95 protein-coding genes and 6 pseudogenes (2 of these 101 only partly in view) are annotated in these 115,343 nt (G+C 57.6%); 59 read left to right on the top strand and 42 right to left on the bottom strand.

Annotated elements, in window-relative coordinates; genetic code table 11:
* From hflK (ACYZTU_RS01055) to cfaB, 5 genes are all read left to right on the top strand, one after another.
* Positions 1–870, top strand: the 3' portion of a protein-coding gene (hflK, locus tag ACYZTU_RS01055; RefSeq protein ID WP_461971198.1) for a protease modulator HflK. The gene continues 1,089 nt to the left of window position 1, outside the view; the window shows 870 of its 1,959 coding nt (coding positions 1,090–1,959); its start codon lies off the left edge, out of view; its stop codon occupies positions 868–870.
* Positions 867–1,907: a protease modulator HflC gene (gene hflC / locus ACYZTU_RS01050; protein ID WP_461967406.1), complete on the top strand. Its 1,041-nt coding sequence runs from the start codon at positions 867–869 to the stop codon at positions 1,905–1,907. Before hflK (ACYZTU_RS01055) ends, hflC begins: the two co-directional genes overlap by 4 nt.
* The gene (gene hflK / locus ACYZTU_RS01045) at positions 1,904–2,962 is read left to right on the top strand and encodes a protease modulator HflK (protein ID WP_461967404.1); all 1,059 of its coding nucleotides are present in this window, start codon (positions 1,904–1,906) and stop codon (positions 2,960–2,962) included. The genes hflC and hflK (ACYZTU_RS01045) overlap by 4 nt, the downstream gene beginning before the upstream one ends.
* Positions 2,959–4,869 carry a cation-translocating P-type ATPase gene (locus ACYZTU_RS01040; RefSeq protein ID WP_461967402.1) on the top strand — a complete coding sequence of 637 codons (1,911 nt, stop codon included), beginning with the start codon at positions 2,959–2,961 and terminating at the stop codon, positions 4,867–4,869. Before hflK (ACYZTU_RS01045) ends, ACYZTU_RS01040 begins: the two co-directional genes overlap by 4 nt.
* A gap of 222 nt (positions 4,870–5,091) precedes the next feature.
* Positions 5,092–6,276, top strand: a complete 1,185-nt coding sequence (gene cfaB, locus ACYZTU_RS01035) for a C17 cyclopropane fatty acid synthase CfaB (RefSeq protein ID WP_461967400.1) — start codon at positions 5,092–5,094, stop codon at positions 6,274–6,276.
* Here cfaB and cls read toward each other — a convergent pair.
* A complete protein-coding gene (gene cls / locus ACYZTU_RS01030) occupies positions 6,273–7,712 on the bottom strand; it encodes a cardiolipin synthase (RefSeq protein WP_461967398.1) in 1,440 nt (479 codons plus the stop codon). The two genes, cfaB and cls, sit on opposite strands and share 4 nt — an antisense overlap.
* A 131-nt stretch (positions 7,713–7,843) precedes the next feature.
* On the opposite strand from cls, the gene ACYZTU_RS01025 reads away from it, so the two are divergent.
* Positions 7,844–8,365 carry a DUF3617 domain-containing protein gene (locus ACYZTU_RS01025; RefSeq protein WP_461967396.1) on the top strand — a complete coding sequence of 174 codons (522 nt, stop codon included), beginning with the start codon at positions 7,844–7,846 and terminating at the stop codon, positions 8,363–8,365.
* A 24-nt stretch (positions 8,366–8,389) separates the two neighbouring features.
* Here ACYZTU_RS01025 and ACYZTU_RS01020 read toward each other — a convergent pair whose 3' ends face one another.
* Genes ACYZTU_RS01020 through folE2 form a run of 7 tightly spaced genes read right to left on the bottom strand, consistent with a single transcriptional unit; the run spans position 8,390 to position 14,500 of the window.
* Positions 8,390–9,271 (bottom strand): His/Gly/Thr/Pro-type tRNA ligase C-terminal domain-containing protein, encoded by an 882-nt coding sequence (locus ACYZTU_RS01020; RefSeq protein WP_461967394.1) that lies wholly within the window; start codon positions 9,269–9,271, stop codon positions 8,390–8,392.
* A 17-nt stretch (positions 9,272–9,288) separates the two neighbouring features.
* The gene (locus ACYZTU_RS01015) at positions 9,289–10,626 is read right to left on the bottom strand and encodes a dihydroorotase (RefSeq protein WP_461967392.1); all 1,338 of its coding nucleotides are present in this window, start codon (positions 10,624–10,626) and stop codon (positions 9,289–9,291) included.
* Positions 10,627–10,628: 2 nt separating this feature from the next.
* Positions 10,629–11,189: a gamma carbonic anhydrase family protein gene (locus ACYZTU_RS01010; protein WP_056738548.1), complete on the bottom strand. Its 561-nt coding sequence runs from the start codon at positions 11,187–11,189 to the stop codon at positions 10,629–10,631.
* Positions 11,186–12,061 carry a metal ABC transporter substrate-binding protein gene (locus ACYZTU_RS01005; protein ID WP_461967390.1) on the bottom strand — a complete coding sequence of 292 codons (876 nt, stop codon included), beginning with the start codon at positions 12,059–12,061 and terminating at the stop codon, positions 11,186–11,188. Before ACYZTU_RS01005 ends, ACYZTU_RS01010 begins: the two co-directional genes overlap by 4 nt.
* Positions 12,062–12,072: 11 nt before the next feature.
* Complete coding sequence (locus tag ACYZTU_RS01000; protein WP_461967388.1) at positions 12,073–12,939, bottom strand: metal ABC transporter permease; 867 nt, start codon at positions 12,937–12,939, stop codon at positions 12,073–12,075.
* A complete protein-coding gene (locus ACYZTU_RS00995; protein ID WP_461967386.1) occupies positions 12,939–13,607 on the bottom strand; it encodes a metal ABC transporter ATP-binding protein in 669 nt (222 codons plus the stop codon). Before ACYZTU_RS00995 ends, ACYZTU_RS01000 begins: the two co-directional genes overlap by 1 nt.
* Positions 13,604–14,500, bottom strand: a complete 897-nt coding sequence (gene folE2 / locus ACYZTU_RS00990) for a GTP cyclohydrolase FolE2 (protein WP_461967384.1) — start codon at positions 14,498–14,500, stop codon at positions 13,604–13,606. The genes ACYZTU_RS00995 and folE2 overlap by 4 nt, the downstream gene beginning before the upstream one ends.
* A gap of 82 nt (positions 14,501–14,582) precedes the next feature.
* On the opposite strand from folE2, the pseudogene ACYZTU_RS00985 reads away from it, so the two are divergent.
* Positions 14,583–15,087, top strand: a pseudogene (locus ACYZTU_RS00985) (AMIN domain-containing protein); the annotation flags it as partial.
* On the opposite strand, the gene ACYZTU_RS00980 reads toward ACYZTU_RS00985, so the two are convergent.
* Positions 15,084–15,461, bottom strand: a complete 378-nt coding sequence (locus tag ACYZTU_RS00980; RefSeq protein ID WP_461967382.1) for a glutamine synthetase — start codon at positions 15,459–15,461, stop codon at positions 15,084–15,086. The pseudogene ACYZTU_RS00985 and the gene ACYZTU_RS00980 sit on opposite strands and share 4 nt — an antisense overlap.
* A 143-nt stretch (positions 15,462–15,604) precedes the next feature.
* Here ACYZTU_RS00980 and zigA point away from each other — a divergent pair, with 143 nt between their 5' ends.
* Together zigA and ACYZTU_RS00970 are read left to right on the top strand one after the other, a co-directional pair.
* Positions 15,605–16,813 carry a zinc metallochaperone GTPase ZigA gene (zigA, locus tag ACYZTU_RS00975; RefSeq protein WP_461967380.1) on the top strand — a complete coding sequence of 403 codons (1,209 nt, stop codon included), beginning with the start codon at positions 15,605–15,607 and terminating at the stop codon, positions 16,811–16,813.
* A complete protein-coding gene (locus ACYZTU_RS00970) occupies positions 16,813–17,463 on the top strand; it encodes a DUF1826 domain-containing protein (RefSeq protein WP_461967378.1) in 651 nt (216 codons plus the stop codon). The genes zigA and ACYZTU_RS00970 overlap by 1 nt, the downstream gene beginning before the upstream one ends.
* Before the next feature lie 4 nt (positions 17,464–17,467).
* Here ACYZTU_RS00970 and ACYZTU_RS00965 read toward each other — a convergent pair whose 3' ends face one another.
* Entirely contained in the window at positions 17,468–17,824 is a 357-nt protein-coding gene (locus ACYZTU_RS00965; RefSeq protein WP_461967376.1) for an NADH:ubiquinone oxidoreductase, read from the bottom strand.
* Between the two features lie 27 nt (positions 17,825–17,851).
* On the opposite strand from ACYZTU_RS00965, the gene ACYZTU_RS00960 reads away from it, so the two are divergent.
* Positions 17,852–18,841 (top strand): CobW family GTP-binding protein, encoded by a 990-nt coding sequence (locus tag ACYZTU_RS00960; RefSeq protein ID WP_461967374.1) that lies wholly within the window; start codon positions 17,852–17,854, stop codon positions 18,839–18,841.
* On the opposite strand, the gene ACYZTU_RS00955 is transcribed toward ACYZTU_RS00960, so the two are convergent.
* Positions 18,825–19,238 (bottom strand): DUF3301 domain-containing protein, encoded by a 414-nt coding sequence (locus ACYZTU_RS00955; RefSeq protein WP_461971196.1) that lies wholly within the window; start codon positions 19,236–19,238, stop codon positions 18,825–18,827. The genes ACYZTU_RS00960 and ACYZTU_RS00955 overlap by 17 nt on opposite strands.
* Before the next feature lie 120 nt (positions 19,239–19,358).
* On the opposite strand from ACYZTU_RS00955, the gene pdxY reads away from it, so the two are divergent.
* Positions 19,359–20,225 carry a pyridoxal kinase PdxY gene (gene pdxY, locus ACYZTU_RS00950; protein WP_461967372.1) on the top strand — a complete coding sequence of 289 codons (867 nt, stop codon included), beginning with the start codon at positions 19,359–19,361 and terminating at the stop codon, positions 20,223–20,225.
* Between the two features lie 63 nt (positions 20,226–20,288).
* Here the strand turns inward: pdxY and ACYZTU_RS00945 are convergent, their stop codons facing one another.
* Positions 20,289–20,771 carry an acyl-CoA thioesterase gene (locus ACYZTU_RS00945; RefSeq protein ID WP_461967370.1) on the bottom strand — a complete coding sequence of 161 codons (483 nt, stop codon included), beginning with the start codon at positions 20,769–20,771 and terminating at the stop codon, positions 20,289–20,291.
* Positions 20,772–21,059: 288 nt separating this feature from the next.
* Here ACYZTU_RS00945 and ACYZTU_RS00940 point away from each other — a divergent pair, with 288 nt between their 5' ends.
* Positions 21,060–22,823, top strand: coding sequence for a cation:proton antiporter (locus tag ACYZTU_RS00940; RefSeq protein WP_461967368.1), 1,764 nt, complete (start codon positions 21,060–21,062; stop codon positions 22,821–22,823).
* Between the two features lie 21 nt (positions 22,824–22,844).
* Here the strand turns inward: ACYZTU_RS00940 and ACYZTU_RS00935 are convergent, their stop codons facing one another.
* The 3 genes from ACYZTU_RS00935 to uvrD all read right to left on the bottom strand — a co-directional run bounded on the left by ACYZTU_RS00935 (position 22,845) and on the right by uvrD (position 26,686).
* Positions 22,845–23,252, bottom strand: coding sequence for an SMI1/KNR4 family protein (locus ACYZTU_RS00935; RefSeq protein WP_461967366.1), 408 nt, complete (start codon positions 23,250–23,252; stop codon positions 22,845–22,847).
* A 136-nt stretch (positions 23,253–23,388) separates the two neighbouring features.
* Positions 23,389–24,261 (bottom strand): Tim44 domain-containing protein, encoded by an 873-nt coding sequence (locus ACYZTU_RS00930; protein ID WP_461967365.1) that lies wholly within the window; start codon positions 24,259–24,261, stop codon positions 23,389–23,391.
* Between the two features lie 241 nt (positions 24,262–24,502).
* Entirely contained in the window at positions 24,503–26,686 is a 2,184-nt protein-coding gene (gene uvrD / locus ACYZTU_RS00925) for a DNA helicase II (RefSeq protein ID WP_461967363.1), read from the bottom strand.
* 258 nt (positions 26,687–26,944) lie between these two features.
* Here uvrD and ACYZTU_RS00920 point away from each other — a divergent pair, with 258 nt between their 5' ends.
* From ACYZTU_RS00920 to ACYZTU_RS00910, 3 genes are all read left to right on the top strand, one after another.
* Positions 26,945–29,818: an EAL domain-containing protein gene (locus ACYZTU_RS00920; protein WP_461967361.1), complete on the top strand. Its 2,874-nt coding sequence runs from the start codon at positions 26,945–26,947 to the stop codon at positions 29,816–29,818.
* A gap of 135 nt (positions 29,819–29,953) precedes the next feature.
* Positions 29,954–30,820, top strand: a complete 867-nt coding sequence (gene hexR, locus ACYZTU_RS00915) for a transcriptional regulator HexR (RefSeq protein ID WP_008156648.1) — start codon at positions 29,954–29,956, stop codon at positions 30,818–30,820.
* Between the two features lie 143 nt (positions 30,821–30,963).
* A complete protein-coding gene (locus ACYZTU_RS00910) occupies positions 30,964–31,176 on the top strand; it encodes a PA3496 family putative envelope integrity protein (protein ID WP_461967359.1) in 213 nt (70 codons plus the stop codon).
* Here the strand turns inward: ACYZTU_RS00910 and ACYZTU_RS00905 are convergent.
* Positions 31,118–32,080: a LysR family transcriptional regulator gene (locus tag ACYZTU_RS00905; protein ID WP_461967357.1), complete on the bottom strand. Its 963-nt coding sequence runs from the start codon at positions 32,078–32,080 to the stop codon at positions 31,118–31,120. The genes ACYZTU_RS00910 and ACYZTU_RS00905 overlap by 59 nt on opposite strands.
* A gap of 189 nt (positions 32,081–32,269) precedes the next feature.
* Here ACYZTU_RS00905 and ACYZTU_RS00900 point away from each other — a divergent pair, with 189 nt between their 5' ends.
* Positions 32,270–33,685 carry an acetyl-CoA carboxylase biotin carboxylase subunit gene (locus tag ACYZTU_RS00900; RefSeq protein WP_282376359.1) on the top strand — a complete coding sequence of 472 codons (1,416 nt, stop codon included), beginning with the start codon at positions 32,270–32,272 and terminating at the stop codon, positions 33,683–33,685.
* Positions 33,686–33,696: 11 nt separating this feature from the next.
* The gene (oadA, locus tag ACYZTU_RS00895) at positions 33,697–35,505 is read left to right on the top strand and encodes a sodium-extruding oxaloacetate decarboxylase subunit alpha (RefSeq protein WP_461967356.1); all 1,809 of its coding nucleotides are present in this window, start codon (positions 33,697–33,699) and stop codon (positions 35,503–35,505) included.
* A 79-nt stretch (positions 35,506–35,584) separates the two neighbouring features.
* Here oadA and ACYZTU_RS00890 read toward each other — a convergent pair whose 3' ends face one another.
* Complete coding sequence (locus tag ACYZTU_RS00890; protein WP_461967354.1) at positions 35,585–37,867, bottom strand: autotransporter outer membrane beta-barrel domain-containing protein; 2,283 nt, start codon at positions 37,865–37,867, stop codon at positions 35,585–35,587.
* Between the two features lie 200 nt (positions 37,868–38,067).
* Positions 38,068–38,374 (bottom strand): annotated as a pseudogene (locus ACYZTU_RS00885) (autotransporter outer membrane beta-barrel domain-containing protein); the annotation flags it as partial.
* A 139-nt stretch (positions 38,375–38,513) separates the two neighbouring features.
* On the opposite strand from ACYZTU_RS00885, the gene ACYZTU_RS00880 reads away from it, so the two are divergent.
* Both ACYZTU_RS00880 and ACYZTU_RS00875 read left to right on the top strand, forming a co-directional pair.
* Entirely contained in the window at positions 38,514–39,866 is a 1,353-nt protein-coding gene (locus ACYZTU_RS00880; protein ID WP_461967352.1) for a HipA domain-containing protein, read from the top strand.
* On the top strand, positions 39,863–40,141 hold the full coding sequence (locus ACYZTU_RS00875; RefSeq protein ID WP_461967350.1) for a helix-turn-helix domain-containing protein: 279 nt from the start codon (positions 39,863–39,865) through the stop codon (positions 40,139–40,141). The genes ACYZTU_RS00880 and ACYZTU_RS00875 overlap by 4 nt, the downstream gene beginning before the upstream one ends.
* A 52-nt stretch (positions 40,142–40,193) precedes the next feature.
* Here ACYZTU_RS00875 and ACYZTU_RS00870 read toward each other — a convergent pair.
* From ACYZTU_RS00870 to ACYZTU_RS00855, 4 genes and pseudogenes are all read right to left on the bottom strand, one after another.
* Positions 40,194–40,668, bottom strand: a pseudogene (locus ACYZTU_RS00870) (ABC transporter permease subunit); the annotation flags it as partial.
* Positions 40,669–40,799: 131 nt separating this feature from the next.
* Complete coding sequence (locus tag ACYZTU_RS00865) at positions 40,800–41,471, bottom strand: GNAT family N-acetyltransferase (protein ID WP_461967348.1); 672 nt, start codon at positions 41,469–41,471, stop codon at positions 40,800–40,802.
* Between the two features lie 17 nt (positions 41,472–41,488).
* A complete protein-coding gene (locus ACYZTU_RS00860; RefSeq protein ID WP_461967346.1) occupies positions 41,489–41,935 on the bottom strand; it encodes a GNAT family N-acetyltransferase in 447 nt (148 codons plus the stop codon).
* Positions 41,936–41,944: 9 nt separating this feature from the next.
* Complete coding sequence (locus ACYZTU_RS00855) at positions 41,945–42,568, bottom strand: FMN-binding negative transcriptional regulator (protein ID WP_461967344.1); 624 nt, start codon at positions 42,566–42,568, stop codon at positions 41,945–41,947.
* Positions 42,569–42,658: 90 nt separating this feature from the next.
* Here ACYZTU_RS00855 and pdxR point away from each other — a divergent pair, with 90 nt between their 5' ends.
* From pdxR to ACYZTU_RS00815, 8 genes are all read left to right on the top strand, one after another.
* On the top strand, positions 42,659–44,209 hold the full coding sequence (pdxR, locus tag ACYZTU_RS00850) for a MocR-like pyridoxine biosynthesis transcription factor PdxR (protein WP_461967342.1): 1,551 nt from the start codon (positions 42,659–42,661) through the stop codon (positions 44,207–44,209).
* Between the two features lie 266 nt (positions 44,210–44,475).
* Positions 44,476–44,709, top strand: a complete 234-nt coding sequence (locus ACYZTU_RS00845; protein WP_461967340.1) for a hypothetical protein — start codon at positions 44,476–44,478, stop codon at positions 44,707–44,709.
* 660 nt (positions 44,710–45,369) lie between these two features.
* Positions 45,370–45,885, top strand: a complete 516-nt coding sequence (locus tag ACYZTU_RS00840) for an Hcp family type VI secretion system effector (RefSeq protein ID WP_054051032.1) — start codon at positions 45,370–45,372, stop codon at positions 45,883–45,885.
* Positions 45,886–46,016: 131 nt separating this feature from the next.
* A complete protein-coding gene (locus ACYZTU_RS00835; RefSeq protein WP_461967339.1) occupies positions 46,017–48,059 on the top strand; it encodes a type VI secretion system Vgr family protein in 2,043 nt (680 codons plus the stop codon).
* Entirely contained in the window at positions 48,052–48,951 is a 900-nt protein-coding gene (locus tag ACYZTU_RS00830; protein ID WP_461967337.1) for a DUF4123 domain-containing protein, read from the top strand. The genes ACYZTU_RS00835 and ACYZTU_RS00830 overlap by 8 nt, the downstream gene beginning before the upstream one ends.
* On the top strand, positions 48,948–52,310 hold the full coding sequence (locus ACYZTU_RS00825) for a toxin VasX (RefSeq protein ID WP_461967336.1): 3,363 nt from the start codon (positions 48,948–48,950) through the stop codon (positions 52,308–52,310). Before ACYZTU_RS00830 ends, ACYZTU_RS00825 begins: the two co-directional genes overlap by 4 nt.
* Positions 52,310–53,410 carry a DUF6708 domain-containing protein gene (locus tag ACYZTU_RS00820; protein WP_461967334.1) on the top strand — a complete coding sequence of 367 codons (1,101 nt, stop codon included), beginning with the start codon at positions 52,310–52,312 and terminating at the stop codon, positions 53,408–53,410. The genes ACYZTU_RS00825 and ACYZTU_RS00820 overlap by 1 nt, the downstream gene beginning before the upstream one ends.
* Positions 53,411–53,429: 19 nt before the next feature.
* On the top strand, positions 53,430–53,918 hold the full coding sequence (locus ACYZTU_RS00815) for a hypothetical protein (RefSeq protein ID WP_461967332.1): 489 nt from the start codon (positions 53,430–53,432) through the stop codon (positions 53,916–53,918).
* Between the two features lie 30 nt (positions 53,919–53,948).
* On the opposite strand, the gene tnpC is transcribed toward ACYZTU_RS00815, so the two are convergent.
* Positions 53,949–55,502, bottom strand: coding sequence for an IS66 family transposase (gene tnpC / locus ACYZTU_RS00810; protein WP_461963652.1), 1,554 nt, complete (start codon positions 55,500–55,502; stop codon positions 53,949–53,951).
* A gap of 17 nt (positions 55,503–55,519) precedes the next feature.
* Positions 55,520–55,879: an IS66 family insertion sequence element accessory protein TnpB gene (tnpB, locus tag ACYZTU_RS00805; RefSeq protein ID WP_240050551.1), complete on the bottom strand. Its 360-nt coding sequence runs from the start codon at positions 55,877–55,879 to the stop codon at positions 55,520–55,522.
* Between the two features lie 71 nt (positions 55,880–55,950).
* On the opposite strand from tnpB, the gene ACYZTU_RS00800 reads away from it, so the two are divergent.
* The 16 genes and pseudogenes from ACYZTU_RS00800 to ACYZTU_RS00725 all read left to right on the top strand — a co-directional run bounded on the left by ACYZTU_RS00800 (position 55,951) and on the right by ACYZTU_RS00725 (position 73,080).
* Positions 55,951–56,604 carry a hypothetical protein gene (locus ACYZTU_RS00800; RefSeq protein WP_461967331.1) on the top strand — a complete coding sequence of 218 codons (654 nt, stop codon included), beginning with the start codon at positions 55,951–55,953 and terminating at the stop codon, positions 56,602–56,604.
* An 81-nt stretch (positions 56,605–56,685) separates the two neighbouring features.
* Positions 56,686–57,780: a DUF6708 domain-containing protein gene (locus ACYZTU_RS00795; protein WP_461967329.1), complete on the top strand. Its 1,095-nt coding sequence runs from the start codon at positions 56,686–56,688 to the stop codon at positions 57,778–57,780.
* Positions 57,781–57,839: 59 nt separating this feature from the next.
* Positions 57,840–58,019 (top strand): annotated as a pseudogene (gene tssD, locus ACYZTU_RS00790) (type VI secretion system tube protein TssD); the annotation flags it as partial.
* Positions 58,020–58,149: 130 nt separating this feature from the next.
* Positions 58,150–60,192 carry a type VI secretion system Vgr family protein gene (locus tag ACYZTU_RS00785; RefSeq protein ID WP_461967327.1) on the top strand — a complete coding sequence of 681 codons (2,043 nt, stop codon included), beginning with the start codon at positions 58,150–58,152 and terminating at the stop codon, positions 60,190–60,192.
* Entirely contained in the window at positions 60,137–60,922 is a 786-nt protein-coding gene (locus ACYZTU_RS00780; RefSeq protein ID WP_461967326.1) for a DUF4123 domain-containing protein, read from the top strand. The genes ACYZTU_RS00785 and ACYZTU_RS00780 overlap by 56 nt, the downstream gene beginning before the upstream one ends.
* A pseudogene (locus ACYZTU_RS00775) lies at positions 60,919–65,327 on the top strand (RHS repeat-associated core domain-containing protein); the annotation flags it as partial. The gene ACYZTU_RS00780 and the pseudogene ACYZTU_RS00775, both read left to right, overlap by 4 nt.
* 270 nt (positions 65,328–65,597) lie before the next feature.
* Complete coding sequence (locus ACYZTU_RS00770) at positions 65,598–66,575, top strand: IS5 family transposase (RefSeq protein WP_461964282.1); 978 nt, start codon at positions 65,598–65,600, stop codon at positions 66,573–66,575.
* A gap of 113 nt (positions 66,576–66,688) precedes the next feature.
* The gene (locus tag ACYZTU_RS00765) at positions 66,689–67,000 is read left to right on the top strand and encodes a TNT domain-containing protein (RefSeq protein WP_461967324.1); all 312 of its coding nucleotides are present in this window, start codon (positions 66,689–66,691) and stop codon (positions 66,998–67,000) included.
* Positions 66,969–67,199 carry a hypothetical protein gene (locus tag ACYZTU_RS00760; RefSeq protein ID WP_461967322.1) on the top strand — a complete coding sequence of 77 codons (231 nt, stop codon included), beginning with the start codon at positions 66,969–66,971 and terminating at the stop codon, positions 67,197–67,199. The genes ACYZTU_RS00765 and ACYZTU_RS00760 overlap by 32 nt, the downstream gene beginning before the upstream one ends.
* Before the next feature lie 411 nt (positions 67,200–67,610).
* Positions 67,611–67,784, top strand: coding sequence for a transposase (locus tag ACYZTU_RS00755; protein ID WP_461967320.1), 174 nt, complete (start codon positions 67,611–67,613; stop codon positions 67,782–67,784).
* Between the two features lie 156 nt (positions 67,785–67,940).
* Positions 67,941–68,252, top strand: coding sequence for a hypothetical protein (locus ACYZTU_RS00750; RefSeq protein ID WP_461967319.1), 312 nt, complete (start codon positions 67,941–67,943; stop codon positions 68,250–68,252).
* A gap of 327 nt (positions 68,253–68,579) precedes the next feature.
* A pseudogene (locus ACYZTU_RS00745) lies at positions 68,580–71,531 on the top strand (RHS repeat-associated core domain-containing protein); the annotation flags it as partial.
* Positions 71,508–71,687 (top strand): HNH endonuclease, encoded by a 180-nt coding sequence (locus ACYZTU_RS00740; protein ID WP_461971194.1) that lies wholly within the window; start codon positions 71,508–71,510, stop codon positions 71,685–71,687. The pseudogene ACYZTU_RS00745 and the gene ACYZTU_RS00740, both read left to right, overlap by 24 nt.
* Before the next feature lie 14 nt (positions 71,688–71,701).
* Positions 71,702–72,037 carry a DUF7716 domain-containing protein gene (locus tag ACYZTU_RS00735; protein WP_461967318.1) on the top strand — a complete coding sequence of 112 codons (336 nt, stop codon included), beginning with the start codon at positions 71,702–71,704 and terminating at the stop codon, positions 72,035–72,037.
* 137 nt (positions 72,038–72,174) lie between these two features.
* Complete coding sequence (locus tag ACYZTU_RS00730) at positions 72,175–72,576, top strand: immunity 22 family protein (RefSeq protein WP_461971193.1); 402 nt, start codon at positions 72,175–72,177, stop codon at positions 72,574–72,576.
* A gap of 327 nt (positions 72,577–72,903) precedes the next feature.
* Complete coding sequence (locus ACYZTU_RS00725; protein WP_461967316.1) at positions 72,904–73,080, top strand: hypothetical protein; 177 nt, start codon at positions 72,904–72,906, stop codon at positions 73,078–73,080.
* A 99-nt stretch (positions 73,081–73,179) separates the two neighbouring features.
* Here ACYZTU_RS00725 and ACYZTU_RS00720 read toward each other — a convergent pair whose 3' ends face one another.
* Positions 73,180–74,157 carry an IS5 family transposase gene (locus ACYZTU_RS00720; protein WP_461964113.1) on the bottom strand — a complete coding sequence of 326 codons (978 nt, stop codon included), beginning with the start codon at positions 74,155–74,157 and terminating at the stop codon, positions 73,180–73,182.
* Positions 74,158–74,292: 135 nt separating this feature from the next.
* Here ACYZTU_RS00720 and ACYZTU_RS00715 point away from each other — a divergent pair, with 135 nt between their 5' ends.
* A complete protein-coding gene (locus ACYZTU_RS00715) occupies positions 74,293–74,526 on the top strand; it encodes a hypothetical protein (protein WP_461967314.1) in 234 nt (77 codons plus the stop codon).
* Positions 74,527–75,532: 1,006 nt separating this feature from the next.
* On the opposite strand, the gene ACYZTU_RS00710 is transcribed toward ACYZTU_RS00715, so the two are convergent.
* From ACYZTU_RS00710 to ACYZTU_RS00670, 9 genes are all read right to left on the bottom strand, one after another.
* Positions 75,533–75,865 (bottom strand): hypothetical protein, encoded by a 333-nt coding sequence (locus ACYZTU_RS00710; RefSeq protein ID WP_461967312.1) that lies wholly within the window; start codon positions 75,863–75,865, stop codon positions 75,533–75,535.
* A gap of 318 nt (positions 75,866–76,183) precedes the next feature.
* Entirely contained in the window at positions 76,184–76,600 is a 417-nt protein-coding gene (locus ACYZTU_RS00705; protein WP_461965495.1) for an SRPBCC domain-containing protein, read from the bottom strand.
* 254 nt (positions 76,601–76,854) lie between these two features.
* A complete protein-coding gene (locus ACYZTU_RS00700; RefSeq protein WP_461967310.1) occupies positions 76,855–81,456 on the bottom strand; it encodes a dermonecrotic toxin domain-containing protein in 4,602 nt (1,533 codons plus the stop codon).
* A gap of 144 nt (positions 81,457–81,600) precedes the next feature.
* Positions 81,601–86,172 carry a dermonecrotic toxin domain-containing protein gene (locus tag ACYZTU_RS00695; protein ID WP_461967308.1) on the bottom strand — a complete coding sequence of 1,524 codons (4,572 nt, stop codon included), beginning with the start codon at positions 86,170–86,172 and terminating at the stop codon, positions 81,601–81,603.
* A gap of 151 nt (positions 86,173–86,323) precedes the next feature.
* Positions 86,324–87,439 (bottom strand): polyamine ABC transporter substrate-binding protein, encoded by a 1,116-nt coding sequence (locus ACYZTU_RS00690; protein ID WP_461967306.1) that lies wholly within the window; start codon positions 87,437–87,439, stop codon positions 86,324–86,326.
* Between the two features lie 12 nt (positions 87,440–87,451).
* Positions 87,452–88,483: a histone deacetylase family protein gene (locus tag ACYZTU_RS00685; protein WP_461967304.1), complete on the bottom strand. Its 1,032-nt coding sequence runs from the start codon at positions 88,481–88,483 to the stop codon at positions 87,452–87,454.
* A 191-nt stretch (positions 88,484–88,674) separates the two neighbouring features.
* A complete protein-coding gene (locus ACYZTU_RS00680) occupies positions 88,675–89,667 on the bottom strand; it encodes an AraC family transcriptional regulator (RefSeq protein WP_461967302.1) in 993 nt (330 codons plus the stop codon).
* A 110-nt stretch (positions 89,668–89,777) separates the two neighbouring features.
* Positions 89,778–90,782, bottom strand: coding sequence for an asparaginase (locus ACYZTU_RS00675; RefSeq protein ID WP_461967300.1), 1,005 nt, complete (start codon positions 90,780–90,782; stop codon positions 89,778–89,780).
* A 99-nt stretch (positions 90,783–90,881) separates the two neighbouring features.
* Positions 90,882–92,333 carry an alanine/glycine:cation symporter family protein gene (locus ACYZTU_RS00670; RefSeq protein ID WP_403142787.1) on the bottom strand — a complete coding sequence of 484 codons (1,452 nt, stop codon included), beginning with the start codon at positions 92,331–92,333 and terminating at the stop codon, positions 90,882–90,884.
* Between the two features lie 201 nt (positions 92,334–92,534).
* On the opposite strand from ACYZTU_RS00670, the gene ACYZTU_RS00665 reads away from it, so the two are divergent.
* Positions 92,535–92,696 carry a hypothetical protein gene (locus ACYZTU_RS00665; protein WP_461967297.1) on the top strand — a complete coding sequence of 54 codons (162 nt, stop codon included), beginning with the start codon at positions 92,535–92,537 and terminating at the stop codon, positions 92,694–92,696.
* Between the two features lie 103 nt (positions 92,697–92,799).
* On the opposite strand, the gene aspA is transcribed toward ACYZTU_RS00665, so the two are convergent.
* Positions 92,800–94,224 carry an aspartate ammonia-lyase gene (gene aspA / locus ACYZTU_RS00660; protein ID WP_347804091.1) on the bottom strand — a complete coding sequence of 475 codons (1,425 nt, stop codon included), beginning with the start codon at positions 94,222–94,224 and terminating at the stop codon, positions 92,800–92,802.
* Between the two features lie 180 nt (positions 94,225–94,404).
* Here aspA and ACYZTU_RS00655 point away from each other — a divergent pair, with 180 nt between their 5' ends.
* Positions 94,405–95,313: a LysR substrate-binding domain-containing protein gene (locus ACYZTU_RS00655; RefSeq protein ID WP_461967295.1), complete on the top strand. Its 909-nt coding sequence runs from the start codon at positions 94,405–94,407 to the stop codon at positions 95,311–95,313.
* A 20-nt stretch (positions 95,314–95,333) separates the two neighbouring features.
* Here ACYZTU_RS00655 and ACYZTU_RS00650 read toward each other — a convergent pair whose 3' ends face one another.
* Positions 95,334–96,032, bottom strand: coding sequence for a hypothetical protein (locus ACYZTU_RS00650; protein WP_461967293.1), 699 nt, complete (start codon positions 96,030–96,032; stop codon positions 95,334–95,336).
* A gap of 395 nt (positions 96,033–96,427) precedes the next feature.
* Here ACYZTU_RS00650 and purE point away from each other — a divergent pair, with 395 nt between their 5' ends.
* The 4 genes from purE to ACYZTU_RS00630 all read left to right on the top strand — a co-directional run bounded on the left by purE (position 96,428) and on the right by ACYZTU_RS00630 (position 98,989).
* Positions 96,428–96,919 (top strand): 5-(carboxyamino)imidazole ribonucleotide mutase, encoded by a 492-nt coding sequence (purE, locus tag ACYZTU_RS00645; RefSeq protein WP_017341565.1) that lies wholly within the window; start codon positions 96,428–96,430, stop codon positions 96,917–96,919.
* Between the two features lie 11 nt (positions 96,920–96,930).
* Complete coding sequence (locus ACYZTU_RS00640; protein ID WP_449644527.1) at positions 96,931–98,013, top strand: 5-(carboxyamino)imidazole ribonucleotide synthase; 1,083 nt, start codon at positions 96,931–96,933, stop codon at positions 98,011–98,013.
* A gap of 105 nt (positions 98,014–98,118) precedes the next feature.
* Positions 98,119–98,364 (top strand): GlsB/YeaQ/YmgE family stress response membrane protein, encoded by a 246-nt coding sequence (locus ACYZTU_RS00635; RefSeq protein WP_461967291.1) that lies wholly within the window; start codon positions 98,119–98,121, stop codon positions 98,362–98,364.
* Between the two features lie 88 nt (positions 98,365–98,452).
* Positions 98,453–98,989 carry a DUF3299 domain-containing protein gene (locus tag ACYZTU_RS00630; protein WP_461967289.1) on the top strand — a complete coding sequence of 179 codons (537 nt, stop codon included), beginning with the start codon at positions 98,453–98,455 and terminating at the stop codon, positions 98,987–98,989.
* 39 nt (positions 98,990–99,028) lie between these two features.
* Here the strand turns inward: ACYZTU_RS00630 and ACYZTU_RS00625 are convergent, their stop codons facing one another.
* The gene (locus ACYZTU_RS00625) at positions 99,029–99,928 is read right to left on the bottom strand and encodes a D-hexose-6-phosphate mutarotase (protein WP_461967288.1); all 900 of its coding nucleotides are present in this window, start codon (positions 99,926–99,928) and stop codon (positions 99,029–99,031) included.
* 57 nt (positions 99,929–99,985) lie between these two features.
* Positions 99,986–100,390 carry an acyl-CoA thioesterase gene (locus tag ACYZTU_RS00620; RefSeq protein WP_007896491.1) on the bottom strand — a complete coding sequence of 135 codons (405 nt, stop codon included), beginning with the start codon at positions 100,388–100,390 and terminating at the stop codon, positions 99,986–99,988.
* 363 nt (positions 100,391–100,753) lie between these two features.
* Here ACYZTU_RS00620 and ACYZTU_RS00615 point away from each other — a divergent pair, with 363 nt between their 5' ends.
* The 8 genes from ACYZTU_RS00615 (at position 100,754) to ACYZTU_RS00580 (ending at position 111,183) form a co-directional block, all read left to right on the top strand.
* A complete protein-coding gene (locus ACYZTU_RS00615; RefSeq protein ID WP_461967286.1) occupies positions 100,754–102,052 on the top strand; it encodes an MFS transporter in 1,299 nt (432 codons plus the stop codon).
* 103 nt (positions 102,053–102,155) lie between these two features.
* Positions 102,156–103,154, top strand: a complete 999-nt coding sequence (locus tag ACYZTU_RS00610; RefSeq protein ID WP_403099892.1) for a phosphate ABC transporter substrate-binding protein PstS — start codon at positions 102,156–102,158, stop codon at positions 103,152–103,154.
* Between the two features lie 408 nt (positions 103,155–103,562).
* Positions 103,563–105,596 (top strand): ABC transporter permease subunit, encoded by a 2,034-nt coding sequence (locus ACYZTU_RS00605; RefSeq protein WP_461971191.1) that lies wholly within the window; start codon positions 103,563–103,565, stop codon positions 105,594–105,596.
* Between the two features lie 15 nt (positions 105,597–105,611).
* Entirely contained in the window at positions 105,612–107,282 is a 1,671-nt protein-coding gene (gene pstA / locus ACYZTU_RS00600; protein WP_461967283.1) for a phosphate ABC transporter permease PstA, read from the top strand.
* A gap of 83 nt (positions 107,283–107,365) precedes the next feature.
* Positions 107,366–108,199: a phosphate ABC transporter ATP-binding protein PstB gene (gene pstB, locus ACYZTU_RS00595; RefSeq protein WP_461967281.1), complete on the top strand. Its 834-nt coding sequence runs from the start codon at positions 107,366–107,368 to the stop codon at positions 108,197–108,199.
* Between the two features lie 71 nt (positions 108,200–108,270).
* A complete protein-coding gene (phoU, locus tag ACYZTU_RS00590; protein ID WP_008150055.1) occupies positions 108,271–109,032 on the top strand; it encodes a phosphate signaling complex protein PhoU in 762 nt (253 codons plus the stop codon).
* Positions 109,033–109,198: 166 nt separating this feature from the next.
* Entirely contained in the window at positions 109,199–110,161 is a 963-nt protein-coding gene (locus tag ACYZTU_RS00585; protein ID WP_461967280.1) for a response regulator, read from the top strand.
* 122 nt (positions 110,162–110,283) lie between these two features.
* Positions 110,284–111,183: a peptidoglycan DD-metalloendopeptidase family protein gene (locus ACYZTU_RS00580; RefSeq protein WP_461967278.1), complete on the top strand. Its 900-nt coding sequence runs from the start codon at positions 110,284–110,286 to the stop codon at positions 111,181–111,183.
* 15 nt (positions 111,184–111,198) lie between these two features.
* Here ACYZTU_RS00580 and ACYZTU_RS00575 read toward each other — a convergent pair whose 3' ends face one another.
* The 3 genes from ACYZTU_RS00575 to phoB all read right to left on the bottom strand — a co-directional run bounded on the left by ACYZTU_RS00575 (position 111,199) and on the right by phoB (position 114,714).
* Positions 111,199–112,539: a hemolysin family protein gene (locus tag ACYZTU_RS00575; RefSeq protein ID WP_461967276.1), complete on the bottom strand. Its 1,341-nt coding sequence runs from the start codon at positions 112,537–112,539 to the stop codon at positions 111,199–111,201.
* Between the two features lie 123 nt (positions 112,540–112,662).
* Positions 112,663–113,985 carry a phosphate regulon sensor histidine kinase PhoR gene (gene phoR / locus ACYZTU_RS00570; protein WP_461967274.1) on the bottom strand — a complete coding sequence of 441 codons (1,323 nt, stop codon included), beginning with the start codon at positions 113,983–113,985 and terminating at the stop codon, positions 112,663–112,665.
* 39 nt (positions 113,986–114,024) lie between these two features.
* Positions 114,025–114,714: a phosphate regulon transcriptional regulator PhoB gene (phoB, locus tag ACYZTU_RS00565; RefSeq protein ID WP_008150066.1), complete on the bottom strand. Its 690-nt coding sequence runs from the start codon at positions 114,712–114,714 to the stop codon at positions 114,025–114,027.
* Positions 114,715–114,867: 153 nt separating this feature from the next.
* Here phoB and ACYZTU_RS00560 point away from each other — a divergent pair, with 153 nt between their 5' ends.
* Complete coding sequence (locus ACYZTU_RS00560; RefSeq protein WP_461967272.1) at positions 114,868–115,254, top strand: COG4315 family predicted lipoprotein; 387 nt, start codon at positions 114,868–114,870, stop codon at positions 115,252–115,254.
* Positions 115,255–115,309: 55 nt separating this feature from the next.
* Here the strand turns inward: ACYZTU_RS00560 and ubiA are convergent, their stop codons facing one another.
* A protein-coding gene (ubiA, locus tag ACYZTU_RS00555) for a 4-hydroxybenzoate octaprenyltransferase (protein WP_461967270.1) crosses the window boundary here: on the bottom strand, positions 115,310–115,343 show its 3' end. 857 nt of this gene lie beyond the right edge of the window; 34 of the gene's 891 nt are visible here — the last part of the coding sequence; its start codon lies beyond the right edge, outside the window; it ends in the stop codon at positions 115,310–115,312.

Below are 115,343 nucleotides of genomic sequence, written 5' to 3'. Positions count from 1 at the left end.
GTCGAGAACGGTGTGGTCCACGAGTTGGCCACCAGTGTTGGCGAAACACCGGCGCCGGTCGTGGCCGAACCCGCCGAAGGTCCGGCGCCCGCCATTGCCAATCGCTTGTGGGACGCCAGCCATGTGAACGACAAATCCCAGGTCATTGCCAGCAGCCGGGCCGACAAACAAAGCTTTCAGGTCGTCAACATGGACGTGCGTTTCGTCTATCGCATCGGCCTGAGCGATCAAGCGGCGTTGGCCGCGACCTACAACAACGCCGACGTCCCGACACTGATCCGCAGCACCGCCAGCCGGATTCTGGTTCATGACTTCGCTTCGCGAACCCTCGACGGGTTGCTTGGCGAGGACAGGGTAGGGCTCGCCGAAGAGATTGGTCGGGCGGTGCAGGCTGACTTGCAGAAACTCGACAGCGGCGTGGAAATTCTCGCCACGGTGGTCGAGGCAATTCATCCGCCGGCCGGTGCCGCCAATGCCTATCACGGTGTGCAGGCTGCGCAGATTGGCGCCCAGGCATTGATTTCCCGCGAGCGCGGTGCGGCGGCGGAGGCCACCAATCAGGCGCAACTGCAGGCCAGCATCGCTCGCGATCAAGCGACGGCCAGCGCTCGTGAAATCAACGCCACTGCCCAGGCGGCGGACCTGAGATTCGGCGCCGAGCAAAAGGCTTACGCCAGCGCCGGCCAGGCCTTCGTGCTGGAGCAGTACTTCAGCCAACTGTCCCAGGGATTGGCCAATGCCAGGTTGCTGGTGCTCGATCATCGTCTGGGCGGCAGCAGTAACGCGCCGACCATCGACCTCCGTACATTCACGCTGCCGGCTGACCCCGCGCCGCCGCGTAAGACCGCTCAGCCAGGAGCTGCCAATTGAGCCAGTCGCACACTCACGATCACGATGACCACACTGGCCACGATCACGGCCATGCCGGGCATCACCACGGACATCACCATCACCACCACGGTGATCCACAAGAAGCGGGCCCGTTCCCGTGGCGGCGAATGGGCTGGGCGGCGTTGCTGGTGGCGTTCGCCATCGCGGCAGCGAGCCTGGTGCAAGTGCGCTCGGGGGAGGCCACGGTGATCACGCGTTTCGGTAATCCGTCGCGGGTATTGCTGGAGCCGGGGCTCGGCTGGCGTTGGCCTGCTCCTTTTGAAGCGGCGATTCCAGTGGATCTGCGGCTGCGCACCACGTCCAGCGGTTTGCAGGACGTGGGTACGCGGGATGGTTTACGCATCATCGTTCAGGCTTACGTGGCCTGGCAGGTTCAGGGCGATCCGGACAACGTGCAACGCTTCATGCGTGCCGTACAGAATCAGCCGGACGAAGCGGCGCGGCAGATTCGCACGTTTGTTGGCTCTGCACTGGAAACTACGGCCAGCAGCTTTGATCTGGCTAACCTGGTGAACACCGACGCCAGCCAGGTTCACATCGCAGATTTTGAAGCGCAGCTGCGTCAGCAAATCGATCAGCAGTTGCTCACGACTTATGGTGTGCGGGTGCTGCAAGTTGGCATCGAGCGTCTGACCTTGCCATCGGTAACCCTCACGGCTACGGTTGATCGGATGCGCGCCGAGCGTGAAACAATCGCCACCGAACGCACGGCTATCGGCAAGCGTGAAGCGGCGCAAATCCGTTCCGCTGCCGAGCGTGACGCGCGAATCTTGCAGGCCGACGCCACGGTAAAAGCGGCGGATATCGAAGCACAATCACGCGTCGAAGCCGCGCAAATTTACGGCCGCGCTTACGCCGGTTCGCCGCAGCTCTACAACTTGCTGCGCTCCCTCGACACGTTGGGCACGATCGTCACGCCCGGCACAAAACTGATTCTGCGCACCGACGCTGCGCCGTTCCGGGTGTTGGTTGACGGTCCGCCGACCCTCGATAACAAGTCCGGGTCGCAGCCATGAAATTAGTTCCACGTGGAACAAATGAGTTGAGCAGTCCCTGGATTCAGGCCGGGCGATTGGCTTTTTTGGCGCTTTACGCCGTTACCGTGCTCGCCGCTTTGGCGTGGGCGTTTTCCAACGTGCGGCAGATCGATCCGCAAAATCGCGCTGTGGTTTTGCACTTCGGCGCGTTGGACCGAATTCAAAATGCCGGTCTTTTATTGGCGTGGCCCCGTCCGTTTGAGCAGGTGATTTTGTTGCCCGCAGCAGATCGGGTGATTGAGCGTCGGGTGGAAAACCTGCTGCGCACCGATGCAGCGTTGCAGGCAGACCGGGTGGCGAGTTTCGCCACACCGATCAGTGATGCACTCGCCGGCTCCGGTTACTTGCTCACCGGTGACGCGGGCGTGGTGCAACTGGATGTGCGGGTTTTCTACAAAGTTACCGAGCCGTATGCCTTCGTCCTTCAAGGCGAACATGTGTTGCCGGCGTTGGATCGATTGGTCACTCGCAGCGCGGTGGCCCTCACCGCCGCACGCGATCTGGACACTATTCTGGTTGCTCGGCCGGAGCTGATGGGCGCCGATAGCCAGGCTGCCGAACGCCGCGAACGGTTGCGCGGTGATCTGGTACAAGGCATCAATCAGCGCCTGGCGGAACTCACCGCGACCGGGCAGGGGATAGGCATAGAAGTGGCGCGGGTCGACGTGCAATCGAGTCTGCCTGGCCCAGCGGTCAACGCCTTCAACGCGGTTCTGACCGCCAGTCAGCAAGCCGACAAAGTCGTGGCCAACGCTCGCACTGAAGCCGAGAAACTGACTCAGACCGCCAACGAACAAGCCGATCGTACGCTTCAAATCGCTCATGCCCAAGCGAGTGAACGCCTAGCCAAAGCCTCGACAGACACGGCCACCGTGTTGAGTCTGGCCAAGGCACAGCAACAGGGCACCGACCCGCAAATGTTGCTGCGTATCTACCGCGAGCGGGTGCCGAAGATTCTCGGTCAGGCTGGCTCGGTGACCACGGTCAACCCTAAAGACGATTCCCGCCTGATCATTCAGGGAGCTGCACAATGACTGCCCAAACCGCCGCCGCACCGAGCCTGTTGTCCTCGGCTGAACAACGCAGCGCCGCCCGGCAATTGACGCTGGCCATGCTCGCACTTGGCTTGCTCGCGCTCGGTTTGACCTGGCGCTGGATGTCGCCGGAGCAGACTGGCGTCAGTCAATTGCTGCTGGGCTTTGCGTCGTTATTGGTGGCCGTGCCAGTGATGCGTTCAGCCTGGTACAGCCTGCGTTATCCGAGCCTGCACGGGATCACTGATCAATTGATCGCCTTGGCCATGCTGGGGGCGTGGGCCACGGGTGATCTACTGACCGCGGCGTTGCTGCCGATCATCATGATCTTCGGCCACGTGTTGGAAGAGCGCAGCGTGATCGGCTCCCAGGAGGCGATTCGCGCCCTCGGCAAACTGACTCGCAGCCACGCGCGCAAGGTTCAGGCCGATGGCTCCATCGTCGAAGTCGATAACGGCACACTCAAGGCCGGCGACCTCGTCGAGGTGCGCGCGGGTGATCGAGTGCCGGCGGATGGTCGGGTGTTGTCCGGTCAGGCGAGCCTGGACACCGCTTCGATTACCGGTGAATCGGTGCCGATGGAGGCGGACGTCGGTATGCAAGTCTTCGGCGGCGCGATCAACCTCGACGGTCTGCTGCGCATCGAAGTGACCCGCACCGGCAATGAGTCGACCCTCGGCAAAGTCATCGCACTGATGCAAAGCGCCGAGCGCTCCAAGCCACCGATCACGCGTTTGCTGGAACGTTACGCTGGCAGCTACATGGTGCTGGTGTTGCTGCTGGCCGCCGTGACCTGGTTCGTCACTAACGATGCTCAGGCCATGCTCGCGGTGTTGGTGGCGGCCTGTCCTTGTGCATTGGTGTTGTCCGCGCCGGCCACGGCGATTGCCGGCGTGGCGGTGGCCGCTCGTCACGGGATTCTGATTCGCAGCTCCGCGTTCCTCGAAGAGTTGGCAGATCTGACTTCACTGGTGGTCGACAAGACCGGGACCCTGACCTTTGGCACCTTGCGTTTGCAGTCCATCGACAGTCCGCTCGAGGATCGCAGTCACGTTCTCAAACTTGCCGCCAGCCTCGGCTCCGCCAGCAGTCACCCGGTCAGCCGCGCGCTCGCCGGGTTAGTCACTCAGGAACATTTTCTGCTGCTCTCTGACATCCACGAGCGTCAGGGGCTGGGCGTGGTGGCGATGACGGAGCAGGGCGAAGCGGCGCTTGGTCGCCCGGAGCTGTTCGCGCAATTGGGTATCGCTACTTCGAGTGTCCCCGACCACGATGGCCCGATTGCCGGGCTAGCGCTCAACGGTGAATTCCTCGCCTGGCTGTTGCTGGCCGACAGCGTCAAACCCGAGGCTCGATTTGCGTTGAGCGAGCTGCGTGAACTGGGGTTGGGGAGGCAGTTGCTGCTCACGGGTGATCGGCAAAGCGTTGCGCACACGCTGGCCCGCGATGTCGGGATCAGCGATGTCGAAGCTCAGGCCTTGCCCGAGGACAAACTCAATCGCGTGCTGAAGGAAATCGGCAGTGGTTTCCGGCCGATGGTGGTAGGCGATGGCATAAACGATTCATTGGCGCTCAAAGCGGGTGTGGTCGGCGTGGCCATGGGAGCGGGCGGTGCGGACATCGCGCTGGCCTCGGCCGATATCGTGTTGATCGGTAGCGATCTGCGTCGGCTCGGCACGTGTGTTCGGTTGAGTCGCCAATGTCGGCAGACGTTGCAGGTTAACGTGATCATTGGTTTGGGCTGGACGTTGGCGATTGTAGCCTTCGCTGCATTTGGCTGGCTCGGCGCTGCGGGGGCGATGATTGCTGCCTTGCTGCACAACCTCAGCACATTGCTGGTACTGGGTAACGCCGGGCGTCTACTGCGGTTTCAGGAGCCATTGCTCAAACTGAAGGATGGGGATTGAGTACGCCTGGTGAATGCTCTAAACAGCGATCACGGGCGATTTCCAATTTTCAGAACTGTAGGCCGAATTCGTAGTCATCTAGGTGAGGGCAATCACTTTTGTGAATTCGCGGCGTTTGGTTCGAACGCTACGAATCATAGAAACGGCTATTAAATCGATAGCCAGCTATTTTTACAGGATGGTCTACCCTCACATCAGACGTCTGAAACAAGGGGACTCTCCATGCTCGCGCACCTTCCACCGGCCTTACAGAATCTGCAGTTACCGTTACGCCTGCGGCTCTGGGACGGCCATGAATTCAACCTGGGGCCGACGCCCAGCGTCACAATTGTGGTCAAGGACCCACAAATGGTTACCCAGTTGACTCATCCAAGCCTGGACGCGCTCGGAGCGGCGTTTGTCGAAGGCAAACTTGAGCTGGAAGGTTCCATTAGCGAGGTGATTCGCGTCTGTGATGAATGGAGCCAGGCGCTGCTCGGAGACCAGGATAGTCAGCCAGTGCGCACTGCTCACGACAAGGAGACCGACGCCAAGGCGATTTCCTACCACTACGACCTTTCCAACGCGTTTTATCAGCTGTGGCTCGACAGCGACATGGCGTATTCCTGCGCTTATTTCGAGACCGGCAGTGAAACGCTGGAGCAAGCCCAACAAGCCAAATTCCGCCACCTGTGCCGCAAACTGCGGCTGCAACCAGGCGAATACCTGCTGGATGTCGGTTGCGGCTGGGGCGGACTGGCACGGTATGCCGCGCGGGAGTGTGGCGCGAAGGTGTTCGGGATCACACTCAGTAAAGAGCAATTGGAACTTGCCCGTGAGCGCGTGACGGCCGAAGGCCTGGACGATCTGGTCGAACTGCAACTGCTCGACTACCGCGACTTGCCTCAGGACGGTCGGTTCGACAAAGTGGTCAGTGTCGGCATGTTCGAACACGTTGGCCACGCCAACCTGGCCGAGTACTGCAAAACCTTGTTCGGTGCGGTGAAAGAGGGCGGCCTGGTGATGAACCACGGGATCACCGCCAAGCACATCGATGGCCGTCCAGTGGGGCGCGGTTTCGGTGAATTCATCGAGAAGTATGTGTTCCCCAATGGCGAGCTGCCGCATCTGTCGATGATCTCTGCCGAGATCAGCGAAGCAGGGCTGGAGATCGTCGACGTCGAGAGTCTGCGCCTGCACTACGCGCGTACCCTGGACCACTGGAGCGAACGCCTGGAAGACAATCTGGAAGCTGCTTCCCGGCTGGTGCCTGAGCAGGCCTTACGGATCTGGCGGCTGTACCTGGCGGGATGCGCTTACGCGTTCGCCAAGGGCTGGATCAATCTGCATCAGATTCTCGCGGTGAAAGCCCACCCCGATGGCAGCCATGAACTGCCATGGACTCGCGACGATATCTATACACCTTAAAGAATCGGTGAAATAAGCCGGGCGATCCGCATGCCGACCTGTTGCAGGCGGCGGGTCTCCTGGCTTTCTTCTTTGGCGATCTCGTGGGCTTGGGCGAAGTCATCAATGAGCATCTGTTCTACTTCGGCGGCAAACGCGCTGTCGACCGTCAACAACATCACTTCAAAATTCAGCCGGAACGAGCGGTTGTCCAGATTGGCACTGCCAATGGCGCTGATTTCACTGTCGATCAACACCACTTTCTGATGCAGGAATCCAGGCTCGTAGCGGAATACCCGCACGCCAGCGCGCACGGCCTCGAAGGCATAAAGGCTGGAGGCGGCGTAGACGATCCGGTGGTCCGGTCGCGAGGGCAGCAGCAGCCGCACATCTATGCCACGCATAGCCGCCAGCCTTAACGCAGCGAACACGGCTTCGTCGGGGATGAAATAAGGGCTGGTGATCCACACCCGTTCGGTCGCCGCATGGATGGCTTCGACGAAGAATAACGAACAGGTTTCGTAGGAATCTGCCGGGCCGCTCGCCAGCAATTGGCAGAGCACTCCGTCGTCCGGATAAACATCAGGCAGGATCAGCGGGGGTAACGACCGCGCTGCCCAGAACCAGTCTTCGGCGAAAGACTCTTGCATGCAGGCCACCACCGGCCCTTGTACTTGCACATGGGTATCGCGCCACGGCGCCAGGGGTGGTTTCTCGCCCATGTATTCGTCGCCAACATTGTGTCCACCCACGAAGCCCAATATTCCATCAACCACCACAATCTTGCGGTGGTTGCGGAAGTTGACCTGGAAGCGGTTGAGCCAGCCGCTGCGGGACGCAAAGGCTTTGACCTCGACGCCAGCATCGCGCAACGGCTGCACGTAACTGTGAGGCAGGGAGTGGCTGCCGATGCGGTCGTACAATAAATAAACCGCCACGCCTTCGGCGGCTTTCTTCAGCAGCAAGGTTTGCAGGCGTTGGCCGAGACGATCGTCGTGGATAATGAAAAACTGAATCAGCACCGCCTCCCTCGCGTTGCTGATGGCTTCAAAAATGGCGTCGAAGGTGGCCTGGCCGTTAATCAGCAAGCGCACTTCGTTGTTCGCCAAACAGGGCATGCGCCCAAGTTTCGGCATCGCCCTCAAGGACGCATAAGCATTCGAGGCGCGAGCGGTCAGCGCCTCTTCTACCCAAGGGCGCCAGTTCAAATCGGAGATAGCCTTGCGCATTTCTTCGTTGGCCTCGCGCCGAGCCTTGATGTAGCCATCGAAGGTGCTGCGGCCGAAGACCAGATAGGGGATGAGCGTGAGGTAGGGAATAAACAGCAACGACAGGGCCCAGGCGATCGATCCCTGGGCGGTGCGCACGGTGAGCACGGCGTGGATGGCAGCGATCAGGCCCAGCGTGTGTAGCAGTGCAATCGTGTAGCCGAAAATATGTTGTCCAAAGTAATCCATGGGGCAGCCTTGCTCCTGAATATTCAATGCTTAACAGACCATGTTCCGTGCAGAATGTCGCTATTTAATTGGCCCCTGAACCGAAGCCACTGGCTGACGTCTAACGGCCACTACTGATCAGGAGTTACTCGATGAACGTTCGTCTTCTGGGTTTGGCCATGGCTGTTGGTTTGTCACTTCCGGTGGCCGCTCAGGCGCAGATGCTGCAGCCCGGTTTGTGGGAATTGACCACAAGCAACATGAAGGTCGATGACCAGAATCTCCCGGACTTGCAGCTGATCCTCGGCCAGATACAGAGCCAGATAACCCCTGAACAGCGCGCGCAGCTGGAGAAACAGGGCATCACCATGGGCGGTAAAGGGATTCGGGCTTGTTTGACACCGGAACAGGTGAAGACTGATGACATTCCTCTGACCGATCCACAATCGGGCTGCAAGCAGGAAGTCACTGATCGCACCGGCAACCAGTGGAAGTTCCGCTTCAGTTGTCCGAAAGCGCAGGGCACCGGTGTCGCCACTTTCCTCAGTGATCGTGAGTTCACCACCAAGGTTAACGGCACTTTCAATGCCACCGGCATTCAGCAGAAGGGCAGCCTCGAAAGCCGCGCCGTATGGTTGGGGCAGGATTGCGGGACCGTTAAGCCGAGAGCTTAAAGGCTTCGCTAGCAGGTTCGCTCCCTACATGGCCATGTGGGGGCGAGCTTGATTCAACCACTCACACACTGTCTCAACCGCCATCCTCCCGAAGTCTTCCCCTGTGCTACTCCGCACGCTGACAAACCCGCCTTCCTTTTCTTTCTCCCCGACCACCACCAGATACGGCACATGCTGACTGTGCTCGCGAATTTTTTGACGGACTTTCTCGTGACGCAGATCCGCGCGGGCGCGCACGCCACTTCGGCGCAATGCCTCGGTCACCGATTGCGCGTAATCCGCCTGACGTTCGTCCATGCTGACGATGATGACGTGTGGCGGCGTCCGCCAGTTTTCCAGCTCCTGTTGGCAGGGCCAGCACGTACCATAAATCCGCTGCTGCAACGTCCCGCTGATGTGGTCGAGGGTGAACGCTTGCAGCACTCTGGTCGCGGGGACATGCGGGCCGACTGTCGTACACTCGAAGTTCCCCAAGCGGTACAGCTGCGTCTTCCCTTGACGGCGAATCGAGTGATTGGTCGCCGCCAGAGCCTGCATGCGCGCTTCGATCAGTGGCAGATCTGCCTGCGTTAGGGATCTCTCGGCAGAAAACTCATGAAAGAACCCGTCGCCCAGCGCCATTCCTGCGTGCAGTTGCACCTGTGGATGGAGTTGCTTGAGGGCCATGGCCAGCATCAGTGCACAGGAGCGTCGCAGGATCTCCAGCCCATCGGGCTCTTGAGGCGTGACGATACTGACCCGAGCATCGGCCTCGATCATGAACTCACAGTCCACCAAGATGCCGTTCACCCGACCTGCGACTGCCGCTTTTGCCAGCCCGGGTCCGATACTCGCGGCGAGCTCGTACGCCGACAATGGCTGGTCGTATTCACGCAATGAACCATCGCTCAGGGTGATGTGAATCATGTCGGTGCTCTCCAGTGCTAGCGCATAAACCGTAGCGGTAAACCCTTACAGTTGTCATTAAGACGTTTTTCGTGCCAGGCAATTTGCCCCGACACAATCGTCGTACTGACGCTGTGGCGAAAACGCTGTCGGGCAAAAGGTGTCCAGCCGCATTGAGACAGGATCGGCTGCTGGGAAACGGCGACACCGCCGGGTTCGGGTTTGATCAGAACGAGGTCGGCCCAATAGCCTTCGCGCAGATAACCGCGGTCGGGAATGGCGAACAGATCGGCGACGCGATGACTGGTCTTGGCCACGAGCGTGGTGATCGGCAGAACTTCATCTGCGACCAATTCCAGCAGCGCGGGCAGGGCATGTTGTACCAACGGTAAGCCGGCAGGCGCCTGGCTGTACGGACGCTGTTTTTCGGCCCAGGTGTGTGGCGCGTGATCACTGCCGATCACGTCGAGCCGATGGCTCAGCAGTGCTTCGCGCAAGGCATCGCGGTCCGCCTGGGTTTTGATCGCCGGGTTGCACTTGATCAGGTTGCCGAGGCTCGGGTAATCCCGATCATCGAACAGCAGGTGATGCAGGCAGACTTCGGCGCTGATGCGTTTCTGGGCGAGTGGCTTGTCTTCGAATAACGCCAGTTCGCGGGCGGTGGTCAGGTGCAGGACATGCAGTCGGGTGCCGTGACGCCTGGCCAGGTCCACGGCCATTGAGGAGGAGCGAAAGCAGGCCTCGGCGTTGCGGATCAGCGGGTGGGCCGCAGCAGGAATGTGTTCGCCGAACAATTCATGCAGGTTCGCGGCGTTGGCGTCGATGCTGGGCGTGTGTTCGCAGTGGGCCAACAAAATGGTGGGCACCTCGGCGAATAACCGCTCCAGAATCTTTGGGTCATCGACCAGCATGTTGCCGGTCGAAGCGCCCATGAACACTTTGACGCCAGCGACTTCACAGGGATCGAGCCTGGCGACGGTGTCGAGATTGTCGTTGCTCACGCCAAAATGAAAGGCGTAATTGGCGACCGAGTTGATCGCCGCTTTCCGCTTTTTGTCAGCCAGTGCGCTGAGGGTCAGGGTCGCCGGGTTGGTGTTGGGCATGTCCATGAAGCTGGTGATGCCGCCGGCGACCGCAGCCCGGGATTCGGTGTAGAGGCTGCCCTTGTCCGGCGAGCCTGGGTCGCGGAAGTGCACTTGGTCGTCGATCATGCCGGGCAGCAGCCATTGCCCTTGTGCATCAGTTTCCACGTCGGCATTTTCACCGTGGATGCTGCTGGCGATCTTCACGATTCGACCGTTGCTCACCAACAGGTCACCGTCAAACTCGCGACCTTCATTCACCAGCCGGGCATTGCGAATCAGCACGCTGCTCATGGTCAGAACTCGTTCTGCAGGGCTTTGTAGCCGCGCACCAGGTCGACGTTGGTACGCGCCACGTCCTCGGAAAACTCCGAGGCGCTGACGCTCACCGGTGGGAATTGCGATAGATCTGTCTTCGGGCCGATGCGGGTGGTGGAGGGCACATAGAAGTCTTCAGGCAAATCGCGACCGTCGACCACCGAGTTATGGCGCACCACGCAGCCATCACCGACTGCACAGTTGAACAGCACGCTGTTGAACCCGATAAACACCCGGTCGCCAACCTTGCACGGACCATGAACGATCGAGCGGTGGGCGATCGAACTGAACTCGCCGATGGTCACTGCCGCTCCGGACTTGGAATGGATCACCACGCCATCCTGGATGTTCGAGTTGGCGCCGATGGTGATCGGCTCCATCTCGCCTGAGGCATCCACCTCGTCGGCCCGAATCACCGCGTAAGGACCGACGAAGACGTTCTCGCCGATCACCACTTTGCCGCAGATGATTGCAGTTTTATCCACGTAGGCGGACTCCGCTATCACTGGCAAATCACCCGAAGGGTTCTTGCGGATCATGGCTGGATCAACGCGTTGTACAGGGTATTGAGGTTGTACTCGAACAACCCGACAAAGGTGCTGGCCGGCCCGGTCGCCGCGAGCGCATCGGAGTACAACGTGCCACCGATGTGCGCGCCGCTTTCATCGGCAATCTGCTTGAGCAGGCGTGCATCTTTGATGTTTTCCATGAACACCGCTTTGACCTTGGCCTGGCGTATCTGGGTGATCAGGGCAGCGACTTCGGCGGCTGACGGTTCGCGCTCAGTGGACAGGCCTTGAGGCGCCATGAAGTCGATGCCATAAGCCTGACCGAGATAACCAAAGGCGTCATGGGACGTCACGATTGTGCGATTACCCGGTGGTATCGAGCCGAGTTTTGCCTTGGCTTCAGCAAGTAGCGCGTAGATCTGTTTCAGGTAGGCCTGACTGTTGCGTTCATAGTTGGCTTTGTTGGCCGGGTCGGCGGCGATCAGTGTCTTGGTGATGTTGCTGATGTACAGCTCAGTGTTCGCCAGGTTGTGCCAGGCGTGTGGGTCGGGAACCCTCTCGCCGCCCTCATCCAGGGAGCGCGGGATGACGCCGTGACTCGCGCTGATCACAGGCGCTTTGGTCTCGGTGCTCGTCACCAGACGGTCCAGCCATGGCTCGAAACCCAGGCCGTTTTTGATGATGAGTTTGGCTTTAAGCAACGCCTTGGCGTCGTCAGGCGTCGGCTCGTAAGTGTGAGCATCGGCGTCCGGGCCGACCATGTTGGTGATCTGGATATGGTCGCCGCCGACTTGATGGGTCATGTCGGCGAGGATACTGAAACTGGTGACTACCTGAAGTTTTTCCGCAGCAGACAGCGACATCGACAGCATCAAACTGAACAGCACGAGTAAAGCGCGCATCGGGTAACACCTCATTGGGATGTGAGCAAAGGCGGGCGGCGCAGTAAACCGTGCACCGGTCCGAACACCACGGACAGCAGATACAAACCGCCGGCCACCAGCACGATCGCCGGGCCACTGGGCAGCGAGTAGTAGAACGACAGCAATAAGCCGACCCACACCGAGAGGCAGCCGAGCAGGGCGGCGATGGCCATTAACATCGGCAAGCGACGACTCCAGAAGCGCGACGCGGCGGCGGGCAACATCATCAAGCCGACCACCATCAGCGCGCCAATGGCCTGGAAACCGATCACCAGGTTCAGCACCACCAACATCAGAAACACACTGTGGGCCAGTGGTCCGAGGCGGCTGACGGTTTGTAGAAAGAGTGGGTCGAGGGTGTCCAGCAATAGGGGTTTGTAGATGAATGCCATGGCGATCAGGCTGAAGCCGGAGACCCAGAGCATGCCTGTCAACGTCGGGCCATCGACCGCCAGCGCCGAGCCAAACAACAGGTGCATCAGGTCCAGGCGTTTGCCGGCGATGCCGAGGATCAGCACGCCGCTGGCCAGTGAAATCGGGTAGATCGCGGCGAGGCTAGCGTCTTCCCGCAGGCCGGTTCGCCGGGTGATCCAGGCGGCGAGTCCGGCCATGCTGAGGCCTGCGCCGAGCCCGCCGATGGTCAGCGCGGGCAGACTCAAACCTGCGAACCAAAAGCCCAATGCAGCGCCGGGCAAGATACCGTGCGCCACCGCGTCACCGATCAGGCTCATGCGTCGCAGGATCAGAAACACACCGAGCGGTGCCGTGCTGCACGCCAGGACCAATCCACCAAGAAGCGCTCGGCGCATGAACACGAACTCGTGGAACGGTTGCCAAAGATGAACGGCAGCGAGCATCAGGCCACCCGCGCTTGCGGTTGTTGATGGATCAGATCAATGCTCGATCCGAGGACGCAGCCGGTGCTTTTGATCAGCAACGTTTGAGGAATGTGTTGGCGAACGGCGGCCAGGTCATGACACACGATCACCAGAGTCTGGCCTTCTGCATGCCAGGCGTGGATGTGTTTCCAAAGCAGCACCTGACCGAGTTCGTCGAGGGCGGCGTGGGGTTCGTCGAGCAACAGCAATGGCGCTCGCGCGAGACTCAAACGGGCGAGCAGGGCACGCTGTAATTCGCCGCCGGACAAGGCCATCAATGGGCGCTGCTCCAGACCGGTCAAACACCAGCTTGCCAGCACGGCTTTGAGGCGTTGGCTGCGTATTTCTGCAGACTGCGTGCTGCCCCAGAAACCGGCGGCCACTAGCTCTTGTAAGCTGATGGGAAATTGGCGATCCAGGTGTTGTTGCTGTGGAAGGAACGAGAGGCCGCCCTTGCGTGGAACATCCAGTACGACTTTGCCGATCAGCGGTTTTTGTAAACCCGCGATAACTTTCAGCAGGCTGCTTTTACCGGAGCCATTCGCACCTATAACAGCGGTCAGGCTGCCCTTGGGTAATTCAAAATCTACGGGTGGCGTGAGCGGTTGCCCCGGCGCGCCCCATCGTAAGCTTTGGCAATGAATCATGCGGCCTCCCAATTCCAGCGGGTTTCGGCGACCGCGTCGTGTGCGTGGAGGCTTTCGGCGTGGATGACTCGTATGTGGAAGGCGTTGATGCCGGGGGAGCGTTTGAGGGCCAGGTTCAGACGTCGTGCGGCGTCTTCGCAGAACATCAGGTTCTGACCGTTTGCCAGGGCGAAGGCTTGTTCGTCGGCGCGTTTTACGGCGGTTTGTACGGCGGTGCCGAGGGCCGCTTCGGCGTCGTTGATGATTGCGATCAACGGCAAGTCATCCAGATAGTCATCCAGTCGAAGCCGTAATTTCGCATTGCTCCGTTGGCTGTGAGGCGTTGCGATGATGCCTTTTGTAGAGCCGAGCCAAGCCAATACATCGGCGTGTTGCAGCGGCTGGTTGGCGAAGTCGTCGACAAACTGCTGCTGAATCAACTGTCGGGAAAGCGCCGCTGAACACGGGCAGGTCGAGGAATAAGGCACGTCGATTTTTAGTTCCACGTGGAACATCGCGTTTTTCAAACGTGCTTCGATGCTCACTGGATACGTTTTCCAGCCGGCCAATGGACTGATTAGCGCCGGTCTTTTGAGCAGTAAATCGGTGTGAATTTTTAAGTACGCGCTAGTGGACAGTCCTTCATGAGTGTTGAGAAAGCTTTGCAAAACTCGCCGCAACAAGACGGGCGTCAGGTTTTCTTGCTCAAGCATTTCCAGCGTCAAATACAGCCGCGACATATGAATCCCGCGCGCCTCTCCATCATCAAGGCTGACGCCCGCGTCGGCCTTTGCACTCAGTCGTTGGCCATCGAATAAAACAGGAAGAGCAATGCCGCACATGCCCACCCAATCGAGTGGCAGGGCTTGGCGTGAGGCCTGCGCGGCAATATCCGGCAGAATCAGCGCATTCATGGGCAGGTCCATCGTGGGAGTCGATTCAATATGTTATGTTATTACATTAAAATCAACCATGCCTTTTTTATGAACGGGCTTTCATCAGGCGTTTTCCCTGAGCGCCCCCGAACGGCTGATCATCGATGTGAGTGGCGCCAATCTGAATGGCAACCTCAGTCAGTTGGCGCTTAGCAACACGGTGATTCGCTCGATCCGTTCCCGGCAATTTGGTCAGGGTGATACGCGGATCGTCCTCGACCTCAGCGGTCCGGTGCAGCTCGCCAGTTTTTTGCTGCCACCGCAGGACGGCCAAGGCCATCGACTGGTACTTAATCTGAAGGTGGAGCGACTTCCGCCACGGCGCGCTTCATGGCGCAACGGGATAACGGCGCGGACCTGCTAGGTGACACCAACCTGCTCAACTCAAAGACAAGGACTCGATACCGCCGGGGTGATTCTCGACATGTCGATGAACGCGACCATCGCGCCACCAGCAGGCCGTAGCCGATGGTTTGTTCGAAGGATTACAGCGCTACTTCCAGAAAAATCCGCCGGTGAACACTTACATCGCTTGGCTGCAGGAGCAGAAAAAGTCCCAGACCTAACACCCTGCAATTCGGCTACAAGTGAACTTGCCACTGCTGCCACCAGAACTGGAAAACCGATTGATGGTGGTCCAGCCGACGCGGCGGTTGTAGCCGACCCAGGCTTCGCCATCGGAAGCGAGCCCAGTGAAAAACGTGAGTTGTCCATAGCGACTGTTGGTCTGCGCCCAGTGGCGCTTTCCGGCCGCTTCGAAGCCCCGCAAATAGATCGTACTACCGACGGTGTTGACGCTGTAGGCGTTGCCGTCGCCATCCACGCAGGCCAGCAGATTGGCGCTTCGGGTGCATTTGGCCAGGCTCGGGATTTGCGCCCAGGCGTCAACGGCGACCAGCAGCGAAACGCTCATCAGCGTTATTTTCAGGGCTACACGCATAGGATTTCTCACGGCGCGGACGGGCTTGAACATCGAGCCCTTTGTCATCGTGGGCAAGAGGAGAGTGGCTTGATTGTGTTGTTATACTATAACATCAAGTTAAGCCCGACACTGCGACCGGGCATCTCTGTGAGGAATACCTGATGCCCAATCGTCTCCCCGTGACCGTCCTGTCGGGCTTTCTCGGCGCTGGCAAAAGCACGCTTCTCAACTACGTGCTGCGCAATCGCGACAACCTGCGCGTCGCTGTGATCGTCAATGATATGAGCGAAATCAACATTGATGGCGGTGAAGTCCAGCGCAATGTCACCCTGAATCGTGCGCAAGAAAAACTGGTGGAGATGAGCAATGGCTGCATCTGCTGCACCTTGCGCGAAGACTTGCTGGAAGAGGTGAGCAAACTTGCCAAGGAGGGTCGCTTTGATTATTTGTTGATCGAATCCACCGGCATTTCCGAGCCGCTTCCCGTGGCGGAAACCTTCACCTTCCGGGATGAAGAAGGGCAGAGTCTGGCTGACATCGCCCGGCTCGACACCATGGTCACGGTAGTTGATGGCATGAATTTTCTGCTCGACTATCAGGCCGCCGAAAGCCTCGCTTCTCGTGGCGAAACGCTGGGCGAGGAGGACGAACGCTCGATCACCGACCTGTTGATCGAGCAGATCGAATTCGCCGACGTGATTCTGATCAGCAAAATCGACTTGATCAGTAGCAGTGAACGCCAGGAGCTGATCGCGATCCTTGAGCGGCTCAATGCCCAGGCAGAAATCATCCCGATGGTCATGGGCGAGATTCCCTTGGAGAAAATCCTGAATACCGGTCGTTTCGATTTCGACAAGGCCGCTCAGGCGCCGGGCTGGTTACAGGAATTACGTGGCGAACATGTGCCCGAAACCGACGAATACGGCATCGCTTCGACGGCCTACCGAGCACGCCGACCGTTTCATCCTCAGCGCTTTTTCAGTTTTATCGATCGCCCGTGGGTGAACGGCAAACTGCTGCGTTCCAAAGGGTTTTTCTGGCTGGCCAGCAAACACATGGACGCCGCTAGCTGGTCCCAGGCCGGCGGTTTGATGCGCCATGGATTCGCCGGACGCTGGTGGCGTTTCGTGCCGAAATCGCAGTGGCCGCAGGACGAAGAAAGCACGGCCGGGATCATGGAAAACTGGACCGCAGCCACCGGCGATTGCCGTCAGGAACTGGTGTTCATCGGCCAGAACATCGACTTCGCGCAACTCACTGCCGAACTCGACAACTGCCTGCTGACCGATGATGAAATGGCGTTGGGTGTCGAGGGCTGGCGATTACTGCCAGATCCATTCGGCCCGTGGCATGAAGAGGCGGCAGCCTGATGTTGGCACCCCGCCTGACACCGCGGCCGATCATTCATCAGGTTCAAGGTGAGACGCCGCAAGCACTCACCCGAATATTGGATGACGGCATAAATCTCGCCGTTTGGCAGCGCCAACTGCCGGCACACATTTTTGATTTCGGGAGTTTGCTGCTGTCCCTGAACGAGCCGTTGGCCGAGTCGCTGGTTCTGGACCTGCCCAGTGATGACACCGAACCCAATCTTCACGGATTGGCCTCGGGTTTCAGCGATCTCGAAGGTTACGAGGGTTTCGTCGCCGACGTCTCCTGGTTGGTCAGTGCTTTCGCCTGTTTGCTGGGCGCCAAGCGTATCGGCCTGCGCCTGCGGGTCCTGGACAAGGCCATGTGCCCGCGCTTCCACGTCGATCACGTGCCGGTACGGTTAATAACCACCTACGCCGGGATTGGCAGTCAGTGGTTGAAAGAAGGCGTGATGGACCGCCGTCAATTGAGCAAGCCCGAGGCCGAGCCTCAGGACGGTCCGCTGATCGAGCAGATCGCCAGCGGCGACGTCGCGCTGCTCAAAGGCGAGAAATGGCACGGCAACGAAGGCTTTGGCCTTATTCACCGGTCGCCACAGCTTGCGTCCGGTGAGCGGCGGTTGATACTGACGCTCGACTGGCTAGGCTAACGCTTCAAGGCTTGAGCCAGGTTCCCTGGCTCTGGGCTTCGCAAAACGGCTTTAAATACGCTGCATCCGTGGCGACGCCGTAATAGTGAATATCCTGCCGGTAAGGCATATTGGCGACTTGGGCGTTGCTGCACACGCCGAATGCGCCGGTGGGGCATTGATCAACGTACTGCACCTCGACTTTCTGTCCCGGAAGGTTCGGCAGGCAGAAACCATCGGCGAACAGTTTTTCCGGGATGTTGCGGTTCTGCTGGCAGACTTTCACGTCGAGTCGCGCAGCCGTGCTATGTACCACGCAGGCCTGGGCCAGCGCCTCACCTGAAGCGAGCGCCAGGAGCAACGACAATCCCATCAACCGCATCCACTACCTCCTCAGAAAACTTCGACCATGTTGCAGAATATTCCGACTCACGTCATTGCTGGCCCGTTGGGTGCCGGCAAGACCAGCTTGATCAAGAATCTGCTAATGCAGCGGCCGGTCGGTGAGCGTTGGGCAGTGCTGATCAACGAGTTCGGCCAGATCGGCCTCGACGCTGCGTTGCTGACCCAGGACGCCGATGGTATCGCACTGGGTGAAGTGGCCGGCGGCTGTTTGTGTTGCGTCAACGGTGCACCTTTTCAGATCGGTCTCGGGCGTTTGCTGCGCAAGGCGCGCCCGGATCGGCTATTCATCGAACCTTCCGGGCTGGGTCATCCGGCGCAGTTGCTCAGGCAGTTGAGTGAGGCGCCGTGGCATGGCGTGCTGGTAATTCAGCCTTGTGTGCTGGTATTGGATGCCCAAGCACTTGCCGCTGGCAAACCACTGCCCGAGGCGCAACAAGAGGCGTTGAGCAGTGCTGGTTTGTTGTTGCTGAACAAAGCGGAAGGTCTCGACGTCAATGATCGCGAGCGAATCGCCGCGCAGCTGCCTTCTCGCCCTCTGTATTGGACGCAGCAAGCCCTCTTGCCGTTGAGCAAATTACCGGGGCTTGGGGCTCAGGCTGTGGCGGGTGTGGATAACTTCATCGCACCCAAAGGATTGGCGCAGATGCCGGCCATCTGGACGGATCCGGCGCTGCCAATTTGCTTGAGTCAGGAACAGGAGGGTGGCTGGAGCGTCGGCTGGCGTTGGCATCCGAGTCAGACATTCGATGCGGCGCGCGTTGGCCAGTGGCTTGAAAGCCGTGTCTGGCGGCGGGCGAAGCTGGTTATCCACAGTGTCGACGGTTGGGTTTCGGCGAATGCACTGGAAAACTCGGTGCTGGACTGGCAGCCCAGCGAATGGCGGCGTGATTCGCGTATCGAGCTGATTTTCAGTGAACCGCAGGATATTGATTCATTGCAGAGAGATCTAGCCAACTGCCGATTGAGCCCGACTCAAATCATGGACGCCATTTAGTGTGTTCTTGCCGCCACTGGCTCAGCTCGATCACTTCAGCGCGCGGCTTCACGATGTCGCCCACCGCAGGCGTGTCGTCGAACGGCATCGGGTAGGGCGCGAGCTCAATCTGCGCACTGTGGGCGCCGAACTGGGTGATGGTGCCGTTGTGACGGGTTTCACCGGTCACGGTGAATTCGAAGTTATACACACGGGCGAGACGCCGCCGGTCGTTGGCGTCTTTGATGAACGCGATCTTTTTCAAGGCCACGTTGCCGTCCAGCAGCTCGATTCCAAGCTTTGCGCAATGCTGCGTGACCCGCTCCAGCGCACGCTCTCGCAGGCCATGGTTGTGCCACAACCACGCGCCACCGGTGGCAAGCAGCATCAGCACTAAGATATTTCCAAGGGTCAGCATGAACAAGTTGCTCCAACTAGATAGTGTCAGCTTAACTGCGTCGCCGGTCTGTCGTACAGGCTGCGTTTAGTCGCATACTGCGCGGCTTGAATTTCAATCGTTTTACGGAAAACTCACCGCATGAAACGTACGCCCCATCTGCTCGCCATCCAGTCCCACGTGGTGTTCGGCCACGCTGGCAACAGCGCCGCGGTTTTCCCGATGCAGCGGGTCGGGGTGAATGTCTGGCCGCTCAATACCGTGCAGTTCTCCAACCACACCCAGTACGGCCAGTGGGCCGGTGAAGTGCTGACGCCGCATCAGATTCCCGAGCTGGTCGAAGGCATCGCGGCGATTGGCGAGCTGGGCAACTGCGACGCCGTATTGTCCGGGTATCTCGGCAGTGCGGCCCAGGGCCGGGCGATCCTGACGGGTGTGGCGCGGATCAAGTCGATGAATCCCAAGGCGCTGTATCTGTGTGACCCGGTGATGGGCCACCCGGAGAAGGGTTGCAGCGTGCCCGCGGAAGTCAGCGATTTCCTGCTGGAGGAAGCGGCTGCGGTGGCGGACTTCATGTGCCCGAACCAGCTGGAACTGGACAGCTTTTCGGGGCGCAGACCGCAATCGTTGTTCGATTGCCTGGCCATGGCGCGAGCGTTGCTGGCGCGCGGTCCAAAGGCTGTGTTGGTCAAGCATCTGGACTATCCCGGTAAGCCGGCGGATGTTTTTGAGATGCTGCTGGTCACGGCCGAAGGCAGCTGGCATTTGCGTCGTCCCATGCTGGCATTTCCGCGTCAGCCAGTGGGCGTTGGCGATCTGACATCCGGGCTGTTTCTGGCTCGCGTGCTGTTGGGCGATAGCCTGGCGGCGGCTTTCGAATTTGCAGCGTCGGCGGTGCATGAAGTGCTGCTGGAAACCCAGGCCTGCGCCAGCTATGAGCTGGAATTGGTGCGGGCTCAGGACCGGATTGCCCATCCACGGGTGCGGTTCGAGGCGACGGCGATCTAGCTTGTAACGGCGTCGCAGGCAGAAAAAACCGCAGCCTCTGCAGAGGCTGCGGCCTTTGCCCTATCAGGCGTCGTCCTTGATTTCCTGATAACGCTTTTCCAGTTCCTGACGAATCTGTCGACGTTGCTGGGCCTGCATGAAGCGGCGCTTGTCTTCGCTGTTCTGCGGTTGCAGTGGTGGGACAACCGCCGGTTTGCGGTCGTCATCTACGGCGACCATGGTGAAGAAGCAGCTGTTGGTGTGGCGCACTGAGCGCTCACGGATGTTCTCGGTCACCACCTTGATGCCCACCTCCATGGAGGTGTTGCCGGTGTAATTGACCGAGGCCAGAAAGGTCACCAGTTCGCCGACATGAATCGGCTCGCGGAAAATCACTTGGTCCACCGACAGGGTCACCACGTAGCGGCCGGCATAACGGCTGGCGCAGGCGTAGGCCACTTCGTCGAGGTATTTGAGCAAGGTACCGCCGTGGACATTGCCAGAGAAGTTGGCCATGTCGGGGGTCATCAATACCGTCATCGACAGTTGTGCGTTTCCGGGTTCCATAGCGTTCTCACGGTTCAAGGCAGAATTTCGGGAGGGCGGCACCTCTGCGGGGGCCTCGTCAGCTTTTCCATACCAACAGTTATCGGGACGCCGGGCGGGTGGCTGCCGTCACGCTCGGATCGATCTGTTTCCATATATTGCACCGTCTTTCTGCCGGAAGTCGCGGTGTTACCCTTCAAAAGCCCGCCTCAAGGGCAATTCCCACTCGTAACGCGGATTTTTACTCTGCTCTATCAGACCTTTCCCACGTCTGTCGTTTGAGCAATGTCACCCAAGGAACCCCACACCATGCACGCCATCAGTTTTATTCAAGATTTGGCAGTGATCATGTTGATCGCGGGTGTGGTGACCGTGCTGTTTCATCGCTTCAAACAACCGGTGGTGCTCGGCTACATCGTCGCCGGATTCATCATCGGCCCGCACACCCCGCCGTTCAGCCTGATTCACGATGAAGAAACGATCAAGACACTCGCCGAACTCGGGGTGATTTTCCTGATGTTCTGCCTGGGCCTGGAGTTCAGCCTGCGCAAGCTGTTCAAGGTCGGCGCCACGGCGTTCATCGCCGCGTTTCTGGAAATCGTGTTGATGATCTGGATCGGCTACGAGATCGGCCGCTGGTTCGACTGGAACACCATGGACTCATTGTTCCTTGGCGCGATCCTGGCGATTTCCTCAACCACCATCATCGTCAAGGCGCTCAACGACCTGAAGATGAAGAACGAACGTTTTGCGCAGCTGATCTTCGGCGTGCTGATCGTCGAGGATATCCTTGGGATCGGCATCATCGCTTTGCTATCGAGCATCGCGGTCAGCGGCACGGTCAGTTCCGGCGAAGTGTTTTCCACGGTCGGCAAGCTCTCGCTGTTCATGATCGTCGCACTGGTCATCGGCATCCTGCTGGTACCGCGATTACTAGCCTACGTGGCGAAGTTCGACAGCAATGAAATGCTGCTGATCACTGTGTTGGGCCTGTGTTTCGGCTTCTGTTTGCTGGTGGTCAAACTTGAGTACAGCATGGTACTCGGCGCCTTCCTGATTGGCGCGATCATGGCTGAATCCCGGCAATTGCTGAAAATCGAGCGCTTGATCGAACCGGTTCGCGACCTGTTCAGTGCGATCTTTTTTGTCGCCATCGGGTTGATGCTCGATCCGATGATCCTGCTGCAATATGCGTGGCCGATTGCGGTGATCACCGTGGCCGTGGTGCTGGGCAAGATGTTGTCTTGCGGCCTGGGCGCCTTTATCGCTGGCAATGATGGACGCACCTCACTTCGAGTCGGAATGGGTCTTTCGCAGATTGGCGAATTTTCTTTCATCATCGCCGCGCTGGGCATGACGCTGCAGGTCACCAGCAACTTCCTCTACCCGGTCGCCGTTGCTGTCTCGGTGATCACCACGTTGCTGACGCCCTACCTGATCCGCGCGGCTGATCCGCTGTCGATCAAGCTTGCCGCGGTGATGCCGCAGCGACTGGGCAGGGTATTGGGGATGTACGGTGAATGGCTGCGCAGCATCCAGCCTCAGGGCGAGGGCGCGCTGCTGGCATCGATGATTCGGCGGATTCTGTTGCAAGTGGGGGTCAATCTGGCACTGGTGATTGCGATCTTCTTCTCAGGCGCCTTCTTCGCCGAACGCATGTCTGCTTACTTGCAAGAGTGGATCAGCGATCCGAGCTGGCAGAAAGCGTTGATCTGGGGTGGGGCGTTGCTGTTGTCGCTACCGTTCCTGATCGCCGCCTATCGTAAGCTCAAGGCGCTCTCGATGCTGTTGGCGGAGATGGGTGTGAAGCCGGAGATGGCCGGCCGCCACACGCAGCGAGTGCGCCGGGTGATCGCCGAAGTGATCCCGATCCTCTCGCTGCTGGTGATTTTCCTGCTGCTGGCAGCCTTGTCGGCCAGTATTCTGCCGACCAACAAGTTGCTGGTGCTGATCGTCGTAGTAGCGGCCGCTGTAGCGGCGCTGCTCTGGCGCTGGTTCATCCGCGTTCATACGCGCATGCAGGTGGCCTTGCTGGAAACCCTGGACAACCACAAGGATTCGTCCGGGAATTGACCACGCAGGGTGTCAGGCAGATCAGCTTTCCAGCCAGACGTCCCGCGCCCAGTGCCACACCGATTCCCAGGTTTCTTCGGCAATCAGTTCTTCTTCGGCCTGCCACAGCACCACGGTGCCGTCTTCTTCGACCAGGTAGTAGTTGTCACCGTCCTGGCAGATCGGAATCATGCTGCGATCGACACCCGCATCCCAGGCGTTGGCGGCAACGTCCGGCAGGTAGGTGTGGGATTGTGGGTCGGTAACGGTCACCGGCTCCAGGCTGCCGTAGACGACGTCGCTGACGGTCAGCAAAAATTCTCTGAAGACAAACGGAATATCGATGAACAGTTGTTCTTCGATTTCCACCAATTGATCTTCGTCAGGCAACTCCAAGGGGACCGGTACCGGTTCGTTGGCTTCACGCAGTTGTTCGATGATTTCTTCCACGTCCGGGATCCTCTTGCTTGATGGCGCGGTTTAGTTGGGGCGGTTTATACAGTAGCTCGCTATAGATGCAACCGCGAAATAGAAAACCCCAGCCGAGGCTGGGGTTTTCATTACAGCATGCTTAACGCAGAAGGGATCAGCCGTTCTGGCGGATACCGGCGACCAGCCAAGGCTGGTTCTCGCCCTGCGGACGTTCCATGTTCCAGCTTTCGCTGAACACTTCGCCCTGGTCGAAACGCGAGGTCTTCGACACACCGCTGAAGGTCAGGGTGGCGATGGTCTTGTCGGCACGATCATCCACGCCGTCCAGTTGTACATTGAGGTTATCAATGTAGGTGGACTGGAAACCTTCGCCCAGATCGGCACGTTCGCGCTTGAGGAACTCCAGCAGCTGTGGGGTCACGAACTCGGAGATCTTGTCCATTTCATTGGCGTCCCAATGCTGTTGCAGGGACTGGAAGTGGTTGCGGGCCGCTTCAATGAAGTTCTTTTCATTGAACCAGGCCGGAGCATTGATCACCGGACGAGCGGCAACAGGTGCTGCCGAGCCGCCGAAGATCGAACCGCCTGCAGGCTTTTGTTCGAACACTTCACGCTGCATCGGCGCGCCAGCTGGAGACAGATGCTCCTGTTGCTTGCGACGACGAGCGGCGATGAACCGGAAGACCAGGAAGGCGATGACGGCCATGATCAGGATGTCAAAGATCTGCATGCCCTGGAAGCCGCCGCCCATGAACATGGAGGCCAGCAGGCCACCGGCAGCGATACCGGCCAGAGGGCCGAGCCAGCGCGAAGCACCGCCGGCCTTGGCGGCAGCGCCCGCGGCACCGGCCGCGCCGGCAGTAGCAGCAGCGCCACCTGCGGCAGAAGAAGGAGCCATTTGGCTGGTCTGGTGAGTCGGCGCAGCGCCGGAGCTCTTGCCGCCACCAAAGCGCTTGGCGGCATTGGCGTCGAGGCTCATCGTCAGGCCAATGCACAACGCCATGGCGATGCTAAGAAAACGTTTCATAAAGGGAATTCCCATTTGTGGAAGGCACGCGCGCCATGTTGCACAGCTGAAGTGTTACTGGCTAGCGGCAGAGTGTTTCGGGCTTTTGCCTGACAGGTTGCGTTCAGCTTCAGTCAGCGCAATAAGGCCTGTTAACTTTGGTCTGTAGGACGAGTGGATAAGTTCTGTAGGAAGGGTGTCCGGTCGGATGAACGCTGTGGGAGCGAGCCTGCTCGCTCCCACATAAGCCCTCTGGCGGGCTTTAGATCGCTTCCAGCTTGGCGTAACCGAGCATCAGCCACTTGCTGCCTTCACCGAAGTTCACTTGCACCCGCGCCTGAGCACCGGCGCCTTCGAAATTCAGGATCACGCCATCACCAAACACCGAATGCCGTACCGCTTGGCCGAGGCTGAACCCGGTGTCCGGAATCTCGCTGCCGCCAAACAGGCTGCTGGAACTTTGCTGCTGACCACCACCGAAAGGACGGCTGACGCTGTTGGACAGCCGCACTTCCTGGATCAGGCCTTTCGGCACTTCACGTACGAAACGCGACACCTTGTTGTAGGTCTCGCTGCCGTACAGGCGTCGGGTTTCAGCATAGGTCATCACCAGGTTCTGCATGGCCCGGGTGATGCCGACGTAGGCCAGACGGCGCTCTTCTTCAAGACGCCCCGGCTCTTCAAGGCTCATCTTGTGCGGGAACAGGCCTTCTTCCATGCCCACCAGGAATACGTAAGGGAATTCCAGGCCCTTGGCGCTGTGCAAGGTCATTAACTGAATGCTGTCTTCGTGCTCGTCGGCCTGAGTATCCCCGGCCTCCAGCGACGCATGACCGAGGAACGCCGCCAATGGCGTCAGATCTTCGTCTTCTTCAGCATTTTCGAAGTTGCGTGCGGCGCTGACCAGTTCCTCAAGGTTTTCTACCCGTGCCTGGCCTTTTTCGCCTTTTTCCGCTTCGTGATAGGCAATCAGCCCCGATTGCTCGATGACGGTCTGGGTCATCAGGTGCAGCGGCATGTCCATGCACTTGGCGGCGAGGTTCTCGATCAGCTCGATAAACGCCCCGAGCGCGCCGGCCGCGCGACCGGTCAGGCCCTTGTTGGCCACCAGCAGGCGCATGGCTTCCCACATCGACACATCGCTGTGACGGGCATGGTCGCGAATCGCTTCGACGGTTTTCTCACCGATACCACGGGCCGGAACGTTGATCACCCGCTCCAGCGCTGCATCGTTGCCACGACCTTCGAGCAAACGCAGGTAAGCCATGGCGTTCTTGATTTCTGCCCGCTCGAAGAAGCGCTGACCGCCATAGATGCGGTACGGAATGCGCTCGCGTAGCAAGGCTTCTTCCAAAACGCGGGATTGGGCGTTGGAGCGGTACAAAATCGCAATATCGCTGCGGGCCAAGCCGGTTTTGAGCGCACTTTCGATGGTTTCCACCACGTAGCGTGCTTCATCGTGTTCGTTGAACGCAGCGTACAGGTTGATCGCTTCGCCTTCACCGCCATCGGTCCACAGCTCTTTGCCCATACGTCCGGTGTTGTTGGCGATCAGGGCGTTGGCGGCCTTGAGGATGCCGGCGGTGGAGCGGTAGTTCTGCTCCAGACGAATGGTTTCGGCGTCCGGGAAGTCGTCGGAGTACTGATAAATGTTCTCGATTTTCGCGCCACGCCAGCCGTAAATCGACTGGTCGTCGTCGCCGACCACCATCAAGCTGTCGCCGCCCTTGGCCAGCAAACGCAACCAGGCGTACTGCACGGCGTTGGTGTCTTGGAACTCGTCCACCAGAATGTGCCGGAAGCGCTTTTGATAGTGCGCCAGCAGACCCGGATGATCGCGCCACAAATCAAGGGCGCGCAGCAGCAGTTCGGAGAAGTCGATGACGCCGGCGCGCAGGCACGCGGCCTCGTAGGCTTCGTAAATGCTGCGCATGGTCGCCAGGAACAGATCACCGCTGGCTTGAATGTGCTGCGGGCGCAGACCTTCGTCTTTCTGCCCGTTGATGAACCACTGGGCCTGACGGGCCGGCCAGCGTTGTTCATCCAGACCCAGCTCGCGGATCACCCGCTTGACCAGCCGTTGCTGGTCGTCGCTGTCGAGAATCTGGAAAGTCTGGCTCAGGCCGGCTTCCTGCCAATGCGCCCGCAACAAGCGGTGCGCCAGGCCGTGGAAGGTACCGACCCACATGCCGGCCGGGTTGATACCCATCAACTGCTCGATGCGATGACGCATCTCGGCAGCGGCCTTATTGGTGAAGGTCACCGACAGGATCGAGTGGGGCGAGGCGTTTTCGACCTGGATCAACCAGGCGATACGGTGCACCAGCACTCGGGTTTTACCGGAACCAGCACCGGCCAGGACCAACTGACGACCCACGGAGGCAGCTACGGCCTGGCGTTGGGCATCGTTGAGGGAGTTCAGCAGAAGGGAGAGATCATCGCGCATCGGGGCATTCTAGGGTGCGCCGTCACACCGGGCAAACCGAGCTTTGCATTAGCCGATGAAAGAAGCACGGATGACGACCGGTCGGTCACTGGCTGCACGCGTTGGCGGGGCTCGCTCCAAGCCTTTTCAGCGGCTAAGGAGGGGGGCAGTTTTTGTCGATTTTATGATCTCGGGCAGTTTGGTCCGGGCATTTGCTTGTGTATGCTCCGTCGACGTTTCGGGCTCATGCTCATCATTATAAGAACAAGAACATTGCCTATGACCCTCAGCACCGACCTGTCGGGCCCCGTCGTGGAGCCCCGGGTTATCCGCAAACAGTACGCCATGGAAATGGCGGTCGAACGCACGCGTCTGCTTTATCAGGGCTCGTTGCTGCCCACGTTGTTCATGTTGATCAATGGTCTGGTCTGCGCAGGCTTGCTTTGGAGTCCGCAGCGCTACTTCCTGGTCAGCGTCTGGCTGGTGTGGCTGTTGTCGCTGGTGGCATTGCGGGTGATTCAAGTCGCAGCCTTTGATTCGGCGATACCCAACCGCCAAGCCCATCCGATCTGGCGCCGCATGTTTTTGCTGGGCTCGGCCATGACCGGCCTGACCCTGGCCGGCGCCGGCATTGCCTTGGTACCCGCTGACAATTTCATGCAGCAAGCCTGGGTGTTCGGCCTGATCGGCGCAGCGGCGCTTTCGGCCAGCGTTGCCTACGCGGTCAACCTGCCGGCGTTTCTGTCCTTTACCTTGCCCTGTTTGTTGCCGGCCATCGGCTATCTGTTCTGGGGCGGCGATGAACAAGGTGAGGGATGGGGTTGGTTCGGGTTGATTTTACTGGGCGCGCTAAGTGTGGTCGCCTGGCAGGTCAATCGGCTCATCGATAGCGGGCTGTTGCGGCGCTTCCAGAATCAGGCACTGATCGAGCACTTGCAGCAGGCCCAACGTTGCAGTGACCAGCTCAATCACAAGCTGGCCAAGGAAATCGACCAGCGCCGTCGCGCGGAAGACGAACTGCGGCAAATTCAGATCGAGCTGGAAAGCCGCGTCGCCCAACGTAGCCTGGAGCTGGACGCCGCCAACCAGGCCCTGAGCAAGAGTGAAGCGCGTCTGGCGCTGGCGTTGAAGGCCAGTGAGTTGGGCTTGTGGGACTGGAACCTGCAAACCGACGAAGTCCATCACACCCACCTTCAGGAACTGTTCGGCCTGGAACCGGAACTCGTAACGGCGATGCTCCGCCACCTCAAGCCGCGCTTGCACCCCGATGACTTGCCGTCGCTCAAGCGCGCGCTGGTCGAGCATTTGAAGGGCCGCAGCGAGGACTACCAAATCGAGTACCGCGTGCGCCACGGCGATGGCCATTGGGTCTGGATCGAGGACCGTGGCCGGGCCGTTGAGCGCGGGGAAAATGGCCGAGTGATCCGCATGGTCGGCACCCGTCGCGACATCAGCGTCAGCAAAGGCTTGGAAGAGCAGCGGCAATTGGCCGCGACGGTGTTCGAGGCCGCCAGCGAAGGTATCGTGATTTTCGATCCGAATTACGCGCTGATCGCGGTCAATCAGGCCTTCAGCCGAGTCACCGGCTACGACATTGAAGACATGATCGGACGCAACGCGGTCGAGTTGCCGTGCAGTCGCGACGCCCGCCGGCACTACGCGGCGATTCATCAGGCACTGGAGCAGCACGGCAGTTGGCAGGGCGAGCTGGTAGAAACCCGCAAGAATGGCGAGGTGTATCCGCAATGGTTGCAACTCAATGCTGTGCGCGATGCTCGGGGAAATGTGAGCCATATCGTGGGCTTCTTCGCCGATCTATCGGCTCGCCGCGAATCCGAAGAGCGCATGCGTTACCTGACTCAATACGATGAATTGACGGGGCTGGCTAATCGTTCACTGTTCCGCGAACGGCTAAGCGAGGCCCATCAGCGGGTGCGCCAGGGCGGCCACCGCAATCTGGCGTTGCTGCACATCAATCTGGATCGTTTCAAGCTGCTCAACGACAGCCTTGGCCATGAAATCGCCGACCAGCTCTTGCAGAAAATGGCCCGACGGCTGGTCAATGCGTTGCCTGAGGCGGACACCATCGCTCGCTTATCCGGCGATGAATTTGCCGTGTTGTTCAATGCCTACGGCAACCTGTCGAGTCTGGTGCGGATGGCGACCCGACTGTCGACCAAGCTGCGTTTGCCGATTACTGTCGATGGCCATGAGTTGGTGGTCAGCGCGTCCATGGGCATCAGTATGTTGCCGGACAACGCGCGAGAAATTTCCGCGCTGGTCAGTCAGTCGAATATGGCCATGCAGCACGCCAAGCACCTGGGCGGAAGTAACTTCCAGTTCTACACCGACAGCCTGCAAGCCAGTACGTTGGAGCGCTTGCAGCTGGAAAATCAGCTGCGTAAAGCCATCGAAGAGAAGCAGTTGATGGTGTTTTACCAACCGAAACTGTGCCTCGCCACGGGCCGGCTGAATGCCGCCGAGGCGCTGGTGCGCTGGGATCACCCGACCATGGGGCGGGTGCCGCCAGGGGACTTCATCGGTCTGGCCGAGGAAACGGGGTTGATCGGCCCGATCGGCGAGTTCGTGTTGCGTCAGGCTTGCTGGCAAGCCTGTGAGTGGCAGCGCCAGGGGCTTGCGCCGATTCGGGTGTCGGTCAATCTGTCGGTGTATCAACTGCGTCAGGGCAAGCTGGTCAGCCTTGTCCGCCAAGTGCTGGAAGAAACCGGCCTGGCGCCGCACAACCTTGAGCTGGAACTCACCGAAAGTCAGTTGCTGGACAGCGTCGAGCACATCATCGCGACCTTCCAGCAATTGCGGGATTTGGGGGTCAAGTTGGCGATAGATGACTTTGGCACCGGGTATTCGTCCCTGAGCTACCTCAAGCGCATCCCGGTGGATTACGTGAAGATCGATCAGGCGTTTATCCGCGGTCTGGGGGAGGGCAGCGAGGACGCGGCGATCACCCGGGCGATCATTGCCATGGCGCACGGCTTGTCGTTGAAAGTAGTGGCTGAAGGGGTGGAGCGGCAGGAGCAGCTTGAGTTTTTGAAAACCGAGCACTGCGATGAAGTGCAGGGGTATTTGATCAGCCGGCCGGTCGAGGCCGATGACCTGGCCGAGCTGTTGCGTGCGGACGCGAAACCCTTGTAGGGGCTACATGGAGCGCATGTGGCGTGAAATGGGGACATCGAGTTACGCATTGAGCAGGCAAAAAGCCGATTCTTGTAGTATAACTACAAGCGCGCTACATCCCCGGCACCTGCCAATAACAAAGAGTCCAGCCCTTTGAATCTGCTGCAACACATCGCCCAGTCACGCCACCTCTTACGCAAGTCGGAGCTCAAGGTCGCCGACCACGTGCTGCTTGATCCTGCGGCGGTGATGCACAGCTCCATGGCCGACCTGGCCCACAACGTGGGCATCAGCGAACCGACCATCGTGCGCTTTTGCCGCGCCATCGGTTGTTCCGGTTTCCAGGATTTGAAGCTGAAGCTGGCGCAGAGTCTTGCTGCCGGCGCGAGCTTCGGGCAGTTCGCGATCCATGAAGATGATTCGGTCGCTGACTACAGCTTGAAAATCTTCGACACCACGCTGCACACCCTGATGGAGGTTCGCGAGAAGCTCGATCCGGTGGAGTTACAGCGGGCTGTGTCGCTCATGTCGCAGGCCCAACGGGTCGAGTTTTATGGCTTTGGTGCTTCGGGTGCAGTGGCGGCCGATGCTCAGCACAAGTTCTTCCGTTTGTTGCTGACGGCGGCGGCGTATTCCGACCCGCACATGCAGGCGATGTCGGCGGTCACATTGAAACCGACCGACGTGGCGATCTGTATTTCCCAGTCCGGGCGTTCCAAAGACCTGTTGATCACCGCCAATCTGGTGCGCGAAAGCGGCGCTTCGCTGATCACCTTGTGCCCGAGCCAGACGCCGCTGGCTGAGCTTTCGACCGTCAACCTGGCGATCGATGTGCACGAAGACACCGAGATCTATACGCCGCTGACCTCGCGGATCGCTCACCTGGTGGTGATCGACGTATTGGCCATGGGCGTGGCCATGGCGCGCGGGCCGAGCCTGGTCAATCACCTCAAGAGCGTCAAGCGCAGCCTTCGCAGCTTGCGGCTGTCGCCCAAGTCAGTAAAAGCCCTCGACGATTGATTCAAGACGACACGGACCCTGTGGCGAGGGGATAAATCCCCTCGCCACAGAGCAACATTCACATCACTGTAACCCGCCCGCCGCCAAACCGTCATCCCCAATGCCCATCCTGTAACTCCCGTAATCGCCTTGGGAGACTCGAAATGGCCCAGCCCTACGAAGAACGCAACAGCGCCGTCAGAACCCGTCGTCAGCAGGAAGACCAGCGCCGCATGGAATTTCGCCGCGCTATCGAAGATCGCTGCGAACGCCGCCAGCTTCTGGCCGAGATCGGCGATTTTCCTGGCGAGCTGGAGCTCAACTACTGGCAGGCCGCATCGGCAACTTCCCGTCGAAGCGCTCAACCAGCGCGCTGATCTGCACCCGCTCGCTGCGAATAAACGCAAGGAACGCGTGCGCCACCGGTGACAGCCGTTTCGCCTTGGCCTGCACCAGGCACCAGCTGCGGTACAGCGGCAGCTCTTCGATCGGCAGCTCTATGAGTGCGCCGGTCGCCAACTCAAGGTTCAGGGCGTGGCGCGTCAATAGTGCCAAGCCCAGACCCGCCAGTACGCATTCACGCTGGGCTTCGGCCGACGCCACTTCCTGAGTCTGAGTGAAGTGCACGCGCTTCTCCTTGAAATACTCCTCGCAAGCCAGCCGCGTACCGGAGCCCGGTTCGCGCAGTAGCAGGGTGTAGGGCTCAAGATCCTGCAAGCGCAGCGGCCCCATATGGGACAGCGGGTGATCCGGCGGCGCCACGGCGACAATTGGATTGTTGAGAAACGGCAGAAACTCCAGCCCCATGTCTTGCGGCACCATCGACATGATCACCAAATCATCGCGGTTGTCCGACAGGCGTCGAATCACTTGGCCGCGGTTGACCACTGTCAGGTGCAGGTTCACTTCAGGATGCTGGCGTTTGAACGCGGCAAACAGATGCGGCACGAAATACTTGGCGCTGGATTCGACCGCCAGTTTCAGCTGACCTTGCAGCGATCCCTGCATGTCTGAAAGCTGCATGTCGAGGTTTTCCAGGCGTCCGAAAATATCCCGGCTGGCGCGCTGAAGGGCTTCGGCTGCCTCGGTCATGTAAAGCTTTTTGCCGACGTAATCGAACAACGGTTGACCAATCAGCTCCTCAAGTTGACGAATCTGTAGGCTCACGGCAGGTTGTGTGAGAGACATTTCTTCAGCTGCGCGGCTGTAGGACCTCAAATCACAGACTTCATTGAAAATCTGTAATTGACGCAATGTCATACGCATCAATGACTTACGCATTTTTTTGCGCTCTCGCTGCAGACTAATGCGTCAACTATAAGTCTTTACTTATGGCTGACCCAATTATTATTCATTTTTGTTAATCCCTTGTGAGGGCTAGTGTGGGGCTGCGACTGAATCGAAACATTTGGTCACGCGTCGACCTGGTCTAACAGGTTGTGGGTACCACCGGCTCAAGGGAACCTCCAAGTGATAAAAAAAATCCTGATCGCCAACCGTGGTGAGATTGCCGTACGAATCGTGCGTGCCTGCGCCGAGATGGGCATTCGCTCGGTCGCGATCTATTCTGACGCCGACCGCCATGCCTTGCATGTGAAGCGTGCGGATGAGGCCCACAGCATCGGTGCCGAGCCACTGGCTGGTTACCTGAACGCGCGTAAACTGGTGAATCTGGCGGTGGAAACCGGTTGTGATGCTTTGCATCCCGGCTACGGTTTCCTTTCGGAAAACGCCGAGCTGGCAGACATCTGCGCTGAACGTGGTATCAAATTCATTGGTCCATCGGCTGAAGTGATTCGCCGCATGGGCGACAAGACCGAAGCGCGCCGCAGCATGATCAAGGCAGGCGTGCCAGTGACCCCGGGGACCGAAGGCAACGTCGCGGACATCGCTGAAGCCTTGATTGAAGGCGACCGCATCGGTTATCCGGTCATGCTCAAGGCCACCTCCGGTGGTGGCGGCCGGGGTATCCGGCGCTGCGACAGCCGAGAAGAACTCGAACAGGCTTTCCCTCGCGTGATCTCCGAAGCCACCAAGGCCTTCGGTTCCGCGGAAGTGTTCCTGGAAAAATGCATCGTCAATCCGAAACACATCGAAGCGCAGATCCTCGGTGACAGCTTTGGGAACGTGGTGCACCTGTTCGAGCGTGACTGCTCGATACAGCGCCGTAACCAGAAGCTCATCGAAATCGCTCCGAGCCCGCAACTGACCCCGGAACAGCGCGCCTACATCGGCGACCTGTCGGTGCGTGCGGCCAAGGCCGTGGGTTACGAGAACGCCGGCACCGTGGAGTTCCTGCTCGCCGAGGGCGAGGTGTACTTCATGGAGATGAACACCCGGGTGCAGGTGGAACACACCATCACCGAAGAAATCACCGGCATCGATATCGTTCGCGAGCAGATCCGCATCGCGTCCGGCCTGCCGCTTTCGGTAAAACAGGAAGACATCCAGCACCGCGGTTTCGCGCTGCAATTCCGGATCAACGCCGAAGACCCGAAAAACAACTTCCTGCCGAGCTTTGGCAAGATCACCCGTTATTACGCACCCGGCGGCCCTGGCGTGCGCACCGACACGGCGATCTACACCGGCTACACCATTCCGCCGTACTACGACTCCATGTGTCTGAAACTGGTGGTATGGGCGTTGACCTGGGAAGAGGCGATGGACCGTGGCTTGCGCGCACTGGACGACATGCGTCTGCAGGGAGTCAAGACCACCGCCGCGTACTACCAGGAAATCCTGCGTAACCCGGAATTCCGTAGCGGCCAGTTCAACACCAGCTTCGTTGAAAGCCACCCTGAACTGACCAACTACTCGATCAAGCGCAAACCCGAAGAGCTGGCCCTGGCCATCGCCGCCGCCATCGCCGCCCACGCAGGCCTGTGAGGAATAGAATAATGAGCAAGAAAATCCACGTAACCGACACAATCCTGCGCGACGCCCACCAATCGCTGCTCGCGACCCGCATGCGCACCGAAGACATGCTGCCGATCTGCGACAAGCTCGACAAAGTCGGCTACTGGTCGCTGGAATGCTGGGGCGGCGCGACCTTCGACGCCTGCGTACGCTTCCTGAAAGAAGACCCGTGGGAGCGCCTGCGCCAACTGCGCGCGGCATTGCCTAACACGCGTCTGCAAATGCTCCTGCGTGGCCAGAACCTGCTGGGCTATCGCCACTACAGCGATGACGTGGTCAGAGCTTTCGTCGCCAAGGCTGCGGTCAACGGCATCGATGTGTTCCGCATCTTCGACGCCATGAACGACGTACGTAACCTGCGAGTCGCCATCGAAGCGGTGAAAGCTGCTGGCAAACACGCCCAGGGCACCATCGCTTACACCACCAGCCCGGTGCACACCATTGAGGCGTTCGTGGCGCAAGCCAGGCAAATGGAAGCCATGGGTTGCGACTCGGTGGCCATCAAGGACATGGCTGGCCTGCTGACGCCGTACGCCACCGGTGAACTGGTCAAAGCGTTGAAATCCGAGCAGTCGCTGCCCGTGTTCATTCACTCGCACGATACCGCTGGCATGGCAACGATGTGCCAACTGAAGGCCATCGAGAACGGCGCCGATCACATCGACACCGCGATCTCCAGCTTCGCCTCGGGCACCAGCCATCCGGGCACCGAATCGATGGTCGCCGCTCTTAAAGGCAGCGAGTACGACACCGGCCTGAACCTGGAACTGCTGCAAGAGATTGGCTTGTACTTCTACGCTGTGCGCAAGAAGTACCACCAGTTCGAAAGCGAATTCACCGCCGTCGACACCCGCGTTCAAGTCAATCAGGTGCCGGGCGGGATGATTTCCAACCTGGCCAACCAGTTGAAAGAGCAGGGCGCTCTGAACCGCATGGCCGAAGTGCTGGCCGAAATCCCGCGCGTTCGTGAAGACCTCGGCTTCCCTCCGCTGGTGACCCCGACTTCGCAGATCGTCGGCACCCAGGCGTTCTTCAACGTGCTGGCCGGCGAGCGCTACAAGACCATCACCAACGAAGTGAAGCTTTACCTGCAGGGCGGCTACGGCAAGGCGCCAGGCACCGTGAACGAAAAACTGCGTCGCCAGGCCATCGGCAGCGAAGAAGTGATCGACGTGCGTCCAGCCGACCTGCTCAAGCCGGAAATGACCAAACTGCGTGCCGAAATTGGCACGGTGGCCAAGTCTGAAGAAGACGTGCTGACCTACGCCATGTTCCCGGACATCGGTCGCAAGTTCCTCGAAGAACGCGCCGCCGGCACCCTGGCTCCAGAAGTGCTGCTGCCGATTCCTGAAGCCGGCGGCGTGACCTCGGCGGGTGGCGAAGGCGTGCCGACCGAGTTCGTCATCGACGTCCACGGCGAAACCTACCGCGTCGACATCACAGGTGTCGGCGTCAAGGCTGAAGGCAAGCGTCACTTCTACCTGTCTATCGACGGCATGCCGGAAGAAGTGGTGTTCGAACCGCTCAACGAATTCGTCAGCGGCGGCAGCAGCAAGCGCAAGCAAGCCACTGCACCGGGCCACGTCAGCACCGCCATGCCGGGCAACATCGTCGACGTGCTGGTCAAGGAAGGCGACACCGTGAAAGCCGGTCAGGCCGTGCTGATCACCGAAGCGATGAAGATGGAAACCGAAGTCCAATCGGCCATCGCCGGCAAAGTCACCGCCATCCACGTGGCCAAGGGCGACCGAGTGAACCCGGGCGAAATCCTGATCGAGATCGAAGGCTGAGTTAACAGCCTCGATATACCGCTTTTAACCTCGGGGGAGCATGTGCTCCCCTTTTTTTCGCCTGGGATTTGTCGGGGGGTTAGAAGCTCATTCGCCATTGGCCGATTACGCCATGATTGCGGCTGTCGGTGCCAATTTCGCCGTTAAGGCCAACGCCCAACGTGTGTTTCGCTGACAAGCCAAGGTCCAGGCCTGCATCGACCAGCAAGCTGTCACGATCCAGCGGCGCACCGGAAACGGTGTAATTTTTCCCACCCGTTACCAGTCGTTGGCGCGTATCGCTGTAGACATCACCGTAAGTATGTTTCCAGCCGGCACTGAATCGCGGCGTCAGTTGCATGCCGTTGTCCAGGGTATTGAACATCGCCAGTCGCAGGCCGAGTGTGCTGTTGACGTTGCGCCGGGTTTGGCCGTGGACCTTCAACGTTGCGGCGCCTCCTTTTTCGGTGTAGCCGTCGCGCTGATAGCGTTGATAGCCAAGGCTGGCGAACGGTTCGATGCTGCCGTCGGCACGGCCCAGGTTGTAACCCACTTGCGCGAAGGCTTGCTGGGTGTTGGCGTCGAAACGGCCTTCCGGGTGGTCGCTGAAACCGTTGAACGCTACCCGGCGTTTGGTGTTGCCGTCGTGATTGCTGTAGGTCGCCCCGAGTCGCAGGGACAGGGGGCCGTTCTGGCGCAGGGCATAGGCGCCCAGGTGCCAGCTGTCGAGATTGGCATCCAGACCCCGACTGTCCAGGCGCGTTTCGGATTTACCGCCCAGCACGCCGATGCGCCATGCCTGATCCCCGCCCCAATCCGCGCCCAGCACCAGGCCTTGGGTCGAATGTTTCAGGGCGTCGTTATCGCGATCCAGTGTCCCTCCGTGGCCTAGCGCCTGCAGCCAGACCCTGCCGCTGGCTTCACTGCCGGCGGCGAGACGTGGGGCATTGCCGGGTCTTTTGTCGCCGCCGGCGCTGTCCAGCTGACCCATGGCCGAGAGCATGGTCGCGCTGATGGGGCTGTCGCTGTTGAGGGTTGCTTTCGCGAGGTTGGCGTGGTTGCTGGCAGCCAATTGCTCGATGGCGCGCGATGCCGTTTGTTTGTCGGCCGTCAGCAGGGCGGCGACAGCGGCGTTGTTGGGTATGCGAAGCTTCGGAACCGTGTGCGCGGCATTGGCCATTGTTGTGCGAGTTGAAATGGGCGTACCCGCGACGGTGGAGGGTGGCGTCACTGTCGGGGGTATTTCTGCAATCGTTATTGACGTAGCGGACGGGTCAGTATCGACCGCTGAATGCAGGGTTTCGGTGTGGGTAAAAGTATTGTCAGCAGGCGCATGTGCCTGGGGTAAATCGTTCGGATCGATGATGCTTTTGCCTAATTCCTTTCCGCTGCTGGAGTTCGCAGCGCTTTCGAACGGCGTGGCATTCCGAGTAAAGATCAGATCGACATGCTCTTTCTGGTGATCGAATTTGGGCGTTAGAAAAGCCAGGTTGCTGACGATTTTTCCAAATTCTCCTTCGACCCGCTTGGCGACAAGAATGCGCTGGTCGCTGAGCGTCGCGTAGTCGCTTGCTGTGGTGACGATCTTGAGCGTGGCACCTCCCAGGCTCGCGGTACCACCGACGGTTATCGTCCCGCTGTTACGGTCGGGATCAACCTCGTAGGTTAATTCGGCCGTGTTGGAAAGGGTCAAGTCACCCTTGACCGTCGGGGCGCCGTGCATTTTATCGACGGCTAGCTTTCCTCTGACCTGCAGCGCACCGACGGTACCGTTGCCGGTAAAAAAGCCTTTTTCATCAATAGAGACGTTACCCAGGACGATCCCCGAGTTATTCAGGGTGCCGCCGGATTGCACCGTCACTCCGGCGCCAATTGTGCCAGTGTTGACGAGCGTTCCCTGGGTGAACGCCTCGCCGTTGATCAGTCCATCGTTTATGAGCGTTGCTTTGGGACGCACCCATACGCCGGTGTCGAAATTGCCGGGACCGTTCGAGGTCCACGTGCTGCGTTTGATCTCCAAACCGTTGAAGCGACGACTACCGTCTAACTTGCCACCACTGGCGGTATCCAGTTGCAGAAAATTGGTACCTGCGCCTCCGTCGATGAACCCGGCGATGCTTCCACGCCCGGACACGATGACCAGGTCGTTTTCGTCACCGAATGTCCGATCAATTCCTTCCGCTGCCTTGGTGATCGGTGCTTTTCGGGTGTCGGGGTTATTCATGAATGCTTCAAGCGCATCGACGGGCGGATCCGCCGTTTCGACCACCAACGCATCAGCCTGCGTCGAAATCTCCTGGGCGAACGAAAAGTCAATACAGCCTAGGGCAAGCGCAATCGCCAAGGCGAGGTGGTGGGGTCGGCACTGATGTTGAGCGATCATAGAGTTCAGCCTCGTTTGAAGTGAGGCCAAACTCTAAAAGTTGATCCGGGTTGAAGATGCCGGGCGTTTCCGGGCGCTTTGACAGGCTTGGAGACGTCGTCTGTAGCCGAAAAATGGGCGGGTTTCGGCAGGGGCCGGATTCACCCGGCCATCAGACGTCTTTCCTTACAGCGATCCCGGACGCGTCCGTTGGCGAAAACTCAGAAACTCATCTGCCACTGCCCAATCAGCCCATGGTTGCGGCTGTTGCTCCCAATCTCCCCGCTGTAACCGACCACCACCGAATGCCGCGCCGAAATGCCCAGATCCAGCCCGGCTTCCAGCACCAGGCTGTCTCGATCCAGCGAACTGCCATCAACACTGAATGCGGTTCCCCCGACTACGAAGGCCTGACGCGTCGAGCTGCTGACGTCGCTACGTGTGCTTCCAGCCTGCGGTCAGGCGTGGCGTCAGGCTCATGCCGTTGTCCAGAGTATTCAGGTGCGCCAGACGCAGGCCGAAGGTGTTGTGAAGTTTTAATCGGTCCATGATTCGGGATATGCATTTTAATGCAGTCCATGGGGCCCCTGCGGGTTGCTAAATGCACTATATTGCATTCACAGCGTTAAAAATCTTTCAGATATGCATTTAAATGCAGGTGATCGGCATGTTCAATCTGACCTTACAAATCTTTGCGACCGGGAAATGGCACGACGCCATGGTCTTAGATTTCGACGACCCTGGGAAAGGTTTCGAAAGCCGATGCAACTTTGGTTACTTGACGCCCTATCTCGTCGAAAACATCGAGTGCATTGGCAGTCCCTTCGCCAAGGCAGTCAGTGCCAGGTTTCCCTTGGAATGGGACGGCCAGCGATCCAACGCGCCGGCATTTGTGCATGACATTGCACCTGCCGGTGCCGCCAGGAAATTCTTGCTGGCGCACGTAGGTCGGGACAAACCTGCAGAGATCAGTGCTGACCTTTACCTGCTGGCCCGAAGCACGCCAGCGCCAATTGGCAACATGCGGATAAAAGAATCTGTCGAGGCCCTGGACCCGAGTGAGCTGATGGGGTTTGAACGCCAGGAGGTCGTCAGTCGCGATAATCGATTTCTCGAGTACGCCTATGAACAGGGTGCTGCGATTGGCGGCGCAACCGGCGCCGGTGGCGAGGCACCCAAGTTGTTGTTGGCCGAAGACAAGACCGGACTTTTGTACCCCGATGCGGTACTCGAAGACTCAGACGTCGTTCAGCATTGGTTCGTGAAATTCGCTCGCAATAAAGGAACCAGGACCGATCAGGACATCCTCAGGAGCGAGTACCACTACTACAAAGCGCTGCAAAAACTGAGTATCGAAACGGTGGCCGAACAGGGCCTGGCTTTGGAAGAGGCGACCAAACCCAGCCTGTGGATGCAGCGATTTGATCGGCAAGTGACCCCTCAGGGTGTCGAGCGATTCGCCGTGGAGTCGATCTACTCCTTGGCGAACGTCACGATTCCCGGAGGCGCCATGAACCATATGGAGGTTATCCGGCTGCTGGCGGGACTTTGGCGTGATGCGGGCCAGGCGGACCAAATCCCGGATCTGGTTGCTGACTATCTGCGGCGGGACTTGATCAATAAAATCCTAGGCAACTCGGATAACCATGGCCGCAACACCGCAATTATCCGCGACGCAGCCTCGTTTCGTCTTGCGCCGATTTATGACCTGGCGCCGATGGTGATGGACGACGAAGGCGTGACACGCACCACCAAGTGGCCAAAAGAGCTGGAGAGAGCGGGCGACGTGGATTGGCGTGGTGTCTGTCAGGCATTGGCCGACATTACCGATCCCAAGGACCCATTGGCCGCGTTGAGCGGGGCGCCGGACTTTTTTGAACGCTTGCGCGAGGATGCCAAACACCTCGCGGCTCTCCCCGACATTCTGACGGCCAGCGGTTTGCCCGCCGCAACAATGAATCACCCACGAATAGCCTTGAACAATCTGGAACAGCGTTTGAAAGAGTGGGACCTGAAATGACCATGACCGTTGCCGAGCGAACTGTACTCATCGAAAGCATTCAAGAAGGGCTTGCCCAGGGAACAACTGAAATAGGTGAAGCCGTGCGCCGCTTGCGAGTGGAAGTCACCGGCCTGCACCAGATCCAATTTGCAAGGATGTGCAAAATATCGGTGCGCACGCTGGTGCATATCGAGCATGGAGAGGGCAATCAGACACTGAGATCGCTGAATGCAGTGTTCAGACCGTTCGGACTGAAGATGGGCGTGGTGCGGATTCGGCGCGACTTGAACTGATACTGTACCAACCGCTATGGGAGCTGGCTTGCTCGCGATGACGGCAGTGCAGTCAATTACGCCCCAGATACGCCTTCCCGTAATGCCGCTCCATCCGCGCCTGAATCAGCTCCAAACCAATCGACATCACCCAATAAATCACCGCCGCCGTCGTCAGCATCTCGATGTAGCGATAGCTCGAACGTCCATATGATTGCGCCAAAAATATAACCTCCCAAACCCCCATCACCGAGATCAGCGACGAGTCTTTGAGCATCGAGATGAACTGGTTGGTGGTCGGCTGGAGGATGGTGCGCATAGCTTGGGGCAGGGTGGCCCGCCAGAAGATCACGGTTTCACGCATGCCTAGGGCCAGGGACGCTTCGCGTTGGCCGTGGGGGACGCCAAGGATGCCGGCGCGGCAGCGAGGAGGTCACGATTGAACACAGGCACAGAAACAGCGTCAGCACCGCGCCTTGCAAGAAACCGTTGGGCGCGAGTTGCAGGCCTATCAGGTTCGGCAGTTTGTCGAGGATGATCGAGAACTTGCGGTGCTTGCCCAAAGATTAGCGTGAAGCCATTCGCGGGCAAGCCATGCTCCTACAGGTTAGGTGGCGTTCACACATCGTGTTGACGGAAAGGCTCAGGGCGCGAAGGCGTCAGTCCAGGCGCCGAAGATTTACCCGCGGCACTCGGCCAGGGTTTTCACCTGCCCCGAATCCGTCTGGTTCTCATCGGACTGCCAGCGCTCAAACCCCGCCCCAATCGCCGGCCATTCCGAATCCAGAATCGAATACCACGCCGTATCCCGGTTCTGCCCCTTCACCACCATGTGCTGGCGAAACACGCCTTCAAAACTGAACCCCAGTCGTTCGGCTGCGTACTTGGAGCGGGCGTTGCCGTTGTTGCACTTCCACTCCAGACGCCGGTAACCCAAGGCAAACGACTCTTTGGCAAGCAGATAAACCGCTTCGGTGCTTTTCGGCGAGCGCTGCATCGGCGCACCGAACGTGACATGGCCGATCTCGATCCGACCTTGTGAAGGGACAATCGACATCAAACTGAGGATGCCCTGCACATCGCCGCTGGCACGGTCGATCACGCTGAAGAAATACGGGTCGCTATTGGCCGCATGATTGTTCAGCCAATCGTTGAACGCGCTGCGCTCCGGGAAAGGACCGTAAGGCAAAAAGTCCCAGAGTTTCGGGTCGGAACCCGGGCCTTGCAGGGCCTTCCACAAACCGTCGCCATGACGCGCCGGGTCAAGTTTCTCCAAGCGGATGAAGCGCCCTTCGAGGGTTTGAACCGACGGTGCCGGAACGCTTTGCCAGTCGCCGAGTGAAGTCGACATGCTGTTCTCCTTGATCCTTAAAGGGTTTTGCGAAACTGGATGAAACCGGGGCGTTCGGCGATGCGCTCATAGAGCTGAATCGCAGTGGCGTTGGTTTCGTGGGTCAGCCAGTGGACCTTGCAGCAACCGTCCTCTTTGGCGGTGGCGTAGACGAATTCGATCAGCTGTCGGCCGACGCCGGTGCCGCGAGTTTCCGGCACTACCAGCAAATCTTGCAGGTAGCAGGAGTTTTCGATGCTCCAGTTCGAACGATGGTAGATGAAGTGCACCATGCCCAGCGCTTTGCCGTCGGCCCAGGCCAGCGCGGCATGGGTCGGCTCGCTCGGGTCGAGCATGCGCTGCCAGGTGCTTTGGGTGACGGCCTCAGGCAATTCGGTGTTGTAGAAGCGCAGGTACGCTTGCCACAAAGGCAACCAGGCGGCGTGGTCGTCGGCGGTGACCTGGCGGATGTCGATCTGACTCATGGTCGTTCCTTAACGCATCAAGTGGGCGAGGGCCTGGTCGTGCACATCAGGGCTGGCGGCAAGCCCCTCGCGCACACCGGCGATGTCTGCAGCGTTGCGGTTCTGGCTAAGCTTGCGCTTGCCTTCCAGACGCTGGATCGGCAAGGCAAAACCGACGATGGCCTTGAGCATCCCATCAATGTAGTCGGCGGGGGCATCGGCGACTTTCCATGGACTGGCGCGACCCGCTTCATGACGATCAGTCAGGGCGCTGACCAGAGTGCGCAGGCGGTCGGCGTCGGTGAACACTTCGGCCGTGCCATACGCGTGCACGGCGACGTAGTTCCAGGTCGGCACCACTTTGCCGTGCTCGGCTTTGCTCGGGTAAAACCCTGGGCTGACGTAAGCGTCGGCACCGGCAAAAATCACCAGGGCTTCGGCGCCGTTCTGCAATGCCTTCCATTGCGGATTGGCCTTGGCGAAGTGTCCGTAAAGAGTGCCATTCGGGCCCTGGTCTGAACTCAACAGCACTGGCAAATGGCTGGCTTGCAGACCTTCTTCCCCGTGTGTGACCAACACAGCGAGGCGAGTGCCAAGTATCTGTTGGTGCAGTTCATGCAAATCATCTATGGCAAAGCTGCTTGGGTTGTACATGGAGATTTTCCTTGGCGAATGCTTGCATCCTAGGCAGGCTATTGGTCTGTTGTAAGAGCCATTAACGACCAATTTCATAGGTCCATTACCATGACCAGCGAGCCACTGTCCTTGTCATTCAACCCCGCGGGTATCGAGCTCGATCGCCGCCAGGGTTTGAGTCGTCAGCTCTATCAAGCGCTACGAGTACGAGTGCTCGACGGAAGACTGGCCAGCGGTACGCGATTACCCGCCAGTCGCGATCTGGCGGCGGCGTTGTCAATTTCCCGAAACAGCGTGGTCCGTGCCTACGATCAGCTCTACGCCGAGGGCTTTATTGACGGGCGTGTTGGTGATGGAACTTATGTCGCACAGTTACCGCAAACCGCGCTCCCGGCAAAAAAACTATCCACAAAAGTATCCACAGGGTTGTCAACAGGGTTACCCACAGCCTTATCCACAAATTGGCTGGATTTACCTGTGGTTTCATCCAGCAAAGTTATCCACAGCGGAGCGCTGGGGCGCGTTGAAAAGAACCATTTAGCCTTGCCTCCGAGTGGCCCACCCCGCGCATTTCGGGTGGGTGTTCCGGCTTTTGATCTGTTCCCGTTCGACGTCTGGGCCAAGCTGAATGCGGCTTTCTGGCGTAAACCGGATCTCCAGCAGTTGTGTTACGGCGATCCGGCGGGCGATGAGCGTCTGCGCGGACTGATTGCCGCGTACTTGCGCAGTTCCCGGGGGATGCAATGCACGGCTGAGCAAATAGTGATCACCAGTGGTGCACAGCAGGGGATTAGCCTTTGTGCACAGCTGCTGGTCGAGCCGGGCGATGGGGTGGCCATTGAAAATCCGGGATACCGCGCGGCCGGTCATGCGTTCGCCGTGGCCGGTGCGCGATTGCACGGGGTGGCGGTGGACAGCGAGGGTATCGACTGCACCGAATTGAACGGGCTTAACGATTGCCGATTGGCGTATGTCACACCGTCGCATCAATACCCGACCGGGGTGGTGATGAGTCTGGCGCGACGCCTGGAGTTGCTGGCCTGGGCCGAACGCACCCAGGGCTGGATCGTCGAGGATGATTACGATGGCGAATACCGCTACAGCGGCGCTCCGCTGGCGCCGTTGGCTGCGCTGGATCGTCAGGGGCGGGTGCTGTATGTCGGAACGTTTGGCAAGATTGCATTTCCAGCGCTAAGACTGGGTTACCTGGTCCTGCCGCCGGCGCTTGTGAGCGCTTTCTCTCAGCGGCGCGCGGTCGATGTCCGACATTCCGAAGTCAGCACCCAAGCGGTCATGGCGGAGTTCATGGCCGCGGGGCATTTTCAGCGACATATCCGACGCATGCGCCGTGCCGCGTTGAGTCGACGCAATTGTCTGTTGGCCCGTTGGCCAATAAACATCGAGGGCGTTGGCGATCTGCCCAATGTGGTGGCCGGATTGCACTTGACAGTCCCGGTGAGCAGCGTGGCGCGCGAACGCGAATTGATTGAACAAGCCGAAAGCGTGGGCGTTGAGGTCAATGGTTTGAGTAGTTACTGGTTGCCCGATTCGCAGACACCGCTGGATCAGCGAGCCGGGCTGGTGCTGGGTTTCGCCGCTGTACCAGAATCGGCTATCGAAGCGGCTCTGGAGCGGTTGCAAACAGTTTGGGACGATTGACGCGTAATTGCATCTCACTTGACCGCCTAATTGCATCGCCACTAACCAGTCGTTTGCATCCGACTAGACCAGTCATTTGCATTCGCGCTGATTAGTTGTTTGCAGTTGATGGTGTCAGCGGGTGCCACTCAGGGGGAGTGCGTCAGCCAACCACTGAAGGACTGCAATCGACCCATTGCGGACGTTCATACTGACTAAATCAGGTGGATTGGGCGCAATGATCTGAGTTTGATTGCGCATAGCATTCATTAACCAGGAGAAATGGAATGTCCAACATTGACGTGTATTTGCCAGCAGTAGATGGATCGGCGTATTGGCCGGTAGCGAAAGGAGACTCCTGCAAGGAGGCTGTACATGTCCTCTTCACAGACGACTTCGCCGCGCCACCTCACCGGTTAGTCATCAAAGTCACAACGGAAACGGGGAAGGTGGTTGATGTGAGCATTCCGTACGATGACAACGGGAAGGCCGCAGTTCGAATCGACGGCGAGTCGGTGTGAATCTCCACTAGTTTCCTAGGCGCGTCCAACTGAGCCGGTGATCTCGTAGTTGAGGCCACCGGCCTGACCTCCGAGGCAGGGAAGTTAGAGCGCCAGGCCAGTGAGTCGGCAGCGGGTATTAGGGCGGAAGGTCATTGATTGTCGGCGCGGATTGAAAACTGACCGCCCCTGCCGATTGCAATTTGATCTAGGGCGGGTTGCTGATTTCGAATCCGATGACCCGTGTCCTCCTACTCGAAAGCTAATGGGCGCAAATTGAATACCTGGGACAGTTTTCAGGCGACAGGACAGCCGTTACCAGATCAAATTTCGGTCAGCGGCAACAGCTTGGCTATAGCATCATCACCTACTGATGACTAATCGCCATTATGCGCAAGAAGTTGCGCACTTATTCCGCAAAAAACCTATCGTAAACCTCTGAGCGTCAAGCCCGCTGGGGCCTCCAGCCGAGTGCGCAAGAAGTTGCGCACTACTGCGCAACTTCTTGCGCACTTTGTGGGGTGTTTTCCCTTAAAACTCACTCAAGCGACTGAAAAACCTCGGCCATCCCCCCGGTTTTGTTAACCCTCAACATTCCTGGCACGGACCTTGATAACAGTCAGGCACCCACCGGGCGATACCGCCTCCCGGGCACCCTCACTTTTAGCAAGGAGCACATCCATGGCTACACCAGCGTATATGTCCGTCACTGGCGAAAAACAAGGTCTGATCACTGCCGGCGCCTTCACCGCCGACTCGGTTGGCAACACCTACCAGGAAGGTCACGAAGACCAGGTCATGGTTCAGGCGTTCAGCCACGACGTGATCATCCCGCGTGACCCGCAGTCCGGCCAACCGACCGGTCAGCGCGTACACAAGCCAGTCGTGATCACCAAGGTCTACGACAAGGCTTCGCCACTGCTGCAGGCGGCTCTGACCTCCGGCGAGCGCATGAGCGAAATCGTTATCCAGTGGTACCGCACTTCGGCTCAAGGCACCCAAGAGCACTACTACACCACCAAACTGGAAGACGCGATCATCGTCGCCATCAACAACAAAATGCACAACTGCCAGGATCCGTCGAACTCGCACTTCACGCACCTGGAAGAAGTGCAATTCACCTACCGCAAAATCACCTGGACCCACGAAGTATCCGGTACTTCGGGTTCCGATGACTGGCGTCAGCCGGTCGCTTAATCGCGGCTGACCGCTTCACGCATCGGCCAGCTCTGCTGGTCGATGTTGTTTACGCCTTTCCAGAATTTTGCGTCTGCTGATCCTTTGATCGGGTATTGGTTTACGCCGCAGCACTGCACGAGGAACAAGGGATGTTCGCGCCGGCCAATCAGACTCACTTTGCCCTGACTATCGAAGGTCTGGACAACGATCTCCAGGTCCTTTCCCTGCAAGGTCGGGAAGCCATCAGCCAACCTTTTGTGTTTGAGGTGGAGCTGGTCAGTGAACAGCCGTCCCTGGACCTCGAGACCCTGCTGCACAAACCGGCCTTCTTGCAGCTCTCGCCCGACGGCAGCGGCATCCATGGCCAGATCTATCGCGCCGCCCAGGGCGATTCCGGCAAACGCCTGACCCGCTACGCCGTGACCCTGCGCCCGCAGCTGTCCTATCTGGCGCACCGCATCAACCAACGCATCTTCCAGAACCTCACCGTGCCGAAAATCATCGGCATGGTCCTCGAAGAGCACGGCATACAAAGCAATGCCTACGAATTCAAAGTCGGGGCGATTTATCCCGAGCGCATCTACTGCGTTCAGTACGATGAATCGGACCTGCAATTCATCCAGCGCCTGTGCGAGGAAGAAGGTATCCACTACCACTTCCAGCACAGCGCCACGGCCCACACGCTGGTGTTCGGCGATGACCAGACGGTGTTCCCGAAACTCGCGCCCGTGGCTTACCAGCAAGACTCCGGCATGGTCGCCAACGACCCGGTGATCAAGCGCTTCGACCTGCGCCTGGAAACCCGCACCAGCCGCACCACCCGCCGCGACTACGACTTCGAAAAACCGCGCCTGACCCTGGAAAGCGAAAACCGCGGCGACGCCCTGCCCGACCTCGAAGACTACGACTACCCCGGCCGTTTCATCGACCGCGAACGCGGCAAGCATTTGGCCAAACGCGCCCTGGAACGTCACCGCAGCGACTTCCAGCTGGTCGAAGGCAAAAGCGATCAGCCGTTGCTGGTCAGCGGCCACTTCCTGGCCCTGACCCAACACCCGAAAGCCAAATGGAACGACCTGTGGCTGCTGACTGAAATCCTCCACGAAGGCAAACAGCCGCAAGTGTTGGAAGAGTCGGTCACCAGCAACACCACGGCGTTGAAGGACGACTTCCACCAGGGCTATCGCAATCGTTTCCAGGCCACCCCGTGGGACGTACCGAACCGTCCACCGCTGAACCACCCCAAACCACGGATCCTCGGCAGCCAGAGCGCCGTGGTCACCGGACCCAAGGGCGAAGAGATCCACTGCGACCAGTACGGTCGCGTCAAAGTGCAATTCCACTGGGACCGCGAAGGCCAGGCCGATGACAAAACCAGCTGCTGGCTGCGCGTCTCCTCCGCCTGGGCCGGCGCCCACTACGGCGGCATCGCCATTCCGCGGATCGGCATGGAAGTGCTGGTCAGCTTCCTCGAAGGTGACCCCGACCAACCGCTGATCAGCGGCTGCCTGTACCACAAGGAAAACGTCGTCCCGTACGCCCTGCCGGCAAACAAAACCCGCAGCACCTTCAAAACCCTGAGCTCGCCGGGCGGCGCTGGCTTCAACGAGCTGCGCATCGAAGACAAGAAAGGCCAGGAACAGATCTTCCTGCACGCCCAGCGCGACTGGGACGAGAACGTCGAGCACGACCAGAAAATCCGCGTCGGCAACGAACGCCATGACACCGTCGAGAAAAACAGCTACAGCGAATTCAAGGCCGAAGAACACCACACCGTCTACGCCGACCGCAAAGTCGAAACCCGCGCCAACGACCACCTCACCGTAGGCGTGAACCAGCACATCAAAGTCGGCACCGGCCAATTCATCAAAGCCGGCCAGGAAATCCACCTGAGTAGCGGCATGAAAGTCGTGCTCGAAGCCGGCAGCGAACTGACCCTCAAGGGTGGCGGCAGCTTCATCAAGATCGACGGCAGCGGCGTAACCCTGAGCGGGCCGGTGATCAATATGAACTCGGGTGGTGGGCCGGGTAGCGGGACGGGGGCGGCGCCGTTGTTGCCCGGACCGTTGAAGCAGGCGGATGCGGATAAGGCCGGGCAATTGTTAGTGCCCGCACAGCGGCAAGCGCTGATGCAAAAGAAGCCAATCTGCGCGATCTGCGAGAAGGCCAAACTGGAGGCGCAAAATGCTTAAGTCCGAGTGGCCGCTGGAAAATGGGTTGCCTCAAGGCCTGCCGTGGAATGGCACCGTCGGTTTGCTACTGGATGGTGTCAGCGTCGAGAAACTGCCTCAACACCTTTATCAATGGTCGGATAATCCGGTTTTCGAGCCACTCTACCTCGGTACCCCGTGGGCTGAACTGGGTGACGTTTCGCCGTGTCTGGTTCAGATAAAAGCGCAGAACAATCCCATCCTGGCAAAGTTTCTGGCTGAGCCTCGCCAAGAATGGGGCTACCTCGTGTTCAGCGATCAACCATGGGAACACATGGTCGACCACTTCCGCTGGCTGACCAGCATCATGCCCCCTCAGGGTGAAGAAGTCCTGTTGCGCGTCGCCGACCCCGCCGTGGCCCACGCGCTGCTCAGCCACGCCGAGAGCATCAAGGACCCTACCCTGTTCGGCCCGTGCTCGCAGATCGTCACCGCCGACGCGGCGCTGGGCTGCTGGCACATCAACCAGCGCCCCGGCAAAGCCCTCGAGCCGAACCACAGCAAACGCTACCGCTTGAGCGACGAGCAACTCAGCCAACTGGATGAAGTGAACTTCCGCAGCATCGTCCTGCGACTTGACCAGCACATGCACGAATATTTTCCGTCCTATCAGGCACAAGCGACGCCTCTGCAGCGCTGGGAACATCTGCATACATTGGCTTCGACTTCATATGATCGAGGCTTCAACACCGAGCTCGACATCACCCTCTACGCCAACATTCACGGGTTTCTCGGTGAGCGAGCGCTGGAAGAACATCCGGACCTGGATGCGATACTTAAAACACCATCGGAACAAACGCCCGCTCAGCGACTCGAACGGGTCGCTGATATTGCCCAGGAACGGGGTGAAACCCTGCTAAGGAGCCAAGGATGACAACGCCCACATCGACCGGCAAAAGCCCGAACAACGTTGCAAAAAGCCGGGACGACGGCAAGTGTGCCCTGGGCGGCTGCTCGCTGATGAAGGCCAAAATCCAGCTCATCCCTCTCCGTTACGGCCTGGTCGAAAGACTCGACCCATCCAGTGCACTGGCCATGCCGTACAAAACCACCTCACGCCCTCTGGGAATCCGCTTGATCCGCGATGGCTGGCTCTACGTCATCGTCGACAAGAAACCTCAAGCCGTTATGCACGAATACCGTATTCGGGACGGCATCGTGACCCAATTACTTTGGGAAAAAGGTGAGATCACCGCCAACAAACGCGAAAGCAACGTGGGCGAAGCCGTGCTGGTCTTCCCACGTTTAAGCAAGCTTTACGTCAACTACTCCGAAGTGCAATGGACCGCCGCCAAATGCACGCAGGTCATCAAGCACAAATCCGAGCGTGAATACTTCATGCAGGCAGTGGACCTGACCAAGGTTGATCCGGAGAAAGGTGCGGCTAATCTGTTGACGCCAAGTCAGGCGGAAAAATGGATTGCGGAGGTTGCGGAGCAGCCGAGTAAAGAGCCGGCGGTTACAGGTGCCAAGCCTGAGGAAAGCAAAGACTATCTCTGGGAGCAAGCGTCGCACTTCAAAAAGACTCAGCTGGGCGCGCTGAAAAAACAGGTCAAGGCAGAAAACGAGCGTGACCATCTGTATGTGGTCATACAGGATGACTTGGGCGTGCTGCGCGATCTCGCCGAGCATCAGGATTTGGTCACTGGCTGGATCAGTGACTGGAGTGACGCTGAGGCGAATCAAAAGAAGTATGTGTTTGGCTGTTATATCGAGTCGCTATATAGGGTAACCGGCGATTCGATCCTTAAAGCCGCTCAAGGCGATCCGCGTTTTGCCGAACTCAAGGACGAAACCACCGAAGAACAGCGACAATCCATCGTCGATTACGTCAACATCAAAAACCAAACTCATTACTCAGGTGCGGGCACACAGCGTGGTGCTGTCGCAGCTTCAAAGTTGCGTATGCGCACAAGCCTTGGGGCTTTGTACGCTAAGTACGAAGACTTGATCGATTCCATTGACGACAATGCAGATGACGCGTTAGATGGCGCAAAAATGGGGCAAGACGGTATCAATGACCTAATTGATCGTCCCGCTATGGAAGCCTTCCTGAAACAGCAACGAACTCAACTCAGCCGCTGGAACAGGCGGTTGGACTTGATCACAGATGACCGAGTCAAATTAACAAGCGAAAAACGCTTCCATCGCTCCGCCTGGTATTTCGACTCTAAGCTATCTAATCAGATAGAAACATCTCTAGCCACTGAATATGCATGCTTGAAAGATATTTGCCGAACAGACAAGGCGACTGACGCGATCGCAGAGCTAATCGAAAAACAACCCGGCTTTACAGTACCTACATTCTTCACTCTGAGCCTTACAGATCAAAAAGATTTTTACGCGAAGATGAGTTCGATTGTAAAAACCGTACGCGACATCCCTCTTTCCACTGGTGACTACAAGGGAATAAAGGATCTTAGTGTCGAGTTCAAAAAACTATTGAATCAAGACCTTCCTGCAGCAATGAACCTCAGCGAAGATGGCATAACTTTCGACCAAACAAGAAGTACTGTATACGAACCTGCCAAACAACTTCGATTAGCGAACGCCCTTGAAGAGGCCATGCAAAGCGTGCGCAGTGGCCAGCCCATTGATCCAGCGAAAGTTCTACGCCATATTCCCGGAGCCGCGTGGATTGACGTATTAAGAACCTTCGGCAAAGAAGGGATGACCTTGGAGTTCGCGTCGGCGGAACAAGCTCGAGCGTACAAAGCCGATTCAGAAAAAGCCAGCGAGATTCGTAAGAAAATGGCTTCGCTAAAAAACGAAATCAGGCAGATGCTGGCGAATGAGCGTAAAGGTAAAGCACCTAAAGGCAGTCATCGTGCATTGATTGCACAACGTAAATCCATTCAGCAGATGCTACCTCCTCTGGAAGCAAGCATTGCTTCCGCTATGAGGCTCGTTGGTGAAGGGCCCAGCAAAGTCGGATTAAAGATTAAGGGCCTGACCAGCGCACAAGAGGTCGAGTTCCATCGTATGGCAGAAGACTATCGATTGAACCGCCCAGACAAATTGAAAGGTCTTGGAAAAGATATATTCAAATCGGCAGGTGGAGATATTTTTGCGTCTGCGGTTATGGTAGTTCAAATCATGAGCTTTCTAACTGTACAGTCGGAGTTCTCTCGAAAAAAAGATGCTGATTTTTCTGACAAGCTAGCAGTAACCAACTCATTTTTCTCGATGCTAGGCGGGATATTTGCTGCGGCTCAAGGGATATCGATAACGACCTTAACAGCAGCGCAACGTAATTACTCAAGTGCGGCCGGAAAAATCAAATTGGCGGCGCGTTTTGGCAGACTCACAGGTGGATTGGGGTTAGCCGCGTATGGATTTGGAGCGTCAGCCGCAGCAACTAGCTTGTATGGAGAGAAAGGTTCAGTTGTCAAATGGACAGAAGCGTTAAGATCAGGTGACGGAGGCAAACTGGCTGGTGCTTCTATGACACTTGTTGGAGATTCTGGACAACTTGCAGTTAATGGCTGGGCAACGGTTCGTACCGGCCAATACATGTACGAGGCCGCTTCAAAAGTCAGCGAAGCGAGAGCAGTTGCGTGGGCAACAGCAGGTGGCAGAGTCCTAAGCGTGGCAGCTCGCGCAAATTTGATCGGACTTGGACTCACTATTTTGCAGCTCGGCGGTGAGTGGATCTACAACCATTACAACAAGTCAGAATTGGACAAATGGTTACAGCAAGGTGCATGGGGTAAAAAAAGTCTGCAGCGCCCACTGGAAGAGGATCGCCTGCAATTGGCAGACATTACTGCGGCACCTCAAGTAGGCTTAAAAAATATTAATGGCCAACCAATGGCTGTGATTAGTATTCCGGGCATCACGACTAGTGAGTTAGACCACGTAAGTTTCGAACTAGAGGCATACTGGCTCAATAACTCACCCCATTACAATTGGGAACCATGGACCGAGCCGATGGCATATCAACTAAATCTTCTCAGCACTCCCGACGCACCACTTAAAATGGGTCTTGAGATTTTTCAACACGAAGCTAATGCGATGCACGGGTTAGCTATTAAACTGCGCTATCATCCTCTCGCTGGAAATAGCGCAATCCGAGAGAAATACTTTCAGACCATGACACTTAATGCAGGGAAAGAAAAAACGATTCCTTCTATTCCCGCGCTACGCGTCCGCAATGCCAGTGCGCCATCATTGCTCGTGACTACTGATCTTCTCAACGTGCCTGGCTCCACCCAACGCCTCGGTAAAATTTGATGCCTTTACAGAACCAATCACCTCGCGACGATATGCTTGGACTGAGCAAAAAAAGACCTGCATCCGGTGAAACTCGTAGTTTTGCGACTGGAGAGGCTGTTTTCTTTTCTCCACTTCCCGTACCTACGGGTAGCACTCCAATGGATCTGGGGGGTAGCTTCATCGAGGTCAATGAGACCTATCTCGATGTAGGTAGCACCAACTTTGGCAAGGCATTTCAGGCAAGAGCGATGATCGGCCTTTGTATGGGTTTTATAATTGCCTGTCTATTAGTTTTACCGACGATCATGGGCTTTTCGACCTTCAACAATCCATTTGGCCGTGATTTCTCTTGGTATTTCAGCGAGTTCTTTGAGTCGGGTTTATATATTTCAGGATGGGGAGGAACAGCGTTCGCGACCCTTGGTTTGTACGTCGTCATAAGCACGACAAGAAAAAAATCTCAAGCCCGCCCTATACGCTTCAACAGGCAACGCCGTGAGGTCTGTTTTTTCGCGGACGGGTCTGATGAGCCTGTGATTCAGCCATGGGAAGGGATGGTGTCCTGGCTCTCGGTCAGCACTGGTGTTACCGGTGTAGGCGTCATGAGCACTTATACATTCGGCATGGCTTTCGACGATCTTAAAGCCGATACCGTGCATTTTGTAAACCAAGGTGTAATGACCCCAACTCATGGTTTGGGCAAGTGGGAAGCGATCCGCCTCTACATGGAAAAGGGACCGCAATACTGCCCGAATAAAGCACCTTACGAGGGTCGCCATACTTTCGATCAAGAACGTGCAAATATGCACGAGGAGTACCAACACAACGAGCGTTCCGCTCTGAGCGTTGGCTGGTGGTATTTTTCTCATGCAATCACTTTGTGGCGCTTTCCGTACTGGGTAGCAGAATGGGACCACCGTTTCAGCATGAAATCTCTACCTGCATCCATTGCCGAATGGTCCAAACCTTTGCCTTCTGAACAATGGGCCAAACCAAGCGCCGCTCTGAAAGAGCAAACCATGAAGATGGAAAAGGCCTTTACTCAAGGACAGGATTTCATGGCGTACTTTAAGGCCAACCTAAACGAAACCAAGGCAGAAGAATCAACAAATAATTGAATAGAACTGAACAAACTTTATGGCTTTCTGCGTGACACCTACCTCTCCGCAGTACGACGAGTTCGATATACAAAAGCAACGACCTATCGTTGGTGAAACTCGTCGTTTTACCACTGGAGAGGCTCTATTTTTGTCGCCACTGCCGGTGCCCACCGGGCAAATCCCCATGGATTTTGGCGGAAGCTTTGTTGAGGTTAATGACACATTCCTTGACGTAGGCAGTAGTAATTTCGGCAAGGCTTTCCAATCCAGGGCAATGATTGGGCTCGGTATGATGTTCATTTTTTCATGCCTGATTGTTCTGCCTTTGCTTGCAGGAACTACGACCTGGGGAAATCCTTTTTCCGAGTCCTTTTGGGACAGAGCGGCAGGCATGTTCCGTTTCGGTGTGACTTTTAGTATTTGGGGAGGAGGAATAGCTGCGCTCCTGGGTACTTACGTTATTTTGAGCACTACCAGAGCGAAGTCGCGCACCCGTCCTATTCGATTCAACGTATGCGATCCATGAAGCACACCTACCGTCAGATGCGCTTCCCGTTTACCGTGGCATTTCCGGTGAGCAGTTCCACGGCAGCAATGCTTCATAGTCGGTTACTGACTGCGCATGCGGCAGTCGCTCCAGTACGTGGCGCAGCCATGTATAGGGCTCTTGGCCGTTGACCTTCGCGGTTTCGACCAGGCTGTAGATCTGGGCGCTGGCAGTCGCGCCTTTGGGCGTATCGCTGAACAGCCAAGCCTTGCGACCGATCACAAACGGCTTTATTGCGCGCTCTGCCGGGTTGTTGTCAATCGGTAAAAAGCCAGCCTCCACGTAGCGCTCCAGCCGGCTCCAGTTGCTGGCCAGATAATTAACGGCCTTGCCAAGCGCACTTTGCGGCGTCACCTGCGACTGCGTTTTATCCAGCCAGCTTTTCAACTGGGCTAGGATCGGCAGGCTCTTTTCCTGACGATTAATAAAACGCTGTTCATCGCTGACATCCTTGAGTTCACGCTCGATGCCGTACAGCTTGTTGATCATCGTCAGCGCGATATCGGCACGTCCCGTCTTGCCCTTGGGCTGCACTTTTTGCGCATCGACGAACTTGCGCCGTGCATGGGCCATGCACGCCAGACGTTCCACACCCGGTTGCAACGCCAACGCGTTATATCCCGCGTAATCGTCGGTCATGACATAGCCGCGATAACTTTCCAGCAGGCGCAACGGTACGTCCTGCGCACGGCTGGAGGTGTAGTCGAACAGCACGACTTTTCGATCGGGTGGCCCGCTGGCCTGCACCCACATCCAGGATTGGCTGGTCGGGTCTCGATCCGGTTCCTTCAGTACCTGGACGCGGGTTTCATCGCAGTGGATGACCGGGCTTTCCAGCAACCGGTCGCGCATCAAATTCAGCAGCGGCTGGAGGTGCTCGCCGCACTGGATAATCCAGCGGGCGAGGGTCTGACGCGGGATCTCTACACCGTGTCGACTCAACACCGTCTCGAAACGATGCAGCGGCAAGCCATCGACATACTTGGTGGTCAACAGCATCGCCAACACGCTCGGACTGGCCATGCTCTTTTCGATCAATTGAGCGGGCTTGTCAGCGGTGACCGGAGCCGTTTCACAACCGCGGCAACCGTAGACTTTGCGGATGTGTTTGATCACCCGGATCTGCATTGGCGCGATGTCCAGCTGCTCGCTGGTTTCTTCACTGATCACATGCTTGCGGCAACCGCAGGCACAGGTCAGTTCGTGTTCGGGCAGTTCGTGGATGACTTCTATACGCGGCAGATCAGCCGATAGTGGCTTGCGCTTGCCACGGCGCGGAACTGGAGCAACGACTTCCTCATCGGCATCGCCGACGACGGGCATTGGTTCGCTTTCGGGTTCGTTGAATAAGGCCAGTTGCGGCGTGTTGGGCTCGACTGTTTGCTCGGATTTACGACCGAACAAACGGTCGCGTAACAACTTGATCTGTTCTTTCAGGTCAACAATATGCGTTTCGTAAGCCTGACCCACTTCCTGCTGGCGAGCGAGCGCGTCGAACGCATCAAGCAGCATTTGCTTGAGAAGTTCTGGGTCATCAGGAAGGTGTTCGGGCATCGAAATCATGCCCCGGATTATACCCGTCAGGCGACGAATCTTGGAGTCAAAACCTGATGAGGGCGATTGCGCCACAGGTCAAAACCGTCGAGCAACCAGTTCAATTCCTGAACAGTTAATACGATGGCTTCATCGGTAGCGTCGGGGGATGTTTTGAAACGTTCGGATTCCAGGCGCTTGAGCCAAAGGCAGAAGCCGTTGCGCTCCCAGTAAAGGATTTTCACTCGATTACGGTGGCGATTCAGAAAGACGAAAAGCACCGGGTCGAACACCGCGACTTTGATATCCAGCTCGACCAGAGCGGCCAGGCCGTCGATGGATTTTCGGAAGTCCACGGCCTTGGGATAGAGGTACACTTTTTCGACTTTAGCGTCGGGTCGCATCATGACGTGCTGGCTCCAGAGAGAAATCGGAGTACAGCTTCGGGGATCAACTGCTGGCTTTGAATGTGGGGTTTATGGAGCGGTTACGATTCAACCGCCAACGTCGTGAAGTCTGTTTCTTCCCCGAAGGTTCTGACGTCCCCGTCATTCAACCATGGGAAGAGACAGTATCTTGGCTCTCAATCAGTACAGGTGTTACTGGAGTGGGAGTGACAAGCGCCTATACCTTTGGTATGGCGTTCGACGATTCCAAAGCTGACGTAGTGCATTTTGTGAGACAAGCCGTGATGACTCCTGCTCATGGCTTGGGTAAGTGGGAAGCCATACGTGTCTATATGGAAAAAGGTCCAGAGTTCTGCCCTGGCAAAGCACCATACGAAGGCCGTGGCACCTTCGATAAAGAACGACAAGACATGCATGAGGAGCACCAACACAACGAACGTTCCGCTTTCGGGGTTGGCTGGTGGTACCTGACACACCTGATCACCTGGTGGCGCTTCCCGTACTGGGTTGCTGAATGGGACCATCGTTTCAGTATGAAATCTCTACCTGATTCCATTGCTGAGTGGTCAAAATCTCTACCGACTGAGCAGTGGGCCAAGCCGAGCCAAGCCTTGAAAGAGCAAAGCGCCAAGATCGAAAAGGTTTTTGCTCAGGGACAAGATTTCATGACCTACTTCAAGGCGAACCTAAATGAAATCAAGACAGAAGAATCGATAAATAATTGAATGGAAACGATGAGTCGCGTCCTTGATGCATAAATATAATCGACTACCTCATGCCGGAGATGCACTTTATGGTTATCCTGCATGACACCTACCCCTCCGCAGTACGACGAGTTCGATATTCGACAGCTGCGCCCCGTCGCTGGGGAAACTCGTCGCTTCCCCACTGGCGAAGCATTGTTCCTTTCACCTCTACCTGTTCCTACCGGGCAAATCCCAATGGATCTCGGCGGAAGTTTTGTTGAAGTCAACGACACCTACCTGGACTTGGGTAGCAGCAATCTCACCAAGTCTTTCCAAGCACGATTAGCTGTGTCACTCCCTACAGTCGTAGTTATTGTTTGTCTATTTGTTCTCCCAGCCTTGATGGGCTTCGCAGCATTCATAAATCCATTCGGCAGAAGCTTTTGGTTTTACTTCAACGATTTTTTTGAGTTCGGAATATCACTAGCGCTCTGGTGTGGAGGGGGAGCAGCGCTGATTGGCCTGTACGCGATTATCAGCACCACAAGAAGCAAAGCCCGCGCCCGCCCCATCCGATTTAACCGTCAACGCCGAGAGGTCTGTTACTTCCCGAATGGCTCCGACGAACCCGTGATCCAGCCTTGGGAAGACACGGTTGCGTGGATCTCAGTCAGCACCGGATTCACCGGGGTAGGCGTAATCAGTAGCTACACCTTTAGCATGGCCATAGATAATCCCAAGGCCGATACGGTGCACTTTCTTACACAGGAGGTCATGACTCCTTTTCATGGACTAGGCAAATGGGAAGCCATACGTGTGTACATGGAAAAAGGACCGGAGTTTTGCCCTGGTAAAGCACCCTACGAGGGTCGCCACACTTTCGATCAAGAACGACAGGACATGCACGAGGAATACCAGCACAACGAACGTTCCGCTTTAGGAGTTGGTTGGTGGTATCTGACACACCTGATCACTTGGTGGCGTTTTCCGTATTGGGTAGCAGAATGGGACCATCGTTTCAGCATGAAATCTCTACCTGATTCCATTGCTGAGTGGTCCAAACCTCTTCCGCTTGAACAATGGGCCAAGCCAAGCCCAGCGCTTAAAGAGCAAAGCTCGAAAATCGAAAAAGCCTTTGCTCTAGGGCAGGATTTTATGACGTACTTCAAGGTAAACCCAAACGAAAGCAAGGCAGAAGAATCAACAAACAACTGAGCTATATAATTGCCAAAAATCAAATAGCCCGATAACCGTCAGGTCAAGTCTGAGCTTTTACAAAACTTGAAGACGCGATCATCGTCGCCATCAACAACAAAATGCACAACTGCCAAGCCCCGTCGAACTCGCACTTCACTCACCTGGAAGAAGTGCAATTCACCTACCGCAAAATCACCTGGACCCACGAAGTATCCGGTACTTCGGGTTCCGATGACTGGCGTCAGCCGGTCGCTTAATCGCGGCTGACCGCTTCACGCATCGGCCAGCTCTGCTGGTCGATGTTGTTTACGCCTTTCCAGAATTTGCGTCTGCTGATCCTTTGATCGGGTATTGGTTTACGCCGCAGCACTGCACGAGGAACAAGGGATGTTCGCGCCGGCCAATCAGACTCACTTTGCCCTGACCATTGAAGGCCTATCCAGCGACTTTCAGGTCTTATCCCTGCAAGGTCGGGAAGCCATCAGCCAACCTTTTGTGTTTGAGGTGGAGCTGGTCAGTGAACAGCCGTCCCTGGACCTCGAGACCCTGCTGCACAAACCGGCCTTCTTGCAGCTCTCGCCCGACGGCAGCGGCATCCATGGCCAGATCTATCGCGCCGCCCAGGGCGATTCCGGCAAACGCCTGACCCGCTACGCCGTGACCCTGCGCCCGCAGCTGTCCTATCTGGCGCACCGCATCAACCAACGCATCTTCCAGAACCTCACCGTGCCGAAAATCATCGGCAGTGTCCTCGAAGAGCACGGCATCCAAAGCAATGCCTACGAATTCAAAGTCGGGGCGATTTATCCGGAACGCATCTACTGCGTTCAGTACGATGAATCGGACCTGCAATTCATCCAGCGCCTGTGCGAGGAAGAAGGTATCCACTACCACTTCCAGCACAGCGCCACGGCCCACACGCTGGTGTTCGGCGATGACCAGACGGTGTTCCCGAAACTCGCGCCCGTGGCCTACCAGCAAGACTCCGGCATGGTCGCCAACGACCCAGTGATCAAGCGCTTCGACCTGCGCCTGGAAACCCGCACCAGCCGCACCACCCGCCGCGACTACGACTTCGAAAAACCGAGCCTGACCCTGGAAAGCGAAAACCGCGGCGACGCCCTGCCCGACCTCGAAGACTACGACTACCCCGGACGCTTCATCGACCGCGAACGCGGCAAGCATTTGGCGAAACGCGCCCTGGAACGTCACCGCAGCGACTTCCAGCTGGTCGAAGGCAAAAGCGATCAGCCGTTGCTGGTCAGTGGCCACTTCCTGGCCCTGACCCAACACCCGAAAGCCAAGTGGAACGACCTGTGGCTGCTGACCGAAATCCTCCACGAAGGCAAACAGCCGCAAGTGCTGGAAGAGTCGGTCACCAGCAACACGACCAAACTCAAGGACGACTTCCACCAGGGCTATCGCAACCGCTTCCAGGCCACCCCGTGGGACGTGCCGAACCGTCCGCCGCTGAACCACCCCAAACCCCGGATCCTCGGCAGCCAGAGCGCCGTGGTCACCGGGCCCAAGGGTGAAGAAATCCACTGCGACCAGTACGGCCGCGTCAAAGTGCAATTCCACTGGGACCGCGAAGGCCAGGCCGATGACAAAACCAGCTGCTGGCTGCGCGTCTCCTCCGCCTGGGCCGGCGCCCACTACGGCGGCATCGCCATTCCGCGGATCGGCATGGAAGTGCTGGTCAGCTTCCTCGAAGGTGACCCCGACCAACCGCTGATCAGCGGCTGCCTGTACCACAAGGAAAACGTCGTCCCGTACGCCCTGCCGGCGAACAAGACCCGCAGCACCTTCAAAACCCTGAGCTCCCCCGGTGGCGGTGGTTACAACGAACTGCGCATCGAAGACAAAAAGGGCCAGGAACAAATCTTCCTGCACGCCCAGCGCGACTGGGACGAGAACGTCGAGCACGACCAGAAAATCCGCGTCGGCAACGAACGCCATGACACCGTCGAGAAGAACAGCTACAGCGAATTCAAAGCCGAAGAACACCACACCGTCTACGCCGACCGTAAAGTCGAAACCCGCGCCAACGACCACCTCACCGTGGGCGTCAACCAGCACATCAAGGTCGGCACCAGCCAATTCATCGAAGCCGGCCAGGAAATCCACCTGAGCAGCGGCATGAAAGTCGTGCTCGAAGCCGGCAGCGAACTGACCCTCAAGGGCGGCGGCAGCTTCATCAAAATCGACGGCAGCGGCGTCACCCTGAGCGGGCCGGTGATCAACATGAACTCCGGCGGCAGCCCGGGCAACGGCACTGGCGCGGCACCGCTGATGCCCGGCGCACTGAAACAGGCCGACGCCGACAAGGCCGGCGCAGTGCTGACCCCGGCGCAGATCAACACGTTGAAGCGTAATGCGCCGTTCTGTGAAGAGTGTGAAAAATGCAAGGCAGGTGCTTGTGCGATCTGATCTATTGACGCCGCAGACGTGGTTGGCTGAGCAGCCGTTGCAGGTGGGTGAACGGCTTTATTTGGTCGTTAGTGCTGCCAGTGATGCCGAGGCGCTCAAAGCCTTCTACCAGCAAGACATGGCACCAGAGCTGATTCCAATCTGGAGCGGCACGCCTTACGCCGACTGGCTGCCCGTCATGCCCTACCTCGCTGAACTGAAACCCAACGCCGGTTTTCTTCAGTGGATTGCTGAAACCGATGCCCAGGATTGGGGTTGGCTGGCAGTGTCCACCAGCACTCCTGACGTAGTGTTCGAACACCTTCGCAGTTTGACTCAGGTGTTCATGCCTGACGGAACCGAGGTGTTTTTTCGGTTCTGGGATGGACGCCATATCCTTCCGATCCTTGAAGGACTCGGTGCCGGGGCTGGTGAGGTTTTGCCAGTGTTCGACCGCTACCTGATCAATGGCCAGACACTGGAGGTGGGACCGAGGGGCGTGCCACCGGCGAAGAAGTGGCCGTGGTGGGAAGTGCCGCAGGCATTAGTCGACACGCTGGCAGAGAAAGACCACACCACCGTCGTCGAAAACCTGATGCAGTGGCTGGGAGAGGACTGCCCGGAACTGTTCTTCGCCTTCCCCGAAAATAACTTGCGCCACAAGGTCGAGCGCTTCGTGCGCCAACAACCCAATACAGAAGATTTGGCAGAGCGTCTTGCTGCTCAGCTGACAAAGGAAGTCACGTCATGATTGATCCCATCGGTAAATTGGTCCTTCAAGTCCTGGATGCCAAGACGCCTGACGTGAATGTCATTCTCAAGGATTTCAATAGTTGCCTGAGCGACTACAAGACTTGGGCCGATAGCTTCTGGACTGGCTGGGCAATGGATGTCGACCAGAAGTTCAAGGTGGGCAACGAAGTCAGCGTCACTGAACGTAAGACCAAGACAGGACCGGTTGAAACCTACGCTACCTGCCCATTGATGGGTGATTTCACGCTGATCCATATGTTTGAAAGCGCGCGGTACGTGCCCATTGGCAATACGCCGGTCAAGCTCGAGCCCGTAAAAAAAGCCATGTTCGGCGGATACGACGTTGTCGGTCCGGTGATTACCGCGACCATCGGTCCGAGCGGTATTGAAGTCATCAAAGGCTGCAAGCCGGGTCAGATGTACCGCATCACTTTTTTCCCGAACGTTTCTGAAAGCAACGTCAAGGCGCTGTATGCCTCGTATCGGGGCGTTATCGGCCATCTTGACGGCTGGCTGAAAGGCGAGTGGTCGGGCAAGTTCCAGCCGCAATGGGCGAGCTACGCGGCAGCTGACCGGACGGGGCGCTCGGTCATGCTGGTGAAGTCAGCGCTTGATAGCCTCAAGAAAGCGCTTTTAGGCCTATGGGATGACATCAAAAGCCTGTTCGAACTATTAGCCGATCCCCTCAAATATGCTAAGCAACTTGCCCAGTACCTGAACGAAGATGAGGTCAAGAAACTCTATTCAGCGTCGAAAGAGGCTATCGCTACCGGGCTGCTGATTCTCAGCGATGAGCCGTTGATGTTCATCTATCTCTCGGCGATTGTCGCGTGGGTCGGCATGTTGCCGCCGCAAGTCTGTGTGGAAGTGATTACCGCCATCAGCACTGCCTTCCTGATCAACGTTGTGCTGGGGATCTGTCTTACTGGCGGCGTCGGGCTAGCGGTTCGTGTCGGCACTCAAACCCTGGCCAAAGTCAAATCCGGCACAGCGGTCAAAATGCTGGAAGAGCTCGCCGAAAAACTCTTGGCGGTGAGTAAGGGACATGCTTTGAAGGCTCACGGTGAAACCGTGAAACCTCTTGTCGCCAGTGCGCAAGGCGTACCGATGAATGCCGCTAAAAAGGCCGCGTTGAAAATCGAACAAGCGACCGCAGCTACGGCCAAAGGTCCGGTTCCGATCACCAGCGACACCCCTACCTTGCTGGAAAAAAACGCCTCCGTATTTGCTCGTAAGAAAGCAGAAAAACACTACGTTCTGGAGCCAAAGGAGAAGGTCAGCGACGCTCCGGCCCAGTCAAAAACACCCGACGAAAAAAGCACAACCTGCGCCAAGAAAACCTGCACCAACAACTGCCCGGTTCCATGGTCACTGGTGAAGAGCTACTAACATTGACCGATGGCCAACTCGACGGGCTTCTACCTTTCGAGTGGACTCGCCTCTACCGCACCAGCGCCGCAGAAATCGATTGTGGTCTAGGCTACGGCTGGAGCCATGCGCTCGCGCAGCGGGTGGAGATCAAGGACGACGAGGTGGTCTGGACCGACCACGAGAACCGTATCACCACTTTCCCATTGCCGAGTGTGCAGCGCCCGGCGATCACCAACAGCCTGTCGGAAGCAGCGATTTTTCTTGGTGACGATCCGTCCGAACTGATCCTCACCCAGGCCGGAGAACGCACCCAGTTCTACCACTTCCGCTACAACAGCAAAGGCGCCACGCTGATCGCCATCAGCGACAACTACGGCAATCGCCTGCACATCACCCGTGACATTCACGGGCGAATCAAACGCGTCGATAACGGCGCCGGTCGTGCCCTCCTCGTGCGATACGACCGCAAGCACATCGTCGCCATCGACTACCAGCAATTCAGCCCGGCTGACAATCTGGAAGACGCCTGGAGCACCATCCAGACCCTGGTCACCTACAGTTACGACGCCCAACACCGCCTGATCGAAGCCAAAAACGCCGCCGGCGAAGCCGAGCGTTATGCCTACAACGACCAGAACGTCATTCTTGAGCGTCAACTCGCCGGCGGCGCCAGTTTCTACTGGGAATGGGAAAAAGAAGGTAAATCGGCGCGCTGCATCCATCACTGAGCTAGCTTCTCGCAGATGGACGCGCATTACGCCTGGGATGACAAAGGCAGCGTCACGGTTACCAATGCTGACGGCAGCGAAGAGGTCTACACCCACGACGATAAGGCTCGCCTGGTCGCCAAGGTTGATCCGGACGGTGCGGAGCACCTCAAGGCCTACGACGACAAGGGCCGACTGATCGCCGAGAAAGATCCACTCGGCGCCGTCACCGAATACCAATACAACGAAGCCGGCCGACTGGTCGCGGTCATTCCACCGGAAGACACCCCGATCTCCTACGAGTATTACCACGGCTACGTCCGTGTGGTGAATCGTGGCCCGGCGAAGTGGATATATTGGCGCAACGACCAAGGCGACATCACCGAACAAATCGACCCGAACGGCAATTCGACCCACTACAGCTACAACCGCCAGGGCCGTTTGCTGGAAATCCGCCACCCTGACGGCAGCCGTCATCAACTGGGTTGGAACAACCTTGGCCAACTGCTCGAAGAACAACTACCGGATGGGGGCCAGCGCAAGTACCGCTACGACGCGTTGGGCCGACAGATCACCCGTCAAGACGAAAGCGGCGCAATCACCCAATACCAATGGGATGCTGCCAACCGGCTCGCGCAAATCACCCTGCCCGGTGGCGCTACGCGCGCGTTCACTTACAACCCATACGGCCGAGTCACTGCCGAACGCGATGAACTAGGTCGCGTCACCCGCTACGAATATGCCGATAACCTGCACCTGGTCAGCCGCCGCATCAACCCGGATGGCAGCCAGCTGCGCTATCGCTACGACAACGCACGTCTGCTGCTCAGCGAGATCGAAAACGAACGTGGCGAGCACTACCACCTCGATTACTACCCGAACGGCCTGATCCAGCAGGAAACCGGCTTCGACGGTCGTCGTACCGCGTACGAATACGACCTTAACGGTCAATTGCTGAAGAAAACCGAGTTCGGTGATGACGGTAGCGAACTGATTACCGGATATCAGCGCGATGCCGCTGGCCGCTTGCTGGTGAAAACCCTGGCCGATGGCGAGGAAATTCACTACAGCTACGACGCCCTCGGGCGCCTGGTGAACGTCGATGACGGAAACTGGCCGCTGGCCTACGAATACGACCTGCAAGACCGCCTGATCACCGAGCATCAAGGTTGGGGAACCCTGCGTTACGAGTACGACCAGCTCGGCCAACTGAGCCACTGTCGCTTACCCGACGGTAGCAAACTCGACTATCGCCACCAACGAGGCGGACAACTGAGCAGCATCGACCTCAACGGTTCACGCCTGACCACCCACCAGTTCAGCGCCGGTCGCGAACAGCAGCGCCAACAAGGTCTGTTGCTTAGCCAATATCAGTACGACGAACAAGGCCGCCTGCAAGCTCACAGCGTTAGCCAGCAAGATCGAAACCTGTTCCAGCGTCGCTACGCCTACGATGCCAACGGTAACCTCGCTGGCATCAATGACAGCCGAAAAGGCAATCGCAGCTACCACTACGACCCGCTCGACCGCTTGATCAACGTTCGCGGCATCACCCCGGAAAGCTTTGCTCACGACCCGGCAGGCAACCTACTCGGCCAAGGTGATCAACTCAGCGCTAACCTGGCCAACGTCAAAGGCAACCGTCTGTTGATGCAGGGCGACCGACACTACGACTACGACGCCTACGGCAATCAGATTCGCGAACGCCGAGGCACCGGGCAGAAACTCGTCACCGAGTATCGCTACGACTGCCAACACCGCTTGATCGGCGTCAGCCTTCCCGGTGGCAGCAATGTCACCTATAAGTACGACGCTTTCGGCCGCCGCATCGCCAAAACTGTCGATGCCCATACCACAGAATTCCTGTGGCAAGGGGAACGCCTTATCGCCGAAAGCGCGAGCAATCGCTATCGCAGCTACATCTACGAGCCCGGCAGCTTCCGCCCGCTGGCGATGCTCGATGGCGAAGGCCCGCTGAAAGCTACGCCGTTCTACTACCAACTCGACCACCTCGGCACTCCGCAGGAACTCACCGATTACAGCGGCGAGATCATTTGGTCGGCGAAATACCGTGCCTACGGCAACCTAGCCACCCTCGACGTTGCAGAAATCGACAACCCGCTGCGCTTCCAGGGCCAGTACTTTGATGCGGAAACGGGCTTACATTACAACCGGCATCGCTACTACAATCCGGGCACTGGGCGGTATTTGACGCCGGATCCGATCAAGCTGGCGGGTGGGCTGAACAACTACCAGTACGTGCCTAACCCTACGGGGTGGGTGGATCCGCTAGGCCTTGAATGTGTGCCTGGGCAATGTCCAGAGAATGATGCAGCGAGTATTCGGGCTAGGGTTGAGTCAAACGTAGCTGAAAGTGCCAATGCCCGGGCGTCTTCAAATTTTAACAACCCTAAAGACGGTCTAACTGCTCGTGAATGGCCTCCATACCCAGGTACGGTTGGCCGAGTAGAAGCAGATTTCACCTTATTACCGGGAACTCAGATTGATCGATTTGGCTCACCTAGGGAAACTCTGAAGAAGACTTCCAAATCTGGTGAAATACCCGCCTGACACGAACACGACGGTTGAGTCCCGATGAAACAGATGTCCTTCGCCGATGCCGAGTACGCCGGCAAACGTAAGCAGACCCGCCGCGAGCGCTTCCTGAACGAGATGGATCAGGTCGTGCCCTGGAAGGGCTTGGTTACTTTGATCGAGCCGCATTATCCAAAGGGCGAAGGGGGCCGTCCGGCGTATCCGTTGATGGCCATGTTGCGCGTTCATTTGATGCAGAACTGGTTCGGCTACAGCGATCCGGCGATGGAAGAATCACTGTATGAAACGACGATTCTGCGCCAGTTCGCGGGCTTGAATCTGGATCGGATTCCCGATGAAACCACGATCCTCAACTTCCGCCGCTTGTTGGAAAAACATGAGTTGGCAGGCGCGATTTTGCAGGTCATCAATGGCTATCTGGGCGACCGTGGCCTGCTGTTGCGTCACGGCACGGTGGTCGATGCGACGATCATTCACGCGCCGAGTTCGACCAAGAACAAGGACAGTAAACGCGATCCAGAAATGCACCAAACCAAGAAAGGGAATCAGTACTTTTTTGGTATGAAAGCGCACATCGGCGTCGATGCCGAATCCGGCTTGGTGCATAGCCTGGTGGGCACGGCGGCCAATGTGGCGGACGTGACGCAGGTCGATCAGTTGCTGCACGGTGAGGAAACTTACGTGTGTGGCGACGCCGGTTACACCGGCGTGGACAAACGTCCCGAGCATCAGGATCGCAAGATGATCTGGTCGATTGCCGCCCGGCCAAGCAGCTATAAAAAGCACGCAAAAAAGAGTCTGATCGGGCGCATGCGACGCAAGATCGAATACGCGAAAGCGCAGGTGCGGGCCAAGGTTGAGCATCCGTTTCGCGTGATCAAGCGCCAGTTTGGTTATACGAAAGTGCGCTTTCGTGGTTTGTCGAAAAACATCGCGCAGCAGACAACGTTGTTCGCTTTGTCGAACTTGTGGATGGTGCGAAAACGGTTGATGGGTATGGGCGAGGTGCGTCTGTAATGCGGGCCAATTGCCCTGAAACAGTGCAATCAGAGGAAAGAACCGTGGATTAAGGACAAGAAAGGTCTGATTTTCGCCGACTTATGATTTTTTGAGCCTCAAGTAGTGAGGGCATGAAAAATCGGTGGGTACTTCAGACCTTCCCTAGAGGTTCGTTCCTTTCTCCTACGGGAACCGGATATTCAGAAAGGGCACTGAAACCAGGAACACTGGGGGATGATTATTATGTATATGAAGTTCAAAAACCTCTAACGGTGAAAGCTGGGGAAGTTCTTCCATGGTTTAGCGAATCGGGTGGAGGCATTCAATACCGCCTAGACTTAATTGACAATGTGCGCCGTTCTCCGGCGACCCTAACGCAGGGTAATGAGCCACATCTGAAGGAGTTGTTCCGTGGAAAATATCAAGACTACAAGCCTGAATGAGCTGGCTCAAGAATTAAAAACCCTGGGAGTTCCTGAAGGTTATTACTCCATCGGGGTTAACAGGGATGAGCGAACCTGTATTATTTTTGATGGTGTAAAATGGATCGTTTATTATTCTGAGCGAGGACGAATGGAAGACCTCAAAGAATTTTCGAGCTTTGCAGATGCAAAAATTGAGTTACTAAAAAAGGTCACTTAGAGTTCGCAACTACATTCAGCTAAAAATCAGTTCATCCATTACCGCAATAAATAACAATAGGGAACAACAACAGAACTACAGGGGGCGGATTTATTTTCTACGCAATCACGAAAATAAATCCGCCCCCCTTTTAGCGTCGTTTTAGCGCCAGAACGGATTGAACCACTTTAAATTGGACCTACATTAAGGCGGAGACTCTGAATGCCTGACAACAAGTACGATCGGTTACCCCATGCGGGTGACTTTGAGAGAAAGTCAGGCACCGAGATAGAGTAACTTATCTCCAAAACCAGTAACTACGGGCATGCCGTATGCGTCCGGCCAAGTCATCTACCCAGCCCCGCAAAGCCAAGACATGGTGTGCACTTAAATTTAAGTGGGCACTAGTTCTAGCCTTTTAAGCGGTATTTCATGCAGCCACAACGCCGTTCCTACTCCAAATCCTTCAAAGCCCAGGTAATTCAAGAGTGTGCCCAGCCCGGCGCTTCGATTACCAGCGTCGCGCTGAGCCACAGTCTCAACGCGAACCTCGTCCATAAGTGGATTCGGCTACAGTCGCAGAAAAGTGTCGCCCTGCAAGCCTGACGCTCGAACGCTATTCTGGAAAGGTGACGAAGATAAAACCAAGCTGAAGCCATTTGCTGACGCATATCCAGAATATGGAGAAGGTGGTGCACAACAAATTCACACGAACAGCAGAGTTATACATTTCGACAAAGTTGAGGTCCTGCCGGAAAAATAATGAAAGACTACTTTATTTTAGCAAAGAAAGACATTCCGTCAGACAACCCTCACGACTCGGACTGGCCAAAATTTATTGCGTATTCCTACGAGCATAAATGTTTGTTGTTTTCAGCAGGGAAAGGCCATGGGCTATCGGGATTCGAGTTACCAGAGGCTGAAGCGTCCGACCCCGACTGGACACCTTTATTTATCGAGCTAAACGCACTCTGGATACTAGACTTTTTAAAGCTGTCAAAAAACCCCACACTAAATGACTTCATCCAATCACTCGACAAACTTAATATACCTATAGTTAAATTTCGAGCATAAAAATAACAAGAAATTGAAGCAGGTTTATTTTTATCCATTCTTGAAATAAACCTGCCCCCTCCCTGGCCCTCTACGCAGAAAGGCACTCCCCATTACGAAGCAACACAAGCTCAATGCCGAGCTGGCGAAGGGAGTTATAAAGCCGAACGCAGAATTGCTTTCAGAGCATTGCGTAAAGCCGGAATTAAGAAAGATGATGCAAAGGCCTTGATCAGAAATGCTGACGAGCACTTCAAGGCTATTGATGTTAAGCCGGAGACTTCGACTCGCATACCAGGGAACAGACGAAAATGATAAGAGCCTCGAACGTACACCCCACGGACAGTCAATCGCCTGCACATCACCCGTGACATTCACGGGCGAATCAAACGCGTCGATAACGGTGCCGGTCGTGCCCTTCTCGTGCGTTACGACCGCAAGCACATCGTCGCCATCGACTACCAGCAGTTCATCCCGGCTGACAATCTGGAAGACGCCTGGAGCACCATCCAGACCCTGGTCACCTACAGTTACGACGCCCAACACCGCCTGATCGAAGCCAAAAACGCCGCCGGCGAAGCCGAGCGTTATGCCTACAACGACCAGTACGTCATTCTTGAGCGGCAACTCGCCGGCGGCGCCAGTTTCTACTGGGAATGGGAAAAAGAGGGTAAATCGGCGCGATGCATCCATCACTGGGCAAGCTTCTCGCAGATGGACGCGCATTACGCCTGGGATGACAAAGGCAGCGTCACGGTTACCAATGCTGACGGCAGCGAAGAGGTCTACACCCACGACGATAAGGCTCGCCTGGTCGCCAAGGTTGATCCGGACGGTGCGGAACACCTCAAGGCCTACGACGACAAGGGCCGCCTGATCGCCGAGAAAGATCCACTCGGCGCGGTCACTGAATACCGGTACAACGAAGCAGGTCGACTGGTTGCAGTCATTCCACCGGAAGACACCCCGATCTCCTACGAGTATTACCACGGCTACGTCCGTGTGGTGAATCGTGGCCCGGCGAAGTGGATATATTGGCGCAACGACCAAGGCGATATCACCGAACAAATCGACCCAGACGGCAATTCGACCCATTACAGCTACAACCGCCAGGGCCGCCTGCTGGAAATCCGCCACCCCGACGGCAGCCGTCATCAGCTGGGTTGGAACAACCTTGGCCAACTGCTCGAAGAACAACTACCGGATGGGGGCCAGCGCAAGTACCGCTACGACGCGTTGGGCCGGCAGATCACCCGCCAGGACGAAAGCGGCGCAATCACTCAATACCAATGGGATGCTGCCAACCGGCTCGCGCAAATCACCCTGCCCGGTGGCGCTACGCGTGCGTTCACTTACAACCCATACGGCCGAGTCACCGCCGAACGCGATGAGCTGGGCCGAGTCACCCGCTACGAATATGCCGATAACCTGCACCTGGTCAGCCGCCGCATCAACCCGGATGGCAGCCAACTGCGCTATCGCTACGACAACGCACGTTTGCTGCTCAGCGAGATCGAAAACGAACGTGGCGAGCACTACCAGCTCGATTACTGCCCGAATGGCTTGATCCAGCAGGAAACCGGGTTCGACGGTCGCCGTACCGCGTATGAATACGACCTTAACGGTCAGTTGCTGAAGAAAACCGAGTTCGGCGACGACGGTAGCGAACTGATTACCGGATATCAGCGCGATGCCGCTGGCCGCTTGCTGGTGAAAACCCTGGCCGATGGCGAGGAAATTCACTACAGCTACGACGCCCTCGGGCGCCTGGTGAACGTCGATGACGGAAACTGGCCGCTGGCCTACGAATACGACCTGCAAGACCGCCTGATCACCGAGCATCAAGGTTGGGGAACCCTGCGTTACGAGTACGACCAGCTCGGCCAACTGAGCCACTGTCGCTTACCCGACGGTAGCAAACTCGACTATCGCCACCAACGAGGCGGACAACTGAGCAGCATCGACCTCAACGGTTCACGCCTGACCACCCACCAGTTCAGCGCCGGTCGCGAACAGCAGCGCCAACAAGGTCTGTTGCTTAGCCAATATCAGTACGACGAACAAGGCCGCCTGCAAGCTCACAGCGTTAGCCAGCAAGATCGAAACCTGTTCCAGCGTCGCTACGCCTACGATGCCAACGGTAACCTCGCTGGCATCAATGACAGCCGAAAAGGCAATCGCAGCTACCACTACGACCCGCTCGACCGCTTGATCAACGTTCGCAGCATCACCCCGGAAAGCTTTGCTCACGACCCGGCAGGCAACCTTCTCGGCCAAGGCGACCAACTAACCGCTAACCTGGCCAACGTCAAAGGCAACCGCCTGCTGATGCAGGGCGACCGCCATTACGACTACGACGCCCACGGCAACCTGATCCGCGAACGTCGCGGCACCGGGCAGAAACTCGTCACCGAGTACCGCTACGACTGCCAACATCGTCTGATCGGCGTGAGCCTGCCCGGCGGCAGCATCGCAAGCTACAAGTACGACGCCTTCGGCCGCCGTATCGCCAAAACCGTCGATGGCCACACCACGGAATTCCTGTGGCAAGGCGAACGCCTCATCGCCGAAAGCGCCCACAACCGTTATCGCAGCTACATCTACGAACCGGGCTCCTTCCGCCCCTTGGCGATGCTCGACGGCGAAGGCCCACTCAAAGCCGAGCCGTTCTACTACCAACTCGACCACCTTGGCACTCCGCAGGAACTCACCGACTACAGCGGCGAGATCATGTGGTCGGCGAAATACCGTGCCTACGGCAACCTAGCCACCCTCGACGTTGCAGAAATCGACAACCCGCTGCGCTTCCAGGGCCAGTACTTTGATGCGGAAACGGGCTTACATTACAACCGGCATCGCTACTACAATCCGGGCACCGGGCGGTTTTTGACACCGGACCCGATCAAGCTCGCTGGGGGGATGAACAACTATCAATACGTGCCTAACCCTACGGGGTGGGTAGACCCGTTGGGGCTGGATAATTGTCCAGGAGCGGACGGGTGTAAGCCAGAAATTGGGGTTGAAAACTCAACAGCGAAAGCGGCTGTCGACGAGGGTCAACCTGAGGCTCCTAAAGCCGGTAGGAAAGCTCATCAATTTAATTCTTTCCATGACTACAAAGTGCCTGAAAACCTGTATTTGAAGAGTGACAAGGTACAGTTCAACAGGGCTAACAAAGACTTGATAAACAATTTGAATGACGACCCAGCGTTTCGAAAGAATATGTATCGCCGAAACCCTGAGCTTAAAACCTGGGTCGACGATCCAAAGCGAAACATGGGCTCCAGCCCTACAGGCTACACTTGGCACCACAACGAAAAACCCAGACTGTTGCAGCTTGTCCATCGAGCGGACCATGCAGGCGAACACTCTGTATACCACCCGACAGGAAAAGGTGGACGAGATATATGGGGTGGTGGCAGAGAAGGGCGAGAAGGGAAAATCAAAACAGAATAATTGGAGTATTAACGGTGCAATACAACAAAACTATCAAGATAGCCGATTTAATCGATTTTTTGAAAACACAGAAAAAAAACCTAACCTATTGTGTTTATGGGAAAGGATCATCGGTCCAAGCGACGCTGGACACCGACTGCGTGATTGATGAATACTCGGAGATCACCGATGACGACGAAGAAATTTTTCCAAAGTACATTACTCAAAACAATCTCGAGTTTTGGTTTACCGATGAACTCTTGGAGGATGTTACATTCAACGTACTAAAGCAAAAAACATCTGCTACAAATGAGGAAATACTAAAAGCCATTAAACATTATAATGAGCGCGACAGCTTCATGACGCTATGAAAAAACATTATGAATTATGCGCAATTCCTGAAGAAGCTTTCGCAAACAACTTATGACGAAAGGGGACAGGTTTGTTTTCTGATTCTCCGCAACGAAAATAATTCGGTCCCATTTTGGCCCTGCCTCAGGACTAAAAAATTGAGGAAACAAAAAATGGGCTCGAAAAAATCGTTTCTATTTGGACGGCGAACACCGATTGGGAACCGTCTACGCTTCGAGATGTGATGAGCCCAGAGTATTCTGACGACGGAGATTTTCTTGGCTCTGAGTTCAGCAAGGCTTTCTCACTTGGTTTTGTTGACGATGATACTGTCGAAGCAGATAAAATCGAGCCAACAAATTCTCTGATTGATGCAATTGACGGGTGCTCATACGACCTTGACATCGCGTCTGACATGAAAAATAAAAACACTCATCTGACCGATGCACCTATAGACACCATAGTTGCAATCTACGACTACTCCTTCTCGCCCCCCCAAAACACTAAAATCAGAAATAATCTATTTACATACCGAGGAAGCTTTGAATACCAAGACTGAACTCTCAGAGAATAGAGAGTAAGGGATAGATATAATTCTACACTCTAAAATAAATCTGTCCCTGAGAAATCGAAAAATTGATGGCGTAGTAAATCCTGACGATCACAATTATGGAGGACACTCGGGAGACAGTCCCTATACTTCATGGACAAGATCACCTGATATCGCCAGGCAATTTGCGAAAGAGGATGGACTTATTCTGAGAGTTAAAATTGGCGCCCCCAAAGAAGGGGGTAAGTGGTCATGGCAGTATTCGGAAGATCGTTGGGGGGAGCAAGAAGTTCTCTTGAAAGGACCCCGCAGCGGGGATATCGAGGTGTTTAAACCATGAATATATTAGATTTGTTACAGCAGAATTTTCATCTCGCAGACGGCGGGATAAAATCGGCTCAACTATTAAAAAAATCAACTGAAGAAAGTTTCATTTTTAAAAACGAATACATTATAAAGAAAACTAAGGAAGGTCTGAAGTACCCACCGATTTTTGATGCCCTCACTACTTGAGGTTCAAAAAATCATAAGTCGGTCGAAAATCAGACCCTTCCCGCCCTTAACTCACGGTTCTTTCCTCTGATCGCGCTGTTTCAGGGCGATTGGCCCGCATTACAGACGCACCTCGCCCATACCCATCAACCGTTTTCGCACCATCCACAGGTTCGACAAAGCGAACAACGTCGTCTGCTGCGCGATGTTTTTCGACAAGCCACGAAAGCGCACTTTCGTATAACCAAACTGGCGCTTGATCACGCGAAATGGATGCTCAACCTTGGCCCGTACCTGCGCTTTCGCGTATTCGATCTTGCGTCGCATGCGCCCGATCAAACTCTTTTTTCCGTGCTTTTTATAGCGGCTTGGACGCGCGGCAATCGACCAGATCATCTTGCGATCCTGATGCTCGGGACGCTTGTCCACGCCGGTGTAACCTGCGTCGCCACACACGTAAGTTTCCTCGCCGTGCAGCAACTGATCGACCTGCGTCACGTCCGCCACATTGGCCGCCGTGCCCACCAGGCTATGTACCAAACCCGACTCGGCATCAACACCGATGTGCGCTTTCATTCCAAAGAAATATTGATTTCCTTTCTTGGTCTGGTGCATTTCGGGATCGCGTTTGCCGTCCTTGTTCTTGGTCGAACTGGGCGCATGAATGATCGTGGCATCGACCACCGTGCCTTGGCGCAGCATCAATCCACGGTCACCCAAATAACCGTTGATAACCTGCAAAATCCCACCCGCCAGCTCATTTTTCTCCAGCAAACGGCGAAAATTGAGGATCGTGGTTTCGTCAGGAATTCGATCCAGATGCAGCCCTGCAAACTGGCGCAGGATCGTCGTTTCATACAGCGATTCTTCCATCGCCGGGTCGCTGTAGCCGAACCAGTTTTGCATCAGATGAACCCGTAACATCGCCAGCAACGGATACGCCGGACGACCGCCTTCACCATTCGGATAATACGGCTCGATCAAAGCAATCAAACCCTTCCAGGGCACGACCTGATCCATCTCGATCAGGAAGCGCTCACGTCGGGTTTGCTTACGTTTGCCGGCGTACTCGGCATCGGCGAAGGACATTTGTTTCATCGGGGCTCAACCGTTCTGTTCGTGTGAAGTGCGTATTTCACCAAATCTGGAAGTCTTTTTCAGAGTTTCCCTAACGATGCGTATAAAAAGGAACTCATCACTCAAAAAGAAATTGCAAACACAACTTCATCAGTAATGCCAGGATTTGAAGAGCTTATAAATGCGCTTTCAAGTATGGTGCCTGACGCAATACTATCAATGCGCTTCATTGACAGTACCAGTTGGGACGGTCGCATTTTTTATGATGAAAAAAATACATTTATTGGCGCAATAATTGGAAAAAAGAAAAAGAAAAATTGGGAGACGCCCCCGAACTGGGACGGCTCAGAGGAAATGCTACGAACCTACAACGCCCAAAAAGATAACTAAAAACCCTAAAGAAACGGGACACCCATTAGCCGGTCTCCAGTCAAGGCTAAAGGGTTTCTTCCTTCGTTTAAAGGCATGTCGAATTTGGATAAAGCGAAAGAAGGCGGCGCACCTTACATCATGAAGGATGGGGTTCCTCAACAGCTTCAGTCGCACCACTCAAGACAAAATGGAAAGGGACCGATTTTTGAGCTAAATCGTAAACTCACCTTACGACCTTAAAAGGCAAGGGCTGAAAAGCCGTTCACCCATACGGACATAGCCAACACCCGGATGCGCCTGTCGATAGGAAACTCTTTAAGAAAGAAGTCCCACAATATTGGAAAGATTGAGCAGCAGAGACCGCGAAATGATTTCGAGCGAGCTGATTCAACTTATTGAAAAGCAACCTGGTGATATCCACCGGACAGATAAATGCTCCGTTACCGAAGCACTAACAGCACTGAATATAAGTTTAGATAGTGAACTGTCAGAGTTCTTTTTTAAATTACACGATAACTTTTTTCAGAAGTAATTCTTCGGATGAAGAGCTATGTGACATCGCCGACCCAAGCAATGAGATAGAAGTTGGCACCCACTTTATTCATGAGGTATGGGAGCTACCAGAAAATTTCATTTGCCTCACAAGTGTTCAAGGTGAAGGGTGCTATCTATATGACAAAAATAGCGGGGAGGTTTTAGATTTTAGCCTTGCTAACCGAGATGATTTTTTAGCTGGAAAACAGCAGTTAAAATGGAGCGGCTTTTTTGAGTTTCTTACTTGGTGCTTATCTTAAAAATAAAACCAGCCGGAACAATTTTATACAGGGCAATGAGTCTGGGTGTCGGGCTCATGTGTCGCTGGCGAGTAGTCACTAGCCGCGGGGTTGACCAAGTGGAAGTGTAAAGGCATTACTCTGCAGCTAATCCCGGAATTGCCATCCACAAGTGTCAGCTAGGGGGGCGCGAGTTAGTGATGAAATCAGAGGCGATTCAATGCCTGGCCCGCGAGTTTTGTAAAGTCCCCCTACATCGCTTTTACTGAAACCACTTCCACAAACCTGAATTTCTTCTTGGCCGCCTTGGTAGCTTCCTGCTCTGCTAGAAGGGTGCTCAGCGTATCCGCCTCATGGACAATTTCGTGAGTCTTGCCCTCAAATTCATTGCCCACCCGCAGCGTTACCCTCAATCTGGGCGTGAACGCTTTGACGACCTTCTTTTTCTCCGCTGCCTTTGTCGGCTGTATGATCGCGATATCTGAGAGGGTGTCTTGCACGGGTAAGGCACTAGTCTGCGCAAGGTGCTCTGCACCGCCGAACAGTGCTCGGCGCATCTCTTCTTCAGTTAGTACTTCGTTCATGCAATTTCTCAGAAGGGTGTTATGTGCAAACGGTCTGGATTCTATCTGCATGACCGGTCTCTATAGCTGCGAGTCTCTGGGACAAACCCCTGAATCAGCCTTGAATCGATGGCGGTAGGACTGGCCAATTTGGTTTGCTTGTGCGCCCATACGGCCGGCTGAAGTCGACCCTATGCAGACGTTCGCTAAGTTGCAGAGGGTGGCTAAGGATTTTAGCGACCATTCCAACCCGCTGCCGGAAGCGGGGAGACTACTGCGAGGCATGAGCGAGTACGCGAAGCTTTAAGTGATTGGGTGCGGCGTCTATGGGCTTCGCTGTTATTCCGTGGTGAATTGCCGCTCGACGTATCGAGCAAAGCGGTTAAGGACGATTTGCCATTCCTTGCGCTGCTGATCTTCCGGTTGCGTTGATTCGGCGTCGAAGGTCTGACGAATCGTGACGCCCTTGTCAGATTCGACAAAATCTAATCGAACCACGCGGCCGTCGTCGTCTCGAAATTCAATCAGTCGGTTTAGCTCTATCTGCGTGTAGGTGGCAGCGAAGTCGAATCCCAGACCGCCGTCATTGGCTTCAATGCGCAACAACAGCTTCCCGCCAACCTTCAGATCATTCGATGCCCTAGTGGTGTGCCAATCGTCAGAGGCGTCCCATTGCACGATGTCCTCGGGATTGTTGAAAGCTTGCCAAGTGTCAGCGATGGGAGCGGCAACACTCGTTTCGATGTTGATTTTCATAAAGTAATGACCATTTCTTTAGTTCAGCGAATGGAAGCACTGAATGACGATTGAATCCATCGGTGAAGCACGACATTAATGCGTTGCCCTTGCTGGGTCAGCACTGAGCGGTGTTAGATAGCGCCTCCCGAAATGGCAGCTATTGGCCGTTCTTTGCCGGTCGTCACTACCACGTGTGCTGGTCAAGTCGAATGCAAACGGTTGGTCAGCACGAATGCAATTGCAATTACGCAATTGACGCCGAACGCGGTTTTTTATGCCTCAGGCGCTACGTTCGGTTGGGGTTTGAGGAACAGATCCCGAATCGCCGGATCGACGATTCGGCGCAGCGCATTGTCCAGTGCATCGAATACATCGAGTTCCTGACGGGTCTTGGCCGGGAGTTCTTTCAAATAGCCTTCGGCGAACTTGAGATGTGCGGCGGTGAATCGGTCATCCGGATCGGTCAGTTCGTTGTAATGGAAATGCGCGACCCACAACGCTTTGTTTTGGCGTGTCTTGTCGAAAATGCCGTACTCCTGAAAGTAGTCTTTGCGCTGTTTGGTCTTGATACGACCGCGTGCGTCTTTGATGATTGATATCTGATCGTGCTCTATGAGCCATTTCAGGTAAGTTTCGCGGGGCCTGCGTTTGATGAGCATCGCGCGGTAGACGCTCACCCCTTCGCGCCGGGCTTTTGCGGCCCCCGTACGCAGTTCTGCATTCAGGCTCCCCACGGGGAAGTCGGCGGCTCTGCGAGCCAGTATTAGCGCAACGTCATCAGCCGCTTGATCGAGTCGGGTCGCCTGCTGGTCGAGCAGGTCTTTCATGTCTGCCGGAACGCGGGAGGGACGTTGTGCATCGGCGCGGATTCGTTCAATGAACGCATCGAGTTCGACACTCAGAGCCAGCCCGTTGCCGATGATGTCTTGATCGTTCAGCGCCGCCGGTTGCACCGGGCGTCTGTTAGCCGTCTTGATAATGGGAACGTCATCGCCCGTCTGCAGTGTTTCGGTAGACGGTTTTTTTTGCGCCTCGACGACCCGTGGCCGTGATTTGCTCACTTTGCTGATGGCGCGTGAAGTGGAAGGCACCGGTTCAAGTCTTGCCATCTGGGCCACCGGTATTTCTTCCGCTTCCGGAAGCAATGTGAGCAGACGGCTGCGCGCCAGTTGATGGAATTCGGCAACCAACGTCCGAACGCGCTCAAAGCGGACGGGTTCCAGCTGATCGAGCAAGCTGACAGACAACTCCTCCAGACGCCGCTCGGCTTCTGCCAGACGGTCTACCAGCACGGTGAGTTGCTCGACATCGAGTGTTTGGATATGCGGAGGCTGTGCGGTACTGCGCCGCTCGACCAGGCTGTGGCCCGCGTCGGCCGCATTGTCGAAAATATCGACGACCGATTGACGTGCCTGACTCATGTCACTGTCCGACGCCTCACGCAGGCAAAGCTCCGTGGACATGCCGATTTCATTGGCCTTCAGGTCGTATTGGGACATTGCAGGCAGTAGCTTTCGCAGATCGCCAGCCACCTTGCGCGTGATGCCGGTGTGGTCCATCAACCGGTCCAGTGAGGCGTGCATGCGGCCGAGACGGTCGATCAATTCATCGCTCACGGCGATGGCCTTTTGTGCTGCCTCCATTTGCGCGGCACGGGATCTCGTCGTTGAAGGTTCCGTCTGACTGAACTGGGGCGCGATGATTTTCACGTATTCACGCAACTTCATTCGCATCCAGCCGTTCAGGTAGCGATGTTGTTCAATGGTGAAACGCATTAGCTGAGACTGATAAAACACGCCAGCGCCACCCGCTTCACGCCACGTTTCGAGGGCTTCCAGCGCCTGGCCATATCCGTTCGCCACCTCATCGGACCTGGAGATGTAACTGGCTATCGTTTCGTCGGACATCGGGGCTGATACGTCGTTGCCTTCCAAGGGGTTCAAGACCTCATCAACACTGGCCTTTCGAATGGCTTCCTGTTCGATGAACCGATGCAGTGCGGCCCATGCATCGTCCTTTGTTTTGATTTTTTCTCGCCGCATCGCTTCGATCCGGCGGGTTGGGCCGCCGCCGCGTAACCGAAGCTTGAGATCCCAGTGCCAGCTACCTGCCTTTTCGTCGTACTTCACGCAAAATCCTGGGTAGGCGGGATTGTTCGGATCGAGAACGAGCACCGGTTCGTCCGCGTCGGCGCTGACCTGAAACCATCTCACACCCACCTGGGCGTACAGCTTTCCCTCGTGCTCATAAAGATGGTCGGCATTGGATAATGTTCCGTCGGGCAGGTGCGGAGCCGATACTTTCAGTTGATCGATCTTTTGTAAAAATTGGGCTTCTGCACTGCTACGGGTCGGCCCGGCGGGCGCCAGGGCGCAGAGATGAGCCTCGGGCAGTTCAGCGCTTAGCGGGGTCGCGTCATGCGTAACCATTACAGCCTGAGCGGAGGAGGTAATGATTTGAGGTTCGTCCATGGGCACGCGTTTCGGCGCAGAGATCTCATCAAGGGGACTTGATAGCCGAATTCGCCGTGTCGCGACGCGTTGCGAGAGAAGAATGCCCAGGGTCAGTAGCAGGTCGCCGATCGAGGACCATTCCACGAGTGTGTCGCCGCGTTCTATGGCATCCAGAGCCTGCTGGATCTGACTGATGCTTTGCCAGACCCAGACCGCAGTACCCGCCGGGCCGCTGAGAAAGTTGGCCGCCATCGAGAAAGTCGCCCAGCCACTGTCCGCCAGCAGCGCCCAGCGACGCTCGCCATTGGAAGTCGATTGGCGGTCGGCGAGCTCGGCCATGGCTTGGCTATTTTGGGTATAGAGGGTCGTGAGAACGTCGCCGCTCAGAGGTGTGTGTGCCAGTTCAACCGAGGCGGTCAGGTCTAGGTGAATAAATGGCTCGAAGGCCAGTTCGGTAATGGTCCAGGGCGAGGGAATGCCGCTGGAAAACACATACTGGGCGTACTCGAAACTCAACGCGCGGGTAGGCAGCCAAGCCAGTATCGAATCGCGCATTTCGCCCGACTGATAAAACGCGTACAGCATGTTTTGCTCGGAAGGAAACTGGTGCAGCGGTTGATCCAGCAAGGGTCGATAAAGCAGGCATGGGCCGCTCGAGCCTTTGCGCGGCTCGATGATGTACATGTTCGCGACGGTGTCGGGTGTGTTGCCTAGACGGTAGCGGGGCATGAACGCCAGCGGGCGGATTTGCACCGGCCACTCGGTGAAGGGTGAGTCGTTTTTGATCGACTCCATCAGTTGGCAGACCTGACGGTAACCCACCTCATCGACTTCACCTTGGTGCTTGAGTTTGCACTCCAGCGCCAACATGGGCAGGAGTAACGGCAGCTGACGACAGTAGCGGACCTTGTAACGGCGAGCCTGCACCGGGTCATCGATGAGTGTGCGTTTGATCAGCTGCGGATAGGTTTCGCCGAGGTTGATCGCGTTGGCCAGGCGCAATAAGAACGTAACCGTTATCCACTCTGGCACGGCTGTGCCATCGGCATAGGCCACCGTTGCGCTATAGGGGCGGGTGTTTTGCAGGGCGAATTCGCCCAGGGTTTCGACGCTGACGTTGCGCGGGTCGGGCAGGGTGAAACCGCCGGCTTCGAAGCTATGGGTGACGGTGATCCGAACGTCATCAAGGCGCAGGCTCACGGCATCGGTATCAGTTTTGTCGGCAACGATGGCGTCACGCATGCGCTGCTGGGCATAGGTTTGAATCAGAGGAATATCGTTGGCGTCAAAAGCGTCATTGCCGGTCTCGTCTCTGAGGTTTCCAAGCTCGGTCAAGTACCCGCCGTAGGCTTGGATATCGTCAAGTGAGCCCGTTGATAGCCACGAGGGAATTGAGCTTTCCAGCTGTTCGATATGCGCCTTTTCCCCGGTGCTGATCGTGCTGCGTTCGTCCTGTCGGGAGGTAAACCCGGCCAAGGGCGAGCGACTGGCTGGATCGAGAGCATCAATGGAGTCGATCTGACAACCCACCAATGCCCAAACCATGGCATCAAAAATATTGCCTTCAGGTTCGTAGAGTCGCCACTTCAGGCTCTGGCCGCTCAGATCGATGCCGATCCGTGCGGGAAGGCTGGTGCCCAGTTGCTCCATCGAGCTGAACGATTCGTAGCCGTCGACGATGGTGTACATCGTAATCAGCTTACGGCTGCCCGAAGTGGCGGTCAGCACCAGGGCGCCGCCGATCATCAGATGCCGGGTGTTATCGTCCTCTGCCGATTCAACGGCGAGATCGAGATCAAGCAAGCAGGCGCGCACGTTCGACAGCCCGTTGCCGGAAGCCGGGCGCAATATTTTGTCGGGGTATTGCGAGACGAGTCGCCCGAGGCTGCACTCATCCGAGTCCCATCCAGTGACCGACTGAACATCGGGCGCCTCTTTCAGGGTGTCGGACAACACCTGCCAGCGCGGCAAGTTTTCCGTGATTTCATTCCAATAGTCCAGCTGGCTTTGTTCGAAGCCGATGAACAACAACGGAGCGTACTCGTTTAGCAGGGTAGTGATGGCGTCCATGCTGACCGGCAGATGGATTGGTTCGGCGGCATGAGGTGTAAAGGTCAGAAAGTGTTCACTTTCGATGTAGTTGGCTGTTGCTGGGGTAAAGGCCATACGCACCAGTGCGTGCGTCAGTGATTCGAAACGGCTGCTGCGGGTGACGATTTCCTCGCCCTGCTCATGCCATAACGGGGACATCAACACGGCTTTGTCGGGATCGATCTGTTGCTCGGGAAAGCTTTTTAACAAGGCCTTGCGCAGTAAATGCGCAGCGGCGCCATGCAGGGTCGGACCACCGCTGGTTTGCTCCACCAGACGGCTTTTGTTCAACAGCAGTGGGGCGGTGTTCGTTCGGGTTGTTTTGCTCATGAAATCGTGACCGGTTGGGGATGGGCGTGACGGCAGACTGCCGTCTGCAATCGAAAGTACCCGCGCATCCACCGGGTCAGGTGGTAGATATATATGGGTTGAAAAGAAGCCCGCGCTCGACGGGCTTGTGAGTCAAATGATGGCTCAGGAGAAGAACAGCGCGGCGGCCTGCGAGCGGCTGATGGCGCTGCGGTGGATGGCAATCAGCTCGTGGTTGCTGTGGTTCTCGCGCCAATCGTAAGCACCGCCGAGACGACGCTGATCGGCAGTTTTCAGGTGCGCGGCGGTGAATGAAGGCAGAGGATCTGTGGGATTGGCGTAGTGGAAGTGCGCGTACCACAGAACCTTGCTGGTTTTCTTGTCGAGTATTTCGTACTCCTGCAAATAGTCCCTGCGCGGGCCTTTCAGCCGGCGTCGCTCGGCAGTCTTGGCAATGCGCAATTCACCCTTCTCGTGCAGCCATTCAACTCGCGCCGCCGTGGGGGCCTGTTGCTTGGTCATCGCGATGCGGGTGACGCGACCCGTGGCGTAGAGAGCTGTCGCTTCGGTATCGAGTTGCTGACGCAACGTGGCGGTGGCCGTTTCAGTAGTGGAGCTATTACCCGCTGTGAGCGCCTGATCAATCCTGTCCATGACGTTACGTAGACGATCGGCATGCAGGTAATAGACCTCCTCGGTTTCCGTTGGATTGCGCTGCGCCCGATTGAGGTGTGCCTGCGTGCGCTGTTTAAATGCCGGTAATTGGTCCAGCAATGCCTTGCCATTGAGCATGCATTTGGCCAGATCGGGCTTTGTTTTGGGTGGCGGGGTGTTCTTTTCCGAGACGCGTTCCAGCCAGACGCCTGGCGTTTTCTCATGAAAAGTGGCAATCACCTTTCCCGTCAGCGGCGCGAGCACATCGACCAGATGGCTGTCTTTGCCCTTTGCGCTCTGGCGTCGCTGACCCACGAGCGTGCCTTTGAAACGGGTCTTGATGATGATTTTTTTTGCCGTCGAGGCAGCGGATTTCGATGGGCCGGCGACCGGCTCAAGGTGTCGTTGTTCGCGCAATAGATCCGATAAGTGTTGCGCAGTGCGTTGACCAAATTCCGCGACGCGTTTCTGCACTTTTTCGAGACGGTCGGGTACCTGATGCTCCGGAAATTCGGCGGCGAAATCGAGAAAGCGCTGGTCGATGATTGCGAACTGTTCGACCAGGTTGTTCAGCGCGTCTGTCCGTTCACTGAGATTGTTCAGGCTTTCTTCATTCGTGCTCAGATCCAAAGCGCTTTGAATGTTGAGTGCGGCATCTTCGACCAGGCTTTCCAGTGCGACTTGAGCTTCTTCCCGAGCGGCACCCGAGGCACCCTTGAGACAGAGTTTCTGCCCTAGCGTGATCTGCAGCATCTTCAGCTGATCCAGCGAAAAAGGTGGAAGTCTGGATTTGTATTGACGCGTGACCTCGGCGGCCTCTTTGCCCAGCAGGCTGAGTTCTGCGAAACGGGTCTGCGCGAATTCGACTTTGTCGATGACACCCTGTGTCAACTCGGTCATCGTTTCAAAAGGCTCGGAACGGTTGCTCGTGGATTCGCTGTTTGTTTCGTCGAGCAGTTCCATAGTGATACGCAGGCTATCGCGGAACGTGGTGTCGCTTTCGCTCAGCCAAGACTGCATGAGGAACAGTTGCAGGGATATTCGGTCCAGCATCGCAGTCCGGTAATTGGGGACGGCTTCCAGAATGTTCAGTGCTTTCAGTTCTTGAATGTGGGTGGTGTATTCACCGATCTGCGTATCAAGCGTGTCGAGGAAGTGCTGGCGCGCAATGTCGGCCGTTTCAGGCGTCGCCTCCAGCATGGCACGACGGACTTCGACCAGCTGCAATCGCTTGGCGGTCAGGCCAGCGTCAAAGGCGGCGATGTCTTCTTTCTTTTTGCGCAGTTGCTCCTGATTCTGTTGTTGCAGTTGTTTGCGCCGGCTCCTCAGGCCGCCGCCGCGCAGTCGCAAGCGCAGGTCGACAAACCATTCGCCGCGCTGGTTGCTGATCAGTAACGGTCCCTTGCGCGGCGGTTGCTGGCTAGAATCGATGATTTGCACATCGTCGTTGTCGTTGAGTTCGACTTCGAACCAGCGCTCGGCTACTCGGGCGTACCATTTTTGACCGCTGGCAGTGAGGTGCCTGTAGGAGCCCTCGGTTGCCGGTTTGGCGTTTGTTTCTGGCTTCGTGATTTTCAGGCTGTCGAGCACGGTACCCAGGCCTGGTCGGGATCGATCCACTGCGCCAAGATCGTGCAACGACAGTTCATGGCTGCTCGGCAGCTCATGATCAGGGATGTCTGCCAACCGGGTCGCGCTGATACGGGCTATCTTCACTTCTTCCGTCGCCGCGGGCGCTTTTTCCGTGTCGATGGCCAACGGCGCTCGTTGAGGTTTTTTACGAGTGGCCGATCGGTGGGCGAGCACCATGCCCAGCGTCAAAAAGAGATCCGCCAGGGCCGCCCAGGCCAGAGGTTTTTGCTGCTGCTCAGCGGCATCTGCGATGTTCTGCAGGTCGTCCATGATCTGCCAGATCCATGCGGCCGTGTTCACTCCACGACCCAGAAATGGCAGCGCCACACTGAACAGCGCCCATCCGCCACGCTTGAGAGAAGCCCATCGCGCCTCGGCATTGGACACCGATTGGCTGTCCGCTTGAGCGATCAGTGCCTCGGCATTGGCCTTGAACAAGGTCGATAGCACATCGTTTTCAATCACCCGATGACCGAGCGTCACCGGCCCTGGCAGGTTCAGTGACAGGGTGGGGTCGATCAGAAGTTGCGGCACCGTCCACACCGAAGGCAGCGCCCCTGGAAAAACGTATTGCGAGTAATTGAAACGTACGCTGTCGGGTAGCCACGCCAGTACGGACTGGCGCAGTGACCTTGAGTGTTTGATGGCATACAGCAGATTGGCCGTCGACGGGTATTGCAACAGCGCAGGTTCAAGCAGCGGACGGTAAAGCAGGCACGGCCCCTTATCTTGATCCTGTGGGCCGATCACAAACATGTTGACCACCTCGTCGGTCTTCCCGTTGGGGGAGTCGCCAGTGGCGAAGGCCAATGGACGAACCACGATCCGTTGGCCGTCGACCTGTTGTTCCACCCGCTCGCTTGCCAACGCCGCGACGACGTAGCGGTAACCTTGCTCAGTCAGGCCTCCTTCGCCGCGGATTTTGTATTGCACGGCCAGCAACGGCAGCTCGAGTGGCAACTGCTGGGTGAAGAGCTGCTGCAAGCGGGAGGCCTGGGAGGTGTCGTCGATTAGCCTGTTTTGCAGCAAGGCCGGATAGGCTTCGCCGATGTCGACCGTTGTCACCAGTTCTTCCAGGTAACCAATGGTCATCCATTCCGGCAGCGCAGCGCCGTCCCGGTGGCGCACCGATTTATTTCCCAGTGCCAGGGCGCCCAGATTCTCAAGTGCAAGGTCGACAAGCGACAGCGTCTGAGTGTCTATCTGCCCCGGAGTTACGAAGGTGCCCCAGACTTCGACGCTGGTGACGGTGATCTCCACGTCTTTCAAATCGACATGTTCTGTCTGGGCAGGTGTCTGTTTTATTTGTTTCTCCAGCTCATCCCGAGTGAATTTTTTGATACCGGGCAGCTCGCTTTGAAAGGTTTTGCCAGCGTTTTGCTGCTGCACGACCGCCAGGTCCAGCAGGTGTCGGCTGTAACGGTTTTGGTCGGCGGGGCTGGCGTCTTCAAGCCACTGCGGAAGTGAATGTTGCAGCCGCGAGAAATGAGGTGTTCGCTGCTCCGTCATGGCTTGCTGGTTGTCGGGTCCACCGCGTCGTGGCGTTAAAATCGGATCGTCCGAGCGCTGGAAAAAATCGATTGAGCCTATCGCCTCGGCTTCTAGCGCAATCAGGGTGCAAGCCTGGTGGTCGAAAAAGTTGCCCTCGGGTTCGAACAATCGCCAGCTCAGACTGCTTGCAGCGTTTTTCACCAGTGATTGCAGCGTTTGTCCCAGCTCCTCGAACGTATCGAAGCGTTGAAATCCTTCCGTCAGCGAGTGCATGAGAATCAATGTGCGCTTGCCGAGCGTGCCCACCAGTACAGCGGCGTCCAGAACGTTTAGATGCTTGTGTGCCGTGTCATCAAGGTCGATCAGGCAGACGCGGGTCTTGTATTTGTCGGTGGCCAGCCGCAGTGATTTATCGGGTTGCCCGAACACGGCGTGCGCCATGGCCCGTTGATCCTCATCCCAGCCGTTGTTAGCGCTGACGTTCCACAGCTGCTGCAAGGTGTGCGAAAGCTGATGCCAGCGCGGCTGGTCGGGCGCGGTGGTTTGGTTCCAGTAGTCGAGCTGCTGTTCCTGATAGGCGATGAACAGCAGCGGGGCGAGTTCGTTGAGCCGGGCTGCGATCGCTTCGATCTTTACTGGAAGCTGGGTGACCGGTTCGACGCCGGGTTGTTCGGTGAGGAAGTGTTCGCCATCGATGCAGGTCGCGGTGGTGCCGGACAGCGCGAGGCGAACCAGTGCATGGGTGAGGGATTCGAATCGGCAGGGACCAGCCTTGACCGTTTCTGCGTCGGTCAACCAGGTCGGTGTCGCAACCATGGCCCGCGCCGGGTCGATTTTCAGGTGCGGGTAAAGCGTAGCGAGCGCGGGACGCAAGGCACTCGCGGCGACTTCGGTGAGCGAAGGGCCGGTCACCAGTTGAGTCAGTACATCCACAGCACTTGGTGTTGAAGTTTCGGGCATGACCATTTCCTTGTCTGACGGCGGCGGCCGCTGTCGTGAGCAGCGCCGGATCAGGGCAGGATGGCGAACTCGACCGAACACTTGGCGGTAGATAAATATCGCAGGCAAAAAAAGACCCGCATCAGCGCGGGTCTTGGCTTTCGGCAGCGGGTCAGGTTCCGGACTTGATCTTGGTCCAGGCCCGGGTCCGCGCGCGTTCAGCATCGCGAGGCAAAGCTTGCAAGGTGTACAGCGTGCCCATTGCCGCTTCGGTCGGGTACAGGTTCGGGTTGTTGCGGATCGCCGGGTTGACCATTTCCGTGGCGTCCTTGTTCGGGTTCGGGTAGCCGACGAAGTCGCTGACCGGCGCGATCACCTGCGGCTGCAGCAAGTAGTTGATGAAGGTGTAGGCGTCTTCCGGATTCTTCGCGCCTTTGGGGATCGCGAGCATGTCGAACCAGATTGGCGCGCCTTCTTTCGGCAGGCGCATGTCGACGATCACACCGTTCTTGGCTTCCTTGGCGCGGTTAGCGGCCTGGGAGAAGCTGCCGGAGTAACCGACAGCGACGCAGATGTCCCCGTTGGCGATGTCGGCCATGTACTTCGAAGAGTGGAAGTAGGTGACGTACGGACGAATCTTCATCAACAGCGCTTCAGCCTTTTCGTAATCCGCAGGCTTCTTGCTGTTGGGGTCCAGGCCGAGGTATTGCAGGGCCAGTGGCAGAATCTCCGAAGGCGAGTCGAGCAGGGCCACGCCGCACTGCTTGAGCTTGCTGATGTTCTCTTCCTTGAAGATCAGGTCCCAGCTGTCCACCGGTGCGTTGTCGCCTAATGCCGCTTTGATCTTGTCCGGGTTGAAGCCGATCAGGATGGTCCCGTACATGTACGGCACGGCAAATTTATTGCCCGGATCGTTGGCTTCGATCAGCTTCATCAGCTTGGGATCAAGGTGGTTCCAGTTCGGCAGTTTGCTGCGATCGAGCGGCTGAAACACGCCGGCTTCGATCTGCTTGGCGAGGAACACGTTGGACGGCACGACCACGTCATAGCCGGAATTGCCGGTCAGCAACTTGGCCTCCAGCGCTTCGTTAGTGTCGAAGATGTCGTAGACCAGTTTGGTCTGGGTGTTCTGGGTCTTGAAGTCTTCCAGGGTTTTGGGGGTGATGTAGTCGAACCAGTTGTAGACGCGCAACGTTCGCTCTTCAGCGTGAGCGGCACCACTGAGCACTGTGGCGCACAGCACTGTGGGGAAGAGTGCGGGAGCGATAAAACGCTTGAGACTTTTCATTCTTCTAATTCCTCATTGGGCGCTTTCAAAACCTTCGAGAACGTTCACGGCATTGATGCCGATTTCTTCAACCGCGTAGCCACCTTCCATCACGAACAGCGTCGGCTTGCCGAGGCCCGCGATGCGCGCGCCCATTGCCAGGTAATCCGGGCTGTCGAGCTTGAATTGGGAGATGGGATCGTCCTTGAACGTATCGACGCCCAGGGAGACGACGACGATATCGGCGCCGTATTTTTCGATCTCTTTGCAGGCGTGTTCCAGCGCGGCGCTCCAACTGTCCCAGCCGCTGCCAGCCGGCAAAGGGTAGTTGAAGTTGAAACCTTCGCCGGCCCCCTCGCCGAGCTCATCTTCATAACCGAGGAAGAATGGGAACTCGGCTTCCGGATGACCGTGGATCGAGGTGAACAGCACGTCGCTGCGCTCATAGAAAATCGATTGGGTACCGTTGCCGTGGTGGTAGTCGACGTCGAGGATCGCGACCTTCTTGTGGCCCTGGTCGAGGAAGGCTTGAGCGGCGATGGCGGCGTTGTTGAGGTAGCAATAACCGCCCATCAAATCGCTGGCGGCGTGGTGTCCCGGTGGACGGCACAAAGCGAAGGCACTGCGGGCGCCGCGTTGAATGACGGCTTGAGCGGTCAACGCAACTTGCGCCGCGCTGTACGCCGCTTGCCAGGTGCCGGCGGTAATCGGTGCGCCGCCGTCGAAGCTGTAATAGCCGAGCTGGCCGTGCAGGCTGGTGGGCATGATTCGGCGCAGCGTGCGGGCCGGCCAGGTGTAGGGCAGCAAATCGCCGTCGGTATTGAATTCGGTCCAGCGTGCCCAGGCGCCTTTGAAGAAGTCGAGGTAGTCGCGGCTGTGGATGCGCGCAATCGGGTCGAGGCCGAAATCCTGTGGCGCCTCGACCGGGCCAAGGTCGCGGTATTGCACGCGTTGCAGCACATGGTCGGCACGCGAGGGCATTTCGAAGCAGGGCATCAATTGCCCGTCCATCAATTCACAACGGCCGTGGTGCAGGTGGTGATCGTCCGAGTAGATCGTCAGCATTTCTTGTTCTCCGCAGGCTGATTCGGTTGAACACAGTCTTGCGGCGGGCGGCGATTGGGAGAACGGCAGGAAAGGCCAAAAGGGGATCAATATGGCCAAAAGATTTGACCGAAATTCGCCCCTTAATGGCGCGATGGTGCCCCCGCTTGGGGCGGATAGCAAAAAGATCGCAGGCTGCGATCTTTTGATCTTCAGGGCCGGAACTGACTCGGTGCCACGCCACTCCAGCGCACAAATGCATGCCGGAAACTCGCGGTCTCGCTGAACCCCAATGCCTCGGCAATCCGATAGATAGGCAGTTGATCCTCACAGAGCATAAGTTTGGCCTGCTCGAAGCGCAATTCATCCAGCAGTTCCTGGTAGCTACAACCGAGATCTTTAAGATGTCGCCGCAGCGTGCGCGCCGAACAGTTCAACTGTTCGGCCAGCCCATCCAGGCCCGGCGCCGCATTGAGTTGCGCAGCGAGTAGTTGGCGAATACGCCCGAGCCAGGCCTGACGCCCGGTGAACTCGGTATTTTGCTTGCGACAACGCTCGGCCATGGCCTGATGGGTGATGGCGTCGGCCAGAGGCAGAGGTTGTTCAAGCCTGCGTTTGTCGAAAGCAAAGGCATTGGACACGGCATCGAACTGCAAGGGGCAGTCGAAACGCTCGGTGTAACGCGCCTGATAGTCCGGCGCCGGGTGTTCGAAGCGGGCGCCGAGCAGAGGCAGAGGGTGGCCGAGCAGGTCTTCGCAGGTGACTTTCATCGATACCAGACAAAATTCGACATTGAACGGTGCCAACGCCGGATTTTCCCGATAGTCGCCCGCGGTGAGCCAAATGCGCTCGCCATCTTCCTCCAGGCTCAACTCGAACAGTGTTCCCAATAGCGCCGGATAGTGCAGCGCCAACCGCAAGGCGTCACCTAAAGTGGCGCTGGTGAGTAAGGCGTACCCGAGCATACCGTAGGAAGAGACGTGCATCCGCCGGCCCAACTCCAGACCGATATCGCGGCGTAGCGCGACGGCGTTGGCGCAAACCAGCATCTCTTGATTGGTGGTGATGCGTGTGTCTGCCCGGCTCAGATCCGCCGCGCTGATGCCGCTGCCGGCCAGCAATACCTCGCTGGACAGGCCTTCGGCCTTGAAGGCGTTGAGCACCAGGGAAACAGCGTTGAGGGTGGTGAGGTGGGAGTGGAGCATGGGAGGTTCCAACCTTGGGATGGCTGGAGGACAGCAAGTTGTATGCCGAGAGATGAACCTGTGGGAGATTCTATGGTTGAGGGGAAGCCCTCAACCGGTTTTGGGTTGTGTCAGCTGAGTTCGCCGCAGAGGTCCAGTTCTACAAGGCGCCGTACTTCAGCGGTGTGGAGCCCGGCACCGAGCAACCCATGCAACTTGCCGAAAGCCGCTTCACGGGTCATGCCGCCGCCCGAAAGCACGCCTGCACCGCGCAACCGGCTACCGGCCTCGTAAACATCCAGCTCAACGCCGCCTTCATGGCACTGCGTAACCGCCACAACCACAACACCCTTGTCCCGTGCCCGTTCCAGGCTGGCGAGAAACTCGGGGTTATCGCTCGGCCCGGTACCGCTGCCGTAGCACTCCAGAACCAGCCCCTGAATGCCGCTGTTCAGCACACCATCAAGTTGCTCGGCGCCAATGCCGGGAAACAACGGCAGCACAGCGATTTTCGCCAGTTGCTTGTTCTGGTTGTAGTTCAGTTGCGCGGGTAGCGAAGTCGCTTTCACGCCGCCACCCTGACGCTTCAGTCGCTTGAACGGATGACGACCGAAACTGCGAACCTTCGCGCAACGAGTCGGGTCTAGCAGCTCGCCGTGGAAGTACAGATGCACGCCCGGCGCAAGGCCTTGCCCCAGAGCAACCAGCGCGCCGCTGAGGTTTTCCCAGGCATCGCTGTCGGCTACACCCGCCGGCAGCATGGAACCGGTGAACACCACGCGGGCATGCAGGCCGAGCAACTGAAAGCTCATGGCTGCAGCGCTGTAGGCGAGGGTGTCGGTGCCGTGCAAGATCAGCACGCTGTCGCAGCCCTGGACATCGACAGCGTCAACCACCGCTTCACGCAGTTGCTGCCAGTAAGCCGGGCTCATGTTGGCGCTGTCGATCAGCGGTGACATCTCGCGAAAGCGCCACTGCGGCACAACGAGATCAGGCTGGCTGTGCAGGTACTCGCGCATCCGCGCTTCGAAACCGGACGCCGGGGCCAGGCCGTGAACGCTGGCTTGCATACCGATGGTGCCACCGGTGTAGAGCACCATGACGTGCTGGGCGGCAGGATAGGTCGAGGAATTCATGGGGGTTCTCCGAGAACGATGACAGCATGCGGTCGAGCATGACGCTGACCGCACGTTGTGTCACGTCGGGCGCAGGGGATGCGCCCGGTTTTTTACCGATCAGCGTTGCGCTGCGGGTACGCCTTGCGGCTCAGCTTCAGCCTTGATGGCGGCAGCGGGCGGATTGGCTGGCCAGGCTTTCAAGTCCAGGTCCAGATCCGGGAACTTGCTCGAATCGAACACTGGCGTCTTGATACCGGCCGCGCGCTGGTCATCGTAGTCACGCAGGATGCGCATGCCGACTTTGAACAGCAGAAACAGTGCGATCAGGTTCACGAACGCCAGCAGGGTCATGGTGATGTCAGCGAAGGCGAACACCGTACCCAGGTTCTCGATCGCACCCCAGTAGATCAACACCAGTACCAGTGCGCGGTAGCCGATCAGCGCCTTGCGGTTTTCACCGATCAGGAACCGCAGGTTGTTCTCGCCCAGGTAGTAGTTGTAGAGAATCGAGGTGAACACGAACAACGACAGGGCTACGGAAATGAAACTCCGGCCCCAGTCACCGACGACGGCGGCCAGCGAGTTCTGAGTCAGGGCAATGCCGTCGCCTTCGAAGCCTGGTGTGTAGAAGCCCGAGAGCAGGATCAGCAACGCGGTGCAGGTGCAGATCACAAAGGTGTCGAGGAACACGCTGAACGCCTGAACCACGCCTTGCGAAACCGGGTGCTCGACCGAGGCCACAGCGGCCACGTTTGGCGCACTGCCCAGGCCTGCTTCGTTGGCGAACACGCCGCGCTTCACGCCCATGACGATGGCACTGCCGATCAGGCCGCCGAAGGCCTGGTCGAGACCAAAGGCGCTTTTGACGATGGTCATCAACATGCCCGGAACGTGGTCGAATTGCAGCACGATCACGTAGATGGTCACGCCGATGTACACCAGGGTTTTCACCGGCACCAACAGGTCAGCGACCTTGGCGATCCGCTTGATGCCACCGATGAACACCAGACCCAGCAACACCGCCAGGGCCAGGCCCGTGTAAGTGGGGTCGAGGTCGAAAGCGTTTTTCAGCGAGTGGGTCACGGCGTGGGATTGCAGACCGTTGAAGGCGAAGCCGAAGGTGATCAGCAGCAGGAACGCCATGATCATGCCCAGCCAGCGTTTCTGCAGGCCGTGCTGGATGTAATAGGACGGACCGCCACGGTACGTGCCGTCGGAATCGCAGCGCTTGTAGAGCTGGCCGAGGGAGCATTCGAAGAAGCTGCTGGACATGCCGACCAACGCGGTCACCCACATCCAGAACACCGCGCCCGGACCACCCAGGGTCACGGCGATACCGACACCGGCGATGTTACCCGCACCGACGCGACCGGCGAGGCTGAGCATCAAGGCCTGGAACGAACTGAGTTGACCGGCGCTGCTTTTCAGGCTGTCGCGGAACACCGCGAACATGTGGAAGAAGTGGCGCAATTGAACGAAACGCGAGCGGATCGTGAAGTAGCTACCGAGCCCGACAATGAGCACGATCAGTACTTTTCCTGAGAGGAAGTCGTTAATGACTTCGAGCATGGATTATTCCTCGCTGTTTTTTGTGTAGGCAAATGCTGGATGGTCAGAAATATCGCGTTACACCGGCTTGCGCGTGGCACAACAGGTGAGGCGAAGGTTCGTCCCGGTTCCATATCGCGGGTTGTTATTAGTTCGGGTTTCGCATGGGTTTGGGCCTCGTTACCGACGACCGCTCACGCGAAGAGGGCCGGCACTATACCTATGAGCGTGCCATCCGTCTGCACGGTTGTGGTGCAAGCGACGAACGAAGCCTTTGAAACACCTGACTTTTTTGAAGTCAGGCTGGTGTGGGAGGGCGAGAGCCCTATTTCCACAGAAGTCTTTTTCCTGCCAATGAGTAAAAAAAAAGGGCTTGGGGAATAAATCCCCAAGCCCTCAAAAGGTGAGAGGTGTCTAGTCCCTCGACCTGGTGAGCGTGGCGCTTCGTGCTCTTCGTTGAAAGAGCAAGCGCCGGCGTTGCGTTTGGTTAAGCCTTCAGAGGCACCAGACGCGGAGCAATCATGTTTTCCGGGCGCAGAATGTCGGCGAGCATTTCGTCGTCGAGCAAGCCTTCTTCACGCACCAGTTCCAGCACGCCGCGGCCGCTTTCCAGCGCGATACGGGCGATGCGGGTGGCGTTTTCATAACCGATGTACGGGTTCAGCGCAGTGACCAGGCCGATCGAGTGTTCGACCAGTTCGCGGCAACGCTCTTCGTTGGCGGTGATGCCGACGATGCAGTGTTCGCGCAGCATGTCCATGGCGCGTTGCAGCAAGCGGATCGAGTCGAAGATCTTGAACGCGATCAGCGGCTCCATCACGTTCAGTTGCAATTGGCCGCCTTCGGCCGCGATGGTCAGCGCCAGGTCGTTGCCGATGATCTGGAACGCCACCTGATTGACCGCTTCCGGGATAACCGGGTTGACCTTGCCGGGCATGATCGAGCTGCCTGGCTGACGCGCCGGCAGGTTGATTTCGTTGATGCCGGTGCGTGGGCCGCTGGACAGCAGGCGCAGGTCGTTGCAGATCTTCGACAGCTTGACCGCGGTGCGCTTGAGCATGCCGGAGAACAGCACGAAGGCGCCCATGTCGGAGGTGGCTTCGATCAGGTCGGCGGCTGGAACCAGCGGTTGACCGCTGATCAGTGCCAGACGCTGAACGGCCAGGAGTTGGTAGCGTGGGTCGGCGTTGATGCCGGTGCCAATCGCGGTGCCGCCCAGGTTCACTTCGGTCAGCAGCTCAGGAGCCAGTGTCTTCAGACGCGCCAGGTCTTCGCCCAGCGTGGTGGCGAAAGCGCGGAATTCTTGACCCAGGGTCATCGGCACGGCGTCTTGCAGCTGGGTACGACCCATCTTCAATACGTGGCTGAACTCCTGGCCCTTGGCGGCGAACGCCTGGATCAGGCTGTCGAGGCTGGCCAGCAACGCATCGTGACCCAGCAGCAGACCCAGACGGATCGCGGTCGGGTAGGCGTCGTTGGTCGACTGCGCCATGTTCACGTCGTTGTTCGGGTGCAGGTATTGGTATTCGCCCTTCTGGTGACCCATGGCCTCCAGCGCGATGTTGGCGATGACTTCGTTGGCATTCATGTTGGTTGAAGTGCCAGCGCCGCCTTGAATCATGTCCACCACGAACTCTTCGTGGAAATCGCCGCGGATCAAACGTGCACAGGCTTCGCTGATGGCAGCGTGCTTGGCTTCGCTCAGGTGACCCAGTTCGCGGTTGGCGTCAGCGGCGGCCTGCTTGACCATTGCCAGGCCGACAACCAGCTTCGGGTAATGCGAAATCGGAACGCCGGAGAGACGGAAGTTGTTCACCGCTCGCAGGGTCTGGATGCCGTAATACGCTTGAGCAGGTACTTCGAGTACGCCAAGCAGGTCTTTTTCTGTGCGGAAAGATGCAGCGGAAGACATGATAGAAATCATCTCGATAGGGACCCGGTCTGTGCCGGAACACTGCAAATGCTAGGCTCGTGGAGAATTTTGGGCCAATGCTGTTAAACACTAGCCTATGCACATTCGGCATAATGCCGGTGTGACGCCGTGTCTGCGGCGAGCGTGTGACCTAAATTGGTGCGTGTCCGGGAGGCCGTGATGAACCTTGAAAGTAAATGGCTTGAGGACTTTAGTGCTCTGGCTGCCACTCGCAGCTTCTCCCAAGCTGCCGAAAGACGCTTCGTAACGCAGCCGGCATTCAGTCGGCGGATCCGCAGCCTCGAAGCTGCGCTGGGGCTGCAACTGGTCAATCGCTCGCGCACACCGATCGAGCTGACGGCGGCGGGGCAGCTGTTTCTGGTCACCGCGCGGACCGTGGTTGAGCAGCTCGGTGAAGTACTGCGTCACCTTCATCACCTGGAAGGCGGGCAGGGCGAGGTGATGCAGGTTGCGGCCGCTCACTCGTTGGCGTTGGGTTTCTTTCCACGGTGGATCGCGCAATTGCGTAATGAAGGCCTGAACATCGCAACGCGCCTGGTGGCGACCAACGTCGGCGACGCGGTGCATGCGCTGCGTGAAGGGGGTTGCGATCTGATGTTGGCGTTCTACGACCCGGATGCCGCGATGCAGATGGACCCGGAAATCTTTCCGTCGCTGCATTTGGGCCATACCGAGATGCTCCCGGTCTGCGCGGCCGATGCTGACGGCAAGCCACTGTTCGACCTGGAAGGCGAGGCCAGCGTGCCGCTGCTCGCTTATAGCGCCGGGGCGTTTCTCGGGCGTTCGGTGAACATGCTGCTGCGCCAACGGGCGCTGCGCTTCACTACCATTTATGAAACAGCCATGGCCGACAGCCTTAAAAGTATGGCGCTGGAAGGGTTGGGCATTGCCTGGGTGCCGCAGCTCAGCGTGCGCGCCGAACTGGCGCGCGGTGAGTTGGTGGTTTGCGGCGGCCCGCAATGGCATGTGCCGCTGGAGATTCGTTTGTACCGCTGCGCGTTGGTGCGCAAGGCCAACGTACGATTGCTGTGGCGCAAGCTTGAGGGCGGGGCGGCGGGCAATACCTGAGTTGGATAAACAGCGAGTGGTTACGGAACGTCACCGAGGAACGACTTGATAAGTTCCCGGTTACCGTCGCTATAGCGATAACAATTGGACAGCCCGGGAGTGACATTGCGCATAAAAGTTTCACACCACCATCCGTTATATCGAACTTCGGAAAGTTCATGATTGGCAGTGAGCATATGTCCCAGTTCATGGCCGACTATTTGTTTTCCGATCAGTGACGCAATACCGAACTGTTGGCCAGGGCTCGCGACGCCCAGAACCTCATTGTTGACTATTGCACTGTTGGTCAACAGCAAAAATTTTGTGGTCCTGTTATGCGGGAGGTTCTGATCGTCGCGGTAGTTTCGGGCTAGCGTTTCCCATCCGCGATAAGAAATTTCGCTGGCAGCCTGGTAAGGATAATTTGTGTAGGGCGGCCGGTTTCTGATGAGCTCTACCGACACGCGCCGACCTGAAATTGCTGTGATTTCCTTAACCCAATCCAGGAGATAACTTTGGAAAATCGAGCCAATGGCCGACTCAGGTATGTCGTCATGGATAAATGCAAACACGAAAATCGGCTTTTTTTCTGTAGGTGTAGTACTGAAGCCTTTGAATGTTAAAGAAGCTTCTGAGTGGGTTGGAGGCCAGGGAGTATCGTTCAGTACTGTCGTTGCGTGTCCCATTTGAGTTGTTAAAAAGATTATTAAGTAGAGCGTGAATCTGGTTAGTGTTGACATAGAGAATCTCGAACTTAATGCGTGGATAACCGCATGAGTGTTTTAAGTGTGATTAGTTGAAGGCGCCGTTTTTTCTGCGCCGAATGTTATTAATAATACTTGGCGCGTTATTTGTAATGGGTGGTTTTATTGCAGGAAATGTTTTATTGGAAAGGGTCGGTGAAAGTCGTGTTCAAATGGCTTGACTATAAAGTCAATAAAGGTGACCGACGTTGATTGAAACTAGTCGCATGACAGATGGTCGCCGCAGGGGCTGTTTATCTGTGGCATTGAGGTATACTGCGCGGCCTTTGGCCGGTTCGTCCGGCCATAATTCGTACAATCAAGCCACGCATTTTGCGTGGTTTGTTGTTTTTTGACGCGCCTGCGGGCGCCCAGAGAGAAGAGGCACGACGATGAGTGCACTGGTTGGCGTGATCATGGGCTCCAAGTCCGATTGGTCCACCCTTAGCCACACCGCCGATATGCTGGAAAAGCTCGGCATCCCTTACGAGGTGAAAGTGGTCTCTGCCCACCGCACCCCGGACCTGCTCTTCCAGTACGCCGAAGAGGCTGAGGCGCGTGGCATCGAGGTGATCATCGCCGGTGCCGGCGGCGCAGCCCACTTGCCAGGCATGTGTGCGGCCAAGACCCACCTGCCGGTCTTGGGCGTGCCGGTGCAGTCGTCGATGCTGTCGGGCGTCGATTCGCTGCTGTCTATCGTGCAGATGCCCGCAGGCATCCCGGTCGCCACCCTGGCCATCGGCAAGGCCGGTGCGATCAACGCCGCGCTGCTGTCGGCGAGCATCCTCGGCGCCAAGCACCCGCAGTTCCACGCTGTGCTGAAAACTTTCCGTGCTGAGCAGACAGACAGCGTTCTGGAAAATCCAGACCCACGCATCGCCTGAGGTTGTTGACGATGAAGATCGGTGTAATCGGTGGCGGCCAGTTGGGTCGCATGTTGGCCCTGGCGGGCACTCCGCTGGGCATGAACTTCGCTTTTCTGGACCCTGCGCCGGATGCTTGCGCAGCCGCGTTGGGCGAACACCTGCGGGCCGATTACGGCGATCAGGATCACCTGCGTCAGCTGGCCGATGAAGTCGATCTGGTGACCTTCGAGTTCGAGAGCGTCCCGGCCGAAACCGTAGCGTTCCTGTCGCAATTCGTCCCGGTCTACCCAAGCGCCGAAGCCCTGCGTATCGCCCGTGATCGCTGGTTCGAAAAAAGCATGTTCAAGGACCTGGGGATTCCCACCCCGGCGTTTGCCGACATTCAATCGCAAGCCGATCTGGACGCCGCGGTTGCTTCCATCGGTCTGCCAGCCGTGCTGAAAACCCGCACCCTGGGTTATGACGGCAAGGGCCAGAAGGTTCTGCGCAAGCCTGAAGACGTGGCCGGCACGTTCGCCGAGCTGGGCAGCGTGGCCTGCCTGCTGGAAGGGTTCGTGCCGTTTACCGGCGAAGTCTCGTTGATCGCCGTGCGCGCTCGCGATGGTGAGACCCAGTTTTATCCGCTGGTTCACAACACCCACGACAGCGGCATCCTCAAGCTGTCCGTGGCCAGCACTGACCATCCCCTGCAAGCCTTGGCGCAAGACTATTCCAGCCGTGTGCTCAAGCAGCTGAACTACGTCGGCGTGATGGCGTTCGAGTTCTTCGAAGTCGACGGTGGCCTCAAGGCCAACGAGATTGCCCCGCGGGTCCACAACTCGGGTCACTGGACCACTGAAGGCGCCGAGTGCAGCCAGTTCGAAAACCACCTGCGGGCCATTGCCGGTCTGCCACTGGGTTCGACGGCCAAGGTCGGCGAAAGCGCAATGCTCAACTTCATCGGTAAAGTGCCGGAGACCGAGCGAGTTCTGGCCATTGCCGATTGCCATCTGCATCACTATGGCAAGGCGTTCAAGGTCGGTCGCAAGGTCGGTCACGCCAATCTGCGCTGCGCCGACAGGGCCACGCTGGAGCAGCAGATCCTCAAGGTCGAAGCGCTCATCGCCGAATAGTTTCATGTGGCAGCGGCGGAACCATTCAGGGCCCGCCGTTCTCTCATGGCAGGATGCCAAAGTCTGACTAGGCTTGGACGTAGCACTTAATCAGAGGGAAATGCCATGGGAATTATTGGAACCATCTTTATCGGCTTGATCGTCGGCCTGCTGGCTCGGTTCCTGAAACCGGGCGATGACAACATGGGCTGGATCATGACCATCCTGCTCGGTATCGGCGGTTCGCTGGCGGCCACTTATGGCGGCCAGGCTCTGGGCCTTTATCAAGCCGGCCAAGGCGCGGGCTTCCTGGGTGCGCTGATCGGTGCCGTGATTCTGCTGGTGCTCTACGGCTTGATCAAAAAGAACTGATTCAAGCGACAAAGCCCTCTCTGCCAATCGCGCGGGGAGGGCTAGAATGCGCGGCGTCGTAACGTCCTCTCCTTTGCCGAGCACCTCCATGCGCCGTCTTCTACTGACTTTTCTTTTACTGGGGATGGGCGTTGCCCATGCCGGCGAACTGCCGGAAACCGACTGGCTCGAACTGATGCCCAAGTCGGACCAGAAAGCCCTCGAAGCCATGCCCGAAATCGACCACAACTCCCCCGAAGCCAATGGCACCTTTACCCAAAAGGGTGGCATGAAGCAGAGCAAGGGCTTGCCGGCGGTGATGTATTCGAGCAAAACCGTGCCGTCGATGAACGACAAGAACATCCGCATCGGCGGTTATCCGGTGCCGCTGGAGTCCGACGCCAAGGGCCGCAGCACGCTGTTCTTCCTCGTGCCGTACCCGGGCGCCTGCATCCACGTGCCGCCGCCACCGCCTAATCAACTGGTGTTGGTGCGTTATCCGAAAGGCTTGAAGCTGGATGATATCTACACGCCGCTGTGGGTGACCGGCACGCTGAAAATCGAGAAGGTCAACAACGACCTCGCTGACGCGGCGTATGCGCTGGATGCGGCGAAAGTGCGAGTAGTGGAAGAGTCGGATTTGTAACGCGCCAGTCAGGCTGGCAAAGATCAACTGTGGTGTTGATTAGAGCGGTGCGCTGCCGATGCTGACGCCCAAGGTATGGCTCGCACCCGGCGCCAGCGTCACCACATCATCCATCACATTCGCCGTTTCGATGCACAGCATCCGCTGCCAGCCATCGTCCGCCATGTCACTGAACGCTGCAGCCCGATCAATCCACGGGTTCCAGATCACCGCCGAGCGTGAACCGCTGCTGGTCAGTTCGATGCGCCGTTCCCAGGCCGGATCGACAATGCTCAGCTTCGCCGGGGTATTGAGGTAGATGCGATCAGTCTCGCCGGCAAAACGCAGATCGCCGGTCTGAGTGACGGTCTTCCAGTCGTCCAGCGTCTCGATGTAACTCAAGCCATCCAGCCCTTCAACATGCACGTTGCGTACATCGCTGACCGCGAAATAGCTGTGCAGTGCCTGGCTGATGGTGACGTTGTCAGTGCCCTGGTTATGGCTGGTCAGGCTGATGTGCAGTTGCTCATCCAGACGAATGCTCAGCTTCAAATCCACCTGATGTGGCCAACCTGGCAAGCCGCCTTGCGGGTATGGCAAAAGGAATTCCACCTTCAGGCTTTCGCCTTCGGTTTCAATGCCACCCAGTTCCCAGTCCATCGCCCGCACCAGCCCGTGGGCGGTCGGCGGTTCGTTGCTGACGCGCATCGCTTGAACACTTTGCGGGTTGCGCGGCAGGTTACCGAACCACGGCCAGCACACCGGAACCCCGGCGCGGATGCTCTTGCCGGTCTTGAATACCGCCTCGTCGTTGAGCCAGATCAGCGGCGGTTGCCCGGCTAATTGATAACTGAGGATGTGCGCGCCTTGCTGGGCGACCAGCAATTCGGCCTGACCGTGGCGGATGCGCCAGCAGTTCAGTTCATCCAGTTTCACGGCTTCAACGTTGGGCGTGCTCATGGGGCAATTCTCGATCAGGAACAATGACTGCGATGGACCGCTGAAAGGTCGCAGCGTTTAACGAGCTCGTGGCGGAACCGAACGGGTGCGGCCGCTGCCATCGATGGCGACGAACACAAACACGGCTTCAGTCACTTTACGCCACTCGCTGGACAACGGATCGTCACTCCAGACTTCGACCATCATCTGAATCGAGCTGCGGCCGATTTCCAGCGCCTGGGTATAGAAGGAGAGCTGAGCGCCCACCGCTACCGGAACCAGAAACGCCATACGGTCGATTGCCACCGTGGCCACGCGCCCGCCCGCGACTTTGCTGGCCATTGCGGTGCCGGCCAAATCCATTTGCGCTACCAGCCAGCCGCCGAAAATATCGCCAAAGCCGTTGGTTTCGCGAGGGAGCGCGGTAATTTGCAGGGCAAGGTCGCCTTGCGGGATTGGATCTTCTTGTTCGAGCTCTATCATGCCGGGGGTGCCTCTGACCCGTGACTCTTCATATAGGTAGCGGGTGAATAGCCATCTTGGAAAAACGATTCAGCCCCGAACATACTACGTTCGTCACGTTTTTCGTAAGGCGCCTAAAGGGAAACTCTGCGAAATCGGCTGACAGGTGCCAACGACGTTTTCGCACAGCAACCCCTTACAAGCAGGTGCAGGATTGCGAGTATATCGATCGGTAGACTCCGAGACGACCGTCCGGTTCTCATTTAGACCGTCAATTACGCGCCTCTATGTGCTTTTTCGAACAATTTGCTATCGTGCCGGACCTGCCCAAGCCTCCGCCAGCGTTGTTGGGGTTGCAGATCCGACTATAAGAGAAGCCTTGCCATGACCACAGCGCCCTCGAGCATCGCGCAGCCCACTCAGTCCGCACGTCCGCTGACCCGCAACGACTACAAGACTTTATCGCTGTCTGCCCTGGGCGGCGCGCTGGAGTTTTACGACTTCATCATTTTCGTGTTCTTCGCCACGGTGGTGGGCAAGCTGTTCTTCCCGGCCGACATGCCTGAGTGGCTGCGCTTGATGCAGACTTTCGGGATCTTTGCCGCCGGCTACCTGGCGCGACCACTGGGCGGCATCGTCATGGCGCACTTCGGCGACCTGCTGGGACGCAAGAAGATGTTCACCCTGAGTATTTTCATGATGGCGGTGCCGACCCTGATCATGGGTTTGTTGCCGACTTATGCGCAGATCGGCATGTGGGCGCCGATCCTGTTGCTGCTGATGCGGGTGATTCAGGGCGCGGCGATTGGCGGTGAAGTGCCGGGCGCGTGGGTTTTCGTTTCCGAACACGTACCGCAGCGTCATATCGGCTACGCCTGCGGCACCCTGACCAGCGGTCTGACGGCTGGCATCCTGCTGGGGTCGCTGGTCGCCACCGCGATCAACAGCATTTACACCCCGGTAGAAGTCGCGGATTACGCCTGGCGGATTCCGTTCCTGCTGGGCGGCGTGTTTGGCCTGTTCTCGGTTTACCTGCGCCGCTGGTTGCACGAGACGCCGGTGTTCGCCGAGCTGCAACTGCGCAAGGCCCTGGCTGAAGAAGTGCCGCTGCGCGCCGTGTTGCGTGATCATCGTGGGGCGATCTTGATTTCCATGCTGCTGACCTGGCTGCTGTCCGCCGGCATCATCGTGGTCATTCTGATGACCCCGACCGTGCTGCAGACCGTCTACCACTTCTCGCCAACCACCGCGTTGCAGGCAAACAGCCTGGCGATCGTGTTTCTGAGTGTGGGATGCGTCGCCTCCGGTGCACTGGCTGACCGCTTTGGTGCTGGTCGCATCTTTGTGTTCGGCAGTGCGCTGCTGCTGATCAGCTCGTGGACCTTCTATCACAGCCTGTTCAACCACCCTGACTGGCTGTTCCCGATGTACGCCTTGACCGGCTTCCTGGTCGGCACCATCGGTGCGGTGCCTTACGTGATGGTCAAAGCCTTCCCGGCGGTGGTGCGCTTCAGCGGTTTGTCGTTCTCCTACAACCTGGCTTACGCCATCTTCGGCGGCCTGACCCCGATGGTCGTCACTTTGCTGCTCAAGGAAAGCCCAATGGGGCCGGCCTATTACGTGGCGATCATTTGCGGTGTCGGGATTCTGGTGGGTGGGTATCTCTGGAAGAAGGGCCGCTAGATGCTGGCCTTTCATCTAATTGTCATATTTCAGCCATAGAGTGTTCACACGGCCTGCTGATACTTGGCCCCGACTTAACACACCTATCTGCTAGGAGTAAGGCATGAAACTGAAGCGTTTGATGGCGGCAATGACTTTTGTCGCTGCTGGCGTTGCGACTGCCAACGCGGTTGCCGCTGTTGACCCTGCTATCCCGAGCTACACCAAGACCACTGGTGTGTCGGGCAACCTGTCCAGCGTCGGCTCCGATACCCTGGCCAACCTCATGACCCTGTGGGCTGAGAACTACAAAAAAGAATACCCGAACGTAAACATCCAGATTCAGGCTGCCGGTTCGTCGACCGCGCCACCTGCGCTGACTGAAGGCACCGCTAACCTGGGCCCGATGAGCCGCAAGATGAAGGACAACGAGCTGCAGGCCTTCGAAACCAAATATGGCTACAAGCCAACCGCTATCCCGGTTGCCGTGGATGCCCTGGCTGTGTTCGTGCACAAAGACAACCCGATCCAGCACATGACCATGGAACAAGTCGACGCGATCTTCTCGTCCACTCGTCTGTGCGGCGCTAAAACCGACGTGAAAACCTGGGGTGACCTGGGTGTGACCGGCGACCTGGCGAACAAGCCGGTTCAACTGTTCGGTCGTAACTCGGTATCGGGCACCTATGGCTACTTCAAAGAAGAAGCCTTGTGCAAAGGCGACTACAAGCCAAACGTCAACGAACAACCAGGTTCGGCTTCGGTCGTGCAGTCGATCAGCTCCTCGCTGAACGGCGTTGGTTACTCGGGCATTGGCTACAAAACCGCTAGCGTGAAAACGGTAGCTCTGGCCAAGAAAGGCAGCACCGAGTTCGTCGAAGACACCGAAGAAAACGCCCTGAACGGCAAGTACCCGCTGTCGCGTTTCCTCTACGTTTACGTCAACAAAGCCCCGAACAAGCCTCTGGCCCCGCTGGAAGCCGAGTTCGTGAAGCTGATTCTGTCCAAACAGGGTCAGGAAGTTGTAGTGAAAGACGGCTACATCCCACTGCCGGCCAAGGTTGCTGCAAAAGCACTGGCTGACCTGGGTCTGCAAGAAGGCGGCAACGTCGCAAAAAAGTAAAACCTTGAGTCCGGGATGATTTCCGGGCTCCAGTGGGAGCGGGTACGCCCGCTCCTACACCCCCAAATTTTTGATCCACTGCCAGTTCCCACTGGCGGCGGATTTGTTGCGTCACTGCATTGTCATCTTTCTGTCATATAGGACCGCTAGGGTGTGCGCATGAATGATCTGGCCAATTCCACCATGACTACTAATCCTCCCAAGCGAATTGATTTCAATACGCCTGAGCTGCAACGCAAGCGCCGCATCCGCGCGCTCAAAGATCGCCTTACCCGCTGGTACGTCCTCGTGGGCGGCCTTGCCGTTCTCGGCGCGATCACACTGATCTTCTTCTTCCTCGCCTACATCGTCTTCCCTCTGTTCCAGGGTGCCGACCTGACGACCAAGGACGCCATCACGCCGGCCTGGATGCAAGACGCCGGCAAGCCGTTGATGATCTCCCTGGAAGAACAGAACCAGGTCGCCATGCGCGTTTCCGACAAGGGGCAGGCGCTGTTCTTCGACATCGACAGTGGCGCCGAACTCAAGCGCGTCGATCTGCCGGTTCCGGCGGGTGCCAGCGTCACGTCCATCGGCGAAGACCAGCCCGGCCATCCATTGGTCGCGGTGGGTTTCTCCAACGGTCAGGCTTTGGTGTTCCGTCACACCTATAAAGTCAGCTACCCAGATGGCAAGAAGACGATCACGCCAGCCATCGAGTATCCGTACGGCGAAACCCCGATAGCGCTGAACGAGGCGGGCGGTGCGCTGGAGCATGTCAGCCTCAACGCCACCGACACCACGCTGATGCTGGTCGGCTCTACCGGTGCGCAACTCAATGTCTTGTCGCTGACCAGCGAAGAAAACATGATGACCGGCGAAATCACCAACGAGCAGAAGCGCATCGATCTGCCGCAGATGACCGAGCCGGTGAAGAACATCTTCGTCGACCCGCGCCAGCAATGGCTGTACGTGATTAACGGTCGCGCCCAGGCCGACGTATTCAGCCTGCGTGACAAGAGCCTCAACGGTCGTTACAAGCTGCTCGAAAATGGCGATGCCGAGATTACCGCCAGTACTCAATTGGTCGGCGGTATCTCGCTGATCCTGGGTGATTCGAAGGGCGGTCTGGCTCAGTGGTTCATGGCCCGCGACCCGGATGGCGAGCAGCGTCTGAAGCAGATCCGCACCTTCCAGATGGGCACTACGCCAATCCTTGAAATCTCCGCCGAAGAACGTCGCAAAGGCTTTGTTGCTCTTGACGCTGCAGGCAAGCTCGGCGTGTTCCACAGCACCGCTCACCGCACCTTGCTGGTGGATCAGGTGGTCGATGGCCAAGGCCTTTTCGGTATGTCGCCACGGGCCAACCGCATCATTGTGGAGCAGGGCGGCAAGCTGCAACCGCTGCTTCTCGACAACCCGCACCCGGAGGTTTCCTGGAGCGCGTTGTGGAGCAAGGTCTGGTACGAGAACTACGACGAGCCTAAATACGTCTGGCAATCGACCGCCGCCAACACCGATTTCGAACCCAAGCTGAGCCTGTCGCCACTGACCTTCGGCACCCTGAAGGCCGCGTTCTACGCCATGCTGCTGGCTGCACCACTGGCCGTCGCTGCTGCGATTTACACCGCGTACTTCATGGCTCCGGGCATGCGCCGCAAGGTCAAACCGGTGATCGAATTGATGGAAGCGATGCCGACGGTGATCCTCGGTTTCTTCGCCGGCCTGTTCCTCGCTCCGTATGTGGAAGGACATTTGCCGGGGATCTTCAGCCTGCTGATGCTCCTGCCGATCGGCATTCTGGTGGCCGGTTTCGTCTTCAGCCGCCTGCCTGAGTCCATCCGCCTGAAAGTGCCGGACGGCTGGGAAAGCGCGATTCTGATTCCAGTGATCCTGTTTGTGGGCTGGCTGTCGCTGTACATGAGCCCGTACATGGAAACCTGGTTCTTCGGTGGCGACATGCGCATGTGGATCTCCCACGACCTGGGCATCACCTACGACCAGCGCAACGCTCTGGTGGTCGGTCTGGCCATGGGCTTTGCGGTGATCCCGAACATCTACTCCATCGCCGAAGACGCCGTGTTCAGCGTGCCTCGCGGTTTGACCCTCGGTTCTCTGGCCCTCGGTGCCACGCCGTGGCAGACCATGACGCGGGTGGTGATCCTCACCGCCAGCCCGGGCATCTTCTCGGCGCTGATGATCGGCATGGGCCGTGCGGTCGGTGAAACCATGATCGTGCTGATGGCCACCGGTAACACCCCGGTCATGGAAATGAACCTGTTCGAAGGCCTGCGCACCCTGGCCGCCAACGTCGCAGTGGAAATGCCCGAATCGGAAGTCGGCGGCAGCCACTACCGCGTGCTATTCCTCTCGGCGCTGGTGCTGCTGTTGTTCACCTTCGTCATGAACACCCTCGCGGAGCTGATTCGTCAGCGTCTGCGCAAGAAATACTCGTCGCTTTAAGAAAGGTAGAAGTCTGTGAAACAGAACTCCCTGAACGGATGGTTCAAGAGCGGCGCCCCCGGCGTCTGGATCAGCGGCGGCGCGGTGTCCATCGCGGTCATCATGACCATTGGCTTGCTGGCGGTGATTGCCGTGCGCGGTCTGGGTCATTTTTGGCCGGCGGACTTGATTCACGCCAGCTACGACGTGCCGGGCCAGGCCAATCACCTGGTCATCGGCGAGATCGTGCAGAAAGAAGAAGTGCCGCGCGAGCGCCTGAAAAGCGCTGGCCTGCCGGTGCCCGATCAGGGCCCGGAGTTCATGACCCGCGAGCTGATCAAGGTCGGCAACCGTGACTTGAACGGCAACGACTTCACCTGGATCGTCGGCGAGTGGCTGACTAACCAGAAGACCCCGCCTGAGTTGATGGCCATTGAGCGTCGCGAGTGGGGCAACTTCTACGGCTACCTGGTCAACGTCAAGCAGGATGGCAAGGTCATCGCTGAAGGCGAGGCCGCGTGGCCTGAGTTGCAGGCCCGTGTCGATCGCGTCAACAATCTTGCCGCGCAGCTCAAGAGCCTGGAAAAAGCCGACATCGGCGCGATCAACGCAGGCCTTGAACGCGTCCGTCTGCACGGCCGCAAACTGGAACTGGCCGGCCAGCTCGACGCCGCCGCACAAGCGGACATGGAATCCGAGCGCGCCGAGCTCAACGCTCGTTATCAAGACATCGAAGTCCGCCTGAACGACCTGCACGCCCAGTTCAATCGCGACAGCCTGACGGCCCGCGATGCGAACGGCAAAGAGATTGAAATCGGCATCGGTAAAGTGGTTCACGCTTATCAGCCGAACGCGATGGGCACCTTCACCAAGATCGGTTTCTACTTCAGCAAGATGTGGGAATTCCTCAGCGACGACCCGCGTGAAGCGAACACCGAAGGCGGGATCTTCCCGGCGATTTTCGGCACTGTGATGATGACCCTGATCATGGCGATGGTCGTGACGCCGTTCGGCGTGCTGGCGGCGGTCTACCTGCGTGAGTATGCGAAACAGAACACCATGACTCGTCTGATCCGCATCGCGGTGAACAACCTGGCGGGCGTTCCGGCTATCGTCTACGGCGTGTTCGGTCTGGGCTTCTTCGTCTACGTACTCGGCGGCTCGGTCGACCGGTTGTTCTTCCCGGAAGCACTGCCGGCACCGACCTTTGGTACCCCGGGTCTGCTCTGGGCCTCCCTGACCCTGGCGCTGCTGGCGGTGCCGGTGGTAATCGTGGCCACCGAAGAAGGCCTGGCGCGGATTCCTCGCACCGTGCGTGAAGGCTCGTTGGCCCTCGGCGCGACCAAGGCTGAAACTTTGTGGAAGATCGTGCTGCCGATGGCCAGCCCGGCGATGATGACCGGCATGATCCTCGCCGTGGCTCGCGCCGCCGGTGAAGTGGCGCCGCTGATGCTGGTGGGTGTGGTGAAACTGGCACCGTCGCTGCCACTGGACGGTAACTACCCGTACCTTCACCTTGACCAGAAGATCATGCACTTGGGCTTCCACATCTATGACGTCGGCTTCCAGAGCCCGAACGTCGAGGCCGCGCGACCGCTGGTGTACGCCACGGCGCTGCTGCTGGTGCTGGTGATCGCGACGTTGAACTTGTCGGCCGTATACATCCGGAACCACCTGCGCGAGAAGTACAAAGCGCTGGACAGCTGATAGCTGCCGCAAAAATTGAAAGTGCTGCTGGCTTCAATGCCAGCAGCTCACTGAACCGAATTTGTTAGCACAGGGAGCCTCCCATGCAGCACGAAGCACATACCCACGGCATCAACATGTCGGCCTTGGGCCGCGATAAACAGAGCTTGAGCCTCGACCAGGAAACCGTCGCCATCGAAGTGCCAGGCCTGAGCCTGTTCTACGGCGACAAACAAGCGCTGTTCGACGTCAGCTTGAACATCCCGAAACAGCGCGTGACCGCCTTCATCGGCCCGTCCGGCTGCGGTAAGTCCACGCTGCTGCGTACGTTCAACCGCATGAACGACCTGGTGGATGACTGCCGTGTCGAAGGTGCGATCAACCTCTACGGCAACAACATCTACCGTAAGGGCGAAGACGTGGCCGAGCTGCGTCGTCGTGTTGGCATGGTGTTCCAGAAGCCGAATCCGTTCCCGAAAACCATCTACGAAAACGTGGTCTACGGCCTGCGCATTCAAGGCATCAACAAGAAGCGCATCCTCGACGAAGCCGTCGAGTGGGCGTTGAAAGGCGCTGCGCTGTGGGACGAAGTCAAAGACCGTCTGCATGAATCTGCACTCGGCCTGTCCGGTGGTCAGCAACAACGTCTGGTGATCGCTCGCACTATCGCCGTGGAGCCAGAAGTGCTGCTGCTCGACGAACCGTGCTCGGCACTCGACCCGATTTCCACGCTGAAAGTCGAAGAGCTGATCTACGAACTGAAATCGAAGTTCACCATCGTCATCGTGACCCACAACATGCAACAGGCCGCGCGGGTTTCCGACTACACGGCGTTCATGTACATGGGCAAACTGGTGGAATTCGGCGATACCGACACCCTGTTCACCAATCCGGCGAAGAAGCAGACCGAAGACTACATCACTGGTCGCTACGGCTAGGAAGCTGTTGTTGCTCACTGAACTGACGCTGCGGTCCACCGCACCTTACCGGACGCTCCAAGGACGCCAACATGATTAGTAAAGAAGGCCTTACCCACCACATTTCCGCGCAGTTCAACGCTGAACTTGAGGAAGTGCGCAGCCACCTCCTGGCCATGGGCGGGCTGGTGGAAAAGCAAGTCAACGACGCGGTGACCGCGCTGATTGAGGCCGACTCCGGTCTGGCTCAGCAGGTTCGCGAGATCGATGACCAGATCAACCAGATGGAACGCAACATCGACGAAGAGTGCCTGCGCATTCTGGCCCGTCGACAGCCTGCGGCGTCGGACCTGCGTCTGATCATCAGCATCTCCAAGTCGGTGATCGACCTGGAACGCATTGGCGATGAAGCGACCAAAATCGCCCGTCGCGCCATCCAGCTGTGCGAAGAAGGCGAAGCCCCACGCGGCTACGTCGAGGTTCGCCATATTGGCGACCAGGTGCGCAACATGGTTCGCGATGCGCTGGACGCTTTTGCCCGCTTCGACGCCGACCTGGCGTTGTCGGTGGCGCAGTACGACAAGATCATCGACCGCGAATACAAAACCGCGCTGCGCGAGCTGGCCACCTACATGATGGAAGACCCGCGCTCTATCTCGCGGGTCTTGAGCATTATTTGGGTGCTGCGTTCGCTGGAACGGATCGGCGACCATGCGCGCAATATCTCGGAGTTGGTGATTTACCTTGTGCGTGGCACCGACGTGCGTCACTTGGGTCTCAAGCGCATGAAGGAAGAAGTTGAAGGCACAAGTGGCGAAACCGCTAATGTTCCGGGTAAAGCTGACGATAAGTAAGATTGCCTGAGAAAAGCGCCCGGCCTTCTGGCCGGGCGTTTTTGTTTTTGGTAATGAATTCGAAAGCAGCACCCGCGAACGAAAAGTCCCGGCGTGACTGAAGGTTTTTGGCAATGTGCCATCAGCAAAGCGGTATGCTTGCCGGGATTTTTTTAAGGGGTGATGGATGAGTAAGGTCAGTGTGTTGGTCGTGGACGACGCGTCGTTCATTCGTGACCTGGTGAAGAAGTGCTTGCGCAACTACTTCCCGGGGATCCGGATCGAAGACGCGGTCAACGGCAAGAAGGCTCAGGCGATTCTGGCGCGTGAAGCGTTCGATTTGGTGCTGTGCGACTGGGAAATGCCGGAAATGTCCGGGCTGGAACTGCTGACCTGGTGCCGCGAGCAGGACAACCTCAAGACCATGCCGTTCGTGATGGTGACCAGCCGGGGCGATAAAGAGAACGTGGTCCAGGCGATTCAGGCCGGGGTTTCCGGCTACGTCAGCAAGCCGTTCACCAACGAGCAACTGCTGACCAAGGTCAAGCAGGCCCTGAACAAGGTCGGCAAGCTCGACACCTTGATGAACAGCGCGCCGACCAAAATGAACTCGGCATTCGGCAACGATTCCCTGAGCGCATTGACGGGCGGCAAGGCTTCCGTGGTCGCACCCGCAGCGGCGCCGGTCAACCCGTTCGCCAAACCTGTCGCCGCCGCGCCAGCCCCGGCGGCGGCTCCGTCTCGTGGTCTGCTCAACAGCCCGCCGGTCAAGCCTCCAGCGCCCTCTGCAGCGCCCTCTGCAGCGCCAACTGGCGGTCGTGGCCAGGGCCAACTGCGCTTGCCGAACGGCATTCAGCAATGTGTGATCAAGGCCTTGAGTCTCAAGGAAGCACTGCTGGTGGTGAAGCGCACCGATACGCTGCCGCAAGTGCTCGACAGCGCGGTGCTCGATCTGGAGCAGGGCGACAACGCCGAAACCGCCCGCCTGAACGGCTACCTGCACGCCATCGTCGCCCACGAGCAGAAGCCCGACAGCGAGTGGCTGCAACTGACCTTCCGCTTCGTCGATCAGGATGCGCAGAAGCTCGACTACATCTCCCGCCTGATTGCCCGTGGCACGGCGCAGAAGCATTTCGTGCCCGGCGCGTAATCTCTACCGCTGATCGTTCCCACGCAGAGCGTGGGAACGATCATTTGAAACATCTGCCGACTACCCGGGTCCATTGCAGCTGCTAGGCTCCTACCCAGGTCTTACTCGACAGAATCTTGCCCATGCTCGCGCGTCTGCTGTTTTTTTTCTGTGGTCTTTTCATGGCATCCACCTCGGCTGTGGCCATGACGATCTACAAGTCCACCGACGCCAATGGCGTGGTCTCCTACAGCGACCGCCCCACGACAGGCTCCAAGGTGTTCGTTTTTCGTGATCGCATGGTTGAGAATCTTGAGCGTCAGGTGTACCTCATCATCACGAAGAAGAAGGGCGTGGACAGCGTTTACGTGCGCAATGACCTGTATGCGCCGGTAGAAATCAAATTGAGCTTCGGCGGGCTGAAAAATGTCAGCGGTGCGCCGAGCCGACCGATTCGCCGGGTGATGCCGGCACGCAGCAGTATTCGTCTGGCGCTGCTCACGGCCACGCAACCCGAAAGAGCGCTCGCGTATACCCCAAAGTTCGAGTATTCCCTGGGCGACCCCTCAGGGTCCGCCATGGCCTATCGATACCCGTTGCCCTGGCGTGGCGGACCGTTTCGGCTGAGTCAGGGGGCTAATGGTCAGTACAGCCACTTTGGTCCAAAGAATCGCTACGCGATGGACATCGCCATGCCCGAAGGCACGCCGATCATCGCGGCGCGAGGCGGGGTGGTGGTGAAAACCGAAAATGCCCAAACCGGGCGTGGCACCGATCCGTCGGGCAATTTCGTGCGGGTGCTGCACAATGACGGGACCATGGGCGTGTACCTGCACCTCAAGCAAGGTTCGGTGAGCGTTCGCGAGGGGCAACGGGTGTCGGTAGGCAGTGCGTTGGCGCTGTCGGGCAACACCGGCAACAGCAGCGGGCCGCACCTGCATTTCGTGGTGCAGCGCAATACCGGGTTGGGGCTGGTGTCGATTCCGTACCAGTTCAATCAACCGGTTGGCGCATTGCCCAACTTTGCGTTGGGCAAGCAGTGAGTCAAAGGTTGATGCTCAATCGAGCATCAACACCTTGGCCAGAATAATCTTCGGCCCTTTCATCTTCTTGATGATGATCCGCAAGCCTTCGACTTCCAGCACCTCTTCCTCTTCCGGCACCCGTTTCAGGGTTTCGTAGACCAGCCCGGCGAGGGTTTCGGCTTCGATGTGGTCCAGGTCGATGCCCAGCAGGCGTTCGACCTTGAATAGCGGCGTATCCCCACGCACCAGAAGCTTGCCCGGCTGATACGCGAGGATCCCGCGCTCAGCCTTGCGGTGTTCGTCCTGAATATCGCCGACCAGCACTTCCAGCACGTCTTCCATGGTCAGGTAGCCGATGATGTTGCCGTCGGCTTCTTCCACCAAGGCGAAGTGCGAGCCGCCCTTGCGAAACTGTTCCAGCAGCTGCGACAGCGGCATGTGACGAGAAACGCGCTCCAGCGGACGGGTCAGTTCGGCGAGGTTGAACGACTCGGGAATGTGGTCCAGGGCTGCCAGTTCCAGCAGCAGATCCTTGATGTGCAGCAGGCCGACAAACTCCTGGGTATCGCTGTCGTACACCGGATAACGGCTGAACTTGTGGCGACGGAACATCGCCAGGATTTCCTTCAGCGGCGCGTTGAACTCCAGCGTCACCAGGTCTTCCCGGGAGTTGGCCCAGTCGACCACTTCCAGCTCGCCCATTTCCACCGCCGAGGCCAATACGCGCATGCCTTGGTCGCTTGGGTCCTGGCCACGGCTGGAGTGCAGGATCAGTTTCAGTTCTTCACGGCTGTAATGGTGCTCGTGATGAGGGCCGGGTTCACCTTGGCCGGCGATCCGCAGAATCGTGTTGGCACTGGCATTGAGCAAGTAAATGGCCGGGTACATCGCCCAGTAGAACAGGTACAGCGGCACGGCGGTCCAGAGTGACAGCAACTCGGGTTTGCGGATGGCCCAGGATTTCGGGGCCAACTCGCCGATCACAATGTGCAGGTACGAAATGATGAAGAACGCCGTGAAGAACGACACGCCTTTGACCACTTCGGCCGACTGCACGCCGACGGCTTCAAGCAGCGGTTCGAGGATGTGTGCGAACGCCGGTTCACCGACCCAGCCAAGGCCCAGCGAGGCGAGAGTGATACCCAATTGGCACGCCGACAGGTAGGCATCAAGCTGACTGTGAACGGTGCGCAAAATATGTCCGCGCCAGCCGTTTTTTTCAGCGATGGCTTCGACCCGGGTCGAGCGCAATTTGACCATGGCAAATTCCGCCGCAACGAAAAAGCCGTTGAGCAAAACCAGGATCAGAGCAAAAAGAATCATGCCGAAATCGGCGAAGAGTGTCGCGAGGGTCAAGCCAGGGGATGGGTCCATGATGGAGTTTTGCGGGTTCCGTGTATTCGAAAGGAAAGAAAAAAGTGCGCCTGAAGGGCAGGCACAAGTCAGCCAATGTAGCGGCTGACCGGGCGATTGCCTAGTGGTGAGTGCTGGCCGGTATCAGTCGGTGGCGCTGATGACTCGGGATTTTGTGACTTGGGCTGGCGGAAAGTGGCAGGTGAAGGTGCTGCCGTGGCCCGGCAAACTGCTGATTTCCATCCGCGCGCGGTGGCGCAGCAACACGTGTTTGACGATGGCCAGACCTAGCCCGGTGCCGCCAGTGTTGGAGTTGCGGCTGGAATCGACACGATAGAAGCGTTCGGTCAGGCGCGGCAGGTGTTTGCTGTCGATGCCGATGCCGGAGTCCTGCACGCTCAGGTGTGCGCCTTGCTCATCACCCCACCAGCGAATGCGGATATTGCCTTCGGCCGGGGTGTATTTCACCGCGTTGAACACCAGATTGGAAAACGCGCTGCGCAATTCGGCTTCGCTGCCCTTGAGCAGAATCGTTGTATCGGCTTCCAGCGTGATCTGCTGATTGCGCTGAGCAGACAACTGCTGAGCATCACTCTTGATTGATTGCAGCAAGCCGTCGATGGCCACCGGCTGGTTGTCCGACGGGTAATCGGTGGCTTCCAGTTTGGCCAACAGCAGTAAATCGTTGAGCAAGGTTTGCATGCGTCCGCCTTGCTGCTGCATCTGCTGCAAGGCACGGGTCCAGCGCGGGTTCACTTCCTCGACGTTGTCGAGCAGGGTTTCCAGGTAACCGCAGATCACCGTCAACGGTGTGCGCAATTCATGGGAGACGTTGGCGATGAAGTCTTTGCGCATCTGTTCCAGCTGATGGATACGCGTCACGTCGCGTACCAGCATTAAATGTTCGTTGTTGCCGTAGCGGGTGATGTACAGCTGAATGCGCAGGCGATCATTGGTCGGCGACGGGATTTCCAGCGGCTCGGCGTAGCTGTTCTGCTCGAAGTATTCTTTGAAGCTCGGATGGCGTACGAGGTTGGTCACCGGCTGACCGCTGTCTTGCGGCGTCTTGAGGCCGAGCAGGGTTTCGGCGGCGCGGTTCCACCATTCCAGGTTGCCGTCGCTGTCGAGCATGATCACCGCGTCTTTCAGCGCGGCGGTGGATTCCTGGACCCGGTCGATCACCGCTTGCAGACGCCCGCGCACCCGTTGGTCGCGGCGTTGCAGGTGGTAGATGCTGTCGAACACTTCGCCCCACAGGCCATAGCCATCGGGCGGTGCTTCATCGGATTTGTGCAGGCGCAGCCACTCGTGCAGACGCAGCAGTTGCTTGAGCGTCCAGGCCAGGTAAAGGCCCAGGCCCGCGGCGAGGCTCCAGCCGTAGTAGCCAGAAATCAGGCCGATCACCAGGCAGGTGGTGACCAGCAACAGCATGTGGCGAATCAGGATGCCATGCCAGTTTTGGTTCACGGAAAATATGCGTCCTTGTCAGCGAGTCTGGCGGCAGGCTCAGGCCTTGGTGGAAAACCGGTAGCCGGTTCCGCGCACGGTTTGTACCAGATTTTCGTAGGCATCGCCCAGGGCTTTGCGCAGGCGACGGATGTGCACGTCGACGGTGCGCTCTTCGACATACACGTTGCCGCCCCAGACCTGATCCAGCAACTGGCCACGGGTGTAGGCGCGCTCCTGGTGGGTCATGAAGAATTGCAGCAGGCGGTATTCGGTCGGGCCCATCTCGGCAGGTTTGCCGTCGATGGTCACGCGGTGGCTGATCGGGTCCAGCAGCAGGCCGCCGACTTCGATCGGCGTCTCGCCATCGGTAGGGCCGGCGCGGCGCAGCACGGCCTTCAGGCGCGCCACCAGCTCACGTGGGGAAAAAGGCTTGGTGATGTAGTCATCGGCGCCGACTTCCAGGCCCTGGATCTTGTTGTCCTCTTCGCCCTTGGCGGTGAGCATGATGATCGGGATGTCCCCGGTCAGCTCATCACGCTTGAGGCGTCGGGCCAGCTCGATACCGGAAGTGCCGGGCAGCATCCAGTCCAGCAGGATCAGGTCCGGCTTGCGGTCAACGATGATGGCGTGGGCCTGCTGGGAGTTTTCAGCCTCCAGGCAGTCATAGCCGGCCATTTCCAACGCAACGGCGATCATTTCGCGAATGGGCGCTTCGTCGTCGACGATCAGAATGCTCCTGCCAACCATGCCTTTAATCCTCTTGTCATTTAACTGTCTTGCGCCGCATTAGATAACGGAATTATTGCAGTCGTGTGACAGTATTCTAGTCGCCCTGCGGTTGTTGTGATCCTGAACTAAGCTCTAATTCCGAATCCTGACAACCACAAAAGGAAGGTTTCCATGAAGCTATACTCGCAATCCATCAAGGCTCTGATGCTGACCGCGGCCCTGGCGTTGCCATCGATGGCCTTCGCGGCTGAGCCAGCAATGATGAAAGACGGAATGATGGTCGATCATAAGGGTATGACGGTGTACACGTTCGACAAGGATGCTGGCGGCAAGTCAATGTGTAACGATGATTGCGCCAAGAACTGGCCGCCAATGATGGCTCCGGCGGGTGCAAAGGCCGAAGGCAAATGGAGCGTCATTAAGCGTGATGACGGCATGATGCAATACGCTTACGACGGTAAGCCGCTGTACACGTTCGTGAATGACAAAAAACCCGGTGACATGGTAGGCGACAAAATGAAGGACGTCTGGCACGTCATGCACGAGTCGCAGAAGTAATCGATCAAAGCCTATAGCCGCTACCGAAACATGCGTTCGGCAGCGGTTGGGGCGATCAGCGAGTGGCGTAATCCAGCACAATCCCGACA

Source organism: Pseudomonas sp. HLT2-19-2, assembly GCF_054898005.1.
Note: the sequence above shows the minus strand (reverse complement) of the source record. Positions and strands in the feature narration are given on the sequence as shown.

Coding starts and splice junctions, on each gene's coding strand:
- hflK (WP_461967404.1), top strand. CDS start 1,904: ATGAAATTAGTTCCACGTGGAACAAATGAGTTGAGCAGTCCCTGGATT.
- ACYZTU_RS01040 (WP_461967402.1), top strand. CDS start 2,959: ATGACTGCCCAAACCGCCGCCGCACCGAGCCTGTTGTCCTCGGCTGAA.
- cfaB (WP_461967400.1), top strand. CDS start 5,092: ATGCTCGCGCACCTTCCACCGGCCTTACAGAATCTGCAGTTACCGTTA.
- cls (WP_461967398.1), bottom strand. CDS start 7,712: ATGGATTACTTTGGACAACATATTTTCGGCTACACGATTGCACTGCTA.
- ACYZTU_RS01025 (WP_461967396.1), top strand. CDS start 7,844: ATGAACGTTCGTCTTCTGGGTTTGGCCATGGCTGTTGGTTTGTCACTT.
- ACYZTU_RS01020 (WP_461967394.1), bottom strand. CDS start 9,271: ATGATTCACATCACCCTGAGCGATGGTTCATTGCGTGAATACGACCAG.
- ACYZTU_RS01015 (WP_461967392.1), bottom strand. CDS start 10,626: ATGAGCAGCGTGCTGATTCGCAATGCCCGGCTGGTGAATGAAGGTCGC.
- ACYZTU_RS01010 (WP_056738548.1), bottom strand. CDS start 11,189: ATGATCCGCAAGAACCCTTCGGGTGATTTGCCAGTGATAGCGGAGTCC.
- ACYZTU_RS01005 (WP_461967390.1), bottom strand. CDS start 12,061: ATGCGCGCTTTACTCGTGCTGTTCAGTTTGATGCTGTCGATGTCGCTG.
- ACYZTU_RS01000 (WP_461967388.1), bottom strand. CDS start 12,939: ATGCTCGCTGCCGTTCATCTTTGGCAACCGTTCCACGAGTTCGTGTTC.
- ACYZTU_RS00995 (WP_461967386.1), bottom strand. CDS start 13,607: ATGATTCATTGCCAAAGCTTACGATGGGGCGCGCCGGGGCAACCGCTC.
- folE2 (WP_461967384.1), bottom strand. CDS start 14,500: ATGAATGCGCTGATTCTGCCGGATATTGCCGCGCAGGCCTCACGCCAA.
- ACYZTU_RS00980 (WP_461967382.1), bottom strand. CDS start 15,461: ATGCGTGTAGCCCTGAAAATAACGCTGATGAGCGTTTCGCTGCTGGTC.
- zigA (WP_461967380.1), top strand. CDS start 15,605: ATGCCCAATCGTCTCCCCGTGACCGTCCTGTCGGGCTTTCTCGGCGCT.
- ACYZTU_RS00970 (WP_461967378.1), top strand. CDS start 16,813: ATGTTGGCACCCCGCCTGACACCGCGGCCGATCATTCATCAGGTTCAA.
- ACYZTU_RS00965 (WP_461967376.1), bottom strand. CDS start 17,824: ATGCGGTTGATGGGATTGTCGTTGCTCCTGGCGCTCGCTTCAGGTGAG.
- ACYZTU_RS00960 (WP_461967374.1), top strand. CDS start 17,852: ATGTTGCAGAATATTCCGACTCACGTCATTGCTGGCCCGTTGGGTGCC.
- ACYZTU_RS00955 (WP_461971196.1), bottom strand. CDS start 19,238: ATGCTGACCCTTGGAAATATCTTAGTGCTGATGCTGCTTGCCACCGGT.
- pdxY (WP_461967372.1), top strand. CDS start 19,359: ATGAAACGTACGCCCCATCTGCTCGCCATCCAGTCCCACGTGGTGTTC.
- ACYZTU_RS00945 (WP_461967370.1), bottom strand. CDS start 20,771: ATGGAACCCGGAAACGCACAACTGTCGATGACGGTATTGATGACCCCC.
- ACYZTU_RS00940 (WP_461967368.1), top strand. CDS start 21,060: ATGCACGCCATCAGTTTTATTCAAGATTTGGCAGTGATCATGTTGATC.
- ACYZTU_RS00930 (WP_461967365.1), bottom strand. CDS start 24,261: ATGAAACGTTTTCTTAGCATCGCCATGGCGTTGTGCATTGGCCTGACG.
- uvrD (WP_461967363.1), bottom strand. CDS start 26,686: ATGCGCGATGATCTCTCCCTTCTGCTGAACTCCCTCAACGATGCCCAA.
- ACYZTU_RS00920 (WP_461967361.1), top strand. CDS start 26,945: ATGACCCTCAGCACCGACCTGTCGGGCCCCGTCGTGGAGCCCCGGGTT.
- ACYZTU_RS00910 (WP_461967359.1), top strand. CDS start 30,964: ATGGCCCAGCCCTACGAAGAACGCAACAGCGCCGTCAGAACCCGTCGT.
- ACYZTU_RS00905 (WP_461967357.1), bottom strand. CDS start 32,080: ATGCGTAAGTCATTGATGCGTATGACATTGCGTCAATTACAGATTTTC.
- oadA (WP_461967356.1), top strand. CDS start 33,697: ATGAGCAAGAAAATCCACGTAACCGACACAATCCTGCGCGACGCCCAC.
- ACYZTU_RS00890 (WP_461967354.1), bottom strand. CDS start 37,867: ATGATCGCTCAACATCAGTGCCGACCCCACCACCTCGCCTTGGCGATT.
- ACYZTU_RS00880 (WP_461967352.1), top strand. CDS start 38,514: ATGTTCAATCTGACCTTACAAATCTTTGCGACCGGGAAATGGCACGAC.
- ACYZTU_RS00875 (WP_461967350.1), top strand. CDS start 39,863: ATGACCATGACCGTTGCCGAGCGAACTGTACTCATCGAAAGCATTCAA.
- ACYZTU_RS00865 (WP_461967348.1), bottom strand. CDS start 41,471: ATGTCGACTTCACTCGGCGACTGGCAAAGCGTTCCGGCACCGTCGGTT.
- ACYZTU_RS00860 (WP_461967346.1), bottom strand. CDS start 41,935: ATGAGTCAGATCGACATCCGCCAGGTCACCGCCGACGACCACGCCGCC.
- ACYZTU_RS00855 (WP_461967344.1), bottom strand. CDS start 42,568: ATGTACAACCCAAGCAGCTTTGCCATAGATGATTTGCATGAACTGCAC.
- pdxR (WP_461967342.1), top strand. CDS start 42,659: ATGACCAGCGAGCCACTGTCCTTGTCATTCAACCCCGCGGGTATCGAG.
- ACYZTU_RS00845 (WP_461967340.1), top strand. CDS start 44,476: ATGTCCAACATTGACGTGTATTTGCCAGCAGTAGATGGATCGGCGTAT.
- ACYZTU_RS00840 (WP_054051032.1), top strand. CDS start 45,370: ATGGCTACACCAGCGTATATGTCCGTCACTGGCGAAAAACAAGGTCTG.
- ACYZTU_RS00835 (WP_461967339.1), top strand. CDS start 46,017: ATGTTCGCGCCGGCCAATCAGACTCACTTTGCCCTGACTATCGAAGGT.
- ACYZTU_RS00830 (WP_461967337.1), top strand. CDS start 48,052: ATGCTTAAGTCCGAGTGGCCGCTGGAAAATGGGTTGCCTCAAGGCCTG.
- ACYZTU_RS00825 (WP_461967336.1), top strand. CDS start 48,948: ATGACAACGCCCACATCGACCGGCAAAAGCCCGAACAACGTTGCAAAA.
- ACYZTU_RS00820 (WP_461967334.1), top strand. CDS start 52,310: ATGCCTTTACAGAACCAATCACCTCGCGACGATATGCTTGGACTGAGC.
- ACYZTU_RS00815 (WP_461967332.1), top strand. CDS start 53,430: ATGGCTTTCTGCGTGACACCTACCTCTCCGCAGTACGACGAGTTCGAT.
- tnpC (WP_461963652.1), bottom strand. CDS start 55,502: ATGATTTCGATGCCCGAACACCTTCCTGATGACCCAGAACTTCTCAAG.
- tnpB (WP_240050551.1), bottom strand. CDS start 55,879: ATGATGCGACCCGACGCTAAAGTCGAAAAAGTGTACCTCTATCCCAAG.
- ACYZTU_RS00800 (WP_461967331.1), top strand. CDS start 55,951: ATGGAGCGGTTACGATTCAACCGCCAACGTCGTGAAGTCTGTTTCTTC.
- ACYZTU_RS00795 (WP_461967329.1), top strand. CDS start 56,686: ATGACACCTACCCCTCCGCAGTACGACGAGTTCGATATTCGACAGCTG.
- ACYZTU_RS00785 (WP_461967327.1), top strand. CDS start 58,150: ATGTTCGCGCCGGCCAATCAGACTCACTTTGCCCTGACCATTGAAGGC.
- ACYZTU_RS00780 (WP_461967326.1), top strand. CDS start 60,137: ATGCGCCGTTCTGTGAAGAGTGTGAAAAATGCAAGGCAGGTGCTTGTG.
- ACYZTU_RS00770 (WP_461964282.1), top strand. CDS start 65,598: ATGAAACAGATGTCCTTCGCCGATGCCGAGTACGCCGGCAAACGTAAG.
- ACYZTU_RS00765 (WP_461967324.1), top strand. CDS start 66,689: ATGAAAAATCGGTGGGTACTTCAGACCTTCCCTAGAGGTTCGTTCCTT.
- ACYZTU_RS00755 (WP_461967320.1), top strand. CDS start 67,611: ATGCAGCCACAACGCCGTTCCTACTCCAAATCCTTCAAAGCCCAGGTA.
- ACYZTU_RS00750 (WP_461967319.1), top strand. CDS start 67,941: ATGAAAGACTACTTTATTTTAGCAAAGAAAGACATTCCGTCAGACAAC.
- ACYZTU_RS00740 (WP_461971194.1), top strand. CDS start 71,508: ATGGGCTCCAGCCCTACAGGCTACACTTGGCACCACAACGAAAAACCC.
- ACYZTU_RS00725 (WP_461967316.1), top strand. CDS start 72,904: ATGAATATATTAGATTTGTTACAGCAGAATTTTCATCTCGCAGACGGC.
- ACYZTU_RS00720 (WP_461964113.1), bottom strand. CDS start 74,157: ATGAAACAAATGTCCTTCGCCGATGCCGAGTACGCCGGCAAACGTAAG.
- ACYZTU_RS00715 (WP_461967314.1), top strand. CDS start 74,293: ATGCCAGGATTTGAAGAGCTTATAAATGCGCTTTCAAGTATGGTGCCT.
- ACYZTU_RS00710 (WP_461967312.1), bottom strand. CDS start 75,865: ATGAACGAAGTACTAACTGAAGAAGAGATGCGCCGAGCACTGTTCGGC.
- ACYZTU_RS00705 (WP_461965495.1), bottom strand. CDS start 76,600: ATGAAAATCAACATCGAAACGAGTGTTGCCGCTCCCATCGCTGACACT.
- ACYZTU_RS00700 (WP_461967310.1), bottom strand. CDS start 81,456: ATGAGCAAAACAACCCGAACGAACACCGCCCCACTGCTGTTGAACAAA.
- ACYZTU_RS00695 (WP_461967308.1), bottom strand. CDS start 86,172: ATGCCCGAAACTTCAACACCAAGTGCTGTGGATGTACTGACTCAACTG.
- ACYZTU_RS00690 (WP_461967306.1), bottom strand. CDS start 87,439: ATGAAAAGTCTCAAGCGTTTTATCGCTCCCGCACTCTTCCCCACAGTG.
- ACYZTU_RS00685 (WP_461967304.1), bottom strand. CDS start 88,483: ATGCTGACGATCTACTCGGACGATCACCACCTGCACCACGGCCGTTGT.
- ACYZTU_RS00680 (WP_461967302.1), bottom strand. CDS start 89,667: ATGCTCCACTCCCACCTCACCACCCTCAACGCTGTTTCCCTGGTGCTC.
- ACYZTU_RS00675 (WP_461967300.1), bottom strand. CDS start 90,782: ATGAATTCCTCGACCTATCCTGCCGCCCAGCACGTCATGGTGCTCTAC.
- ACYZTU_RS00670 (WP_403142787.1), bottom strand. CDS start 92,333: ATGCTCGAAGTCATTAACGACTTCCTCTCAGGAAAAGTACTGATCGTG.
- ACYZTU_RS00665 (WP_461967297.1), top strand. CDS start 92,535: ATGAGCGTGCCATCCGTCTGCACGGTTGTGGTGCAAGCGACGAACGAA.
- aspA (WP_347804091.1), bottom strand. CDS start 94,224: ATGTCTTCCGCTGCATCTTTCCGCACAGAAAAAGACCTGCTTGGCGTA.
- ACYZTU_RS00655 (WP_461967295.1), top strand. CDS start 94,405: ATGAACCTTGAAAGTAAATGGCTTGAGGACTTTAGTGCTCTGGCTGCC.
- ACYZTU_RS00650 (WP_461967293.1), bottom strand. CDS start 96,032: ATGTCAACACTAACCAGATTCACGCTCTACTTAATAATCTTTTTAACA.
- purE (WP_017341565.1), top strand. CDS start 96,428: ATGAGTGCACTGGTTGGCGTGATCATGGGCTCCAAGTCCGATTGGTCC.
- ACYZTU_RS00640 (WP_449644527.1), top strand. CDS start 96,931: ATGAAGATCGGTGTAATCGGTGGCGGCCAGTTGGGTCGCATGTTGGCC.
- ACYZTU_RS00635 (WP_461967291.1), top strand. CDS start 98,119: ATGGGAATTATTGGAACCATCTTTATCGGCTTGATCGTCGGCCTGCTG.
- ACYZTU_RS00630 (WP_461967289.1), top strand. CDS start 98,453: ATGCGCCGTCTTCTACTGACTTTTCTTTTACTGGGGATGGGCGTTGCC.
- ACYZTU_RS00625 (WP_461967288.1), bottom strand. CDS start 99,928: ATGAGCACGCCCAACGTTGAAGCCGTGAAACTGGATGAACTGAACTGC.
- ACYZTU_RS00620 (WP_007896491.1), bottom strand. CDS start 100,390: ATGATAGAGCTCGAACAAGAAGATCCAATCCCGCAAGGCGACCTTGCC.
- ACYZTU_RS00615 (WP_461967286.1), top strand. CDS start 100,754: ATGACCACAGCGCCCTCGAGCATCGCGCAGCCCACTCAGTCCGCACGT.
- ACYZTU_RS00610 (WP_403099892.1), top strand. CDS start 102,156: ATGAAACTGAAGCGTTTGATGGCGGCAATGACTTTTGTCGCTGCTGGC.
- ACYZTU_RS00605 (WP_461971191.1), top strand. CDS start 103,563: ATGCAAGACGCCGGCAAGCCGTTGATGATCTCCCTGGAAGAACAGAAC.
- pstB (WP_461967281.1), top strand. CDS start 107,366: ATGCAGCACGAAGCACATACCCACGGCATCAACATGTCGGCCTTGGGC.
- phoU (WP_008150055.1), top strand. CDS start 108,271: ATGATTAGTAAAGAAGGCCTTACCCACCACATTTCCGCGCAGTTCAAC.
- ACYZTU_RS00585 (WP_461967280.1), top strand. CDS start 109,199: ATGAGTAAGGTCAGTGTGTTGGTCGTGGACGACGCGTCGTTCATTCGT.
- ACYZTU_RS00580 (WP_461967278.1), top strand. CDS start 110,284: ATGCTCGCGCGTCTGCTGTTTTTTTTCTGTGGTCTTTTCATGGCATCC.
- ACYZTU_RS00575 (WP_461967276.1), bottom strand. CDS start 112,539: ATGGACCCATCCCCTGGCTTGACCCTCGCGACACTCTTCGCCGATTTC.
- phoB (WP_008150066.1), bottom strand. CDS start 114,714: ATGGTTGGCAGGAGCATTCTGATCGTCGACGACGAAGCGCCCATTCGC.
- ACYZTU_RS00560 (WP_461967272.1), top strand. CDS start 114,868: ATGAAGCTATACTCGCAATCCATCAAGGCTCTGATGCTGACCGCGGCC.